The 115343-nt window shown below is 68.6% G+C and carries 106 protein-coding genes and 1 pseudogene (2 of these 107 cut by a window edge); 56 read left to right on the top strand and 51 right to left on the bottom strand.

Annotated elements, in window-relative coordinates; genetic code table 11:
- The 6 genes in view from O7615_RS04420 to O7615_RS04395 are tightly spaced (at most 26 nt apart) and all read right to left on the bottom strand, a layout consistent with a single transcriptional unit that may run on beyond the window.
- Positions 1-59: the start of a type IV secretory system conjugative DNA transfer family protein gene (locus O7615_RS04420; RefSeq protein WP_278175969.1), read on the bottom strand. Its footprint begins 1810 nt before the window's first position; the window shows 59 of its 1869 coding nt (coding positions 1-59); its start codon is at positions 57-59; the stop codon falls past the left edge of the window.
- Positions 56-1510 carry a hypothetical protein gene (locus O7615_RS04415; RefSeq protein WP_278175967.1) on the bottom strand — a complete coding sequence of 485 codons (1455 nt, stop codon included), beginning with the start codon at positions 1508-1510 and terminating at the stop codon, positions 56-58. The genes O7615_RS04420 and O7615_RS04415 overlap by 4 nt, the downstream gene beginning before the upstream one ends.
- Before the next feature lie 26 nt (positions 1511-1536).
- On the bottom strand, positions 1537-3033 hold the full coding sequence (locus O7615_RS04410; RefSeq protein ID WP_278175966.1) for an SCO6880 family protein: 1497 nt from the start codon (positions 3031-3033) through the stop codon (positions 1537-1539).
- A gap of 5 nt (positions 3034-3038) precedes the next feature.
- Positions 3039-4385 carry a hypothetical protein gene (locus tag O7615_RS04405; RefSeq protein WP_278175965.1) on the bottom strand — a complete coding sequence of 449 codons (1347 nt, stop codon included), beginning with the start codon at positions 4383-4385 and terminating at the stop codon, positions 3039-3041.
- Positions 4386-4387: 2 nt separating this feature from the next.
- Positions 4388-5161 (bottom strand): hypothetical protein, encoded by a 774-nt coding sequence (locus O7615_RS04400; RefSeq protein ID WP_278175964.1) that lies wholly within the window; start codon positions 5159-5161, stop codon positions 4388-4390.
- Positions 5158-5454 carry a hypothetical protein gene (locus tag O7615_RS04395; RefSeq protein WP_018790585.1) on the bottom strand — a complete coding sequence of 99 codons (297 nt, stop codon included), beginning with the start codon at positions 5452-5454 and terminating at the stop codon, positions 5158-5160. The genes O7615_RS04400 and O7615_RS04395 overlap by 4 nt, the downstream gene beginning before the upstream one ends.
- Before the next feature lie 358 nt (positions 5455-5812).
- Between O7615_RS04395 and O7615_RS04390 the strand changes: the two genes are divergently transcribed.
- From O7615_RS04390 to O7615_RS04370, 5 genes are all read left to right on the top strand, one after another.
- A complete protein-coding gene (locus O7615_RS04390; RefSeq protein WP_278175963.1) occupies positions 5813-6352 on the top strand; it encodes a hypothetical protein in 540 nt (179 codons plus the stop codon).
- A gap of 5 nt (positions 6353-6357) precedes the next feature.
- Positions 6358-7476, top strand: coding sequence for a M23 family metallopeptidase (locus O7615_RS04385; protein WP_278175962.1), 1119 nt, complete (start codon positions 6358-6360; stop codon positions 7474-7476).
- An 849-nt stretch (positions 7477-8325) separates the two neighbouring features.
- A complete protein-coding gene (locus O7615_RS04380) occupies positions 8326-9147 on the top strand; it encodes a hypothetical protein (protein ID WP_278175961.1) in 822 nt (273 codons plus the stop codon).
- A 134-nt stretch (positions 9148-9281) separates the two neighbouring features.
- On the top strand, positions 9282-9536 hold the full coding sequence (locus O7615_RS04375; RefSeq protein ID WP_204037491.1) for a hypothetical protein: 255 nt from the start codon (positions 9282-9284) through the stop codon (positions 9534-9536).
- A 41-nt stretch (positions 9537-9577) separates the two neighbouring features.
- The gene (locus O7615_RS04370) at positions 9578-17857 is read left to right on the top strand and encodes an SNF2-related protein (RefSeq protein WP_278175960.1); all 8280 of its coding nucleotides are present in this window, start codon (positions 9578-9580) and stop codon (positions 17855-17857) included.
- A 315-nt stretch (positions 17858-18172) separates the two neighbouring features.
- Here the strand turns inward: O7615_RS04370 and O7615_RS04365 are convergent, their stop codons facing one another.
- A complete protein-coding gene (locus O7615_RS04365; RefSeq protein WP_278175959.1) occupies positions 18173-18937 on the bottom strand; it encodes a prepilin peptidase in 765 nt (254 codons plus the stop codon).
- A gap of 125 nt (positions 18938-19062) precedes the next feature.
- On the opposite strand from O7615_RS04365, the gene O7615_RS04360 reads away from it, so the two are divergent.
- From O7615_RS04360 to O7615_RS04300, 13 genes are all read left to right on the top strand, one after another.
- The gene (locus tag O7615_RS04360) at positions 19063-19746 is read left to right on the top strand and encodes a hypothetical protein (protein ID WP_278175958.1); all 684 of its coding nucleotides are present in this window, start codon (positions 19063-19065) and stop codon (positions 19744-19746) included.
- Between the two features lie 569 nt (positions 19747-20315).
- Positions 20316-20864, top strand: coding sequence for a hypothetical protein (locus O7615_RS04355; RefSeq protein WP_155247130.1), 549 nt, complete (start codon positions 20316-20318; stop codon positions 20862-20864).
- Positions 20858-21778 carry a hypothetical protein gene (locus O7615_RS04350; protein ID WP_278175957.1) on the top strand — a complete coding sequence of 307 codons (921 nt, stop codon included), beginning with the start codon at positions 20858-20860 and terminating at the stop codon, positions 21776-21778. Before O7615_RS04355 ends, O7615_RS04350 begins: the two co-directional genes overlap by 7 nt.
- A 131-nt stretch (positions 21779-21909) precedes the next feature.
- Positions 21910-22431, top strand: coding sequence for an SAF domain-containing protein (locus O7615_RS04345; RefSeq protein ID WP_278175955.1), 522 nt, complete (start codon positions 21910-21912; stop codon positions 22429-22431).
- A gap of 89 nt (positions 22432-22520) precedes the next feature.
- Positions 22521-23234, top strand: a complete 714-nt coding sequence (locus tag O7615_RS04340; RefSeq protein ID WP_278175954.1) for a ParA family protein — start codon at positions 22521-22523, stop codon at positions 23232-23234.
- Entirely contained in the window at positions 23221-24756 is a 1536-nt protein-coding gene (locus O7615_RS04335) for a CpaF/VirB11 family protein (protein WP_278175953.1), read from the top strand. Before O7615_RS04340 ends, O7615_RS04335 begins: the two co-directional genes overlap by 14 nt.
- Complete coding sequence (locus O7615_RS04330; protein WP_278175951.1) at positions 24753-25652, top strand: type II secretion system F family protein; 900 nt, start codon at positions 24753-24755, stop codon at positions 25650-25652. Before O7615_RS04335 ends, O7615_RS04330 begins: the two co-directional genes overlap by 4 nt.
- Entirely contained in the window at positions 25649-26536 is an 888-nt protein-coding gene (locus tag O7615_RS04325) for a type II secretion system F family protein (RefSeq protein ID WP_028192597.1), read from the top strand. The genes O7615_RS04330 and O7615_RS04325 overlap by 4 nt, the downstream gene beginning before the upstream one ends.
- Before the next feature lie 22 nt (positions 26537-26558).
- The gene (locus O7615_RS04320; RefSeq protein WP_018790569.1) at positions 26559-26768 is read left to right on the top strand and encodes a hypothetical protein; all 210 of its coding nucleotides are present in this window, start codon (positions 26559-26561) and stop codon (positions 26766-26768) included.
- On the top strand, positions 26723-27211 hold the full coding sequence (locus O7615_RS04315) for a TadE family protein (protein ID WP_080644108.1): 489 nt from the start codon (positions 26723-26725) through the stop codon (positions 27209-27211). The genes O7615_RS04320 and O7615_RS04315 overlap by 46 nt, the downstream gene beginning before the upstream one ends.
- Positions 27208-27642, top strand: coding sequence for a TadE/TadG family type IV pilus assembly protein (locus O7615_RS04310; RefSeq protein WP_018790567.1), 435 nt, complete (start codon positions 27208-27210; stop codon positions 27640-27642). The genes O7615_RS04315 and O7615_RS04310 overlap by 4 nt, the downstream gene beginning before the upstream one ends.
- Entirely contained in the window at positions 27639-28073 is a 435-nt protein-coding gene (locus O7615_RS04305) for a pilus assembly protein TadG-related protein (protein WP_028192598.1), read from the top strand. The genes O7615_RS04310 and O7615_RS04305 overlap by 4 nt, the downstream gene beginning before the upstream one ends.
- A gap of 3 nt (positions 28074-28076) precedes the next feature.
- A complete protein-coding gene (locus tag O7615_RS04300) occupies positions 28077-31331 on the top strand; it encodes a LysM peptidoglycan-binding domain-containing protein (RefSeq protein WP_278175947.1) in 3255 nt (1084 codons plus the stop codon).
- Positions 31332-31492: 161 nt separating this feature from the next.
- On the opposite strand, the gene O7615_RS04295 is transcribed toward O7615_RS04300, so the two are convergent.
- From O7615_RS04295 to O7615_RS04270, 6 genes are all read right to left on the bottom strand, one after another.
- Positions 31493-32695 carry a DUF2399 domain-containing protein gene (locus O7615_RS04295; RefSeq protein ID WP_278175946.1) on the bottom strand — a complete coding sequence of 401 codons (1203 nt, stop codon included), beginning with the start codon at positions 32693-32695 and terminating at the stop codon, positions 31493-31495.
- Positions 32692-37941: an SbcC/MukB-like Walker B domain-containing protein gene (locus O7615_RS04290; RefSeq protein ID WP_278175945.1), complete on the bottom strand. Its 5250-nt coding sequence runs from the start codon at positions 37939-37941 to the stop codon at positions 32692-32694. The genes O7615_RS04295 and O7615_RS04290 overlap by 4 nt, the downstream gene beginning before the upstream one ends.
- Positions 37925-39235 carry a DUF2398 family protein gene (locus O7615_RS04285; RefSeq protein ID WP_278175943.1) on the bottom strand — a complete coding sequence of 437 codons (1311 nt, stop codon included), beginning with the start codon at positions 39233-39235 and terminating at the stop codon, positions 37925-37927. The genes O7615_RS04290 and O7615_RS04285 overlap by 17 nt, the downstream gene beginning before the upstream one ends.
- A complete protein-coding gene (locus O7615_RS04280) occupies positions 39232-40695 on the bottom strand; it encodes a DUF2397 family protein (RefSeq protein WP_278175941.1) in 1464 nt (487 codons plus the stop codon). The genes O7615_RS04285 and O7615_RS04280 overlap by 4 nt, the downstream gene beginning before the upstream one ends.
- A gap of 189 nt (positions 40696-40884) precedes the next feature.
- A complete protein-coding gene (locus O7615_RS04275; RefSeq protein WP_278175939.1) occupies positions 40885-43881 on the bottom strand; it encodes an SMC family ATPase in 2997 nt (998 codons plus the stop codon).
- Positions 43878-45128 carry an exonuclease SbcCD subunit D gene (locus tag O7615_RS04270; protein WP_278175937.1) on the bottom strand — a complete coding sequence of 417 codons (1251 nt, stop codon included), beginning with the start codon at positions 45126-45128 and terminating at the stop codon, positions 43878-43880. The genes O7615_RS04275 and O7615_RS04270 overlap by 4 nt, the downstream gene beginning before the upstream one ends.
- Positions 45129-45271: 143 nt before the next feature.
- On the opposite strand from O7615_RS04270, the gene O7615_RS04265 reads away from it, so the two are divergent.
- The 4 genes from O7615_RS04265 (at position 45272) to O7615_RS04250 (ending at position 49990) form a co-directional block, all read left to right on the top strand.
- On the top strand, positions 45272-46099 hold the full coding sequence (locus O7615_RS04265) for a hypothetical protein (RefSeq protein WP_278175936.1): 828 nt from the start codon (positions 45272-45274) through the stop codon (positions 46097-46099).
- Positions 46096-47265, top strand: a complete 1170-nt coding sequence (locus tag O7615_RS04260) for a hypothetical protein (RefSeq protein ID WP_018790557.1) — start codon at positions 46096-46098, stop codon at positions 47263-47265. The genes O7615_RS04265 and O7615_RS04260 overlap by 4 nt, the downstream gene beginning before the upstream one ends.
- Before the next feature lie 77 nt (positions 47266-47342).
- Positions 47343-48659, top strand: coding sequence for a hypothetical protein (locus O7615_RS04255; protein WP_278175935.1), 1317 nt, complete (start codon positions 47343-47345; stop codon positions 48657-48659).
- Positions 48656-49990 carry an AAA family ATPase gene (locus O7615_RS04250; protein WP_278175933.1) on the top strand — a complete coding sequence of 445 codons (1335 nt, stop codon included), beginning with the start codon at positions 48656-48658 and terminating at the stop codon, positions 49988-49990. Before O7615_RS04255 ends, O7615_RS04250 begins: the two co-directional genes overlap by 4 nt.
- A gap of 111 nt (positions 49991-50101) precedes the next feature.
- Here the strand turns inward: O7615_RS04250 and O7615_RS04245 are convergent, their stop codons facing one another.
- The 10 genes from O7615_RS04245 to O7615_RS04200 form a co-directional block, all read right to left on the bottom strand.
- On the bottom strand, positions 50102-50539 hold the full coding sequence (locus O7615_RS04245; protein WP_278175931.1) for an Imm1 family immunity protein: 438 nt from the start codon (positions 50537-50539) through the stop codon (positions 50102-50104).
- Complete coding sequence (locus O7615_RS04240; RefSeq protein ID WP_278175930.1) at positions 50536-51336, bottom strand: DddA-like double-stranded DNA deaminase toxin; 801 nt, start codon at positions 51334-51336, stop codon at positions 50536-50538. Before O7615_RS04240 ends, O7615_RS04245 begins: the two co-directional genes overlap by 4 nt.
- Before the next feature lie 164 nt (positions 51337-51500).
- Complete coding sequence (locus tag O7615_RS04235; RefSeq protein WP_278175929.1) at positions 51501-52019, bottom strand: DUF6624 domain-containing protein; 519 nt, start codon at positions 52017-52019, stop codon at positions 51501-51503.
- Between the two features lie 119 nt (positions 52020-52138).
- Positions 52139-53566, bottom strand: coding sequence for an amidophosphoribosyltransferase (gene purF, locus O7615_RS04230; protein ID WP_278175928.1), 1428 nt, complete (start codon positions 53564-53566; stop codon positions 52139-52141).
- 74 nt (positions 53567-53640) lie between these two features.
- Positions 53641-54486: a class I SAM-dependent methyltransferase gene (locus O7615_RS04225; RefSeq protein WP_278175926.1), complete on the bottom strand. Its 846-nt coding sequence runs from the start codon at positions 54484-54486 to the stop codon at positions 53641-53643.
- Positions 54486-55490, bottom strand: a complete 1005-nt coding sequence (locus tag O7615_RS04220) for a hypothetical protein (RefSeq protein ID WP_278175924.1) — start codon at positions 55488-55490, stop codon at positions 54486-54488. The genes O7615_RS04225 and O7615_RS04220 overlap by 1 nt, the downstream gene beginning before the upstream one ends.
- A complete protein-coding gene (locus tag O7615_RS04215) occupies positions 55487-56488 on the bottom strand; it encodes an aminotransferase class I/II-fold pyridoxal phosphate-dependent enzyme (RefSeq protein WP_278175922.1) in 1002 nt (333 codons plus the stop codon). Before O7615_RS04215 ends, O7615_RS04220 begins: the two co-directional genes overlap by 4 nt.
- Entirely contained in the window at positions 56481-57581 is a 1101-nt protein-coding gene (locus tag O7615_RS04210; RefSeq protein WP_278175921.1) for a radical SAM protein, read from the bottom strand. Before O7615_RS04210 ends, O7615_RS04215 begins: the two co-directional genes overlap by 8 nt.
- Entirely contained in the window at positions 57581-58984 is a 1404-nt protein-coding gene (locus tag O7615_RS04205) for a radical SAM protein (RefSeq protein ID WP_278175919.1), read from the bottom strand. Before O7615_RS04205 ends, O7615_RS04210 begins: the two co-directional genes overlap by 1 nt.
- Entirely contained in the window at positions 58981-59946 is a 966-nt protein-coding gene (locus O7615_RS04200; protein ID WP_278175918.1) for an NAD(P)-dependent oxidoreductase, read from the bottom strand. Before O7615_RS04200 ends, O7615_RS04205 begins: the two co-directional genes overlap by 4 nt.
- A 442-nt stretch (positions 59947-60388) precedes the next feature.
- Here O7615_RS04200 and O7615_RS04195 point away from each other — a divergent pair, with 442 nt between their 5' ends.
- From O7615_RS04195 to O7615_RS04185, 3 genes are all read left to right on the top strand, one after another.
- Positions 60389-60994, top strand: a complete 606-nt coding sequence (locus O7615_RS04195) for a CYTH domain-containing protein (protein ID WP_278175917.1) — start codon at positions 60389-60391, stop codon at positions 60992-60994.
- A gap of 137 nt (positions 60995-61131) precedes the next feature.
- On the top strand, positions 61132-62013 hold the full coding sequence (locus O7615_RS04190; RefSeq protein ID WP_278175916.1) for a radical SAM protein: 882 nt from the start codon (positions 61132-61134) through the stop codon (positions 62011-62013).
- 79 nt (positions 62014-62092) lie between these two features.
- Entirely contained in the window at positions 62093-63001 is a 909-nt protein-coding gene (locus O7615_RS04185; RefSeq protein ID WP_278175914.1) for a hypothetical protein, read from the top strand.
- 42 nt (positions 63002-63043) lie between these two features.
- Here O7615_RS04185 and O7615_RS04180 read toward each other — a convergent pair whose 3' ends face one another.
- The 8 genes from O7615_RS04180 to O7615_RS04145 all read right to left on the bottom strand — a co-directional run bounded on the left by O7615_RS04180 (position 63044) and on the right by O7615_RS04145 (position 70304).
- Positions 63044-63799 carry an AAA family ATPase gene (locus O7615_RS04180; RefSeq protein WP_278175912.1) on the bottom strand — a complete coding sequence of 252 codons (756 nt, stop codon included), beginning with the start codon at positions 63797-63799 and terminating at the stop codon, positions 63044-63046.
- A 525-nt stretch (positions 63800-64324) separates the two neighbouring features.
- Entirely contained in the window at positions 64325-64453 is a 129-nt protein-coding gene (locus O7615_RS04175; RefSeq protein ID WP_278175911.1) for a hypothetical protein, read from the bottom strand.
- 88 nt (positions 64454-64541) lie between these two features.
- A complete protein-coding gene (locus O7615_RS04170; protein ID WP_278175910.1) occupies positions 64542-65651 on the bottom strand; it encodes a hypothetical protein in 1110 nt (369 codons plus the stop codon).
- 311 nt (positions 65652-65962) lie between these two features.
- Entirely contained in the window at positions 65963-66766 is an 804-nt protein-coding gene (locus O7615_RS04165) for an endonuclease/exonuclease/phosphatase family protein (protein ID WP_278175909.1), read from the bottom strand.
- A gap of 12 nt (positions 66767-66778) precedes the next feature.
- Entirely contained in the window at positions 66779-67387 is a 609-nt protein-coding gene (gene tmk, locus O7615_RS04160; RefSeq protein ID WP_278175908.1) for a dTMP kinase, read from the bottom strand.
- A 6-nt stretch (positions 67388-67393) separates the two neighbouring features.
- Positions 67394-68497 (bottom strand): radical SAM protein, encoded by a 1104-nt coding sequence (locus tag O7615_RS04155; protein ID WP_278175907.1) that lies wholly within the window; start codon positions 68495-68497, stop codon positions 67394-67396.
- Between the two features lie 110 nt (positions 68498-68607).
- Positions 68608-69195 carry a kinase gene (locus O7615_RS04150; RefSeq protein ID WP_278175906.1) on the bottom strand — a complete coding sequence of 196 codons (588 nt, stop codon included), beginning with the start codon at positions 69193-69195 and terminating at the stop codon, positions 68608-68610.
- The gene (locus O7615_RS04145) at positions 69192-70304 is read right to left on the bottom strand and encodes an AAA family ATPase (RefSeq protein ID WP_278175905.1); all 1113 of its coding nucleotides are present in this window, start codon (positions 70302-70304) and stop codon (positions 69192-69194) included. The genes O7615_RS04150 and O7615_RS04145 overlap by 4 nt, the downstream gene beginning before the upstream one ends.
- Positions 70305-70510: 206 nt before the next feature.
- Between O7615_RS04145 and O7615_RS04140 the strand changes: the two genes are divergently transcribed.
- From O7615_RS04140 to O7615_RS04100, 9 genes are all read left to right on the top strand, one after another.
- Positions 70511-71875 carry an ATP-binding protein gene (locus tag O7615_RS04140; protein ID WP_278175904.1) on the top strand — a complete coding sequence of 455 codons (1365 nt, stop codon included), beginning with the start codon at positions 70511-70513 and terminating at the stop codon, positions 71873-71875.
- Between the two features lie 39 nt (positions 71876-71914).
- Positions 71915-72337, top strand: coding sequence for a roadblock/LC7 domain-containing protein (locus tag O7615_RS04135; protein ID WP_278175903.1), 423 nt, complete (start codon positions 71915-71917; stop codon positions 72335-72337).
- On the top strand, positions 72334-72711 hold the full coding sequence (locus O7615_RS04130) for a DUF742 domain-containing protein (RefSeq protein WP_278175902.1): 378 nt from the start codon (positions 72334-72336) through the stop codon (positions 72709-72711). Before O7615_RS04135 ends, O7615_RS04130 begins: the two co-directional genes overlap by 4 nt.
- Positions 72686-73291, top strand: a complete 606-nt coding sequence (locus O7615_RS04125; protein ID WP_278175901.1) for an ATP/GTP-binding protein — start codon at positions 72686-72688, stop codon at positions 73289-73291. Before O7615_RS04130 ends, O7615_RS04125 begins: the two co-directional genes overlap by 26 nt.
- Positions 73288-73842: a GAF domain-containing protein gene (locus O7615_RS04120; RefSeq protein ID WP_278175900.1), complete on the top strand. Its 555-nt coding sequence runs from the start codon at positions 73288-73290 to the stop codon at positions 73840-73842. Before O7615_RS04125 ends, O7615_RS04120 begins: the two co-directional genes overlap by 4 nt.
- Positions 73843-74025: 183 nt before the next feature.
- The gene (locus O7615_RS04115) at positions 74026-75240 is read left to right on the top strand and encodes an acyl-CoA dehydrogenase family protein (RefSeq protein ID WP_278175899.1); all 1215 of its coding nucleotides are present in this window, start codon (positions 74026-74028) and stop codon (positions 75238-75240) included.
- Positions 75237-76169: an HAD family hydrolase gene (locus O7615_RS04110; protein ID WP_278175898.1), complete on the top strand. Its 933-nt coding sequence runs from the start codon at positions 75237-75239 to the stop codon at positions 76167-76169. Before O7615_RS04115 ends, O7615_RS04110 begins: the two co-directional genes overlap by 4 nt.
- Before the next feature lie 103 nt (positions 76170-76272).
- On the top strand, positions 76273-77271 hold the full coding sequence (locus tag O7615_RS04105) for a hypothetical protein (protein WP_278175897.1): 999 nt from the start codon (positions 76273-76275) through the stop codon (positions 77269-77271).
- Entirely contained in the window at positions 77264-77452 is a 189-nt protein-coding gene (locus O7615_RS04100) for a hypothetical protein (RefSeq protein WP_278175896.1), read from the top strand. The genes O7615_RS04105 and O7615_RS04100 overlap by 8 nt, the downstream gene beginning before the upstream one ends.
- Before the next feature lie 187 nt (positions 77453-77639).
- Here the strand turns inward: O7615_RS04100 and O7615_RS04095 are convergent, their stop codons facing one another.
- On the bottom strand, positions 77640-78398 hold the full coding sequence (locus tag O7615_RS04095; RefSeq protein WP_278181968.1) for an HAD family hydrolase: 759 nt from the start codon (positions 78396-78398) through the stop codon (positions 77640-77642).
- Positions 78399-78540: 142 nt separating this feature from the next.
- Complete coding sequence (locus O7615_RS04090; RefSeq protein ID WP_278175895.1) at positions 78541-78681, bottom strand: hypothetical protein; 141 nt, start codon at positions 78679-78681, stop codon at positions 78541-78543.
- Between the two features lie 225 nt (positions 78682-78906).
- Here O7615_RS04090 and O7615_RS04085 point away from each other — a divergent pair, with 225 nt between their 5' ends.
- Entirely contained in the window at positions 78907-80103 is a 1197-nt protein-coding gene (locus O7615_RS04085) for an IS110 family transposase (RefSeq protein WP_210941659.1), read from the top strand.
- Positions 80104-80621: 518 nt separating this feature from the next.
- Here O7615_RS04085 and O7615_RS04080 read toward each other — a convergent pair.
- Positions 80622-82379 (bottom strand): phosphotransferase, encoded by a 1758-nt coding sequence (locus O7615_RS04080; RefSeq protein ID WP_278175894.1) that lies wholly within the window; start codon positions 82377-82379, stop codon positions 80622-80624.
- Positions 82380-82956: 577 nt separating this feature from the next.
- Between O7615_RS04080 and O7615_RS04075 the strand changes: the two genes are divergently transcribed.
- The gene (locus O7615_RS04075) at positions 82957-83913 is read left to right on the top strand and encodes a hypothetical protein (RefSeq protein ID WP_278175892.1); all 957 of its coding nucleotides are present in this window, start codon (positions 82957-82959) and stop codon (positions 83911-83913) included.
- A gap of 124 nt (positions 83914-84037) precedes the next feature.
- Positions 84038-84307, top strand: coding sequence for a hypothetical protein (locus O7615_RS04070; protein WP_278175890.1), 270 nt, complete (start codon positions 84038-84040; stop codon positions 84305-84307).
- Positions 84308-84367: 60 nt separating this feature from the next.
- On the opposite strand, the gene lexA is transcribed toward O7615_RS04070, so the two are convergent.
- Entirely contained in the window at positions 84368-85021 is a 654-nt protein-coding gene (gene lexA, locus O7615_RS04065) for a transcriptional repressor LexA (RefSeq protein ID WP_278175888.1), read from the bottom strand.
- Between the two features lie 400 nt (positions 85022-85421).
- Between lexA and O7615_RS04060 the strand changes: the two genes are divergently transcribed.
- Both O7615_RS04060 and O7615_RS04055 read left to right on the top strand, forming a co-directional pair.
- On the top strand, positions 85422-86915 hold the full coding sequence (locus tag O7615_RS04060; RefSeq protein WP_278175886.1) for a helix-turn-helix transcriptional regulator: 1494 nt from the start codon (positions 85422-85424) through the stop codon (positions 86913-86915).
- A 32-nt stretch (positions 86916-86947) separates the two neighbouring features.
- Positions 86948-87802 (top strand): ribokinase, encoded by an 855-nt coding sequence (locus O7615_RS04055; protein ID WP_278175884.1) that lies wholly within the window; start codon positions 86948-86950, stop codon positions 87800-87802.
- Between the two features lie 132 nt (positions 87803-87934).
- Here the strand turns inward: O7615_RS04055 and O7615_RS04050 are convergent, their stop codons facing one another.
- From O7615_RS04050 to O7615_RS04025, 6 genes are all read right to left on the bottom strand, one after another.
- The gene (locus O7615_RS04050; protein WP_278175882.1) at positions 87935-88417 is read right to left on the bottom strand and encodes an NUDIX hydrolase; all 483 of its coding nucleotides are present in this window, start codon (positions 88415-88417) and stop codon (positions 87935-87937) included.
- 309 nt (positions 88418-88726) lie between these two features.
- The gene (locus tag O7615_RS04045; protein ID WP_278175881.1) at positions 88727-89176 is read right to left on the bottom strand and encodes an NUDIX domain-containing protein; all 450 of its coding nucleotides are present in this window, start codon (positions 89174-89176) and stop codon (positions 88727-88729) included.
- The gene (locus O7615_RS04040) at positions 89148-89795 is read right to left on the bottom strand and encodes an AAA family ATPase (protein WP_117230932.1); all 648 of its coding nucleotides are present in this window, start codon (positions 89793-89795) and stop codon (positions 89148-89150) included. The genes O7615_RS04045 and O7615_RS04040 overlap by 29 nt, the downstream gene beginning before the upstream one ends.
- The gene (locus O7615_RS04035) at positions 89792-90580 is read right to left on the bottom strand and encodes a hypothetical protein (protein WP_278175880.1); all 789 of its coding nucleotides are present in this window, start codon (positions 90578-90580) and stop codon (positions 89792-89794) included. Before O7615_RS04035 ends, O7615_RS04040 begins: the two co-directional genes overlap by 4 nt.
- Before the next feature lie 97 nt (positions 90581-90677).
- On the bottom strand, positions 90678-91421 hold the full coding sequence (locus tag O7615_RS04030; RefSeq protein ID WP_278175879.1) for a hypothetical protein: 744 nt from the start codon (positions 91419-91421) through the stop codon (positions 90678-90680).
- Positions 91414-92397 carry a radical SAM protein gene (locus O7615_RS04025; RefSeq protein ID WP_278175878.1) on the bottom strand — a complete coding sequence of 328 codons (984 nt, stop codon included), beginning with the start codon at positions 92395-92397 and terminating at the stop codon, positions 91414-91416. The genes O7615_RS04030 and O7615_RS04025 overlap by 8 nt, the downstream gene beginning before the upstream one ends.
- Before the next feature lie 429 nt (positions 92398-92826).
- Here O7615_RS04025 and O7615_RS04020 point away from each other — a divergent pair, with 429 nt between their 5' ends.
- Positions 92827-93276, top strand: a complete 450-nt coding sequence (locus tag O7615_RS04020) for a hypothetical protein (protein WP_278175877.1) — start codon at positions 92827-92829, stop codon at positions 93274-93276.
- 279 nt (positions 93277-93555) lie between these two features.
- Here the strand turns inward: O7615_RS04020 and O7615_RS04015 are convergent, their stop codons facing one another.
- Positions 93556-94410 (bottom strand): helix-turn-helix transcriptional regulator, encoded by an 855-nt coding sequence (locus O7615_RS04015; RefSeq protein ID WP_278175876.1) that lies wholly within the window; start codon positions 94408-94410, stop codon positions 93556-93558.
- A gap of 8 nt (positions 94411-94418) precedes the next feature.
- Positions 94419-94979: a DUF6879 family protein gene (locus O7615_RS04010; RefSeq protein WP_278175875.1), complete on the bottom strand. Its 561-nt coding sequence runs from the start codon at positions 94977-94979 to the stop codon at positions 94419-94421.
- Between the two features lie 86 nt (positions 94980-95065).
- On the opposite strand from O7615_RS04010, the gene O7615_RS04005 reads away from it, so the two are divergent.
- Positions 95066-95266 carry a DUF397 domain-containing protein gene (locus O7615_RS04005; RefSeq protein WP_099845045.1) on the top strand — a complete coding sequence of 67 codons (201 nt, stop codon included), beginning with the start codon at positions 95066-95068 and terminating at the stop codon, positions 95264-95266.
- A 133-nt stretch (positions 95267-95399) separates the two neighbouring features.
- On the opposite strand, the gene O7615_RS04000 is transcribed toward O7615_RS04005, so the two are convergent.
- Both O7615_RS04000 and O7615_RS03995 read right to left on the bottom strand, forming a co-directional pair.
- Complete coding sequence (locus tag O7615_RS04000; RefSeq protein ID WP_091330000.1) at positions 95400-95603, bottom strand: DUF397 domain-containing protein; 204 nt, start codon at positions 95601-95603, stop codon at positions 95400-95402.
- A complete protein-coding gene (locus tag O7615_RS03995; protein ID WP_278175874.1) occupies positions 95600-96451 on the bottom strand; it encodes a helix-turn-helix transcriptional regulator in 852 nt (283 codons plus the stop codon). The genes O7615_RS04000 and O7615_RS03995 overlap by 4 nt, the downstream gene beginning before the upstream one ends.
- Positions 96452-97129: 678 nt before the next feature.
- Here O7615_RS03995 and O7615_RS03990 point away from each other — a divergent pair.
- Both O7615_RS03990 and O7615_RS03985 read left to right on the top strand, forming a co-directional pair.
- Entirely contained in the window at positions 97130-97852 is a 723-nt protein-coding gene (locus tag O7615_RS03990) for a helix-turn-helix transcriptional regulator (protein ID WP_278175873.1), read from the top strand.
- A 35-nt stretch (positions 97853-97887) separates the two neighbouring features.
- Positions 97888-98253, top strand: a complete 366-nt coding sequence (locus tag O7615_RS03985; RefSeq protein WP_278175872.1) for a hypothetical protein — start codon at positions 97888-97890, stop codon at positions 98251-98253.
- Positions 98254-99281: 1028 nt separating this feature from the next.
- Here O7615_RS03985 and O7615_RS03980 read toward each other — a convergent pair.
- Positions 99282-99821, bottom strand: coding sequence for an AAA family ATPase (locus tag O7615_RS03980; RefSeq protein ID WP_278175871.1), 540 nt, complete (start codon positions 99819-99821; stop codon positions 99282-99284).
- Between the two features lie 56 nt (positions 99822-99877).
- Between O7615_RS03980 and O7615_RS03975 the strand changes: the two genes are divergently transcribed.
- The gene (locus O7615_RS03975; RefSeq protein WP_278175870.1) at positions 99878-100807 is read left to right on the top strand and encodes a sugar phosphate nucleotidyltransferase; all 930 of its coding nucleotides are present in this window, start codon (positions 99878-99880) and stop codon (positions 100805-100807) included.
- Between the two features lie 11 nt (positions 100808-100818).
- Here the strand turns inward: O7615_RS03975 and O7615_RS03970 are convergent, their stop codons facing one another.
- Positions 100819-101487, bottom strand: coding sequence for a 2'-5' RNA ligase family protein (locus O7615_RS03970; RefSeq protein ID WP_278175868.1), 669 nt, complete (start codon positions 101485-101487; stop codon positions 100819-100821).
- A 629-nt stretch (positions 101488-102116) separates the two neighbouring features.
- Positions 102117-102776, bottom strand: a pseudogene (locus O7615_RS34290) (helix-turn-helix transcriptional regulator); the annotation flags it as partial.
- A 256-nt stretch (positions 102777-103032) separates the two neighbouring features.
- Here O7615_RS34290 and O7615_RS03960 point away from each other — a divergent pair.
- The 12 genes from O7615_RS03960 (at position 103033) to O7615_RS03905 (ending at position 112275) form a co-directional block, all read left to right on the top strand.
- Positions 103033-103515, top strand: coding sequence for an NUDIX hydrolase (locus O7615_RS03960; RefSeq protein WP_278175864.1), 483 nt, complete (start codon positions 103033-103035; stop codon positions 103513-103515).
- A 151-nt stretch (positions 103516-103666) separates the two neighbouring features.
- Entirely contained in the window at positions 103667-105649 is a 1983-nt protein-coding gene (locus O7615_RS03955) for an ATP-binding cassette domain-containing protein (RefSeq protein ID WP_278175863.1), read from the top strand.
- A 223-nt stretch (positions 105650-105872) separates the two neighbouring features.
- The gene (locus O7615_RS03950; protein ID WP_278175862.1) at positions 105873-106721 is read left to right on the top strand and encodes a carbon-nitrogen hydrolase family protein; all 849 of its coding nucleotides are present in this window, start codon (positions 105873-105875) and stop codon (positions 106719-106721) included.
- A 21-nt stretch (positions 106722-106742) separates the two neighbouring features.
- Positions 106743-106922, top strand: coding sequence for a hypothetical protein (locus tag O7615_RS03945; protein WP_278175861.1), 180 nt, complete (start codon positions 106743-106745; stop codon positions 106920-106922).
- Between the two features lie 49 nt (positions 106923-106971).
- Positions 106972-108084 carry an NUDIX domain-containing protein gene (locus tag O7615_RS03940; protein ID WP_278175860.1) on the top strand — a complete coding sequence of 371 codons (1113 nt, stop codon included), beginning with the start codon at positions 106972-106974 and terminating at the stop codon, positions 108082-108084.
- A gap of 131 nt (positions 108085-108215) precedes the next feature.
- A complete protein-coding gene (locus O7615_RS03935; protein WP_278175859.1) occupies positions 108216-108539 on the top strand; it encodes a hypothetical protein in 324 nt (107 codons plus the stop codon).
- Complete coding sequence (locus O7615_RS03930; protein WP_278175858.1) at positions 108536-109174, top strand: nucleotidyltransferase family protein; 639 nt, start codon at positions 108536-108538, stop codon at positions 109172-109174. The genes O7615_RS03935 and O7615_RS03930 overlap by 4 nt, the downstream gene beginning before the upstream one ends.
- The gene (locus O7615_RS03925) at positions 109171-109992 is read left to right on the top strand and encodes a 5'-3' exonuclease H3TH domain-containing protein (protein ID WP_278175857.1); all 822 of its coding nucleotides are present in this window, start codon (positions 109171-109173) and stop codon (positions 109990-109992) included. Before O7615_RS03930 ends, O7615_RS03925 begins: the two co-directional genes overlap by 4 nt.
- 295 nt (positions 109993-110287) lie before the next feature.
- Complete coding sequence (locus tag O7615_RS03920; RefSeq protein WP_278175856.1) at positions 110288-110713, top strand: GFA family protein; 426 nt, start codon at positions 110288-110290, stop codon at positions 110711-110713.
- A 226-nt stretch (positions 110714-110939) separates the two neighbouring features.
- Positions 110940-111296, top strand: coding sequence for a hypothetical protein (locus O7615_RS03915; RefSeq protein ID WP_278175855.1), 357 nt, complete (start codon positions 110940-110942; stop codon positions 111294-111296).
- Between the two features lie 100 nt (positions 111297-111396).
- Positions 111397-111816: an Imm1 family immunity protein gene (locus O7615_RS03910; protein ID WP_278175854.1), complete on the top strand. Its 420-nt coding sequence runs from the start codon at positions 111397-111399 to the stop codon at positions 111814-111816.
- 33 nt (positions 111817-111849) lie between these two features.
- Entirely contained in the window at positions 111850-112275 is a 426-nt protein-coding gene (locus O7615_RS03905; protein WP_278175853.1) for an NUDIX domain-containing protein, read from the top strand.
- 57 nt (positions 112276-112332) lie between these two features.
- Here O7615_RS03905 and O7615_RS03900 read toward each other — a convergent pair whose 3' ends face one another.
- The 3 genes in view from O7615_RS03900 to O7615_RS03890 are tightly spaced (at most 49 nt apart) and all read right to left on the bottom strand, a layout consistent with a single transcriptional unit that may run on beyond the window.
- The gene (locus O7615_RS03900; RefSeq protein ID WP_278175852.1) at positions 112333-112812 is read right to left on the bottom strand and encodes a DUF296 domain-containing protein; all 480 of its coding nucleotides are present in this window, start codon (positions 112810-112812) and stop codon (positions 112333-112335) included.
- Positions 112805-113893, bottom strand: coding sequence for an asparaginase (locus tag O7615_RS03895; protein WP_278175851.1), 1089 nt, complete (start codon positions 113891-113893; stop codon positions 112805-112807). Before O7615_RS03895 ends, O7615_RS03900 begins: the two co-directional genes overlap by 8 nt.
- A gap of 49 nt (positions 113894-113942) precedes the next feature.
- A protein-coding gene (locus O7615_RS03890) for a helix-turn-helix transcriptional regulator (RefSeq protein WP_278181967.1) crosses the window boundary here: on the bottom strand, positions 113943-115343 show its 3' portion. It continues 153 nt past the right edge of the window; 1401 of the gene's 1554 nt are visible here — the last part of the coding sequence; the start codon falls outside the window, past its right edge; it ends in the stop codon at positions 113943-113945.

Here is a 115343-nt window from a genome sequence, read left to right as displayed (position 1 = left end):
GGGTATCCGCCGGCGCTACCGCGTGGGTAGATCGGCTGCTGGTTGCGGATGCCGCTCATCGGGCACCTGCCCGTACGGCGGCGTCCGTGTCGTAGAGGGCGAGTTCTTCGCCGACCAGGTGCAGCGCGACGGGCATTCCCGCCCGCTCGCCGGTCTTGACGAGGTACTTTCCGCGACCGGGATGCATGGCGCCGGGCACCAGTGCTTCGGGGGCGGCCCAGGACGCGACCATGTCCCGCTCGGGCACGGACAGCCGGACCATCTGGCTGATCCGGTCCAGTTCCCGGCCAGGCAACGCGGCCAAGACCTTGATGGCGCACCGTTCGGCCATGCCGCGTCCCTTGGCGCGGTCCTCGTCGCTGGCCAGCGCGTCCAGGTCGTCCAGCGAGTGGGTGAGCATGATCTGTGCGACGCCGAGGTTGCGCGACAGCCGGGTGAGCGCGTCGGCCGGCTCGACCAACCCGGGCGCTCCCCGGAGCGCCCGCCACAGCTCGTCCATGATCGCCAGATGTCGCCGCCGGGGAGCGAGGCTCTGGTCGGCGAGCACGGCGGCAGCGTCGATAACGGCGTACCCGTAACTCCAGGTGGACAGCATCGCTGCGGCGACCAGCTTGTCGCCGGCGGCGGCCACCCGGGAGATGTCGATGCTGACCGCCTTGGCAGACAGGTCGATTGGGGTGGAGGTGGCGGAGTCGAAGACACCGGCGAGCGTGCCCTCGCACAACAGGCGCAGGGTGGCGACCAGGTCGTCGATCCGGCGGCGGTAGTCGGCCGCCGAGGTAGCCCGCGCTGCGGCGCGGATGGTGTCCGGTCCTTGGTCAAGCACTGCGAGCACGTCGGGGATCACCGGATCTCCGGTGCGCCGTTCGGCAAGCAGGTCGACGACCCTGCCGAGGACGACCTCCTCGGTGTTGCTAACCTGCCCGCCGTCGCGCACGAGCGTGCACAGGGCGATGAGCAGGGTCAGCCGCCGCCCGCGTACCTCCAGGCGAAGCTGGTCGGCGTCGGGTCCGCTCATCCGCGACAGCACGGTGCCGAGCGGGCCGGCGTCGAGCGGGTTGATCCGGTCCAGACCCCTGCCGACCCGAATGACCTGACCATCGAGGTGCTGCACGACCCGGCTGTAGTCCGGCTTCGTGTCTCCGAGAATCAAGATCTGGGTGCCGGTGGCGGCCATTCCCATGACCAGCCGCTTGGCCAGTGCGGACTTGCCGGCACCCGGCTGGCCGAGCACGAAAACACCGGTGTTGGTGATCAGTCCGGCGTTGAGCCACTCGAACGGGTCGAGCAGCACGGACTCACCCCAGAGCTGGTGCCGGCCGATCGGCACGCCCAGCAGGGGGGCGCCGCTGCCGGCGGTGAACGGGTACAAGCCGGCGGCCTGCACGGTCGTGGCCTGGTACTCGGTACCGGCCGTTACGTGGACGGCGCGGCCGGCGCCCGGTCGACGCCATCCCCAGGCCGGGGGGATCGGGCCGAGCGCGGTCACGTCAATATCTGCGAATGCCATGGGAGTGCTCCTGGAGAGAGGGAAGATCAGTTCGGCCACTGCTGGGCCAGCACCGGCGGGCAGATCCCGGCCGGGAGGGTGACGGCGAACCCGGCCGCCTGGGAACGCCACAGGCGGCGAAGCCGCACCTTGCACGTCTCCGCGCGGCTTTCCACATCCGCGACGGCCCGGCCGAGGTCGGCCGGATCGAGCACGGTGGTGGTCACCCAGAGGCTGATCAGGCCGACACCTGCGCCGAGCGCTTCTTCTCGTGCGGCTTGCGCGGCCTGCTCGTGGTCGGCGATGTCCCGGGCGGTCGGATCGAGCTTGCGCGCTCGCCGGTAGGCGGACCGGAACTGGGCGGCGTTGACCTGCCGCTCGACCTCGCCGGCAGCTTGCCCGGCGGTCATCGGGCGGTACAGCAGCGTGACCCGTTTCGGCTGCTCGCCGGGGGCGAGCAGCCGGGCGAGCACGTGGTGCGTGACCGGCTGACGCGGTGCCTCGTGCCACGCCCAGGTCACACTGGTGGCGCCGTCGTGCTCGTAGCGATCGGTGTGTTCCTCGGCGGCGACCGGGCCGGCGTTGCTCCAGTCCAGCAGCTCGGCTGCCGCGTCCGGCGCGGCGCTGAGCAGCCGGGTCACCTCGCCTCGACTGGTCGGATCGAAGGCGTGCCGCACGATTCCGGCGATCTGCGCCGCTGTCGCCCGACCCAGCACCGTCAGCCCGCACCCGGCCAGCGCGTCCTGCAAGCCGGGCAAGGCGCGATCGACCTCCGCGAGACAGTCCGGCACCGTCTTGGGCCGGGCCGGCGACGCAGCCGGCTCGAAGGTGATCGACACGGTCGTTTGCACGTCAGCGGCGGCCTGTGGTGCGGCGGCGATGAGCTGCTGGATCACTCGCACCGCTGCCGCTGGCCCGTCCGGTGCCAGCCGGCCGGTGATGTAGTCAGCCAGCCGGGTGCCGGAATCCGGCGCGGTGTCCACCGTGACCGCGACCCATCGCACGATCGGCACGTGACCGAGGCCGGCCAGCCAGCCGCCCCAGTTCGACACCCAGGCGGTCGCCGCCTCCGGGTCGGCCAGCCAGGTCGACTGGGCGGCGCACCGCAGGGTGACGGTCATGGTCCTGAGCCGGCGATGCCACACCACGCCGTACGTGCCGCCGTGGCCATCATCGACGGACAGCAGGACGGTCGGGGCGAGCACGCCCGGCAGTTGCCAGGCGTGCTCTTGCGCCGACATCACGCCGCTGCGGAAGCTCGTGCGGCCACGGCCGGAACCGGCGACCCAGCGGAAACGCTGCACGAGCGCCTGCGCCAGCGACACACCGTCCCACTGAGCGACGTTGCCGACGATGACGATCAGGCAGACGGGGCCGACCACCGCGAGAGCGGTCAGACTCACCGACACCGTGATCAGCGCGACGGTCATTGCCGCGAGCACCACCATCGTCTGACCGAAGCCGAGCCCGAACATGCCCAGCGGTCGAGCGCGACGCCAACCACCGTAGGTTCGTGTCTCCTCGGCCTGAGCGTTCGTAGGCATCCTGATCACCCGGTTTCCGTCGAACGGGACGCGGTGCTCGCCGCGGACTTGACTGCTGCCCCCGCCACCTGCGCGCCGACAACGACACCGGCGACGACAGGCGCGGCAGGGCCCGCTGCGGCGGACGCCCCGACCGCACCGGCGCCTGCGGCACCAGCGCCCGCACCGGCCGCGGCGCTGCCGCCGGCCGTCGTCGCCGTCGTCGTAGCGCTGCCGGCTGAGGCGCTCGCGGTGGTGGTCGTCGCGGTACTCGCCGAGGGGGCGGCACCAGCGGTGGGGGAGGGGCCGGTGAATACCGGCGGGGTCGGTCGAGGCGTGCCCGATCCGCTGTCGCCGCCGCTGGGCTGCGGCGGATAGCGGCGGTCCATATCCCGGGCATAGTCCGTCGCGGACATGCCGGATGAGCCGCGTCTCGACGCGACCGCGTGCAGCCCTGCGGCGCCCGCCGCAGCCAGCATGCCGGCGGAGTTCCCGGTGGTTTGTACCGCGCCGACGGTCCAGTTGAAGAACCGCATCATGGCCGGCAACGCCACGAGCGTCATGCCGAGCATCCCGGCACCGGTGAACCACGTCGAGATGTCCCGGTTCTGCGGATCGCCGACGAGCATGAACGCGACCGCGTAGCTGGTGGCGGCGAACGGCTCGTAGAAGACCATCGCGAGCAGCCAGCCGAGCACCCGCTTCAACCAGTTACTGGTGGCTGCGGTGAAGCTGCCGCTGGCGGCGAGTTGCAGCATTCCGGCGAGGATGATGATGGCGCCGTTACGGAACAGCAGCAGCATCGCCTGCACGATGCTCGCCACGAGCACGACCATGCCCACGACGACCACCAGGACGCTGCCGATACCCGGTCCCGCCGGAAGCAGCAGCATCTGCATCCGCGCGGCCAGCGCGTTGGTCTTGCAGCCCGGGTCGACGCCGAGCCCTGGCGCGCAGTCCATACCCCAGGTGAGGACCCACTCGGTGTAGGACTCGCACGCCCGGAGCAGCATCTGCGTGCCAGTGAGACTTACCGCGCCGAACAACGCGGTCGTGAACAGCCCTTTCACCACCGCGACGAGCGGTTCCCCCTTGCGGTTGATAATCAGCAGGAGGGACTGCCACATGATGCCGCCGACCGAGACGATCAAGGCGAACGGCAGCATCCACCGCTGGAGAGTCTGTGCCGCTGGCGCATGCTCGACGTCGACCGGCGGCAGGTACAGCCACCACGTCACGGTCGACGTGATCAGCGTGGACTGGGCCTGGCTGATCAGGTCGGCAAGCTGGCCGATCATCGTGTCGGCCACGGCGCCAGCGACCTCGGTCGCGCCCTCTTTGAACTGGCATTTGAGATCCCATGCGTCGCACATGGCTACCTGCCCGGCAGCGGCGTGTAGCTGCGGACAACGGCAGGGCCGACCAGGGCGCGGACCGTGGACCAGTCGCCCCGGGGCGGAGCGATCAGACTCCAGTCCGTGCCCGTCCAGGAGACCTGCACCACCGTGGCCGCGCGGGCGACGCCACCGTTGCCGTCCGGCGCTTCGATGAGCAGCCGCAGGCTGGCCGCCTGTGGGCCGTACGAGTCGATGCGGACCCCGGCGATCGACGCGTAGATGGGAGACAGCGGATCGCCGTAGGGAATCTGCAACTGCTCCTGAGCAACGGCGTAGTCCTCGGTCACCGCATCGATGTACGCCGCAACATCCGGCCCGACGACCTGCTCACGCAGCGTCGGGCCCCAAATCCGGGGCCCCACCTGCGGACTGGTCCGCACCAGCAGGTGCAGTGCGGCGAGAACGGCACCGGACGGTGTCTGTGCGAAGCCTCGCGCTCGCCCAGCGGGGGAGTCGCGTGGACCCGCGGTGGCGGAGACCGGCAGACCGAGCCCCGCCACGGTGGTCCAGGTCAGGTCGGTAGGCCATGAGACCTCGACGGCCACCTGCTGAGGTACGTCGGATGCCGGAGCGTCCGCCGGCGCATTCGCCTCGGTGAGTGGCTGCCCAGGCGAGGCGTGATCGTTCCGGGTGTCGTCGCCACTGCGGGCGACCGCAACCGAAGCCAGCACAAGCAGTGCCATCCCGACGGCGGCGACGACCATGGGACGGATGCGGCTGCGGGGCGCCGCGTGCGAGATGCGGCGGTTCACGTGAGTGCCACCCCCGCGATGCCGGCGGCCAGACTGGTCAGCGCCAGTCCGGCGAGCACCCAGGGCACGCCTGCGGCACCATCCACGGCGGTCTGCGACCGGTTACGCCGTCCGATGATCATCATTCCGGCGCAGATGAAAAACCCGAGGACGCCCGCGACCAGCAAGATCCACTTTCCCCAGCTGAGGAAGCTGGTGGCTACCGCCTCCATTCCGGGCGGTGCCGACGGCGCCGGATTCGGGGCGTTCGCGGCGAGCGCCGCTTGGCCGGCAACGACGAGCTTGAGGACCATGTCGATCTCCTCCGACAATCGAAATGCGGCCCGGTCGGGGCCGCTGCCGGAGACGTTCGTCGGGGTGCGGAGCCGTTACGGTTACCGCCGACGTTGACGGGAGCGCTGCGGGCGCTACGGGTAGCGGCGGTCCGCAACTGCTCCCCGCTGCTGCGCGCGGGTGTCCGGCGCGACAGGGCTCATCCGCGATCTGTTGAGCAGGCCGGTCCCGTAGCTGGCTATCCGCGCGTCGCCGAGCCGATTGATGTCGGCGAGGCGAATCCACGCCTCGGGCTTCCCTCGTTTCGGGGTGCGGAGCCGGTGGCGTTACGGCGCTACGGCAGCGTCGCCGCCTACGGGCGGACCCGAGCGTGACAGCATGATCCGCTCCCTTCGCATTCCCGCCCTACTGGCGGTCGTATTCACGGCCGGGCTGCTCGGCGCCTGCGCGGCAACGACCCCTGAGCCTCGTCCGCAGCCGTCCGCGGCGGTGTCGCCCCAGCTCGTAGACCCGTCGGTGAACTACCACGACCCGCACGCGGTGTGCGCGGCGTTCGCCGTCGCCGCGCATCGCGTGGACACCGCCGTCGACCGTGATCGCGCCGGCGCTTATCGGTGGGCCGCGATGTACCTGGACGCCAGGTTGGCTGCGGCGGTGGTCGACCAGGACTCGGCACGCCAGACCCCGCAATGGCAGGAACTGGTCCACCACCGCGCCTACACCGACGTTCAGCTCGGCCCGTACGCCGGAGACGCGCTTCCGCCCGATACCGCCGAGCAGCGGCACGTCGGCGCACTCGTGACAGTGCAACCGATCGGGCGTGACGGCTGGCGGGGCACGCTCGAACGCCACACCGTCGTGTGCGGCCTGCGGCCGAGCACGGTCGGGTGGCGGATCAGCGAATACGAGATCGGCTGATCGCGATGACCAGCACGAACGGACAAGCCAGCCCGACATCGGTGCGCGCCCTCGTACTGCTGCTCACAGGCGTGGTGGCCATTGCGGCCGGTCTGGTCGCCTTCGTGGCCTCGGGCGCCGCCACCCTGCTCGCCGCGAGCCCGGCGCTGGTCGCCGCCCCCGCCAGCGGCCCACTCAACGTCGACGCCATACAGCCCCATGCTCGTTACCTCGCTCCCTGGGTGGTCCGCGCCGGATCGATCTGCCCCCAGATCACGCCGCCGATGATCGCTGCGCAGATCGACCTGGAGAGCAGTTGGCGTGCCGACGCCGTCGCCGACAATCCGCCCGAGCGCGGTGGGCCTGCCATCGGCATCGCGCAGTTCCAGCGCGGCACGTGGGCGAACTGGGGCGACGACTACGACAACGACGGGCGCAACGGGCCGGACGACCCCGAAGACGCCATCTACGCGATGGGTCGCCTGATGTGCGACCTCGTCGCGTGGGCCTCCCGCAACATCGACGCGAACGTGCTGCACGGCGACCCTCTCGACATCGCCTGGGCCGGCTACTTCTGTGGCCGCGGCTGCATCGCCAGCGCCGGCGGGGTACCGGCTGCGGGCAAGGCACACGACTATCCCCAGCAGGTCCGCTCCCGCATCGGCAAGTACACCCTCGAAGCGGGAGGCACTGGCGCCTGGCGCCTTCCGCTACCCGCCGACAGCTACCAACTCGTCAGCAGGTTCCGGCCGCCATCGCGGCCCAGCCACGACGGTATCGACCTCGCCGCGGCGACCGGAACTCCGATCTACGCCGCTGCGGCTGGCGTCGTCCTAGCCGCCCGGTGCGACAGCGCGTACTGCGACCGGCCCGGAAACCCGAACCTGTCGGGCTGCGGGCTGCTGGTCAACATCAACCACGGCAACGGCATCGCCACCCGCTACTGCCATGCGGTGCGTCTCGCCGTCTCCGCCGGCGAGCAGGTCCAGGCCGGGCAGCTCATCGGCTGGGTCGGCAGCACAGGTCGCTCCTCCGGTCCACACCTGCACTTCGAGGTCCACCGAAACGCGCCGCCGCTGACGGCTGCCAACGCGGTCGACCCGCTGTCCTGGTTGGACTCGGTGGGGGTGCACATCCGTCGATAAGCAGGAACTCGGCATTTCCGACTTTCTTGTCGCTGGTTCCTGCTGGCGCTCCTCGCGAGCCCGGCCATTTCTGGAGGCATCACCAATGTTGGTAAGTGCTTACGACTCTCAGTCCTCGCGACAGATCGCCGGCTCGATCACCGTACGGGCGGTGGGCCGAGCTGCTAATCGCAGTCATCTGGCCGAAACGCGCGTCATCGACGTCGGCGGCGGGTGGCACGCGGGCACCTGGCGTGTCGACCTACGACGGCTTGCCGACCGGGCCCGCGTGATGGCACTCGCCCTGCGTACCCAACCCGGTGAGCGCCGACTCTCCGACCACGACTGGTCGGAGATCGTGCGCGGCATCGCAGACCGTATTGGTCTCGCGGACCGGCCATGGGTGGCTGTGCGAACCAACCCGACCACGCTCACCCTGCTCACCGACGCCACCAACGGGCCACTGCACACCGAAACCGCACGGGCCTATGCCCGTACGCCAGCAGTCACCTCCCGAACTACGCCCACCCATCCACGACCGGCGTCGGCAACACCCACCGCCGCTGCCGACCCGAGCACCGCCGGGACGGCCAACCCGGAAGCTCCGCCTAATGGCGTTGCCCAGCTGAGCTTTGCGGCCCCGCCCACTGCCGCGCCGGGCGCTGCCGCCGGCTCCCCGGCCCACCAGCCCGGTGGAGCGCCGATCCACGGGGCAGTCGCCCGTCCGCACACCAGATAGACGAGGAGCCGCAGCATGACCGCCCCGCGCCGACGACGCCATCCTCCGCAAGCCACCGTCACGAAACAGGCCACCCCGGCCTCGGTCGGTGTCCATGCCGCTGCGGCTGCGGCTGCGGCGCGGAGGTGCCCATGACCCGCCGACCCGTTACCCGGGACGCTGTCGCAGCGCATCTGGGCTACTACTGGGCAGATGCGTCCTGGCCGGCCCCATCGAACCTGGCCGCCTTAACGGCCATAGCGTGGAACGAGGGGTGGAACGAGGCGCCGGTCTCACCCGCCGACGATCGACAGCTGGTTGGCGTTGACTTTGTGGTCAAGGCCGTCTTCCCGCTCGGTTTCGCCTCCGGCAAGCGAGCCGGAGTCCTGGCTGTGGACGGTCACATCACCGCATCCGCCCGCGAGGCGACCAGCCGCCTCAGCGACAAGAACGACCCCGGGCACGTCGTGCGCGGACTCCTGGACCAGTTGACGGCCGCGGCCCATGACGAAGTCCGGCGTCACGACGGAGCGAGTACGGAAGAGGGAAGTAATCGTCCGTTAGGGCGGACATTCGAGGCTGCGGCCAGCGACAACCGCGCCCGCACCAACGCGCAGCGCGCCGCAGCCGCCGCCAGCGTCGCCTGGACCCACGCCGTCAAGGACGGATGGAGACAGGCGTACTGGACCGCCAACCGCATCATCATCCCGATCCGGGACAGCAAGCTCGCTGCCACAAACGCCATCGACGGGATACCGGCCGTCGACTGGCTCGACGACCTCGCCGAGGCGGCTCGGGCGATCGCCGACGAACGGCCCGGCCAGCACCCTGCCCCGCTCGCCCGACTGGCCGGACCGGCCGAGACACCATCGACCGCCAGCGGCGACCGTACGGCCCGTGAGGCCCCATCGGCGGCCAAGAACCACCACAACAACGGCCTGGATAAGGGCGACCGCAGGCACCGGGGGATGTGATTCCATGGCAAGGAAGCGCAAGGAGATAGCCGGGCAGCTGTCGTTCGACGACTACCTCTGGGCGCGTGCGTCGGAGCCGGACGACTTCGACGAGTTGGAGGTGGAGACGAGTGAACCAGTACGCAGCGCAAGCAATGAGTCACTGGAGGAGCCACCTGCCGAATCGGTATCGGCAGATCGAGGACCCGGACGAGTTCTTCACGGAACTGGGGGAGCAAATCGCCCAGCAGATCGAGGACCTGAGCAGGACGCTGGCAGGCCCGGACCCGGAGCAGGAGACGTACCTGAGCAAGGTCGGCCGGCTCAACAACGCCAGGCTGAGCGCCGAGGGCCAGGTCCTGCGGGAGATGCTGCCCGACCCGGCAACCGACCTGAGCCCGACCCGCTAGAACCTGCCGCACCGCTACCGGGGGCTGCGCTACCGCCCCCGGTGGCGACGGCTTCACCCGACTCCGCCGCACCAGACATCGCCCAACCCGCCCAGCGGCCGACGAACACCCCGACCGCGGCCACCGACCTGCTTGGCGAACTGGCGGACCTGCCACACCCCGCGCCGCCCGTACCCCCAATCGAGCCGGAGAACGATCCCGTTCCTTCCGCCCGCTCCTCCGGCTTCGAGTCGCACGACACCGAGGCGGCACCGAGCGGACCGAGGTTCCGGCCCACGGAGCAGGCGGACCTTGCCCCCTCCGGCCAGGCCGCCCGAATCAAGGCGAACATCGCCGCGCTGCGGGTGCTGCGCACGCTGCAAGCCGACCAGCGGCCCGCCACCGTCGACGAGCAACAGGTACTCGCCCGCTGGTCCGGATGGGGTGCCGTCCCCGCCGTCTTCGACCCGGACCGCGACGACAGCACCTACGTGTGGGCGCGGGAGCAGCTTGCCGAATTGCTCGACGAGACCGAGTGGCGTGCCGCGCGACGGACGACGCTCAACGCGCACTACACCGACGCCTCCGTCGTCAAAGTCGTGTGGGACGCCGTGCAGCAGCTCGGCTTCACCGGCGTCGACGTACTCGAACCGGGATCCGGCAGCGGCAACTTCATCGCCTTTGCGCCGGAGCATGCGCAGATGGTCGGTGTCGAACTGGACCCGGTCACCGCAGCCATCTCTGCGGCCCTCTACCCGGACGCCCGGATCCTCAACGAGAGCTTCGCTGACACCCGCCTTCCCACGGGTGCCTTCGATCTCGTCATCGGAAACGTTCCCTTTGGCAAGGTCGCGTTGACGGACCGCCAGCACAACCCTGGCGGCCATAGTATTCACGACCACTTCATGGTCAAAAGCCTTCACCTGCTGCGGCCGGGCGGGCTCATGGCGGTGCTCACCTCGCATTTCAGCATGGACCGGGCGAACCCTGCGGCCCGCCGGGAGATCTCCCAACTTGCGGACCTGGTCGGTGCCGTTCGGTTGCCCTCAAAGGCCATGGCGAGAGCTGCTGGCACCGATGCCGTCATGGACGTACTGATCCTGCGCCGTCGTGAGGAGGGCCGTTCCGCCACCGCCACCCGGGAGTGGGAAACCACCCGGCGGGTCACCTTGGGCGAGGATGAGGTGCGCGTCAACGCCTACTTCCTCGACCGCCCGGGGCGGGTGCTCGGCCGGCTCGGCACCGGCGGCCTTTACAGCGGGGACGAACTGGCCGTCGTCGGTGACCGCGACTGCGCCCCGGCCCTGCGCGCTGCATTGCAGGAGATCGTGGCGGAGGCGCAAGCCCAGGCGCTGACCTACAGCCCCGCCCGGCAGGCCACGCAGTCGCAGCCGATCGCGTTCGTCGCCGCGGCGGAGCAGCAGCCCGATGGCTACCTGGCGCTGCGCAAGGACGGCACGTTCACCCGGGTGATCAACGGCCAGGCCGAGCCGTTTGCGCCGCCGAAGACGCAAGGCGACGAACTGCGAGAGCTGCTGCGACTGCGCGACCTCGCCATGCGGCTGCTGGAGGCGGAGGCAGCGACGCTAGACGACACCGAGGAAATCGGCCATCTTCGTGCCCAGCTCGGCCGCCGCTACGACAGCTACGTTTCCCGGTTCGGGCCGATCAACCGCTACAACACCTACGAGACGGGCAAGGTCGACGAGGAAACCGGCGAACCGATCCTGCGGCGGGTCGCCCCCGCGCAGGGCGGATTCCGTGCCGATCCTTTCTCCAACCTCGTCTACGCCCTGGAGCGCTTCGACGAGGCATCGCAGGTCGCCTACAAGTCCGACATCTTCACCACCCGGGCGATCGCTCCTCGCGCACCGAAGCTCGGCGCGGAGACGCCCGAAGACGCCCTCGCCATCTGCCAGGACGTGTACGGCCAGATCACGCTGGAGCAGGTGGCGTGGCTGCTCGGCCTAGACCAGGAGGACGCGCGTCAGCAACTGGGCACCCTGGTCTTCGACGAGCCCGGCACCGACCGGCTCATCCCGGCAGCGGAGTACCTGTCCGGCAACGTGCGGATCAAACTGGACCAGGCCCGCGCCGCAGCCGAGCAGGACGAGCGGTACGCGCCCAACGTCGAGGCCCTGACCGCTGTGAAGCCCGCCGACCTCACGCCGGAGGAGATTCGCGTCCGGATGGGCGCGAGTTGGGTCAGCGGCGAGACGGTGCAGCAGTTCCTGCAGGAACTCCTGGACGACCCCACCCTCGCCGTCGAACACGGCGTCGGCGGAGCCGACTGGACGGTCACCTCGAAGCGGCGCGCCACGACCCTCGCCACAAGCACGTGGGGCACCGAGCGGAGATCCGCAGTCGACATCGCCGAGGACCTGCTGAAGCAGCGGCCCGTGCGCGTCTATGACGTCGATCCCGTCACGGAAAAGCGCCGGTTGAACGCCGACGCCACACTCGCGGCCCAAACCAAAGCGACCGAAATCAACGAACGGTTCAGCGACTGGCTGTGGGGAGAGCCGCAGCGCGCCAACGCCCACCTCGCCATCTACAACGAGCGATTCAACTCGCTCGTCCTGCGCTCCTACGACGGGGCAAAGCTGACCCTGCCGGGCCTGGCTCTCACCTTCAAACCACACCCGCACCAGTACAGCGCCGTGGCTCGGATCGTCAACGAGCCGTCGGTCGGACTCTGGCACGAAGTCGGTGCCGGAAAGACAGCGGAGATGGTCATGGGGGCGATGGAGTTGCGTCGCCTCGGTCTGGTGCGCAAGCCGATGATCATCGTTCCGAATCACATGCTGGAGCAGTTCAGCAGGGAATTCCTCCAGCTCTACCCCCAGGCGCGGCTGCTTTCCGCCAGCAGCGCGGACCTGACCGCGGACCGTCGCAGGCTGTTCCAGGCCAGGGTGACGACCGGGGCGTGGGACGCCGTCATCATGACTCACAGGGCGTTCGAGCAGGTGGCCATGTCGCCGGAGTACCAGCGCACGTACCTGAAGTCGAAGATCGAGAAGCTGGAGCGGCGACTTGAGCTGGCTAAGGGCGCTCGCCAGAAGCGGCTTGTCAAGCAACTCGAAGGGGCCATCGGCCGGGCCGAGGAACGGATCAAGAAGAAGCTCAACACGAAGAAGGACCCCGGCCTGACGTTCGAGATGATGGGCGTCGACTACTTGTTCGTCGATGAAGGCCATCTGTTCAAGAACCTGGAGCGGCCGAGCCGGATCCCGGGCATGGGCATCCCCGGATCCAACCGGTCCACCGACTTGGACATGAAGCTGCGGTGGCTGCGCGAGACCAACGACCGGGTGGGCACCATCGCGACCGCGACCCCCGTGGCGAATTCGCTCGGCGAGGTCCACACCATGCTCATGTACCTCGCCCCGCACCTCATGCGTTCCCTGAACATCGACGAGTTCGACGCCTGGGCGGCGACATTCGGCGAGACGGTCGAGGGGATCGAAGTCGTCCCCGAAGGCGGCGGCCTACGCATGAACAGCCGCTTCGCCAAGTTCTACAACGTGCCCGAGCTGCTGCGGTTGCTGCATCAGGTCGCAGACGTCAAGACGGCCGAAGACCTAGCCCTGCCCGTACCAGCGCTCAAGCAGCGAGAGGACGGCCAGCGGCTGCCCCGCACGGTCGTCATACCCGCCAGCGACGGGCTGAGCGACTACCTCACCGCCCTGGTCGACCGGGCCGACAAGGTCCGGCGCGGCGACGTCGACCCCACCGACGACAACCTGCTGAAGATCACCCACAACGGCCGCTCCGCCGCGATGGACCTGAGGTTGGTGCCACCTACGGCAGATGAGATCGCCGACGTCCTGCGCCGCTTCGAGGTTCTCGATGACGAGCCAGCCGCCGCCGTGGCTGCGAACCTCGCCGCCGTGTGGTCCCGGCAACGGCCCAACCCTTTGGACCCCACTACTGCCGCATGGCCCGGCGAGGTGTGGCACGACGAGGGCGAGACGCTGTGGTCGGGGCAGTTTGACCACGCCACGGAACAGGCCCTGCTGCACCTCTCCGACAGCCACGATTGGAGCGCCGGCCCGCTGTCGAGCAGCCAGATCTTTGACACGCTGGCCAACTACGACGGGCTCGGTGACCCCGATGTCCGGCAGCGGGTGGCCGAGCACCTGATCGACCACTGGGCGACCGAGCCACCGTTCGCACAGGTCGGCAGGAGCGTCCGCTGGCCCGACAGCGTCGAGGACGGTACCGGCCGCGTGGTCTGGAGCGGCCACCTGCCACACACCCTCCAGCAGGCCCTCGCGTTCGCGTATCGAGAGGCAGACGCCGGTGATCCCGTAACTGCGGACCGGCTCGCCGAGCTGATGGACACCTACGACCGCCTCGCGGACCCGGCGATCCGCCAGCGGCTCGCGGGCGAACTCGCCAGCCTCTGGAGCGAGCAGCCTCCACCAGGAGTAGTCGCCGGCGACGACAGGCAACGGGCGGCGGCGACGGCATGGCCAGGACCGATCATCGCTTTGCCTGGACTGCTGTGGTCCGGGCCATTCAGCGAGGAAGTCCAGTCCGCGCTGCTCGCCATCCGCGGCATAGACCCGGAAGCGCCGAGCAAACTGGCCGCCGCGGCGGAGACCATCGCCCGCGTCTACGCCGAACACCGCGACGACATCTTCAGCGACAGCGACGGCCAACCCCACCCGCGTCCCGGTGCGCTTCAGATCGTCTTCAGCGACCTCGGCGTACCGGCGGCCGGCTGGAACGCCTATGACGAGCTGCGAGAGCAGCTCGTTGCTCGTGGCGTGCCCCGGGGGCAGATCCGGTTCATGCATGAGGCCGGCAACGACGCGGAGAAAGCGGCCCTGTTCGCCGCCGCCCGCGACGGACGCATCAGCGTCCTGATCGGCAGCACCGAGAAAATGGGTGTCGGCACGAACGTGCAGCAGCGCGCGGTCGCCCTGCACCACCTGGACTGCCCGTGGCGGCCAGCGGACCTCCAACAAAGAGAAGGCAGGATCCTCCGACAGGGCAACCAGAACGCTGAAGTCGAGATCATCCGATACGTCACCGAAGGCTCCTTCGATGGGTTCATGTGGCAGACGGTGGCGAGAAAGGCCGAGTTCATCGCGCAACTCATGCGCGGCCGGCTCGACGTCCGCGAAATCGAGGACATCGGCGACGCAGCGCTGTCATACAACGAAGTGAAAGCGCTGGCGACCGGCAACCCCCTGCTGCTCGACCAGGCCGCACTGCAAGCAGAAGTGACCAAATTGGAGCGCATGGAGCGCTCGCACCACCGGGAACGCGATCGGATGGCCTGGGTCCGGCGCGAACGTGAACAGGACATCTCCATCCTGCGGACCGAGATCGAGGAAGCCACCGCAGCTCGCGCCCGTCGCATCGACACGAGCGGAGACAAGTTCCGCATCACCGTGCTCGGCCAGAGCACCGGAGAGCGCAAGCAGGGCAACCTCCTCCTACGCGACGCGCTCAAGGCGCTCACCGCCCCGCCCCCGCGCGGCGAGCAGGAGGTCGCCACCATCGGTGGATTCCAGGTCGTCGCCGAGCATCGGTGGATCGAGGCCCAGAACCGGCGCCTGCTGTACGTCAGCCTGCCCGACCTGCCCCGAGCCGAGTTCGCACTCTCGCCCGCCGAGCTGGACAACGCGGACCTGGTCAACCGGTTAGAAAACCGGCTACGTGGACTCGACGCCATCGTCGGGCAACTGCAACGCGACCTCGCGGCCAAGGAACAGGACCTCGACCGGATCACAAGCGGTCTGGACGCGCCCTTCAAACACGCCGACGCGCTGCGCACCGCCCTCCTTCGGTTGGAGGAGGTGAACGCGCAGATCGCCGACGCGAGCAAGTCCCAGCCGTCAACGACGCCGACTGCCCCCGCCGAGACCACAACGGCGCCGAAGCACGTCGACCCGACCATCATCCGCACCGGCCGTCCCGGACACCCCGACGGCAACGACACGATGCAGGTCCTCACCCTCACCACCGCCGCCATCCAGACCTACGGCTGGGTATCCCGCCGGGACGCCGACGCCAGCGACGGCAAACTCGTCCCAACCGCCGCCATCGTCGACACCGCCATCAACGGCGACGGGTACGACGCCACCGGGCTGCGGCAGGAACTAGAGGCCGCGATCACCGACGACACCCGCGCCTACGCCGCGGCGGCACGCGAGTACGCCATCGCGCTGCCCAACGCTGACGTCAGCGACTACGCCTACCAACTCCGACTCGCCGCCACGGAAGACACCGTCGGCCCACGCCACTTCGCCACCCTGGTCTCCGCCGTCTCCAGCTACCAGCGGCACCTGCAAGACCAAACCATCCGCCACACCACGGCAACGTCCACCTGGCAGGGCCAGAAGGGCGACAAGGTCAGCTTCGACGCCCGTGTCCTCGCCGCTCGCAGCTACAACCGACACCGACGTGGTGGCGGCCAGTCCGCCGCCACCACGCTCTACCTCGCCGACGCGTCCGGAAACCTGTGGACGTGGCGGGCACCCAACCTCAACGCCTTCCGTGACGGCACATACGTCCACGTCAACGGCAAGATCAAGGGCCACGACACCACGGACGGCCACCGGCAGACCGAACTCGGCCGGTGCCTACTCACCCCGATCGACCAGCCCGCAGACTGGCCCGGGGCACACAAGGACACCACCAACCCGCCGAAAGAAGCCGCCCCACCCCCCGCTGAACCTGAACCTCGCCGTGCCGAGCCGCCGCCGGACCGGGCGCAGCAACTCACCGAGACACCTGAACCGTCGGCAGAGTCCGCGGGTACACCGCCAGCTGCCACCGTCGCCGTGACGGCACCGGTCAACCTCGATGCCTGGGCTGCCGGCCCCGGGACACGCGCGAGCGCAGACGACATCACCTGGCTCTCCGACGTGCTGACCGGTCTGGCCAATGATCCCCGGACGCAGATGTGGGCGCTGGCCAACTCCCTGGACAACTTCACGCACCCGTTCGCCGACATGCTCGCCAACACCTTCATGGACGCCTTCGAGGAGCGCATCGACCTCCTCCGGTGGGCCTACTTCGGCGACAAGCAGGACCAGGCCGCGTTGCAGGAAGCCGCCACCGAAGCAGTCCACGCCGCAGTTCGATCCGCGGCCGGTGTTCAGGCCATCGCCGCTCGGGCTGAGGCGGAACCGGAGGCAACCCAGCCCGCCGGCATACCGGACGACGACGAGCCGCACGTCGATCCCGACCACACCGCAGAGCCTGAGCGCAGTGTGGGTACGCCGGGTCCCGACCAGGCAGAACCTGCAAGCAGCGATGACCTCGATCAGCGGGAGCAGCAGATCCGTTATCGCCAGATCGCGCTGAAGATCGAGGAGCACGCCGCCGGATACCACCGGAGCACCGGATCAGCGCACCGCTACATCGCCGAGATGGTCGACGCTACCCCAACGGAACTGGAGTGGATCAAGACCCACATCGCGAACCACCCCGAGGTACTCGGGCTTCCGTACCGCACGCCGGCGCAGTGGGACCAGGTCCGGCAGCGGCGCGGCGAAGAGGCATTTCAGCAGGCCGAGGCCGCACACGCCGCAGGCGACCTGACCAGCGCACTGGACTGCCTCGACGAGGCACGCGCATGCGGTGTGCTCTCCCTCGCGGAGTGGCACGCGGGCCGCGAATTCGTGCTCACCCACGCCACCAACGAGATCCCGTCCCCGCCGACCCCGAGCCACGAGACTCCGGATCGTCGCGAAGAACCTCAGCAGCAGACGCCCCACGACGTCGCTCTCACGGACCGGCAAACCCGGGTACGGCAGCGCCAACTGGTACTCGCGCTCGAACAGTACGTCTCCGTAGACGAGCAGAACCCAGGCGACGGGCTGCGGTGTGCCGCCGAAACAGTGCGCGCGACGGAGCAGGAGCGCAAGTGGATGGCCGACTACGCACAGGCCAACCCCCAGGTGCTGGAGGGCGAACGCCTCGGCGACGCACGCATCCACGACATCAATCGCAAGGCCGGACGGAAAGCATTCGCGGCTGCCACCGAAGCGATGAGGCGCGGCGACTTCGACCTCGCCCTAGCACGGCTCGACGACGCCGAGGTGCACTGCCCGGAAGGCCACCCGGACCGAGGCGGCACCTGGGATCACTACCGTCGTATTGTGCGATCCAAGGCAGGGGCCTCCGCCGAGGGAGAGCCGGGCACAGCCGCTCACTCGGTATCTGGGCGGAAGGATTCGGCGATACAGGAACGTTCAGGGCCGGCAGCTCTGGCGAGGGCCGGCCATGCCGCACGGCGGCCCGCGCTGACGGCCGATTCCAGCCGGGCACCGGCAGATCCTGCTCCGCCGGCGACTACCACGCGCAACGCCCATGGACGTTGACCAGACCGCGACTCGCTGCCATCAGGGAACGGCCGGGCAGGGGTGACCACGGGGGAAGTCACCCCGCCCGGCGATCCCGCAGCCGTAGGAGTCGCTCCGGCCGGCGACAACTGGCCAATCGGTTGTTGTCGCACCAACCTCATCTCTGCCCGGGACGCCGCGAGCGGGACCGGCCCACCCAATCGGCATACCCGTCGTTGTGGCTCGTGAGGAGTAGGAGGATCGATCGGTGTTCGGGTAGACCGCGGACGCGGCGACGTCCATATGCGGCTCTGGACAGTTTTGCTGCGCGGCACCGGAATTGACGGCCGCCTGTCACCCGGGGCCGAGCGTGCCCCAGTGCAGCGCGACGACCACCACCATCGCGGCGAGCACCATGAACGGCCCGTGCGGGATCGCGTCCTTGCGTCCGGCTCGCCCGGACGCGAGCAGCGCTACGGCGGTGAGCCCCGTGAGCACCAAGGCAAGGAAGGTGGCGAGCGCGACCGCAGGCCACCCTATCCAGCCGACGCCGATTCCCAGCCCGAGTGCGAGCTTGGCGTCGCCGAGACCGAGACCGCCCCGGGTCAGCAGTGACATCAGCGCATAGAACGTCGCGGCGCCGGCACCGGCTGCGAGCGCTCCGACCAACCGACGTGGCTCGCCAGAGGTGATTGCCTGTGCCCCGAAGGCGACCAGCGCACCAGCCGCGAGCAGCGCGGTCAACCGGTCCGGTAGCCGGTGCACCGCGATGTCGACGACCACGAGCGTGCCACCTACCAGCACGATCCAGCCGTACCCCAGCAGGACCAGCGGTTCGTCAACCACCGCCGCAAGGGCCGCCAGCAACAGGCCGGTCGCGACCTCGACCGACGCCCGCGGAGGCCCTACCCGCGCCCCGCACCCGCGGCATTGCCCCGACCACAGCCGTGCGAAGTCTCGCCCCGAAGGCCCGGCGCCGGCAACCGGACTTTCACAACGTTCACACGCCGCGCTTCGGGCCCGACAGTCGCGCATCGAGTAGCGGATGGCTGTCACCCGCATCACCGGGCCAGCAGCTACCGCGAGCCCCACGGCGAACGGCACCACCAACGGATTCATCCCGGTACCGGACGTGGTCGACCGTCCTCGTCTCGGACATGTGAGTCACTTTGGTGCAAGGCGCGGCCCAGGTTCCGGATTGTCTCCAGCCGCCGCCGTCCTGCCCGCGTGAGTGTCAGCAGCCGATGGCCCTCCGCGAAGGTCTCTCGCGCGAGTCCACTGTCCACGAGACGGCGGACCGTGCGGGTGATCTCGCCGTCGCCTATACGGTTGCCCGTCCACTCGGTGATCGCGCTACCCAACTCGCCGTACCGCATCGGACGCTCGCCAAGGCAGACCACGGCTCCGATTACATGTTGATACTGCAGAATATCCCGAATTTCCAGCAGATCTCCGAATTCCACCCCGCCCCCCGTACCGCGTACCCCACGTCATCGGGTGTCGGCTACCCGACAGTAAGGCACCAGTGTGCAGGCGGTAGTGACCTTGCTGTCAAGGGAAAAAGGCAAAAGGATTCGCGCCAGCTCAGGAAATTCCTACCAAAAAAAGCCTTATCGGTCTTATCCGATAGGTGCCCATTCAACCGGATGGCCCGCCTTGTGCTCGGTCCCATCAAGATCGATCACGCGCTCTACCAAGGAGCAGACCTCACGACCTTTGCTGGTCAGTGTGAGCAAGGGACTTCCGCCGAGGTCTGGATCTGTCGACCCACGCACGGCGCCGGTAGTCGCCAGGGCAGAAATTGCCGTATCGATCGCATCACCGTACGTGCACAGCTCTGGACAGTCTCGGGGGTGGCGGCCGTCTCGAACAGCGAGAAGAACGTCAACGACCAACGGAACGCCGAAGAAATCAATCACGGTCTGTAGTTCGCTGCGGTCGTCGGGCATTCCCCTCTGGCTTCCTGTGAGTGGCGGTCGTATTCGCCGTCATCGTTGATCGGAACATGTGGCCACAGTGTGACGGTGGCGAGCGGACGGTACAAGAGGGAGCTGCCTTGCCGGTTGCTGAACCGGACATAGTCACCGTGGCGTTTACTCAGAGTGATGGATGTTCGCGTGCGACCGGGCGACGGGGGGTCTCTCGTGGGCGCCTCACCGATCGGCATGCGGCCGACAAGCGGGAGATGCGAACACTGGTGAGCGCTCTCGTGGGAGCGCACCTGGCGGTGCGTACGTCGGGGAACGCACGGCAGCGGCGTACCTAACGGTGCGTAGCGGAGCCCGGTTCGTATGCGCTACGACCAATGGGTGCGTCCTAACGCGCGGGGGAGGTGGCAGGGGATGCCCGATCGTTCAGTGCTCAGTTTCGAGCCGCCTGGTGGCACGCACGCTGCCTGCCTGCTGCCGCTCGTTGCCGCCGACGAAGCTGGAGTGGGGACATCATCCCCACCAGTTGGGCCGTGTCGACGCGCCCTCGGAGGCAGGGAGGCATCCAGATGACTCGAACCAAGATGAGCGTGTTCGTGGCCTCGTTTGGCGTGGCGCTGTGCGTGCTTGCGGGATGTACGTCGGAGCCCGCCGCCGAGCCGGAGCCCACGTCGACAGGCGGCTCGACCGCGACCGCGGCACCGACGCTCGACGCTGTTGAGGAAGAGGCGCGGCAGGCGGTCCTTGCCGCCTACAACGGCTATCTGGAGGCGTACGTCAAGGCATCGGCCACGGCCGACTACCGCACCAAGGAACTGGCCACGTACGTTGGCGAGCCGCTGCTCGGGCAGTTGCTGAACAACCTGTTCAACATGTCGCGCAGCGGGGTGCACAACGAAGGTCGCCCGTCCTGGAGTCCGACGGTGACCGAGCTGCGCCTCGACGCGGGCGAGGCCGTGATCCAGGACTGCTTCGACTCGACGAACTGGAACGCCGTCGGTGGGAAGGCGCAGCCCACGGCTCAGGCGAAGAGGTACCCGGTGGTCGTGAAGGCCAAGCGGGTCAACGGCAAGTGGTACGTGTACGAGTCGACAGCCCAGCGGAGTTCTACATGCTGAGGGCTCGAATCCTGCACGCCATCGCAGCGTCCGTCTCCGTCGCCGTCGTGGTCCTGGGGTTTCAGGTTGCGCCGGCCCGAGCGGACTACTGGGTGTGTCCCCCGGTCGGGGATTGCTACCTCGTGATCGAGAAGCCCGGCGAGGGCGGCGGCGGAACGCCGCCTGGTGAAGGTGGAGGCGGCGGGACGCAGGAGTGCACCTCCGGTGGCATCGTGGTGCCGTGTTGGCAGGCCGGTTGGGGATATCTGAACCCTGCTGACGGTTGCTACTACATCCTCGAATCACCCCAGCCGGCCGCCGGCGATGAGGCGTGGGCCGGGCACGAGCCTGGCGATGGTGCGGTGTACCGGCAGCGCTGTTTCGGCGACGTCGTCGGCGCATTGGTGTGGCGAGCAGATCCGCCGCCCGGCACGCCGGGCAGCCTGAGCCCGGCGGAACTGGCGGCTCGGGCCATCAAGGAACTTCCGATGCGAGGCGCTCAGATCGGCATCAGCCCGAGCGAGTCCGGCGCCGGGCTGGTGGGCCTGCCGGTCTGGCTGTGGAATGAGGTTACGCCGCAGACGTGGGGTCCGATCACCGCCACCGCCTCGGTTCCCGGGATGTCCGTCACCGCTCGCGGCCAGGCCACGAAGATCACCTGGGATCTGGGCAATGGGCAGGCGGTCACCTGTGACAACCCGGGCATTCGGTACGACAAGGCCAAGCACGGAGCGTCTCGATCGCCGACGTGCGGTTACGACGGCTACTCGCTACCCAGCCGCACCCAGCCTGACGGTCGGTACACGGTCGTCGCGACGACGACGTGGCACGTCGACTGGTGGGTCGTCGGCGGCGGTGTGACGGGCACCGAGACGCTGACGCGCGAGTCCAGCACATCCATTCGGATCGACGAGCTACAGGTGGTGACCGGGTGACGACGACGGACGATGTGGCAAGCCTCACCGCCGTGACCATTCCGCAGCGGCGGGTAGTCCGCGAGCGCAGCGTGCGCCGAGGGCGGCTGGGCGTGGCGGTCGCCCTCATGGCGGTGTGTGCCCTCGGCGCGGTGGCGCTGTTCGGCTACGTCAGCAGAACCCAGCCGTATCTGGCGGTCGGCAGGGACGTTCCTGTGGGAGCCCAGATCACCGCTGCCGACCTGGTGACCGTGCACCTCAACCCGGATCCGGGAATCGGCGGGGTGCCGGGCGACCGGACCGATCAGGTGATCGGCAAGTACGCCTCGGTGGCGTTGCTGTCCGGCACGTTGCTGAACGCCAATGCCCTGGTCGACAAACCGTTCCCCGCGCCCGGCGAGCAGGTGGTCGGCGTCTCGCTGAAGGCGGGGCAGATGCCGTCCGCGCCGCTGCGGCCAGGAGCGAGTGTGTTGTTGGTGTCCACCGAGGAATCGACCCAGGACAAGCCGGCTGCTGCGGCGCCGACGATCCGGGCCACGGTGGTGCACGTGATCGCGGGGGCACGCGACGGCACCGCCACGGTATCGGTCGCGGTCCGGGAAAGTGACGGACCGGTTGTCGCCCGGCTGGCCGCACAGGGCCGCTTGGTGCTGACCCTGACCTCGGGGAGTTGACGATGGCAGTCATCTGCCTCGCCAGCGCCAAGGGATCGCCTGGGGTGACCACCGCAGGGTTGGCCTTCGCGTTGACCTGGTCGCGGCCGGTGGTGCTCGCCGAGTGCGACCCGGCCGGCGGCGATATCGCGGCCGGTTACCTGCGGCACCTGGAATTGGATGGCGGGCACGGTCTGATGCAGCTCGTCGTGGCCGAGCTGCGAGGGCAGGCCGGCGAGCAGTTCTGGTCTCAACTGGTTGATCTCGACCCGCCGGGGGCGCAGCGGCTGCTCCTGCCGGGTATCGCGACCCCCGCGCAGGCGGCCAGCCTCGATCCCAACTGGTACGGCCTCGCGGGCTTCTTTGCCTCCCTCGAACACCGTGACCCACGGTTCGACGTGATCGCCGACTGCGGCCGGCTCGTTGCCCCACACACGCCGTGGCCGCTGCTCAGCCGCGCCGACCTCGTCCTGCTGGCGGTGAAACCGACGCTGGCCTCACTCTTGCCTGGCCGCGCCGCCGTGCAGACGCTACTCGCGGGTGCCGGTCCGGGCAGCGACGGCCGGATCGGGCTGCTGGTGGTCGGTGACGGCGACTACGACGACCGTGCTGTGTCCCGGCACCTCGGCGTCCCGGTGATCGCCCATCTGCCCCACGATGACCGATCCGCCCGCGTGCTCGCAGAGGGCGGCACGGTCCGCACACGGCGGCCGTTGCTTCGCGCGGCGGCAGCAGCCGAGGGAAAGGTCATGCGTGCCATCACCGGCCGGCGTGACCGCCTTCGCGGCCCAGGAAAGCGGGAGGCCATCCATGCCGACGTTTGAGCACCCACGGTGGCGCGACCCGTCCGATGTGGCTGCCACGATGGAAAGCGCCGCTCGACAGCGACAGAATGGCCACGCCAACGGCAGCCTCGCCGCACTCGTCGCACCACCCCGGCCTCCGGCGCCCGGCCCGTCGCCGAATGAGCCCGACTACGCCATTATCCGGTCGCTCCAGAACGCCGTCAGCGACGAACTGTCGCGCCTGCTGGCCGGGCGTGAGTACGTCAGCGCTTCGGAGCGAGAAGCCGAGGGGCGGCAGATCGCCTCACAGCGCGTCAGCCAGTACGTCGACCAGCAACGAATGAGCGGCACCCCGCTCAGCGGCGACTACGAGCAGCGGCTGCTCGATGGCGTGCTCGCCGCGCTGCTGGGCCTGGGCCGGCTCGACCGGCTGCTGCGTGAGCCCTTCGACACCATCACCATCCTCGGATGCGACGGCGTGCGAGTCGAGCGTCCGGACGGGCGCGTCGACTTCGAGCCCCCCGTAGCTGACAGCGACGAAGAACTCGTGCTGCTCCTCCAGGCCCTGGCGAGGCGGGCGGGTGGCACCGAGCGTGCGCTGACCAAGGACAAGCCGACGCTGAGCATGGAGATGCCCGGCGGTCAGCGGCTCGCGGCGACGTATCTGGTGACGCAGCGGCCGGTCGCGGTCATCCGTAATCACCAGATTCTCAAGGTCACTCTCGACGAGCTGGTCACCCTGGACCAGACGGACGCGAACAAGAGCGCCATGATCGACCCGCTGCTGCGCGATTTCCTTCGTGCGGCGATGCGGGCCGGTCTCAACATCATGGTCGCCGGTGTACCGGGCAGCGGTAAGACCTCTCTTCTGCGGGCGCTGGCGAGCGAGATCCCCGCCGATGAGTGGATGATCGTCATGGAGGAGGCGCGCGAGCTGGGCCTGCACAAGACCGGCCGCCACCCGTGGGCCGTCTCTATGGAGACCCGGGAAGGTCATGGCGAGCGAGGGGCGGACGGCCGACCGGTTGGTGAGATCACCCTTGATGACCTGATTCCGATCGGGTTGCAGCTCAACGCGCGACGGATCATCGTCGGCGAGGTTCGGTCACGCGAGATCGTCGCCATGCTCCAGGCGATGGGTACTACCAACGGTTCCCTGTGCACGATCCACGCCCGCGAGCCAGGTCTGGTTTTCGACCGTGTCGTGGAGTTGGCGCTCAGCCACCGCGACGAGCGGTCCGACCGGAGGGCCTACCTCCAGGTCGCCAACGCTCTTGATCTTGTCGTCTACGTCGGCATGATCGATGAAAGCGCGATCGGGGGCCGCAAGCACCGCTTCGTGTCCCACGTCGTCGAAGTAGGCGGCTTGGTCGAGGACGGCCGGCCCCGGACCACACAGATCTTCGGGCCTGGCCCGGACGGCCGGGCGGTGCCAATGCACCAGCCGGACCGGCTCAAGCAGCACTTCCTTCTTGCCGGCTACGACCCGACGATCCTGACCGCGCACCGCGGGCGGGGTGCCTGGCCGCGCCCTCTGCCTCGGCTGGGGGTGCGGGCGTGAATCCGATCCTCGTCGCCGCGCTAATCGGTGCCGGTCTCGTCGGCAGTCTCGCGCTCGGGATCAGCGCCATCACCGGAACCGGCGAGCGGGACCGTCCGCCGTCGCGGTGGGCGGCGCGTGCCCGCTGGATCTGGTACGGATCCGGGACGACCCTCCAAGCCCAACGCCGGCACCAAGCCTGGGCGCTCGGTGCGCTCGCCGCCGGCGTCCTCGCCTGGATCATCAGTGGGATACCGGTGGCGGCGCCTCTCGTCGCCGTCGCCGTTCCGGGCGTGCCGTGGCTTCTCTCGGCCGGCCGGGAGGAGCAGCGCACGATCGCCCGGGTGGAGGCGGTGGAGGCATGGACTCGCCGCCTGCGGGACGTGGAGGACTCCGGCGTTGGTCTTCAAGAGGCCATCGTGGACACCGCGCAGACAGCCCCCGCCGCCATCGCCGCCGACGTGCAGTTGCTCGCCGCGCGCATCCAAGCCGGCTGGGACGTCGAAGCGGCGCTCTACGCGTTCGCCGAGGCCCTTCGGGATCCGGTCAGCGACCAGGTCGTGGTGGCCCTCGCGTTGCACCTCAGCGACCGGGGTGCCCGGCTGGCCGACGCGCTGACCGGTATCGCGGAGGCCGCGGCCGACGAGGTGGCGATGCGGCGCGAAACAGCTTCCAAACGCTCCCGCGCACGGTTCCAGATCCGTTTCCTCACCGTCGGATCGGTGTTGCTGGTCGGGTTCGGCCTGGCAAGCGGCCAGTACACCGCTCCGTACGCCGAGCCCCGCGGGCAGGTCGTGCTCGCGATCCTCGCGTGCGGCTTCATCGGATGCCTGTGGTGGGCGCGAACGCTGAGCCTGCCGCCGGCCGAGGAGCGCTTCCTCTCCACGAACACAAGCGCCGGAGGGACTTCGTCATGACGCCCACCTGGATCGGCGTCACCGCCGTACTCGGTGCGGGGTTCGGTCTCGCGGCGTTCCTCGCCGTCCACGAACTTCGCCCCGCCAGCCCTGCTCTCGGCCCAGCACTCGCCCGGCTGCAACCACCGACCGACGTGGTGGCTTCCCGGTCGGGCGGGTCGAAGGCCATCGGTCGTCTGGCCGACCGCATGCAGCGGATCATACCCGCCACTGACCTGCGGCTGCTGGGACGAAGCCCCGAGGAATTCGTCACCAGCCTCATCGTCGCAGGGCTTCTCGGGCTCGCCGTGCCGTCGGTCGTGCTCGGCCTGCTGGCGCTCATGGGGCGCGACTTCGGCACCGGCGTCCCGGTCGTCGCAGCGCTCGGTTTCGCCGCGCTGCTCATCGTGATCGTCTACCGGGACGTCGGCCGCAAGGCTGTCGTCGCCAGACGCGAGTGCCGCCGCGCCGTCTGCGCTTTCATCGATCTCGTGGCCTTGCAGCGCGCCGCTGGTCGAGGCACCGAGGAATCCCTCAGCAGAGCGGCGAGCAAGGGCAGCGGCTGGGTGTTCGCACGGATTCGGCAAACGCTGCTGCGGGCCGAACTGTCTGTCTCCGCGCCCTGGGACGGCCTGAAGAAACTCGGAACCGACCTCGGCGTGCCGGAACTGGGCGACCTCGGCGACATCATGCAGGCCGCAGGCGTCACCGGTGCCCAGGTCTACCGGACGCTGCGGGCCCGAGCCACATCCCTACGCGCCCAGATCCGGACCGACGAACTGGCCCGCGCCGAGCTGCGCACCTCGCAACTGGAGATCCCCGGCGCTCTGCTGCTGGTCGTCCTCATGCTGCTGGCCCTCTATCCCTTCGCGGCCCGGCTGCTCGCCGCGCCCACCGTCAACTGACCACGATCAGGAGGTTTCCGCGATGGATGCCACAAGGCCGTCCGCCCAGGCTGGGTACGTTCTGCGTCTACTCGCCGCGCTACGCCACGATGACCGGGGCGAAGTCGTGCCGACCGCGATCATCTACGCGATCGCCGCGGTGATCGCGCTCGCACTGCTGACCGCCGCGTCGGACTACGTGCTCGGATGGATCGGAATCTGGCCGGACGCCGCAGCCCCGGCCGCACCGTGACGCACACCCGTGTCGGGCGCCTGGGCCGGCGGTCACGTTGGCCCAGGCGTCTGGCCGATGACAGGGGCTCGACCAACATCGAGATGGCGATCCTGTTCCCAGTCTTCGTGATGCTGATCCTCCTCGGTGTGCAGGTGGCGCTGGTCTTCTATGGAAGGACGGTGGCCCTAGCCGCCGCCCAGCAGGGCGCCGCCGCCGAGGCGGCCTACGGCGCCGCCGACGGAGCTGGCCAGACACAGGCCAGCGCCTACCTGACCCGTATGGGTGATGCGGTTAATGACTGGGAGATCACCGTTACCCCCGTCGTTGAGGGCGCGCCCGAACCCACCGCAGTACGCGTCACCGTCACCGGCACCACCCTCGGCTGGCTGGGCATGCGGATCCCCATCAGCCAGACCGCCTACAGCCCGATCCAGCGATTCACCACAGAAGACGACTCGTGAAACGGAAACCAGAGAGACAACGCGGCTCAGTCACCATCGAGCTGGCCATCCTGGCACCCAGCCTGCTGCTGGTCGCCGCCTTCGCCATGCTCGTCGGCCGGATCTCCCTGGCAAACGCCGCGCTCGACGCGGCAACGTACTCAGCGGCGCGAACCGCATCGCTCGCCCGCGACGCGACCACCGCACAAAGCCGCGCGGAATCCTCGATCCACACCACACTCGACGCCCAGGGCATCAACTGCCTCAACCTGCTCGTCACGGTCGACACCGGCCAGTTCGCCCGTGACGTCGGCGAACCTGCCAGCGTGACCGTCACTGTCGAATGCCGCGTCGACCTGTCCGCCGGCGCGATGCCAGGCATGCCGACCTCGCGGTGGATCACCGCCGTCTACAGCTCTCCCCTAGATCTTTTTCGAAGTAGGTCCGGATGAATGGACGCCGCTGTGCACACCCCCCGACCGGCCGCGACGCCGGTCGGATCGGGCTGTTCTACGCGATCGTCCTGCCGGGCCTGATCGCCATGATCGGTCTGGCGGGCGACGGCGCCGGGTACGTCCGCACCACCCAGCGCGCCCACAACATCGCCGCCGAAGCCGCGAGGGCGGGCGGCCAGGCGATCCGGCTCCCCGAAGCTATCAACGGCGAGACGAAGGCAGTCGACACCACGAAAGCCATCGACGCCGTCGGGGACTACCTCACCACCGCGGGCATCAGCGAGTGGCAGGCCACCGTCGACGACGACGGCCAACAACTCACCGTCACCGTCACCGTTCACTACGACCCACTCCTGGTCGACGTCCTGCCCGGCGTCACCACGATCCCCGCACACGCAACCGTCACCGCAACCCTGCTGGTGGGATGATCCATGGCCAAACCGGCTCGCAGCACTCCACGCCCACGCCGCCCGCGCGCCGTCGGCCTCACCACCCGCATCACCGCCCAGCTAGGCATCCTGGCCACGCTCGGAGGAATCCCCTACGCCCTCTACGCCCTAGCCGGAAATCCTCTGCCCGACGAGTTGCCGTCCTGGTCCCACCTCGGCGAGTTGCTCACCACCCCCGACGACGGCAGCCTGCTACTCACCGCGATCACCTGGGTCGGATGGATTGGCTGGGCATCCTTCGCCCTCCCGCTGCTCGTGGAGATCATCTGCCACATCTTCCGCTGGCGGCCCCCGCGAATCCTCGGCCTCGCATGGCAGCAACGTCGCGCAGCCGCGCTCGTCGCCGCAGCCCTGTCCATCGGGGCAGCGCCAGCCGTTGCCAGCGCAAACGCGATCACGATGCCGTCCACGCCCCCAGGGATCGCCGCCACACATACCCCCACGACTGCCACCCATGTATCCCTGAATACGACGCTGGCGACCACCACCGTCAGCGAAAAGACCGCCACGGCGAGGCCGACGTACGAAGTGGCGCGCGGGGACTGGCTTTACCACATCGCCGAACGATTCCTCGGCGACGGGGACCGCTACGTCGACATCGCCGCGCTCAACCCGGCCTTCAAGAAGGCCGATCCTCGCTTCCCCGACCACATCGTCGCCGGGCAGGTGCTGAACCTTCCCACCGACGCCACCGACAGCGGCCCTCGGCGCCACGCCACCGGCAAACTGCGCACGCCCCCCACACCGCCAACGGCCGAAGAAGTCCCGCGCGGCGCTCCGTCGCAGCAACCCGCCCCGGCCACACCCACGGTCCCGACGCCACCAACCACGACTCCGGAGCCGTCGTCGACGGCCAGCGCCCTGCCGACATCGGAGGCATCCGTGTCGGCACCACCGGTGCCCACCGAGCCGTCAACGCCCGATCCTGCCCCCACATCAATCGTCGACGACGAGCCGGCCGACGACGCCGACGGAAGAGATTTCGACGTCGCGCTACCCATCACCGCAGCGCTGGCGACCGCCGGCCTCCTTGCCGCACTCCTCCTGGCTCGTCTGACGCAACGCCGACGTCGTCAACGCCAGCACCGCCGGCCCGGCCGCCGAATCCCCACTCCCAACCCCACCATCGAACGGCGTGTCCGAAACGCTGCCCAACCGGTCGACGTCAACCGGCTCGACCACGCTCTACGGACACTGGCCACCGGCCTCCGCGATCACGACCCCGACGACCTGCCCGACCTCGCCGCTGCCTGGCTCTCCGAAGGCGAGGTCCACCTCATGCTCGCCCACGCCAACACCTCCGCGCCCCCACCCTTCCAAGCAGACAGCTCCGCGATGGACTGGATGCTGCCGGCCACGGCCACCCTTCCCGACGTCGAAGACACCCTGGCGCCACTGCCGGTCCTCGTCACCGTCGCATCCCGACCCGGCGGCGACCACCTCCTCATCGACCTCGAACGCACCGGCCTACTCACCATCAGCGGCGAGCCCGAACGCAGCAGGGACCTGATCCGATACGTCGCAGCCGAACTGGCCACCAACCAGTGGAGCGACGACGCCGAAGTGGTGCTCGCGGGCTTCGACCCCGTTGACGTCGACCACCTCCTCGCCATCGGCGGCAACCGGATCACCGCAGCCACCTCCACCGCCAATGCCATCGAGCGCGCCCGACGCCGCGCCGCAGCCAACGCCAAGGCAATGACCGACATCGGCATCACCACCACCTTCGCGGGACGGGTCGCAGACATCGTCGCCGACGCCTGGATGCCGCACGTCCTCCTCATCGCAGACACCACGAACGTCGAAGATCAACTCACCGCCCTCGCGGACGAACTCCGCCTGGCCGGCAGATGCGCCGTCGCGGTCGCCGCCGTCGCCGAAACCCCGACCACCTGGCACGTCGACGTCAGCGCAGACGGCAGCCTGGCCATCGACTGGCTCAGCATCACCAACACCGCCGCCACCCGACTGCCCCGCGACCAACTCGCCCGTCTCGCACCTGTCATGCGCGCCGCCCGCGCTGCCGCACCTATCGACGACCAGCCGGGTGACGAACCCGTTCCAGCCGCGACCGATCCGGATCCATGGGCCGAGGGCACCGACGCACACGGGCACCTCCTCGACGCCGGCAGCGCACCGGATCACGTCGAGGACAACGAACCGGCCGATCCCGACCACCGTGCCGTACACGAAAACCCGACCGGCGCGGACTCGACAGCGGACCAACACGCACAAGAAAGGCGACCGGCCGTGCCCGAATCCGACCGCAGCACCCCGGCGCCCACCCAAGCCGGCACCAACGCGACGCAACCAGTCGACATCGCTGCTCTCACACCGATCACCAACGGAGCGACCGCCCGAACCGCACCCGCAGTCTCGAACCGGTCCCGGGAACCCCATGATCCAACCCTCGATGAGGACCTCGACGCCTGGTATCGACCGGACCCGCACCGCCCGCGAATCGCCATCCTCGGCCCCGTCGACGTCCAAGCGCCCGGCGAGATGCCCGACGAGCGCATCCGCTTCTACTCCGAACTGGTCGTCTACCTAACGCAACGCGGCAGAGCCGGAGCAACCGGCGAACAGATCGACGACGCCCTATGGCCAGAACGTGGCGTCAACGCACGAAGTCGCCGCGTCGCCATCAGCAAGGTACGCCGCTGGCTCGGGGAGACCGCCGAGGGCACCCACTGGCTGCCCCCTAACGCCGGGGCGGACCGGCTCTACCGTCTCACCCCAGGCGTACTCCTCGACTGGCAACTGTTCCGTCGCCTCCGCGCCCGCGGCGAAGCCAGGGGAGCAGCGGGCATCGCAGACCTGCGCCAGGCACTCGAACTCGTCCGAGGCGAACCGCTCGCCGGTGCCGAACTGCCCTACTCGTCCGGCTACCGCAATCCGTACACCTGGCTACCGGGCAGCGACGTCCAACCGCACAACCTCGCCTCCGCTGTGGTAGATACCGCCCACCAACTCGTGGATCTCTATCTCGCTGCGGGAGACACCACCGGCGCCAGATGGGCCGTAGAACGAGCCTGGTTCGCAGATCCCGCCCGCCTCGATGACCATCCCTGGATCGACGCCATGCGAGTAGCACGCGCCGACGGCCGTTCAGCCGAACTTCGCGCGCTCCTCGACGACCTCGTACGCACCCGGGAGGCAGAGGTTCCGGAAGACCTGTCGCCAGACACCTACGGAGCGGTTCATGAGCTGGTTGGCGACCTCTTGAGGGTGGGCTAGCCGGTGCGGCACTCAAGGATCTAGCCATCCAAGCACGGTATAACTACAGGGCCGGCGCCCTCATGCGTTGCCCGGCTGGCCCGCCCAAATCGCGCTCGGCGGACCCAGCCCGGCGCACGCGGCCCGGGGCTTCTCGGACGAAGCTCGACCGATCGAGATGATCAGGCGCGGGCTTCCGCTGATAGGCACCCAGCCTCCGACGCCGAATGGAGTGGATCGGATGGGTCGGGTCCGAGCAGCAGTTCCAGGTAGGGCGCGCTCTCCTGGTAGACAGGGGCGTCGGACTTCTCACCGTCGGGCTGCCCGCGTGCTGGCGTGATGATGTGTGCCCCGAATCGGGTTCGTACGAGCTCAGCGATGTACACGCCGGCGGGGTCTTGGTCTCCGCTGTAGTGGATGGGTACGCCGTCGTCGGCCAATTGTTGAAGGAACTCGTGGTCCACGGCGGACAGGGCTCCTGACGTGCAGGCGAGGGGGCCGCGGTATCCGCGGATGAGGGCTTCCTCGATGACCGACGGGTTCTCGACGACGAGAATCGGTTGGGCTAGCGATATGCGGGGTCGGTGAACGGTGAGGTCGTAGAGGCTTATGTGCAGAGGGCGTCTGGATGCCGCGGCGGCCCCGATGGCCTCGTCCACGGGTCCATCGCCGGTGGCGGCGAGGTTGAGGACGATGACGGTGGCGCTGACCCGATCCGGGTAGATCCCGGCGCGTGCGAGGAGTGCGAATCGGTTGTTCGGCGTAGTGGCTGCGGTCGGCTGGCCGGTGAGTTCGGCGACGAGCATGACTAGTTTGCTGCCCTGGCCGGGCGGGTTGAGGTCGAAGTAGTGGGGATCGCCGGCGCAGTAGAGGGACAGCCTTGGCAGGGGCACCGGCCGCTGCAATGGAATGAGCGAGTGGGCGCGGGCGAGTGCGTTGATGAGGCGCCGGCGGTCCTCGACCGAGGTCTCGGACAGGCCGCCCGATCGCAGGTGCTGCAGGAGTTGGGGTGCGTCGGGCAGTACCGATTGGGCGTAGGCCCACACGTCGGTCTTCATCGCGGCGAGCCGGCGGTTGGGCTGCAGGACATCCGGCATGCCGACCGTGTCGCGCAGAATGTCGGCAAGGTCGATGGCTGGGCCCAGGGCTTCCCGGATTCGGTCGACGGGTACCGAGACCCACCCATCTCGGGAAACCAGCCGGGGGCGGCGGGTCCGGCGCGTCGTGCCGGGGGCATGGGCGAGCCAGCCGTTGATGCGCGCGAGACCGGCAGTGCTCAGTGCGACGCGCACACTCTTGATGGCTGTCAGGTCGCCCGTGATCACCAGCCGGTCTTTGACGGCCTGCCAGAGCGGTCGTACCTCGGGGTCGTGGAGGTCACTCACGGCGCATCACCCGAAGGGTCTGCGGCGCGCGGAGCCGCCTGTCCCGGGATGGAGATGCGGACAGCCTCGGGAAGCCCGGCGCCCCGCCAGACGTAGGGGACGCTGAACCTGGCACCGCTGCCGCTCCTTATGATCTTGTGAATGGCTGTCGTCTCCAGCTGGGGTACAAGCAGTTTTCCCATGGTGGGCAGGGTGGCGAGCACGTCAAGGTCCCAGTTGCGGAGTAGCGCGAGCAGGGTGCGCATGTTGGTCTGGTCCAAGGCTGCGTCGAGTTCGTCGATGAAGGCCATCCGGGGGCCGATGAAGCCAGGTGTGGAGTAGAAGGACTTCACCGCGGCGAGCAGTGGAAGCATGCTGGCCAGGCGCTTCTCGCCGGTGGACAGGGTGTCCAAAGGGTTCTTGCGCTTGGTGATTTCGCGGAACACCTCGTCGGGATGTGCTTCATCCGAGAACGCCTTGTGGGTGACCTCGACGCGCCAGGCAAACCAGGTGCGATAGTCGAAGACCCGCGCGATGCGTTCTGATGCCGATTCGGTCTTGTCCTCGTCCGCCAAGCGCGCGATGAAGAACTCGTACATGTCGTCGAAGTTGCCGTCGACGTTGGCTGCTTGGATGTAGCGCAATGCTTCCAGTGCGATCGGGTCGTCGTGGCGCTCCTCCCAGGCCAGGCGGACACCGACCCGCTCGACGCCGGTGCGTACACCCTTGAGCGTGGCATCGATGGCCTCGACGATCTGCTTGGCCAGGTCGATACGGGCGACGATCTGCGCGCGAAGCTGGGTGAACATGGAGCCCTTGATCTCCGTGCGGAGTTGATCGTCGTAGTCACGTTGAAGGCCGTCCAGTCGACGGCTGATGTCCGCGACTGCCTGCCGGAGTGGCCGAGCCGGGGCCGCGGCGTCGAGCGAGGTGTCACTGTCGGTGAGCACGATGCGGCGTAACCGGCCCGTGCCGAATTCCTCTTCGCTGACATGGCGGCCCATGCGGATGAAGACCTCCGCGACGGGGCGAAGCTCGTTCACCAGCCTGGCCGACTCCCGCTGCAGATGTTCGCGGACGCTCTGCGCCGGGACGCTCGGGGCGAGCCGTTTGGCCACGGCCGTGGCCGCGGCGAGGTCAGTGGGGCGTTCGTAGCTCGGCCCGTCGGTGACGTCTGCGATTAAGCCGTGGTCGAACAGTTCGAGGAGGCGGTCGTACGTCTCGGCGCAACTTTCGCGGGCCTTTTCGAGCTCCGCAGCCAACGTGGTCGCTCGCTCTTCCAGCTTGGCGAGCTGTTTTTCGCTGGCGCGGGCGTCCGCGTCGTGCTTGGCGGCCTGGGTCTTGGCCTCCTGCTGCTTCGCGCCGTTGCGTTCGTAGTCGTCGAGCAGCTGCTGGAAGGTGTGCTCGTGCAGCCGGCGTTCCTCGTTGAGCCTGTGCTGCTCCGCTTTGGCGTGTGCGGTCGTTTCCCTTTCCTTTTCGACGGCTATGGCCGCTCGCTGGGATGCGGCGGTGGCTGCTGCCCGAGCGGCCTGAGCTTGGTCGCGGACGAGGATCAGACGTGCCGCCGCTCCGACCCATGACTCGACGCATTTGGCGAAGCGGCTGACCGCGGCGTTGAACTCCTTCAGGTCGGGTTCTTCCAGCGGGAGCCGGCGTCCGTCCTTGGTCGTTGCGGCTGCTGTGCGTCGCCGGCGTGCCTCGCCGGTGTCGGCTCGGCATCGCTCCAGGTCGCTGCGGGCCGCAGCTTCGGCTGCCGATGCCTGCTCGAAGAGCGTTTCTGCTTCCTGAACTTGCGCGATGGCCTCACGCAGATCGTGCAAGGGCGGCACGGCTTGACGGCTCCGGCGGGCCTGCTCGTCTTGGCGGCGCGCCTGCTCTGCGGCCTCCCGCGCCGTCGCGGCGGCCTTGTCCGCCAGCGTCTTCCTCTCCACCCGGCTTGCCCGGTCCGCCAGTGTCTGGGCGAGGATTTCCGCCTGGCTGCGGCTGGCCTGTAGTTGCTGGACCAGCTTGGCGCAGGCTGTGACTGCCGCAGCGACGATCCCGGAGTCGGTGGGAGCACCCGCCCGCTGGCAGGCTTCCGCGGCGCGGCTGTCCGCGGCCTGCGCCTCATCGTGGCTCTCGCGTGCGCGCACGGCCGCCGACTCGTGGGCGGCCGTCGCGACGGTGAGCGCGGTCTGGGTTTCGGCGAGGGCTGCCCGTTGGGTAAGCAGGTCGGTGAAGTCGGGCAGGACCGCCTCGCGGACTAGAGTTGCGATGCGCTCGTTGACTGCGGTCTCGGCCGCTTGGGCAGTTTGGACGTCCAGGGCAAGCTGTGTGCGCTGGCGGCGGAGCCGCTCCAGAAACCGTTGCCGCTGTTCGGCGCGCGTGGTCGCGCCGATGTACTGCGGCTGCCACGTGGCGGGCGCCGTGGCGGTCGCCCATTCCGTGCGTAGTTGCTCGCCGACGAAAGTTACACCACCAGGGCTGTGGTCCGCGTCGTAGCCGATCTGGCGCAGGATGCTGGTGATTTGCTCGGCGCTGATCGTGTCGGTGGGTTGGGCGATCAGGACGTCCGCGAGGCTGCGACCGCGTGCCGGCCGGCCGGGTTTGAGCAGCACGTCACCGGCGATCGCGTCGACTTCGGGGTCCACCCAGGCGTCGAGGATACCGGCGGTGAGCAGAGCGCCTTCGACGGTGGCCCGTGCACGATCGGACAGGTGCGGCGCGAAGTCGACCAGGGCCCACAGGGGCGCGCCAGTGCGCCCGGTTCGATCGGCGCGCCAGGACGGGGCCTCGGGTGGCAGTTCCTCGGTTTCCGCGTGTGTGATCCTCTCGTCGAGCGCCCGCAATTGCCCTTCAAGGTTTCGTGCTTCGCGCCGGGCGGTTTCGAGCTCTTCCCGCAGTGGTGTCTCGGTGCGGGGACGCGCGACGGTGGCGATGCTGGCCCGGAAGGAGTGCAGGTCGCCGTTTCGGGCGTCCGCCTCTCGGGGGAGCTCGTGCGGTTCCAGGATGAGGACCTGCAACGACGCCGCCCATTCGGTAACCTGCTGTACGAACGCGGCCACTGCGTCGTCGCAACGGGCGAGCTGTTGGGTGTGGCGTTCGCCTGTACGCGCCATCTGCTCGGCTGCTTCCTGGGCAACGCTAGCGTCGGTGCCGGCGCGAGCGTTGAGCTGGCGCGCCGTGGCCAGCGCGTCAGCCGCGTGGCGCAGTGACTCACCACGATCGGTTGCCTCCTGCATGGCCGCATCGCAGTGGGGTAGGGCGTTGAAGGACGAATCGCTACCGATGTCGATCGCGTCGAGAGCGTTGGTCCACCGCGTCGCGTCCTGCGGTGGCGAGGGCAGTCGGGAAATCGTTTCCTTGAGGGCGGTGGTTGCGGACTGAACACCGGTGACCGCTGCCGCCGTGGCTTGCTGCGCCTCGGCCAGGCGCTCGGCGGCCGAGGTGGCGGCCTCTTGCGCTTTGTCGTGCCGCGCGGTGGCCCCTTCGAGGTCGATCCGACGCAGCGCGCCTTCCAACGCCTGGTCCGCCCAGGTGGTGACGGTGTCTGGTTGGATCGGGATCGATGCGATCAGCTGTACCGGTACCGGGCCGAGGACCGGACCGTGCTGTTCGCTGAAGGCCCGCAGCGCCAGCAGCGCTTCTTCGTGGTGGCCGGTGACCTGCTCCTGGCGTGCGCCGAGCTCGCGTTCCGCGGCGCTCAGCTCGTCGACGGCGGAGGCGTGTCTGGTGCTGGCCTGCGCCTCGATGCCCTCACAAACTGCGAGGTGGGCGATGGCGGTGCGTACCTGGCCAATGACTGTGTCACGGTGATGGAGCCAGGTCTTCACCGGTTCGGCCAGACCGGGTAGGTCTGCCTCGCCGACGGCATGGGGTTGCGCCAGGTCAGCTGTTACGGCGTCGGTCGTCGTCTGGAACGGCTCGCAGAAGGCTTCTGCGCTCACCTGGGTCGCATGGTCGCGCAGCAAAGCCATGACACCGGTGAGGTGACGAGCCGCCTTGTCGAAGGCTTCGGAGGCTTTGCGCTCCTCGCCCCGGGCGTCATCGGCTTCGCCGCGTCGCTCGGCGGCGGTGGCGGCGGCGAGTTCGGCGGTTTTGTGGGCGGCTTCGACTGCGGCGGCAAGTTCGGGCAGATGGCTGCCGGGGTGCCCCTCAGTACGGCGTCGCAGCAGCTCGCCGGTGATCCTCAGCTCCTCCAGGTGCTGCTCGGCGTCGCGTTTGGCTTGGGTGGCTTGGCTGAGCCGGCGTTGATGGTCCGCTGTATCACGAGCCAGTTTGCCCGTGGCGTGCTCGACCCGTTGCACGTCGTCGTGCGCGGCGAGCAGCGCGTGAGCGGTGGCGCCGGCGGCGGTGTCGGCGTAGCGGCCGTAGGCTTTTGACAGCTTGTTCAGCAGGTCGTGTTCACGTTTGGCGTTGTTGACCTTTTCGAGCAGGTCGTTGGACTGGGCGAGGTTCTTCGCCAGCAGCTCAACGTATTCGGTCGAGAGTGCGGGCAGGGCCGACGTGAGGGTGGCGTGCATCTCGTCGGGGGTCATGCGGTCGTTGACCCGCACACTGCGGAGGGCCCGCAGCACGGTGGTCAACGCCGTCATCTGGTCCCGGTCGGTGCCGGGGAACAGTTCTACCCGGACGGCATCGGCGTACGCGGCCTCGTCGTTGACCGCGGCGCCGTGCCGGCTCGCGGCTCGCTGCAACCGGTCCTGGCTCGTGAAGATTTGCCCTTCACAGGTGGCCAGCTGTTGGCATAATCCGTCGATGTCAATCGGCGCGCCGTCTGCGTGCAGGTGAAGGTCGGCGCCGACCCGGGCCGGCGTGACGAACCACGCCCGCTCCAGCCCGTCGGACTTCTGGCCTCGCCAGCGGATCCACAGGCCCAGGGTCATCCACCGCAGGTCTCCCTCGGGGGTGCGGAATCCGAACTCCAGCCACCAGGCGCCGGTCTTCTCCCTGCCCGGTGTTCGATTGTGGTGACGGTCGGCGAGGTTCCCTGCACCGCGTTGCGCCATGGACAGGGCAGAGGTGCGGGTGTCCCCGTCGATCATGGTGGGGAACCATTGGCCGCTGGTCAGCGATTTGCCGGAGCCGTTGGGGCCGACCAGCGCGCTCCAACCGTTGCAGAACAGGAACTGCTCGTCGACCCATGCCCAGGAGTTCACGACGCCGGCCCGTACGGGCTGCCAGCGTCCCACCGCAGCGGGTACGGCGTCGACGGTGAGGGCGTGGGTGGCGCCGGCACCGGTGTCGAAGAGCGTGATGTCGGCACGGTGGTCACCGGGGTTGGTCACGGTTGCCGTCCTGATGGTCGAAGAGGCTGTCGGCGAGGGGTGGTTCGTCGTGCTGTTCGGCGGCGGTGACCCGCACCCGCCAGTACGCGTGCGCGCTGGTTGCGGTCCACATGGGGGGATGGTGGCTGGTCTGGGTCAACACGCCGGCGGCGACCAGGGTGGCGAGCGCCTCTCTGGTGAGGGTCTTAAGCGTCGCGGTAGACCGGTAGGACTTAGCCCACTCCGGGTTGTTGGCCTTGGCCTCGCCGATGACGGCCTGGCATGCCTCCTCGCTCACGGCTGCGGTTGCCTCGTTGCTGTTGAGCCACCGCACGAGAAGGAGTGCTGCCTGGCCGGTGATGGACCGTGGTTGGGGGAATTCGAGATCAGTGCTGCGGCCACCTGGGTCGACGGTAAGCCACAGGTCTCGACGGACAACGCAGGTCATCCCGGCGGTCAGCGCGGCGTGCAGCGCTTGTCTGCGTCCGCCGGGCGAGGCCAGGTATCGGGCCTCGCTGCCCTCGCCGTCGAGTACGACGACCGCGTCGTCGATCACAGCGCGAAGGGCGCGGTGACGACGCTGGAGGTCTCGTTGGCTTTCCGAGGCGTGCTCGGGAAGGTCGGACTGGTCCTCGCACAGCTTCGGGATGTGGGTGTGTGGCTGGCTGATGTCGATCTGCAGCTGCGAGATCGCGGGTGCCGCGAGCAAGTCGTTGAGCCGTTCAGGGTTGCAGGTGATCACCACGTCGTTGGCGACTGTTGTCCCGGCGGAGGCCAGCGGGCCGTCGCTGGTGATGATCCGCCACTCCTGCAGGAGCATGAGTGCGTCCACGAAAGCGCGGCGATGCTGTTCGGCACGCGCACGTGGCTCGCCCGCCTGGGTGACGACGTTGAACGCCGGCAACTCGCCGCGGCTGGACTCGGCGGCGCACGTGCGGATCACTTCGCGTTGCAGGTCGCCGAACGTGATCTCCGGGCGGCGCCACAGCTGCTCGGCGGCCAGGCAGAGCAGGGTTAGGACCAGCACCGATGGTTTGCCTCCCTGCTCGCTGGGCACAGGATTTCGGTCCATTGGCGGACGGTCACGACGTTTGAACAGCCGGACGTACCGGCCGAAGGCCGAGATCTTGAGCCGCCATCCGAGCGTCGTCTGGAACCATCGCCGGAGTTCGTTCTCCTGCAGGCGGGCCCGCCGGTAGAGGTCTGGTTCGGCTTCCTCGGTGAGGAATGGTTTGCGTAGCACCGCCGAGATGACCGGAGTCAGCTCGGCGAGCGTGTCGTCGTCGTCGATGAGGACGTGTTCCAGGTCCGTCATCGGCCCGCCTGTGCCAGCGGCGCACCAACCGCCGAGATCTCGATCCGCATGTCGGGCGTTGTCAGGGTTCCCTCGGCGGTCGGGATGGTGACCACCCGGCCGGGGTCCCCGGGTGTGAGCCGCATGCGGCAGCGCAGCGTGAGCGCCTCCCCGTAGCCCAGATCGGCGTCGTAGCTGTCCATCGCCTCTTCGAGCAGTTCGACCAGAACCAGCAGATGCGCGCCGTCGATGCCGGCGAAGTGCGTCAGGCTTACCACGCCGGGCGTGACCAGGCCAGCCGACAACTCCGCTAGCCGCGTCAGTTCCGCCATCGCGGCGTGCTCCTCCGCCTGGCGTGACAGCGTCAGATTTTCCATCCGGCGGGGTGAGCGAGGCGCCGGCGCGCTGTTGGCGCGGCTTCGCACGCTCACAACTACCTCGGTACCGGGTGCGCCGGCGGTCATGGCGGCGGGGAGGACGTCGTCATCGTCGACTTGGGCCTGCGGGTGCTGGGCCGCCCAGATACCGGTCGCCGCGGTGAACACGCCGTACGCATGTGCCGTGGACTCCTGTGCGTGGATCATCCGGGCCAGTTCGTGGAAATCAGCTGCCAGGTCGCTGGTTCGGTTGGACGCGTAGTAGCGACGCGTGATGGCTGACAGCAGCGCGTCGATCGCATAGAGGGCGGAGTCGATGATTCTGTCGATGTTGCCGCCGGGGGTGAACCAGGCGTCGAGGCTCTCCAGGTCCGCGACGGCGTCGTCGATCCAGGCCGCCGTGTCACCAACCGCTACCGCCCCGGCACCCGGGGCGGCGGCTTCGGCGATGACGGCGTAACCGGTGGTACGGACGTCTTGGAGGCTGCGCCGCAACGGTGCGAGCGCTGCCTGGGTGTGCTGAACGAACTGCCGCAGCACGAGCATGATCCGGGTGCGGCTCTCGCCGAACACCTCGTCGTCGGTGACGTCGTGCTGGTTCAGCATGCGCATCGCCTCGTAGTAGTCGCCGGCGGCGTTGAGTAGCTGGCCGATGTGCGAGCGCACGGTGGCGATGTCCAGCGCGACCCGCATCGGCTCTTGGTCGAGGTGAACGAGGAGCTGGCGCAGGGTGTCCTGGATGGAATCGATCAGCCGTGGCGGCAGGGCGAGGACCCGATCGAGGTCATTGATCGCGTCCCGGACCGAGCGGACGATGATCCGACCCTTCTTGCTCAGCGACCACGCCTCCTGACGGCGGTGGCCGTCGCGCAGGTCTTCTCTGGCGGCGGTCGGGCTCAAAAACGGAAGGACGAGCCTCATCTGGACCAACTCGTCCAGTCGGGACCGCAGCAGTTCGGTCGGCAACGGGTCGCCGTATCCGTCCCGCGTCATCTGCTCGGCGATGTCCCGCATGGTCGACATCGGCGCCGTGCCGCTGAGCCGCAGCAGGGCAGACAGGACAGCGGCGTAGTCCTCGCGCGCGTTGCCGAGCGGCTCGCCCACGAAACGCCACATATCTGGCTCAATGCCTCGCCACCAGTCGGTTCTCATGATCCTCCCTACGGGCGCCGCCTCAGCGATAAAGGATTACAGATGGCTATGACAACCTTCCGGACTGTAGAGCGTCCCAGGTGTGCGATCGTGGCGCTGGCCCCGGGTTCCCAGGTGGTGATCGCCGAGGGTTGCCTCAGGTCATGGCAGAAGGCCCTCGTCGAGGTCTTCGTCGACCAACCGGCTTCGCTGCGACTCCGACGCCCAGTGTGCGTGGCTGCCGGTACTGTCCCGGGTGACGATCAGCACGTTGCCGATGCTCTCGGCGACGGCACGCATGTGGCTGATAACGGCGACCAGACGTCCGCCAAGGGTTTGCCGGGACAGTGCGGCTAGCGCCTCGGCCAGGGTGTCGGCGTCGAGGGAGCCGAACCCTTCGTCGAGCAGCAGCGCGTCGGCACGCCCGCCGGCGCGTCCGGCGAGGTCGACGACCGCGAGCGCAAGTGCCAGGCTGGCCAGGAAGGTCTCCCCGCCGGAGAGGGTCCGCACGTCGCGGGGCTGGGACGTGTACCGGTCGATGATGCGGAAGTCGTCGGAGAAGGCGAACCGCCCCGCCGTCATGGCCAGCAGTTGGTCGGTGGCAAGACCAAGGAATGCTCGCTGCCGGCGGGCTACGACGGCGGCTTGGAACTGACCGTTGGCCAGGAGCGCGCCGAGCTCCCGGAGTGCGTCAACGATCGGGGCCGCGGCCTTGATTCGCCGGTCGAGGTCTGCGGCGACCGGTGTCTCACGCTTCGCGCGATCGAGGTCGGCCCTGGCTACCTGCGCCGTCGCAGCCACTTGGACGATGAGATCGTCAAGCTGCTCCCCGTCGTCGACACCGGCGGCTAGCAGCCATTCGGTGATCTCCTCGGTGGCCCGCTCGGCGTCCGACCTGGCAGCAGTCACCCGGTCGTGTGCCGCTTGCAGAAGGGCGCCGACGGTGTGGTCGAGGGTCGCCGCCCAGGTCGCCGAACGGTGGAGGTCTTCCCCCGGCGGGCGCGATGCTGGAGGCTCGTGGCCAATGAGGACGGCGGCGTCCGCCGCGTATTGAGTGAGTCCGTCGACCGCGTGGAGCAGTTGGGTGGCAGGTCTTTCGACCTCGGTGAGGTGGCGGCCGGCCAACGCCTCTCGTCGTTCGCGAAGTTGCTTGAGCTGACCGTGCGCGGTGGTCAGCTGATCGGTGATCGTTGCCAACTCCTCTTCCCAGCGATGGGCGGTGTCCAGCAGTTGGTTGAGGCCGTCGAGGGTGACCGGGTCGAGGCGCCATGCGGCAGGCAGCTTTCCGAGCGCCCCAACCGTCCTGCGGACGCGTTGATCAAGTCTGCGGCGGTTTGCGGTCAGCGCGGCCTGGCGGTCGGCGAGCGCCTTACGGGTGTGCTCCAGCGCCGTGGCTGCGGCGGTTGCGCGTTGCCGCACGTCGCGCGCCGTCGCCTGGCTTGTCCCCAACTCCTCTTCAGCTGCGCCGAGGCGTGCCGCCAGCGGTGCCAGGAGCACGTCATCGGGGTTGTCGAGGTCGACTGGTCCGAGCTGCGACGCGATGTGGGCCATCGCCTGGTCCAGTTCGCCGCGTCGTTGATCGACCCGCGTCTGGACGCGTTTGGCTTCCTCGATGGCGTGCTGGCGGGTGGTGAGGGCGGCCTGATGGCGACGCTCAGCGTCGCCGGCGAGACGATTGGCGACGGTCAGCGCTTTGCGGGCATCCTTCTGCTCCTGGGCGGGCGGGGGTTGGAATGTCGCGGGAAGTGTCCGGCTGCAGATTGGACACGGATCGCCCGGGTCGCATGGCGCGGCGGCGTGAGCGGCGGCGTTGAACCGGGTGACCGCATCCAGCGTCTGTTCGGCGGCGGTCTGCTTCTTCCGCGCTTCACCGGCTCGTTCGGCGGTCTCCTGGATCGCGGTCTCGGCGTCGGTGATGCGTTGACGGGCGTCGGCGAGATCGGCCTCGGCGCGGTGGACGGCGCCGCGCAGAGTCCGCGCCGTGCCGATGGCGGAACGTTGACCCGCGACCAGTTCCCTGACCTCCTCTACGGTGCGGGCAGCGGAGCTGGCTGCCTGCTCGGCTTCGGTGGCCTTGTTGGCTAACTTGGTGACGTTGGCTGCGTGCTGATCGGCTTTGGTCAGGTCGTCTGCCAGATTCTGCGCGTCGGTCTGGATCCGTTCGCGTTCTGCGTCGATGTCTGGCAGTTGGTTGCGGGTCGCTTCGACAGCGGCGATGGCCTTGGGAAGGCTGGATGGCCCGCGGCCCTCGCCTTCGGCCGCAGTGACAGCTTCATGCAGCGTCTTTTCACGCTCCTGCCAGTCCGTGATGGCGGACTGGCAGTCGTTCTGTTCGGTGCGTATCGCCTCGTCGAGGCTAGCCAACACGTGCAGGTTGGCCGCCGCGGCGGGCTGCCTGGCCTGAGCGAGCTGGCGTGCCTGCTGCTCGATGTTGTGGACACGAGAGAGCATTTGGTCACGCCGCGCGGAAGCCTCGCGTACCGCGGTGCGCGCCTTGGTCAACTGGTCCTGGCGTCGCAGTGCGTCATCAAGCCGCTGGGTCGCTTCCCCGGCGGTGGCGGGTGGATCGTCGAGCAGGCCACGCCGATCGAGGATGAGCTGGTCCAGCAGCGGGCGCAGGCGATCGTGGTGCGCCCGCGCTTTGACTTGCATGGCGTCGAGCTGGTCGATGCCGAGGATGCCCTTGAGGATCGCGGTCCGGTCCTCCTTGGTCGTCTGCAGTAGGGCCTGGAACCGGCCCTGGGGCAGGATCACGGCCTTGAGAAACGCCGCGTGGCTGAGCCCGATCATCGTCTCGATGATGGCGTTGACCTGCTGCTTGGTGTCATAGCGGGTGTCGTCGTCCAGGCAGATCAGCTCATGTCGCGACGGCGGCGACGACGTGCGTGAGATGGCCCGCGTGACCTGCCAGGTCCTGTTGGCGCACCGAAAGGTCAGCCGGACCTGCATGGTGTGCGCGCCGTCGGAGATCAGCTCGGTGGCGTTACGCTTGTCCCACGTGCAGCCGCCGTAGAGCGCGAAGCACAGTGCTTCCAGCAGGGATGATTTGCCAGCGCCGGTGTCGCCGTGGATGGCCACCAGGCCGACGTTGGAGAAGTCGATGTGTGCCTCGGTGAGGTAGGAGCGCAGCCCGCGCAGGCTCAATGTCAGCGGTCTCATGCGGGTGCCTCCGAGCTGTCGGCCGAGGCGGCGGTGGTGAGCAGCGCCTCTTCCGCGAACACCGGTTCGCGGTCCTCCTCCACGGCTGCGAGCACCCTGGTGAAGGCGTCGAGCACCTGTTGCGGTCCAGCGGTGCGGGTGCCGCGTTCGGCGATGAACTCGGTGAACAGTTCCGTGAGGTTGGGTTCGGCGTCGACCTGGTTGGCGGTGAGGATGTCGGTCGGTGCGTCGGAGCGGGCCGGATGGACGTCCAGCAGGGTGGCGTGGGGCAGCAGTCGCCGGACCTGTTCGATCAGCGTCGGTATGTGGGTGGGCGTGGCGACAGTGACCAGGCACAGGTCGTCGGTGATCTCGCTCGCGAGGGCTTCGAGTTGCTGCAGCGTGCCGTGGAACTTGCGCAGGCGTCGGCCGGCCGTCAGTCGGACGGTTTCGACGCTGGCGGGTCGCCCCGGTTCGGCTTCGACCAGGACGACGCTCTTCTTGTCGTAGATCTCGCCGAAGTCCAGGGCGATGGGTGAGCCGGCGTAGCGGCCGGTTACCCGCTTGCCGGGCAGTGGCTGGGGCTTGTGGAGGTGTCCGAACGCGGCGTAGCTGACGGTCGGCACCGCGTCGAGGTCGGTGGCGTAGGTGCCGTCGACGTGCATGCCGCGTTCGCTGCCGCAGTAGTCGGCACCGCCCACGTACAGATGAGCGGCGAAGACGGCGACGTCGGTTATCGGGTTGAAGTTCGCCAACAACGCCTCACCGAGAGCTGCCTCGATGCCGCGCACCTGAGCGTTGTAGTCGGTGCCCCATTGGGTCGGATCGCCGAACGCGTCGGTCATCAGGTGGGCGTGCTGGAATGGCAGGGCGGCCAGCCGGATGGTGTGTCCTCGGCGGGTAGGGAACTGCAGGACCCCATCGCGTGGGGAGCGAACGCGGGCCACGAAGTGAACCCGCTGCGAGCCGCCCGATATCCGCATATAGACGTTCAGTGCGTCCAGCAGGCTCGCGGAGTCGTGGTTGCCGCACACCACGACGACGGGAGCGATCGACGCGAGTTCGCGCAGCGCGTGGCCGGCCCGGGCGATGTCCTCGGTGGCCGGGCGGGCGCGATCGAACAGGTCGCCGGTATGGCAGATCAGGTCCGGACCGAACCGACGGGCCACCTCGATGATCTCGGCGATGACCGCGTCGTGGTCCGGCGCGCGGGTCTGGCGGTACAGGGTCGCGCCCAGATGCCAGTCGGAGGTGTGCAGTAGCTTCATGGCCCTTCTTTCGCGAGGCAAGGGCGGTGCAGGGTCGCAGTCGCGGCACGAGTCACCACGCAGACAAGGCGGCAGGGAGCACCACCCAGAGGCAAGTTTGGCAGAACGTGGAAGTAAGTCAAGCTGCATGGTAACGTCGGGACATGCCAAGCATGGCGGAAGTGCAAGCGGCGATGGCCGAGGTGACCCACCTGCAGCAGCGACTGGCCGCAGCGCTGGACGCTGACGACCTCGGCGAGGTCGAGCGGCTGCTGGCCGAGCTCAGTGTCGCCGAGAAGCGTCGCAACCGCCTTCTGCAGCGCGCGTCAACGGGCGGTGGCGGCGCATTCGATGCCGCGCCACCTATCAGGGAGCAGGTCGCCGCCGTCCTTGGCATCCTGGGTCGGCCAGCCTCGGTCTCCCTCATCCGGGACGTCGCGATGGCCCGGTTCGGCGAGACGATCCAGCCAAGCCGGCTGGCGTCCTTGCGTCGGGACGAGCAACGCTCCTGGCAGGCGGCTCATCGGAGTGCAGCGCCGGGCGCCCGTTCCCTCGCCCGTCCGGTGTACGTCGTTCCGGCACTCACGTTTGACCGTTTCGCCCCTGTGCGCGGAATGCTTGCCCTGTCAAGCTGGCCGTTGGAGATTAGGTTGATCGCACCCGCCAGCGCCAGGGTCGACGTGCTGCACATCATCATTCGGCTGATCGGGGAGTTGAGCCATTCTCCAGAATCCCCATCGGCCCCCAACCTTCGCCGCCTGGTCTGGCGCTTCGCACGTACGATCGCGGGTGCCATCGAGACCCGCGACGGCTTCGACTACATCACGGTCCGTGACGCCGCAGAATGCGAGCTGCAGCAGATCGCGGACGCCGACACGGCAGAACGCACCGAAGCCGCGGACCGCGCCCGCGGCCAACTCGACGCCGAGACCCAATTGTTCGGCGCGACCATGCGCCTGGCCAACAGAACCTCCACGGAGGCCACTGGATGATCTTCCGCGACGCCCGCGAACGTCTCGTCCACTTCCGCGGCGACTTCCCCGCCAAGCCGCTGGACGCCCGCCGCATCGCCGGACTGCTTGACGCCCCTGGATGCATGCGCCGCCAAGTGATCGATGCCGCATCGGTGCCGATCAGGGATCTCGCACCACTGGTTGGTTGCCGCACGCCGAGTCAGAGTCCGTACGCGCTGGAGCGCGGCGTGCGGTTCGAGCAGACGGTTACGTCCAACGCCATGTCTTTCCTGCTGCCCTTGGCCCGCGAGCAGTTGAGGCTCGACGTCCGGGAGGTGCGCCAGCAGGACCTCTCCAAGCCGCAGGTCCGCACGCAGTTCCCAGTCCTGGACAGGGAAGCCGTCACAGACCTGCGGGTGCGCATGACGCGCGACTACGTCGCGCAGATGCTCGACGGTGATCAGCATGCGATCAATCTGCTGCGACACCCATATCTGGTCCTGCCGCTCGGTGACATGCCGGCCTACCTGGAGCCCGACCTGCTCGCGTACGCCGCCACCGGGACCCTGGCGCCGATCGAGATCAAGTCGTTTCCCTGCATCGATGGGATCGCTGATCCGGCCAAGACGGCAGAAGCCGCCCGCCAGACCGCCGTGTACCTCATCGCCCTACGGCGGCTCATCGCAGGTCTCGGGCAGCCCAGCACCCGCATCGCCACCCGAGGGCTGTTGGTGATGACCCGCAACTTCACCCTAGATGCGTTCGGCAGCATGCTCGACCTACGCCCACAGGTACGACGGCTGGAGCGGGTCCTGACCAACTTTCCACACGTCACCCAGTTAGCGGCGACGATTCCCACGGCGGTATCGCTGCCGGCCATGCCCGACAAACACGCCGGCCAGGAACAACGGAAAGCGGCCAGCGTCCAAGCACGGGAGGCCGTCGGTGCCCTCCCCATGCGCTTCGGCGACGGGTGCGTCAGCTGCCCGCTGCTCGACTTCTGCCGCGGCCAGGCACAACGCGAGGACAGCGTGGCGCAGTTGGGCACCGAGGCCGCCAACGCGTGCGGCGATGTCGCCACCGTCTCGCACGCCCTTGCCCTCGCCGCCGGCACCCGCACACCCAGCAACGCGGCGGAAAGGGCGGTAGCCGAGGAACTGCACCGAGCCGCCATCGCGGTTCAGCTGGCAGGCGCTGCCGCATGAGCGTGGACGTGTACCTCGGCTTGAGCGCGATCGACAGCAGGCGGGCCGTTCCCCGCGCGACCAAGTGTCACGTGCACTTGGCTGCCAAGCCTTTCGTCGTCGTCGGCTACCACCTGCCCGGCGATCCCGGAGCCCCGATCGGTCTGCTGTGCGGAACCCGACGGGAACGGCCGAGCACCATCGTGGTGGGCGAACCGCGCGAGGCGAAGCTGCGGCTCGCGCGGCTGGCCAATTTCGCGATGGACCTCAACGGCTACGCCGCGCAGTTCATGCAGACCCCCACCACCAGCAGACGCGCACTACACACCCACCGCCCGGCGAACGGACCACAGTTGGTCGTGGCGAACCAGGCAACCGCGCAGTGGCTGTGCGACGTCATGGGTCGGCGACTGCGGTATCTGCGGCCCGACGGCGACCGGCCGGTGCATCCCGGCCTTCCCGTCGCCGGCGCGCACCTGTCGTTCTTTGCCGGCCAACGGGTGCCGGGCTCGTCGCTCGTCCTCCCGCTGACCGAGATACTGGCTCAGCACTGGGTCACCGGACAGTTGCCATCGTTGGATGCCAACCTCGCCAGCCAACTCGCCTGGATCACCGATCCGGGCGCGGTGGCCGAAGCCGAAGAAGCGCTCCCGGCGGGGCCAGTTCCCGACCCGGAGTGGGAGACACGCGAACTCAGCGACGCCATAAAGGCATACCACCAGCTGGTTGACGCGCACCCGACCCGCGCTGACCAGCCAATGACAGGCACGATCCACGACGCGCTACGCCCGTCGTGGGACGCTTGCTGGCAAGCTCTCGACCTGCTGCACAGCCTCCCACCGGCCGACCGGGCCCGCGACCGGTGGACCCAGGATGTCTACCAATGGAGCCGGCACGCCGAGCGGGTACGGTCCGGTCAGGCGTACTTCCGTAAGCGCCCCAAGCAGTTGCAGGTGTTTCGGTACCTGACCCGGCTGGAGCGGCTCACCGCCGATCTCAGCCGGGAGATGGCCCTCGACGACCCCCTCATCATGGCCGGACACGTCGCGGCCGGCGAGGCGCTATCCGGCGAGGTCGTCACCCTAGACCTTTCCGGACGTCGACCCTCCCTGCAGGTACGCCCACATCTGCCGTTCCCGCGCCCAGTCGGCACCGACCTCTTCTGGCACCTGCCCCGATCCACCAGCCCCAGCGGCCCCGCGTGGCCGATAGTACGGCTGACAACGATCGGAGTGACGCCCGAAGGACTCATCACCCTCGACGTCACCGCCGGCGCCGTCCGGCGAGACCGCCACGATCGGCTACCCCAGCCCGGGCAGCAGGTGGTGTTTTCACCCTTCGGTCCGCGTGACTACCACCCCGACACACTTCCAGCCGAACTGCCCTGGACCCACGCCGAGGACGACGACGAATGACCCGACGAGACGGCGGCAACCCAGTCGCCGAACACGACGCGGCGACCAATCGGATCTGGCAGCTTATCGACGAACAGGCACGAGCTATAGTCGTCAACTCACCGCCCGGGGCCGGTAAGTCCACCCTCGTACAGCGAACCGCCCAGCGTCTCGCGCCAAGCCGTCAGGTCCCGATCATCACACAGACCAACGACCAGGCCGACGACCTCGTCCGCGCCCTCGCCCGCCGTCTCGCTCGCACGTCCCTGTCCGTCGGGAGGCTGCACCGCAGCGAGCGGTATACGCCGCCGCCCGGGATTCCCGCCTCGAACAAAATCGAGGACCTGGAGGAGTGCCAGATCGTCGTGGCGCCCGCAGACAAGTGGGCCTTCGTCGAGGAGGATTACGACTGGGACATCGGCATCATCGACGAGGCATATCAGGTGTCATCGGCGCATCTGGTCCGCATAGCGGCGCGGTTCGCCCGACTGGTTCTCGTCGGAGACCCCGGCCAACTGAGCCCCTTTAGCCCGGTCGAAGAGGCAGCGCTGCGTGCCACCGGTAGCTGGCCGCTGGCTACTGCCGCGGGCACTGTCCTTCGCACGCATCCCGACACCCCCATCGTCGAACTGCCGGTCTCCTGGCGGCTGCCAGATAGCGGCGCCCGCGTCGTCGCCGACAGCTTCTACGCGAAACCATTCACCGCTGGCACCACACCCGGCGAGCGGGGATTGTGGGCACCTATCAGGCCGGCCCGTGAAGGCCACCTGGACCGTGTCCTCGACACCGTGATCGATCACGGCTGGTGTCTCCTAGAACTCCCCGAGGCCCGGTTGCCGCGCACCGACCCCGAATGCGTGGATGCGATCGTCGATGTCGTGCGACACCTACTGGTCAGCCGGACCCATGTCATCGATGGCGATGCACGGCGCCTCCTCCGCCCAAACGACATCGCGATCGGCGTCGCACATCGCGATCAGCGGGAACGGATCCGAAGCGAAATCGACGAGATGTGCGCCACCCTCGGCATCGCTCGGAACGAGATCACGGTAGACACAGCCAACAGGTTGCAGGGCCGGCAGTTCGAAGTCGTCGTTGCCTGGCACCCACTGTCCGGGCGACGAGACGCCTCAGCCTTCCACCTTGAAGCTGGCCGCCTCTGCGTCCTCGCGTCTCGACACCGCCAAGCCTGCATCGTCGTGGCGCGTGCCGGAATTCGCGAGCAACTCGATGCCTATCCGCACACTGAGCCGGTCTGGCTAGGTGCTGCACCGCCCGACGTCGACGGGTGGGAAGCCAACCATGCGTTCCTCGAACACCTGGAGAAGACGACGGTCCGGATCCACCCGTGAGCATCGAGCGGGGGTCAGGCATTGGCTCTCCAGAGGCGGCACACCGGCACGATGTCCGGCACCGTGCAGGAGGCAGTTCGCCCTGGGTAATCCTGCCGGTCGCGAGAAGCGTCAGTCCTTGGCCGGATCGTCCTGCTCGTCGTAGCTGGGTGTCTGCCAGTCGAGGCAGGTGGGCCGCTGGCCGCTGGTGGTGAAGAACTCCCGCACGGCCTGCCGTGCGGTGGCCACGGGAATGGCCGAATTGTCGTAGGCGTCGGTGCGGGAGCCGCCGAAATTGTAGGCAAGATCGGCGGGCTGGTCGAGCGCGCCTTTGCTAGCGGCGATCTCGACGAACGCGTGATGCCAGACCAGGACGCTCAGGTCGTGCCGGCCGAGACAGACTTCCAGGACGTGTTCCTTGTCGCTCGTCTCCAGCGACACCATGACGGGGAACCGCTGGTACTCGGGGGTGGCCGCTATCCGGTCGAGCAGCGCGTCGAGGTCGTCGAGCCGGTCGATGGTCACCGGCTCGGTACGATCGTAGGAGACCGTGACCGGCTCGCTGCTCATGCCAACCCCTTCCCGTGGCCCCGGTACACGGTGACATACCGGTTCGGGCCGTAGACGGTGAGTGTCGCGTCTTTCGGCAGAACATACGGCAGTACCCGGTCACAGCCCATCGGTTCCAAGCATGGCGTGTTGTTCAGGTACAGGGTGGCCTCCGTGATGCCACGGGTTCGCATCAGCGCCGCCGCGTGGCCTTCGGCATGGTCGAGGGCGGACACGTAGTGTTTGAACGGCGGACGAAGGCCGGGGCCGCCCTTACCCGGCCCGCCCTTGCCGCTGTGCACATCGCTGATCCTCTCGCCGTCCGTCGTGGTGATTACCCCGTCGGTCGGGGCGTCCGCCGACTGACGTACGGGCAAGGATTCCAGGAAACCCGGCACGTATGGAGCCGGCACGGCGTCACCCGTCGGTGTTGATTGGCCGGACGCAGTCTCGCCCGCCGCCCGCGCCTGCGGGCTGACCTCACGCCTGCTACCAGTTGCTTCAGGGCGTGTTGATGCTGCCGCCGACGGTGCACTGCCCTGCGGCAGGGTGAGGACGACGCCGATAGCCTTCCCGTACTCGATGATCGCCATCGCTGCTCCGGCAAGTTGACGGTCTGCCTCACGCAGTCGCGCGGTGGAGGCTGCCGTCGCCGCGAGGGCCTGTCGCACGAGGACGTGACCGCTGCCAGCGGTGACGGCTCGTAGCCGATCCGATGCGGCGTTGACCGAGGAAACAGCGGCGGCCAGGCCGGCGCGTTGCCGAGCAATCTGTTCGAGCACAGCCTGCAACCCGGCGGCGACCCCACCAAGACTCACCCGTATCGTCCTTCGCCACGTCGCACGAGCGCTCGGCTCCTACCGCAGCAGGTAGGCAGGACGAGCGGTACGTCTACCGGATGCGTTGGCGGTGCTGGCATTCCGCCTTCAGCCCGGCTCGGCCGTCGCGCCTTCGGGGTCTGCGTGCCCATATGTCGCCCTGCCTACCTCTGCTGGACAGCCGCGATGTAGTCGACCAATGAGCAGAGGCCGAGTGCGGCTCGCCGCTGGTCAACCGTGTCGGGGCTGGCGATCGGGTACGCCCTCAGCCGGCCCCCTGGATCGCGGCGCAGTTGAGTGCCGTAGATCTGCGGCTGGCCGGCATGTATCGCCACTCGGTCAGTCAGGTAGGCCAGGTCCACGGCGCTGGCCTCGTTCGCATCGACGGCGGCGCGCATGAGGTCGAGGAAGCGCTGCTGCTCGTCTGGGCTGCGGTCGGCGTGCTGGGCCAGCAGCCAGGCGGCGTTGGCACCGTCGTCGCCGACGAGGCTGCGGGTGGGCCAACCGTGCTCGCTGACGATCTCAGCCAGCCGGGCCGTGTTACGTTCATCGACCCGCGCCCACTCCCGGGCCGGGTCGTCGGAGATCTCCCCGCCGGGCCCTGCCCGCACACTGGCGGAATTCCGGACGCGCTGGTCCTCATCCGCAAGGGCCAGCAACTCACACCGCAGTTCGTCGTCCACCCTGGTTCATCCCAACAATCGTTGCGGTCGTCCCAACACCTGTCGCCAGACACGTGCGGAGCCGTCCCTGAGTTGGTTGGCGACCTTCTGCGGGCCGGATGACAGGAACTCGGTGCCCATTACCTGTCTTCCAGGACGTGTTTGCCGTTGTTGATATCTACCGGTATGGGGTAGTCGCCGGTCAGGCATGCGGTGCAGAAGCTGTTGGGGTCGTTGCCGATGGCGGTGAGCATGCGGTCTAGTTCGAGGTAGGCCAGGGAGTCGACGTCGAGGTATTGGCGGATCTCTTCGACGGTGCGGTTGGCGGCGATCAGCTTGCTGCGGTCGCTGGTGTCCATGCCGAAGAAGCAGGGCCAGCGGTACGGCGGGGACAGGATTCGTAGATGCAGCTCGGCGGCTTCGGCCCGGCGGAGCATTTTTAGCGTCTCGCGCAGGGTGGTGGCTCGGACGATGGAGTCCTCGACGACGACGAGCCGTTGGCCCGCGACGTTCTCTTCGACCGGGTTGAGTTTCATGCGGACGGCGTTCTCGCGTAGTTCCTGCGTGGGGGCCATGAAGGTTCGTCCGATGTACCGGTTCTTGACGAACGCGTCGCCGTAGGGGATGCCGGATTGCTGCGCGTAGCCCTGGGCGCCGGGGATACCGGACTCGGGTACGGGAACGACGAGGTCGGCGTCAACGGGCGCCTGGGTGGCCAGGTGCATGCCCATCCGCCGCCGGGCGCCGTGGACGCCCTGCCCGCCGAGCCGTCCATCGGGCCGGGCGAAGTAGACGAACTCGAAGGAGCAGAAGCTGGGTTTGACGTTGTCAGAGAAAGGTTGGGTGCTTCGGACTCCAGCTTTGTCGATGATGACCATTTCGCCGGGGCTGATCTCGCGGACGGTGTCCGCGCCGACGGTGTCGAGCGCGGGCGTCTCTGAGGCGAGGATCCAGCCGTGCGGGTGTCGGCCGAGGATCAGCGGCCGGAAGCCGTGGGGGTCGCGGACGCCGATGAGCCGGGTTTCGTCCATGATCACGAACGAGAATGCGCCGCGGAGGTGGGGCAGTACCTGGGTGAGCGCGTGTTCGAGCGGGTCGACGCCGGCCGGGGTTCCGTTGTTCAGTTCGGCGGCGAGGAGTTCGGCGACGAGATCGCTGTCGCTGGTGGCCTGGCCTGGGGGGAGGCCGTGGTCCTGGGCGAGTCGGGCGGTGTTGACGAGGTTGCCGTTGTGGGCGAGCGCGAAGTGGAGGTCGCCGGCGGATCGGTAGACGGGTTGGGCGTTGTGCCATTCGCTGGCACCAGTGGTGGAGTAGCGGGTGTGCCCGATCGCGAGGTGTCCCGGCAGGGCATGGAGACGGTGGGGGTCGAAGACCGAGGAGACTAGGCCCATCTCTTTGTGTACGAGGATCTTCGTGCCGTCGGAGACGGCCATGCCGGCGGATTCCTGGCCTCGGTGTTGTAGGGCGAACATGCCGAGGTAGGTGAGGTGGGAGACGGGCTGGCCTGGGGCGTGGACGCCGAAGACGCCGCAGGCTTCCTTGATCACATCGGTGGTGTCGGGTGCCACTGGGCCGACTATACGGGTCTGTCGAACGGGACGACGTCGCCCGCGTGCATGGTGGTGGATGGCGTTTTCGCTGCTCATGGCTGTTCCCTAGTGGCGGTGAAGGCGTAGACGGTGCGGGTTCGTGGTGGCAGTGGTGAGGTCAGGTCGAGTGCGTCGAGCGCGTCTTGGACCGTCTCGTGGGGGATGTTGGGGAAGACCTCGGCCGCGACGGCGGGTATCCGGAGGAACGAGACACGTTCGGTGGTGTCGCGGACGAGCTGTAGCGTGCCGGCGCAGCGGACGGCCATTCCGCAGCCGGTGAACAGGGCGGAGAGGCTGTCGTCGGTGAGGATCTGCCGATCTTCGGACCGGGTTGTGATGTCGTGGCCTCGGCGGCGTAGTTCGGCGACGAGGAGATCCATGAGCGGGTCGGGACGCGGGCCAGGGCTGGGCTGTTCCAGTGGCCATCGCGGCGTGGTGCCGGGCTGGAACACGGTGTCGTAGAGGCTGAAGACGATGGTGCCGTCGGGTGTGAGGAGGCGGCCGAGTTCGGCGAGCAGGGTCTGTTTGTCGTCGATGTGGAAGAAGGAGTTGCTGCACACGATCAGGTCGCGTGGCTCATCGGTGCGGTCGGTGGTGATGTCCTGGCACCGGTATTCGATCTTCGCCTCGGCGGGCGTTGCTTGCTCGGCGATATTGATCATTGCCTGGGCGGTGTCGAGGCCCACGAGGTGCGCGTCAGGCAACTGGCGACGCAGTACTCGGGTGGAGTTGCCCGGTCCGCAGCCGAAGTCGAGGACACGTGTCGGTTCCGTCGTGAGGGTGGAGATCAGCAGTGTGGTGATCTGCCGGTGGCTGGGGTGCTCGCGGGTGTGACGGTGGTAGGGCTGCGCGCTGACCTCCCAGAGGTGGGCGAGCCGGTCTGCCCGGGAGATGCTCATCAGCGCCTGCTTGCCGTCGCCGGATCGGTTGTCTCCTCGAAGGTCGGCCGGGGTTGGGCAACGACCTGGCTGGCGTAGATCCGCTCGATCAACTGCACCCGTTCCTCCAGCGGCTCGGGCAGCGGGGTGTTGTCGGTGGGTGGGCGGCCGATGCGGTCGATCGTGGCGAACGAGCGGATGAGCCGGTCGCAGACGGCGGTTTTGCGGCGCATGTGCGGTCGTTCCTCGCGGTAGTCGAGGATCTCCGCGGCGCTGGTCGGGGTGTCCCCGGCGGAGGCCGCTGTCACCGAGCGGGCGTAGGTGGCCATGGAGTACCCGCCGATGTGATGCAGGTGCGGCGACTCGTGGTAGGCGATCGGCAGGCCCAGGTAGGTGTAGCCGAGGTTCAACACCTTCGGCGGCACGTAGCTGGCGCGGGCCAGGCCGAGGTTGTCCAGGAACGCCTGGAACCGCGGGTCGCAGCTGGTCAGGTCGGTGTACTTGTCGAGGGTCACCCGGCATTCCCGCATGACCCGGTCGAGGGCGGTGCGGTGGTACAGGCCGAAGTACGAGCTGCCCAGGGCGATGCCGGCGGCGGTGCGGTGGTGGGGTCCCGCGACCTCGGTCTGGTCGTCAGTGAGGATCTGGTCGCTGTCGGTGGCCCAGATCGGTGCGCCGGAGAAGACGGCCTCGTGTCGGTTCAGGAGGGGCTCGAACTCGCGGGCGATGTCGCCGGTGACGACGATGTCGGAGTCGGCGAAGGCGAACACCTCGTCGGAGGCGTAGGTGGCGGCCAGGGTGCACAGGGCCTTGCCCAGCGGCATCACCTCGTTGGTGGTGGGAAGCTGGTGCACGGTCAGCCGACTGCTGCCCTGGGCGTGCCAGCGCAGCAGCCGTCGCTCCGCGGGGCGGCAGTGGTTGGCGATCAGCCGGTACCGCCACGGGGTGTGGCCGACCAGCAGCGGAATGAACCGCGACAGGGCGTGCACCGTGCCGGGTGTGTAGATGACGTTGACGATGATCATGACTGGTGGGGCTCCCTCACGTCGGACAGCGCCCGCGCGACGCGGGCGGGGGTGTCGGCGCTGTCGATGAACAGCTGGATGTGGCCCGCCGGTACTCCGCTGGTGGACGGGCTGCGCAGGCTGCAGCCCACGCCGGTCAGCCAGTACGCGAGCTGGTTGGCGGCCGGGCCAACGTTGATCAGGATCGAGGCGGACTCGCTGGGCACGAAGGCGATTCCGGCGTTGGTGAGAACGGCAGCGAGCCGGCGGCGGGCGTCAGCGACGAGGTATCGGTTCGCCTCGACGGTGGCGTGGTCGGCGAGGCTGGCCGCGGCGGCGGCCTGGGTGAGTGTGCCGACGTCGTAGCGCAGCACGATCGGCCCGAGCGTCTCCAGCAGTGCCGGGGCGCCGATCATGTAGCCGACCCGCAGCCCGAACAGCCGGTGGGCCTTGGAGAAACTGCGGCAGACCACGATCGGAGCTCCACACTCGACGAGCTCGCCGAACCACCGGTCGATCACGTCGTTCTGGAACTCGCCGTAGACGTTGTCGAGCACGACGACGGCGCTGTCGGGCACCGTCTCCGCGAGGGCGATCACCTCGGGCAACGACGCGGTGGTGCCGGTGATGTTGTGTGGGCTGTCCAGCAGCACGATCCGGGTCCGGTCGCAGACCGCGCCGGTCAGCGCCGGAAGGTCATGGCGGTAGGCGCGCAGCGGCACCGCCCGGCCCGTCAGCCCGTAGTCGCGGGTGAGACTGGCGTACAGGTGAAACGACGGATCGGAATACACGGTCTCGCCGCCGCCGGAGGCGGCGGTCCGGGCGACCAGGTGGTGCAGCAGGCTCGCGGTGCCCGGGCCGACGACGAACGCTTCGGGCGGTAGCGCGTACCGCTGCGCGAGGGCCTCGCGCAGCCTCGCGGAGTGCGGATCCGGCGCCGCGCTGAGGTCAGGCACCCGGGTGATGGCCGCGAGCGCGGCGGGCGACGGACCGAAGGGCCCAGTCCGGGGTTCAGCCATGGTCGCGCTCCGAGGCCGCTACCGGCGTCAACGGGATGGTCACCCGGTGGTGCGCGTCGGCCAGGCCACGGCGGCGCAGGAACTCGCTGAACGAGTTCTCGACCCGCCGGGTGGAGGTCAACTCCTGCAGCAACGGCCGCAGCCGAGCCTGGGCATCGTGCTCCGCGAGCCCGGCCGGCAGATGCACGCCGAGGTCCTCGGCACTGCTCGGGCACGGGGTGACCCATCCCTCGACGGAGTGCTTCAGCCCGTAGAAGCCTTCCTGGCAGTACACCGGGCAGCGGGCGCACCGCTGGGCACGGTAGGTGCTCTCGTAGCTGCTCTTGAGCCGGATCTGGACGCCGTCGTCGTGCCACCAGTTGATCTCGCAGCCGCCACGGTCCTGGCTCTCGCCGCCGCCCAACCGTTCCCGCAGCTGGCCGGCGATGCGGTCGATCGGCACGAACTCATCGAGCCACAGGGCGCGGGTCTCGTCGGTGTAGTACAGGTCAAGAACACTGACGTACAACGTTCCCGCGCCGGCCTGGCGGCGCAGTGTCCGGGCGAGCCGCACGATCCGCGGGATCTGGTCCAGGTTGCGGCGCATCGCGACGACGTTGATCCCGACGGCGAGGCCGGCCGCCAACGCCATGCGGACCGCGGCGACGGCGACATCGTGATCCGCGGGTCGGCCGCGCATGATCTGGTGCGACAGCGTCGGGTCGACAGCGTCCAGCGACACCTTGATCACGTCCAGGTGCGGGGCGAGTCGGTCGATCTGCCCGGCGAGATGCCTGCCGTTGGTGGTCAACTCGACCCGATAGAACCGCGACCGGGCGTGGGCGACCAGAACGGGCAGATCCGGGTTCAGGGTGGGCTCGCCGCCGGTGAACGAGATCCCACGGAGGACCCCAGAGTCGGCGATGTGGTCGAGGTTGCGGCAGTACTGCGCGGTCGTGAGGCGGTGCCCGGGTCCCCGCAACCGGGCCGGAGTGTGGTTCTCCATCCCGCTGCTTTTCGGGCAGTAGACGCAGCTCAGGTTGCACTGGTGGGCGACCGAGGCGCGCAGGAAGCGGATCTCCTCGGCCGGTCTCGGATCAGTCGAAGGCGTCATCACGCGTCCACGTAGGGAGAGAGTTCGGCGTTGGCCTGTCGGATCACATCGGTGTACGCGGCGTCGTGCAGCTCGGCGTACTGCGCCTGGTAGTAGTCGATCCGCGCCCACTCCCGCAGCGTCTGCGGATAGGTGATGCCACCCTGGCGCCGTAGGAGGGTGAAGATCGGTGTCCCGGGCCACGGCTCCAAAAAATGGATCTTGCACTGGTGCTCGGGCCACACCTCACGGATGGCGAAGGCGGCGTCGATCGTCTGCCGGTAGTGCGACGGGTCCGCGCCGGGCCAGCCGACGATGAACGTGAACATCCCCCGCACCTCGGCGTCGGCGAGTCGCCGTGCCATCAGCGGGATGCCGGCCGGGTCGTACCGCTTGCCGGCCAGCTTGACGAGGTCCGGAACGGGAGTCTCCAGACCGATCAGGACCCGGCAGAGACCGGCGTCGGCCAGCCGGCGCAGCCGGGCGTCAGGCATGACCTGTAGGTCCGCCGGGTGCAGGCTTGCCGCCCACGGCAACCCGACCAGGTCAGCGAAGCGGTCGGCGAAGGCGTCGGAGCGTGTCTGGTCGTGGAAGAAGTTCGGGTCGTGCAGCTTCAACCCGGTGGCGTCGGCCCGGCCGAGCATGTCGCCGATCGTGGCCACCGACCGGTCTATTTCCCGCTGGTACCAGGAGTGGCCGGAGGTCTGCGGCTCGCTGCAGAAGGTGCACCGCCGCAGGCAGCCCTCCGAGGTCACGTAGTTGACCGTCCGGCCGGCGATCGCCACGTCCGGGTTCACATACCGGGTCCAGTCGGTGACCACGTCCAGGTCCGGCGTCGTGTCGGGGGCGACGATCAAGCCCGCTCGGGTACGGCCCGGATGAGCGCGCCGCAGCACGTCAGGACCGGCAAGGACGGGTGCGTCAGCTTCGGTCAGGATGATCGGATCGGACCCGGCCGAGGGCGGTGCCGTGCCGGTCAGACGGCGCAGGTACAGCAGCAAGCCGGCGTACCCGAACCCGGGAATGACCGCGTGAGCGGGAGACTGGGCGAGCGTCTCGGCCGGGAACAGCGTGACGTGCGGACCACCCCACACCACGTGGGCGCCGCGAGCGCGTGCCATCTCAGACGCCTCCAGCGCATCGGTGATCGCCGCCCCGGTCATCACGCTCGCCGCCAGCACGTCACCCTCACCCAGCGCGGCCACCGACATTCGCCACTGCTCGTCGACGCGGGCATCGATGAGACGGGGCTCCAGCCCGACGGCGCGCACCGCGGGGGCGAGGAAGCACGCGAACCACGGCGTCCAGGTCTGCTCCCGGCCCGCTGCGTTGCTGTAGTGCGCCTGCGCCTGGGTACGCGGCTGGAAGAACCACACCCGCCGCAGCGCCCCACGCTCCCGCGCGGACCACATGCCGCCGCTCATCGCAGAACCATTTCGGGTGGGATCTGGTCGAGCGGGGTGAACTCGGTCCGCAGGTAGTGGCTGAGCGCGTCCTGCCACGGGCGCATGTCGTTGAGCCCCAGTTTCGCCAGGGCGGCGTTGCGCAGCACCTCTGACCGCGGCCGGGTCACCGGGTACCGATCGGCGAAGTGATCAGAGTCGACCTTCACCAGCCGCACCCGGTCGCTGAGACCGACTTCGTGCAGGATTTGCGCCGCGACGTCGGCTCGGCTCGGCCCGCCGCCACCGACCATGTGGTACCGCCCGTGCCGGTCGGTGTCCACCAGCCGCAGCAGGCAACGCGCGAAATCCGCCGCGTACGTGGGCGAGCCGAACCGGTCGCCGACGGCGTAGACGGTGTCGGCGCCGTCGCGCAGTTGTCCCAGGACGGCGCCGACGAACTTGTGGTCGAGCCGGCCACCGCCCATCATCCAGCCCGCACGCACCACGAAAGCCCGCTCACAGAGCTCGGTGACCAGCTTCTCGCCGCGCAGCTTCGACCGCCCGTACTCATTGACCGGACTCGGCGCATCGGACTCGACATATGGCCGGTCAGCGCCGCCATCGAAGACTCCCGCCGTGCTGACGTACACCAACGTCGCGCCCACGGCCGCGGCGGCACGCGCCACATGCTCGGTGCCGGCGGCGTTGGTCAACCAACTGTGCATCGGGTCGGCCTCGCACGCCTCCAGGTCCGTCTCGGCGGCGAGGTGAATGACCAGGTCGGGCCTGACAACCGACACCACGTGATGAACGGCGTCGCGGTCGCGGACGTCGAGGTGGAGCCATCCCGTCTTGATGTCGGTGCGGAACACCTGGGCGCTGGTCCTGTCCAGAGCGGCCAGGACCGCCGACCCCAGCATGCCCGCGGCACCGGTCACCAGCACCCGCCGATGGCCGCCACGACCGTCGCCGGCCGCGTTGCGTCCCGGCTGGAGAGTCATCGATACCTCCGTGGGGTTGTACGTGAGCAGTCCGGTTGCGTGCTGCGATGCTCACGTAACGCGGTGCGCACCCCTGTCGACCACGTCCGACAAGGACTTTCGACACGTGGACATCGGGCCCCCGGCGACGACCAGAAGCTCCCTCGTCGCCAACCGGCACCTGCCGGCCACGGTCATCGTCAGGACCGGCGTGCGAAAGCCGGATACGACAGGACGCCGCCCAGGGCCGGCGCGAATGAGCCGTCACGGCGGGGATTCGCAGTGGGGGGCCGTGTCGAGAGTGCGCGCCGACGGTGTTCGACACGAGTACCTTCCGGTTGGCTATCGCCTGCCCACAGCGGCCAACGCCCGTCAAGTACCCTCGCTTGATGCGGGCCTGTCTGGTTTGGTGCCGGCGCGGCGCGGCGCAGGCGGATGGGATCGGGCCGTAAGCTGCGACGCCGTGACGGGCATCGAGGTACCCCAGACGCAGATGACGGCCATGGCCGCCTGCGAGGTGGAGGTCAAGTACCAGGTCGCGGACCTCGGCGCGCTGGAGGCCGCGCTCGCAGCGCGGGACATCGTCCTGTCGGCCCCGATCACACAGGATGACCAGGCGTACGCGCGGATCGGCTGGGAGTACGGACAGCCCAAGATCGGAGTGCCGTTCGCCCGTCTGCGAACCGAGCGGGGCCGGCACCTGCTGACCGTCAAGACACCGGTGGCCAACGAACTCTCGTGTGTCGAACACGAGACCGAGGTAGCCGACCGGACACAGATGCACGCCGCAGTCCAACAGATGGGCTTCTACCCCACGGTCCGGATCCGCAAGACCCGCCGCACAGCGGCATACGGACAGATGTCGCTGTGCGTGGACGAGGTCGACGGAATCGGCACGTTCCTGGAGATCGAGCGCTTGGTAAATGTCGGCGAGCACGGTGAGCGGGTCCAAGCGGAGATGCACCGGTTTGCCACCACGCTGGGCGTGACGTTGGCGCGGACCAGCGACACCTACGACTCGCTGCTCCGGGCGGCGCAGACCGCTGCTAGAGCGAACACTGTCTCGTAAGGTCACCACGGTGTCGGCGTGGTTGCTCAGATGCAGATCTTGAGTGGAAGGGCCCCTCGCTTAGATCGAAGGGTTTCTGTCGGTGGTTGTTGTGATACTCCGGGTTCATGTTCCCTTGGGAGAGGGCGGAGCCTGGGATGGCGGATCTGTCGTTCGTGTGGTTGGAGATCACCGGCCGGTGTCAGTTGGAGTGTCGGCATTGCTACGCCGACAGCGGTCCGGGCGGTGGGCACGGTTCGATGGCGGCTGCGGACTGGCGGCGGGTGATCGACCAGTCGGTGGAGCTGGGTGTGGAGATGGTGCAGTTCATCGGTGGGGAGCCGACGTTGCACCCGGACCTTCCGGATCTGCTCGGGTATGCCCTTGCTGCCGGCGTGGAGGTGGAGGTGTTCTCCAACCTGGTGCATGTCACGCCGGCGTTGTGGGAGCTGTTCGCCCAGCCCGGGGTGCGTTTGGCCTGCTCGTACTACTCGGATCGGGCCGGGCAGCATGCCGCGATCACGGGTCGGGCCGGTTCGTATGCTCGTACTCGGGCGAATATCGGTGAGGCGGTGCGCCGGTCGATTCCGCTGCGGGTGGGTGTCATCGACATGGGCGAAGGTCAGCGTGTGGCCGGCGCGGTGGCCGAGTTGCGGGACCTGGGTGTCGCCGAGGTGGGTGTGGACCGGCTTCGGCAGGTCGGCCGTGGGGTGCGCGGCGGCGCCGAGGGTGTGGAGCAGTTGTGCGGCAACTGCGCCTCGGGGGTGCTGGCGGTCGGCGCGGACGGCGCGGTGTGGCCGTGTGTGTTCTCCCGCTGGTTGCCGGTTGGCAACGTCCGCGAAGCGGATCTCGCCTTGATTCTGGCTGGTCGGCGTACCGGGCAGGTACGGGCCGAGATGGAGGCGGCCTTCAACAAGCAGCCGAAGCCGTGCGGGCCGCAGTGTGCGCCAGCGCGGTGTCAGCCGACCTGTTCACCGTCGTGCAGTCCGTCGTGTAGTCCGTGTGCGCCGTCGAAGCGGTGCTGGCCGTACTACCGCTGAGCCGGCGTCTGGGCGAGATGGTCCCCGAGTGGGCGTGGTGGGCTCGCGGTGGCCGGGGTGGCGGGGTGATGCTGGACGGGTGAAGCACACAAGGTGGTTGCCGAGCGAGGACCATTGGCGCGACGACGACGCGGACGACCACCGGCGGCGGCTGGCGGGGGTGCTGCGCAGGGCTGCCATCGAGTTGCGGGTCGAGCTGGTGGGTGAGCCCCGGTACGGGTGGCGTGACCGGTCGGTCGGCGTGCGGGTCGACGACGACGGCCGCGACGGGTGGCTGCGGCTGGTCGGTGAACCCGCAGACGGGGATGTCGGGGTGTTCTGGGACGGCAACGTCACCGCCTCGCAGCAGTTGAACGGGTTGCGGCTGCCCCGGGTGTGGCGGAGTTGGGAGTACGCGGAGCGCGACCTGCGGTTCCGCGCCGACCTGATGAGCTACGTCGATGAGCCGGCGTGCAGCCCGACGGCGGCGCTGACCGTTGTGCCGGCGCTGACCGAGACGTGGTGGGCGCGACTTGCCGGCACCCTGGCCTTCCTGCCCCGGGTCGATACCGATCGGGTCGCGGTGGATGCCGAGCGGTTTGCGTCCCGGATCGGGATCTGGGACGCGGCGCTGCCCGTCGACGTGCAGCGGTGGGTGCCCGCGCACGCGGACCTGCACTGGGCGCAGCTGACCACTCCGGGCTGCTGGGTGCTGGACTGGGAGGGCTGGGGGCTGGCCCCGGCCGGGTTTGACGCGGCCAGCTTGTACCTGCACAGCCTGGCGGCACCACCGGTCGCGCAGTTGGTGCGAGCCCGGTACGCCACCGAACTGGACAGCCACGACGGCATGCTCAGCCAGCTCTACATCGCCGGCCGGATGCTCGACCGCGGTGACCTCGACGATCACCCGGCGGAGACCGCGGTGTTCGCGCACGCCGGCACGGTGTTGCGAGCGCTGGGCGCGGACCCCGGCTCCTACCAGCATCTGCTCCGCCTGGCCACGCGGTGATCATCACCTGGTGGCAGGGGATGGCGCCGGGTGCGCGTCTGGTCAGCGCTCGGCGAGCAGGTGGTGCAGGAAGCGGCCCGGGTCGGCCAGGAACGCCCGGGTCAGGGCGACCGGCTCGGCCTGGTCGTAGTCGACCGGGGCGATGGTGCCGGCGGCGTCGATGTGCAGGATCGTCGCGCCGGGGCTGGCCAGCAGGATCGGCGAGTGGGTGGCGATGAGGAACTGGCTGCCTTGGTCGACCAGTTCGGCGATGCGCAGCAGCAGGGCCAGGCAGCCGTGCACGGACAGGGCCGCTTCCGGCTCGTCGAGCAGGTACAGCCCTTGGGGGCCGAAGCGGTGGTTGACCAGGTCGAGGAACGACTCGCCGTGCGAGCGGTGGTGTGGGGAGATCCCGCCGTAGGCGCCGAGCAGGGGTGGGGAGTGCGGGTCGGCGTCGAGGCGTTCGATCTCGGTGGCCACGTTGTAGTACGACTCGGCGCGCAGGAAGAACCCGGTGCGGGGCTTGCGGCCGGGGGTGCGTTGCAGCACCAGGTGCTCGCCGAGCGGGGATTTGGTGGCGCGGGTGGTGAACCGGAAGGAGGTGCTGCCGCCTTCGGGGTTGAACCCGGCCGCGACCGCGATCGCCTCGACCAGGGTGGACTTGCCGGTGCCGTTGTCACCGGCGAGCAGGGTCACCGGTGTGGTGAACTCGACGCCGTGCTCGGCCAGCCCGGCCACGGCGGGAATGGTGTAGGGCCACCGGGCGCGGTCGGTGGGGGTCAGCGTGTCAGGCGGCAGATAGGCACGGCGAACGAACACCTGCGATCACCTCCGGTCGGGGGTGATGTCGAGTAGTTCGGTGACCTCGGCGACGACGGCCCCGCCGGGCCTGACGTAGCGCATGGCGGTGCGGGAGTTGCGCCACCGACCCTTGGCCATGATCAGTTGCAGGCCGGCGTTGGCCTCGCCGAGGTGGTGGCGCCGGAGTGCCGTAGCTGGTGCAGGTCCCAGCCGGGCAGGCCCGGACCGGATGAGGTGTAGGTAATCCAGGAGGACCCGGGCGCGGTCGTAGCCCAACCTGGCCCGGCCGGTGACCGGGTACAGGTCCCGCGCCGCGGCGGGTGTTCGGGTTGCGGCACCGGGCCGAGTCGAGGAACCGGTCGATGACGAACGGGATCGTCACGCCGTCCTTCACGACCCGGACCCCAGCCGGACCGGCCCGGCGATGTACCGGATAACGTGCGCGAGTCGCGCACCGGGGCCGAGGTGCCGACAGCAGGCCAAGAGGATCACGTCACCACCCATGTAGTAGATAATATTTTGTTATCCGGGTACAGGGACGGATCAGTGGCCGTTCTCCTTCCTCCACCGTTCGGCGGCCTCGTCGCACATGTAGGCGGCCTGGACCACCGGCGTCCAGGTGGCGAGCAGGTTCATCCGATCGATCAGGCCGGCGACCCCGACGGTCTCCACCGACCCGAACGGATGCAGCGCGACGTCGACGAAGTACTTGGGCGACCCGGGCGCGGCCCGCTGGCCGGGTCGGGAAGCTTGCTATTAATTAGTCACTCGACGCAGCATCGGCGTCGCCCTCAATGCTCTCGTCGCCCGGCTTGCGATTAGCAATTTCTTCGCGAAACCATTTCATTCGCTGCTTTTTCATGTAAAGAGCAAATAGCTCCTCTCTGTCGCCTTTCAGTCTAGCTGCGATCTCCTCGGGTGAATCCGGATAGTTCCGCAAGAATTCCAAGTGAACGTCAAAATAGCTGTTCGGCTTGAAAATCGCATAAACACCCTCCGGCGTGACGTGGCTCAACGGTATTCCCGTAGTGCGGATCTTCACTCCACACTCGGGTTCATCGAAATCGGCTGGGAAGAAAGAAAGGTGGGCTTCGCAGAATTCTCTTTCTTCTTCTCCTTTTCTGATTATCTGAACCCAGTCGTCCACCTGCTTTCTCGCGATGACCTGGAAGAGTGCAGATTGGCCTGAGTAGAGGATCTTCTCGCCGTGGATGGTTGTAGCCGGTTCTTTGACTTCCTCTCCCGTGAAGGGGTGGGTGCCGGCGTAGAACTGCACGCTTGGCGAAATCACGCGAGCCGGCTCGTTCCCAAAATTGAACAGCAGCCCATGTGAAACGAAGAAGGCGTCCCAAGCCCAGTGCGGGGTTGAGCCTGTCGAGCCCTCGGTCGACCAGTGATCGAGCTTCACTGGTTCAGTTATCGGCATGGAGGATAGGGGGGTTGGCAATGCGTAGCTGTTCTCCGCCAATCCAGCATAATCATTCTTCTTAAAAATCACTGCCGAGATGCGAGGCAATGAGGCGTCGATCCTCGCTTTTGCGCCCTCCAGCGCTGAGATTTCCGATGTTTGAATGGCCGTGGACACCTCTGAACTCGCCGAATACGCCTGCTCTGAGGCTGCGACGGCTTGGCGTTCCGCAGCTTCAGCCTGACTCGCGGCATGGCGTGCTTGAACTTCAGCAGCTCTGGCGCTTCTTTCGCTAGCCTTCATGCTTCGGCGAGATATTAAGGCTGCCCATACGGAGATAAGCACGGCAAGGCTAGCGAGGGTAATCGGCAGAGTTTCCTCATCAAAGAGGTTCCGTAGCATTCGCAGGGCATTTTGCATTTCGCCGGGAATGGTAATGGCCAGTATGGCTCCCAACTGCATCTTCCAACTCTAGGGGAAATGTCAGGTTGACGTCCAGAGCCGAGTAGAGAGTAAGGGCGAGCCGTATCCTGATCTTGTGCCCCGACGTACTCTCATCGTCAAGCAGATCCGCACGACGAGGAACGGCTGACTCAGCAACACCCGTCACGCAACGTTACCGACTTGGATCGCTGCCAGGTCAGGGGGCCAGTCGCCGGACGCAGACTGAACTCGGCGCGGGCCGGTCCGGTAAAGGGTGACCTTCCCGAGGTCCCGGATGCGCGGGGAGAGCTGTTTGCCCACCAGGTCGAACAGGGCGAGCGCTGACGTAGTTAGAACAGGGTCGCGGGTTCGGCGACCGGCGGGGTGTCGCGGATGGTGAGGGTGTCGACGGGCAGGTTCAAGGTGAGGGTGACGGCGGCGTGGTCGGTGAGGCGTTGATCGCGGGGTTCCTGGAGGTAGCTGCCGCTGTGGAGCCGGTCGCGTAGGGCGGTGCCGACGTGGAGGTAGTCGAAGCGGTAGCCGTTGCCGGCGCGGCCGTACCAACTGTGGTGGGGGATGCCGGGTGTGAGGTGGTGGTGGGCGTCGGTGAGGCCGACGGCGGTGAGGGCATCGAAGAGGGCGTACTCGAAGGGTAGCCACACTCCGGGGTAGGGCGGTTGGTGGTCGCGGGTGATGACGTTGTAGTCCCCGCCGAGTACGAGGTGTGCCCGTTCGTCGGCTGGTAGGTGGTTGAGGGTGTCGGTGAGGGAGGCGAGGAAGGCCCGTTTGCGTTCGACCTTGGCCGGGGCGCGGTCGCTGGAGGGTACGTAGATGCCGAGGACGGTGACGGCCGGGTTGGTGTGGATGGTGGCGGCGACGGCGCGGCCGGGGATGCTCAGCCGCGCGGCGATGTCCGGACGGATAGTGACGGGCATGCGGCTGATCAGGGCGGCGCCGCGGTCTTTGTCGAGGGTGGGGTGGTGGACGTGGCAGCCGGCGCGGCGGAAGTGGTCGAGCAGGTAGGCAGTGCCGTCCCCGTTACTGGTTTCGGTGAGCAGGAGGACGTGTTCGGGGCGGTCGGCGAGCCACCGGAGGAGCGGTTCGGCGCGGCGGCGGGAGGTGGCCTGAATGTTCACAGTCAGGATCGACAACACGCCGGGAGCCTTTCAGGCCGCGGGGTGCGGGGCGAGCATCGGGTCGAGCGTGTCGAGGATGGCAGAGACGACCTGGTCGGGGTCGCGTCCCCGGCAGTCGATCTTCGCTTGGCGCCATGCTTGGCGGTCGAGGAAGTCGAATGCCTGGTCGTAGAGGTGGAGTTCGCCTGCGGGTGTGCCGGTGGCTTCCAGCCGGCTCAGTCGGCGGCGGTTACCGAGGCGGGTGGCGATGACGTGCGGGTCGTCGGTCAGGTAGAGCGACAGGGTGGGTTGCAGGACGTAGCGGTTGTAGCTCCAGATTTCGCGGAGGTCGACGGCGTCGACCCGCTGGAGCACGAGTGAGGACTGCACGTAGCGGTCGCTGATCACAATGGTGCCGGCGTCGAGTGCGGGGATGATCTCGTCCTCGACGTGCATGGTGCGGTCCGCGGCGATCGCGAGGGCGAGGGCCCGCCCGTGGATGACGGCTTCGGCCTCGCGGAGTAGCTCGCCCAGCCGGGTCCGGGTGGGCTCGCTGGTCAGATGCACGGGTCGCCCGGCGCGGTGGCGCATTCGCTCGGCCAGCAGGCCCGCCACGGTGGTCTTTCCGACGCCGTTGGGTCCCTCGATGACGATGAACACGACAGGTCAGGCCGTGACGGGGTGGATCGGCAGTAGTGGGCGCCGCACGTTCTCGGGTGGGCACTGTTCGGCGTCCGGTGCGCCGACGCGCTGGCCGGCGGCGACCACCGCGGCCGGGCAGCCCTTCCCGCAGGCGCTGCTCACCGCGCACGTCCGGCAGGTCGGGTTCGCCCCGACCTCGTAGCGGTCGTGGAAGCGGTAGGCGTCGAGGGCGTCGGCGATCTCGCCGTCGAGGATGTTGCCGACCAGGAACTCGTGGTCGGCGTGCCGGGACTGTGGTGTCCGCGCGGCGAAGACCAGGTAGGGGCAGACGGCGGTGTCGCCGGTGGCGAACACGTAGATCAGGGTGCCGGCGTCGCAGCCGGACAACGGCCGGGTGTCATTAGGGAACCGGATCGGCACCAGCTCGACCCGGTCCGCCAGGGGCGCGGTGGCGGCGGTGATCGCCCGCATCGTCTGCTCCGGTGCGGCGAGCCGCCCGTGGGACTTCACGCCCCGACCGAAGCTCGACAGCGGGTTCATCAACACGTACGCCGCACCCAGGTCGGCGGCGAACGAGCACAGCTCGGCGAACTCCTGCGGGCGGGTGAGCGCGTTGGGTGTCGACAGGATCCCGTGCAGCAGCCCGGCGTCGGCGAACTGGCGTGTCGTGTCCACGGTTACCGCGAAGGAGTCGCGGTTGCCCCGGAACCGGCCGTGCGAGGAGGGACGGAACCCGTCGAAGCTCACGTTGACCCGGACGGTGCCCAGCTCGGCGAGGGCGGCGATCTGCGCCTTGCTGGTCTGGGTGGCGTTCGTGCAGATCTTCACTGGCAGGTCCATCCGCGCCGCCGCAGCGCAGATCTCCACCAGGTGCGGATGCACGAACGGCTCTCCACCGGTGAGCGTCAACCGGGTCACCCGGGCGCGTCGCAGCCGGGGCAGGACCAGCTCGACCATGTCGTCGAGGGTGATGTCCACCCCCTGGTGGGTGGAGGAAACGAAGCAGTGGACACAGTGCAGATTGCATCGCTCCGTGATCTGCACCAACGCCTTACGCTCACCGTCCTGCACGGAGGTGCGGAAATAGCAGGAGCTGGCGTGAGTCTCGACGACCAGGCGCTTGCTCATGGTTCCTCCCACGGCCCGCCCGCAAGACCGCGGGATCTCTTGCTCAGCCAACGCCTGTCCCGCTGTGTCGAACACCGTCGACAACAGGATTCGACACAAATCGGGGGTGGTCAGCGACCGGCGCCCGGCGCGCTGGTTCGGGCGAGGGCAGCGGTCAGGGCCGCGTCGATGAGGCTGGCGGACTCCGCCGGCTCGTGCTGGTCGGTCTGGATACGCAGATCGAAGTCGTCGGGTTCGCTCGCCTGTAGGTCGCTAAGGGTTTCGTCCCAGGCGGTCAGCCGGGCGTCGACGTCGGGGCTGCCGCGGTGGCGGGCGCGTCGCGCGGTGACGTCCCGTGGGCACCACAGCAGCACACGCAGCCAGGTCGCGGGGTACGCCCGCAGCGCGCGTACCCCGGCGACCTGACCCATGTGCACGACGGGAACGTCGCCGGTGGCGAAGGCGGCGGCGAGGCCGGGCCGGTCAACGACGTACCGGTTGTTGTACCGGGCATTCTCGTAGATGACCAGGCCGCGGGCGCGCATCTCGGCCAGCTCGGTCTCGGTCGCGAGCCGGTACCCAGGACGATCGCCGTACTCAGTCGCGATCTTGAGCTTTTCGAACAGCACGTACCGGTGATCGAGGCCGGCCAGGGCCTCGCTGATGGTGTCCTTACCGGAGGCGGGCGGACCGTAGAGGATTATCGCCGGAGGGTTCACGCCGGTGAGATTATCCGGCCGACCACTGCCGCCTGTTCCTCGATCGGCCGCACGGCACCTGCCCCGTTATCGATGACGAGGTGGTTCCACGCCGGCCGCAGGGCCAGGTCGATCGCGCCGCTGTAGGCGTTCCAGTGGTTCAGCTTCCAGCTGTCGCGCGCCGCGTCGCGGCTGGCCAGACGCCGGTACATCGACTCGATGTCCGCGTCAACCCAGATGGTGGCGACCCTGATCTGCGATGCGGTGAACCGGCTTCTCATCCTGTCCAGCCATCGTGGGTCCGGTGCCTCCCGCAGCAACGGGGCGGTGACGATCGTGGAGGTGCCGTGCCTCAGCTGGTCGAAAGCGGCGTTGAGGAGGCACCGGTACTCGATCGGCCGGACAGCTGCCAGATAGGCGTCGCTGTGCCGGTCGTTCGGATCCCCGCCGAGCGCACGCAAAAGTTCCTCCGTCATCGGCCGGGTCAGCGTGTCCTTATCGAGCAAAGGCCACCCGGTCAGGGCCGCGAGCAACTCGCCCAGCTGCGTCTTCCCGCTGCCCGCGTAGCCGCCGACGACGACCAGCAGCGGAGCCTCCCGACGTCCCCGCCGCCACCGGGCGTCGTGGGCGTCCAACACCCGTTGTTCCAGCAGGCTGAGGTCGACACCTGCCGGGTTGCTGCCGCCGGCGCCGGTGACGGCGCTCTCCAGCACCTCCTGCATGACGCTGACCGGCGACGGGCCGGCCGCCTGCTCGTCGGCTTCTACGCCCGGCGCGGCCACAGCGGTTTCGTGGTGCCGCATGCCGCCGGTGCGAACGACAGCCGTTACCGGGCCCCACCGTTTTCGGCGGGCCGCCTCCGCTCTTTCCTGCTGGTACCGCCGCTCCAGCTCGCGGTACTGCCGGTAGGTGACGAGCAACTCCCCGTCCGCCCGCAAGAGGGAGTCGCAGCGGCTCCAGAACGTCTCGTCCACCACCTGAGCACCGGCTTCGACACCGGCGATGGTGCTACGGGACATCGGAATCTCGTCGGCGAGGTCGTGCTGTCGAAGTCCCCGCCGAGTGCGCCACGTGGCCAGCTGGCGACCCATGGCCTTCTTCGCATCCCGCATCCGCTGCGCGTCGCTCATGATCCACCTTCGCGTGGACGGTCCGATGTCGAATCTTTGCGTCGACAGTGTTCGACACAACGCGATCCGACGATAACTGAGACCCGACATTGATCGCTGCGACGGCAGAACCCACCGGTACGGCGGATGGCCCCGCATCCGGAGGATCTCGGTCGCGGCCGGTGGTGCGAGCAACTGCTTTCACTACCTACCCGGGGGAGGCAGGGTTGCGAGTCCGTCTCGGCAGTTCGGTCGACGGGCAGTCCGATGCAGGCCCGCAGGGTGGGTTGCTGTGGTCATCCGTGGCGCCGGCCGTGGTGGTGGCGGTGATCGGTCTGGGCGTCGCGTTCTGGGCGGTGGTGCTGCCGGCAGGGCCTGTTCCAGTCGTGGCTTGGCTGGTGCTCATGGTCGCGGTCGGTGCCTGCGTCGTGGTCGTCGCGAGCGCTGCGGTGCGCGCTGGTGGGCTGGCCCGGTCCCTTGCCCGCAACGTGGTGGCTGTCCCGCCTGTTGCGGGTCTGCCGCTGGTGGTGGGGCAGCAGGAGGTGTATGTCGGCCTTGCCCGCCGGTTGCAGGGTCTGGTGCATCGGGAGATCCAGCTGCTGGACGTGCTGGAAGGGCAGGTCGAGGATCCTGATCTGCTCAAGGGCCTGTTCCAGGTGGACCATCTGGCGACCCGTATCCGCCGCTATGCCGAGAACCTCGCGGTGGTGGGCGGGGCCGTACCACGGCGGCAGTGGAGCAGGCCGCTGCCGCTGATGGAGGTACTGCGTTCGGCGATCGCCGAGGTGGAGCACTACGCGCGAGTGCGGGTGGTGCCTCCGGTGGAGGGCACCGTACGCGGGCACGCCGGCGCTGACGTGGTGCATCTGCTGGCCGAGTTGATCGAGAACGCGACCGCGTTCGCGCCTCCGCACACGGAGGTGACGGTGCGCGCACGACGGGTGGCGGCCGGGGTGGCCGTCGAGGTCGACGACCGGGGCCTGGGGATGCCTCATGCGGAGCAGGATCGGGTGAACGCGTTGCTGGCGGACCCGGACCGGGTGGAGGTCGCGGATCTGCTGCGTGACGGCCGTATCGGGATCTGGGTGGTCTCGGCGCTGGCCCGCCGGCATGGCATCGCCGTCAGGGTGCAAAACAACGTCTACGGCGGGGTGCAGGCAGTGGTCATCCTGCCGGTGGACCTGCTCGGGGACCGGACGGCCGACCAGCCGGCCGCCGCGGACGCAGGCCGCCCCTCGTCGCGCGGGGGACCGGCAGGTATCTCATCACCCACGGTCGGTGTCGCGGTCATCCCGGCCAGCGCACTGCACCCTTCACCGCCGACTGCCGGGCAGGTGCAGGGGGCGCCCCGAGGCGGGTTGCCGGCGAGGCACGACGCCACCACTGCCGGGCACATGCAGGAGGCGAGCGGGACACGCCCTGCGCTGCCGCGCCGCGAGCGGCAGGCGCATCTGGCGGCACCGCTGCGAGAGCACCGTCCGGCAGCGGTGAACCAGCCGTCCGGTGAGCACAGCCCGACGCTGATAGCGGACTTCCTGCGCGGCGCCGCTTCCGCCGACGCCGAGCAGCACAGCGGGCGGCCGGGTTCATGACCACTGACCGTGTGATGTCGAGAAGAGGAGTTGTGTGCGATGACTGGTAGTGCGCCCGGATCGGAACTGGCCTGGCTGCTGTCCGGCTTGGTGGAACGAGTGCCGCATACCCGCAGCGCGTTGCTGCTGTCCTCCGACGGGCTGCCTCGCGCGGCCCACGGAATGGCCGACGACAGCGCGGATCATCTGGCGGCGATCGCCTCCGGCCTGTTCTCGCTGACCCGCAGCGCCGCGGACCGGTTCGACGCGGGCTCCGGCGTACGGCAGGTGGTGGCCGAACTCGACGAGACGCTGCTGTTCGTCGCCGCCGCGGGCGACGGCGCGGTGCTGGCGGTGCTGGCAGGCAGACAGGCCGATGTCAGCGTACTCGGCTACGAGATGTCCCAGATGGTCAAGAGCGTGCGGCCGTACCTGGCGACACCCGCCCGGGGCACCGTACTGCCGTCCCCCGCCCTGCGATGACGGCCGGCGGCGCGCATCAGGAGACGTGGCTCGACGAGGCGGCCGGACGTCTGGTGCGCCCGTACACGGTCAGCGCGGGGCGGACCCGACCCACCACGGCGATGGAGTTGCTGTCGTGGGTCGTCGCTACCGGCGTACGGCCCAGGGGCCGGTTGGAGCCAGACCACGACGTGGCGCTGAGGCTGTGCGGCGCGGCGACCACAGTCGCCGAGGTCGCCGCCCGGATGAGGCTGCCGGCGGCGGTCACGAAGGTGGTGTTGTCGGACCTGGTGGCGGTCGGCGCGGTCCGCACCCGCCCACCCAGCCCTGCCGCCGACCCCACCGACCGAACGATCCTGGAGAGACTCCTTGCCGGCCTACAACAGCGACTCTGACCACCTCCCGCATGCCCTCAAGATCCTCATCGCGGGCGGGTTCGGGGTCGGTAAGACCACCTTCATCACCGCCACGAGCGAGATCACGCCGCTGCGTACCGAGGAACTGCTCACCGCCGCTGGCACCGGCGTCGACGACCTCGCCGGGGTGGAGGCGAAGGCGACCACCACGGTGGCGTTGGACTTCGGTCGCATCACCATCGACCCCGCCACCGTGCTGTACCTGTTCGGCACACCCGGGCAGGACCGGTTCTGGTTTCTGTGGGACGAACTGTGCCACGGCGCGCTCGGCGCGGTGGTCCTGGTCGACACCCGCCGCCTGCCGGACTGCTTCGCCGCAGTGGACTTCTTCGAGTCCCGCCGTATGCGATTCCTGGTCGCTGTGAACGAGTTCGACGGCGCCCACCGCTATGAACCGCACGAGGTACGCCAGGCCCTGGGGCTACGCCCCGAGGTGCCGATCGTGACGTGCGACGCCCGCCACCAACGGTCCGCGACCGTCGTGCTGTTGACGCTCGTGCAGACCCTGCTCGCCCACCCCGCCCGGACCCACCCGATACAGGCAGGCAACCCGACATGACCGACAGCTTCGAACCCCCACCCCTCACCCCGCCCGACCCGCAGGCCCCACAACGACTCCAGCGCCTTCGCGCGCTCGGCCTCGGCCGACCGGAACGCGACTTCGACGACTTTGCCCGCAACCTTGCCGACATCACCGACATGCCCTGGGCGATGGTGAACTTCCTCGACGAGCACGGCCAGTTCTTCGCCGGCCTCTACACCGGCCGCAGCACCCCGCCGGGACTATCGGCGCCCACCCCAGTCGAACCGGGCCGCCGCATGTCACGAGACCAGGGCTTCTGCCCCCACGTGGTACACCGCCGCCGCGCCTTGGTCCTCGACGACGTCTGCGCCTACCCCCGATTCGCCGGCAACCCGGTCGTCGACCAGCTCGGCATCCGCACCTACATGGGCGCTCCACTGATCGACCACACCGGCACCACCCTCGGCACGATCTGCGTCGTCGGCACCGAACCCCGCACCTGGGGCCAAGAAGGGCTCACCACCATCAAAGCCTGGGCCGCTGACCTGTCCACCCGCATCAACCAGCGCGACCACCACCCGCGATAGCCGGGACACCAGCCCGAACCCGCCACCGACCCCACGGGACATCCCCACCTCGTCGTGCCGCCCCGACCGGCGGCACAACCGTTCGGAACTGCTTGTGACAGCACCCCACCACGGGCCTCCTGTCTGCGGCGTATCCCGCCGCCACCGACGGACGCCGTGGGCGACTCACGAGGAGATCGGCAGATGGTCAACGGCTACCGCCTTACCCCCCGTCACACCCGCCTGCGCGACACCGTCCGCGCGTTCGCCGAGACCGAGATCGCACCCCACATCCCGCAACTGGAGACGTCCCGGACCGTGGCACACGAACTGTCCCGACACATCGCCTGCCAGGGCTGGCTCGGCGTCACGATCGACCCCACCTACGGCGGACTCGGGCTCGGCCACCTCGCCAAAACGATCATCATTGAGGAACTGTCCCGCGTCTCGGCCGCCATGGGCGCCATGATCCAGGCATCCCACCTCGGCACCGCGAAGATCATCCACTTCGGCAGCGACCGCCAGAAACAGACCTGGCTACCTGCTATCGCCGCCGGCACCTGCCTGCCCACCATCGCCGTCACCGAACCCGGATCCGGCAGCCACGTGCTCGGCATGACCACCACCGCCGTCCGCGACGGCGACGACTACCTCATCACCGGCACCAAAACCTTCGTCGGCAACAGCCATATCGGCGACCTGCACGGCGTCGTGGCCCGCACCGGACCCGGCTCCCGTGGCCTGTCCGCGTTCCTGATCGAAGCCGACCGCCCCGGCGTACACCTCACGCCACATCAACCCGCGATGGGACTGCACGGCTTCAGCTTCGGCGAGATCGTCTTTGACAACTGCCGCGTCCCTGCGGCCAACCGGCTCGGCGCCGACGGCGACGGTCTCGACGTCGCTTACTCCTCCAGCATCCTGTACGGCAGACCCAACCTCGCCGCCGTCGCCCTCGGCCTGCACCAGGCGATCCTCGACACGACCATCGCCTACACCACCAGCCAGCACCGATACGGCGATCCGCTGGCCCACCTACCAGTCGTCACACAGCGCCTCGGCACCATCCAATCCCGGCTGATGACCGCCCGACTGGCCGTCTACCACGCCGCCCACCTGCTCGACACCGGACAACCCTGCGACGCCGAACTCATCAACGCCAAACTCATCAACGCCGAGTACGCCATCGACTCCGCCCGCACCGCCATGGAGATCCACGCCGCGCACGGCCTACACCCCCAGCAATCATCCTTGGAGCGCTACCTCCGAGACGCCCTGCACATCTTCGCCCCGGCGGGCACCTCCGACATCCAACTCCTCCGGCTCGCCGAACACGCCCTCGGCACGACCACCCCACCCTGGTCCGCCCGCTTCAAAACCCCCGCACCCCGCCGAGCCGCAATGAGCGTGGGGCGATGACACCCACGCTAGCGACGAGAGCGTGCAGCCTGTTTACACCCACCCACGACCTCGGGCGTTCCACCGACACGCTGCCGGTGCTGGCCGACTACCTCCGCACGCGACTCGGTTCGCCGCCGCTGCGCCCGCCCGTGGCCGTCAGCTTCGATGTCGACGACACCCTCGTCGACACCAGCACGAGCCTCGCCCGCGGCGTCAGAGCAGGCAGCCAACTCGCAGCTCAACTGTCCTCGCAGGTCGATCCGGACGAGCTGACCGCTGCCTACCACCAAGCGTTCGGAACCTTCTGGACGCATCCCGCCGACACCGGCACCCACAGCCTGCACGACCTTCGTCGACGGTTCTGGGGCACAGCGCTGCGGAGCATCGGTGTCACGCTCGACAGCATCGACCTCGACCGGCTGGCGCACACGTGCGCCGCCACCCAGCTCGCCAAAATTGAGCCGGACCCGGAACTCCACCGCCTTTTACGGACGTTGGCAGACCGCGTACCGCTCGCGGTCTGCAGTAACGGGCCGCGCGCTTCGATCCAGCAGAAGCTGAGCAGGGCCGGCCTCACCCAGTTCGTCACCGCCGTCATCTGCGCTCCGGACAGCGGGATTGCGAAACCCCACGCCGCTCCCTTCCACGCCTGCAGCCGGGCACTGAACATCGACCCCACACGATGCCTGCACATCGGCGACAACTGGCGGACCGACGTCCAGGGCGCTCAAACAGCCGGCCTGATTCCGATCTGGATCTCCCACCAGCCGACGGACATCCCACCGCACCCGGCGACCGTGCCCCGGTACCCGACCGTCACCCACGCCATCGGCGACCTACTTCACCTCCTACCGCCCACCCCTCTCGAACGACGTGGCCGACTGACAACGCCTGCCATAACAGCAGCGAGCCACCACTCCCATAACCACGACCGAGAACAACGATGAGGAACACCCCGTGACTCCGCTTCGTACGCCAGCCTCGCCAGGACGACCGCGGACCTCCCGAACGGTACGACTGACGGCGGCGTTGGTCTCCCTCACCATCGCCATGACACCAGTCCTCACCTATCCGATCCACACCGGCCCGCACCATCGCACCGCTGACGCGACGCAGATCCCCGCAGGCTGGGACGCGGCCTCCGACCGTGGGGACATTGCCGCACCGTCGCCGATGCCCCCGACCCCGACCCCGACCAGCGCGCCATGGGTTCCGGCAGGCCCGGTGCTGACCCGTCTGGCCAGCAGCCTTAGCACCGCACCCGCCGACACCACCAGCGGCAGGTACCAGTACGTCGAAGGCCGCACCTGGTACCGCGACATCACCGGCCCACCTGGACCGGCCGGATGGCCGCAGCGCATCCGCGTCGACCAACTCTGGCGCACCGACGACGCCGCGAACGGTCGGCAGGTCAGCACCCAGATCAGCACCACCGGCTGCACCCCGGACGGTTCAGACCAAAGTTGGACAGGCCATAGCGGGGGCGACCGGTTCGACCAGCTACCACCGACCAGGGCCGCCGACCTGCGGTCCCACCTGCTCATCACCGCCGGCCCTGACCGGGACCGCCCGGGGCACCTCATCGGCGGCGTCGCGATGCTCTACGAACGTCACGCCCCCACCCGCCCGGTCCGCGCCGCGCTCCTCCGGCTCCTCGCCGAGCAACCCGGCCTGCTCGTCCAAACCGGCGTCACCGACCGCGTCGGGCGGACCGGCATCGACATCGCCCTGCCGTACACCGACCGTTCCGGCGTGCCACGACGCGACGTCCTCACCATCGATCCGAACACCGGCCAGATTCTCGCCGCCTTCACCACCATCACCGGTCCCGTCCCACCGTCGGATCCGCGCATGGGGCCCCACGCCCGAGACGCGATCGTCGCTGAGGCCGACGGCTACCGGCTCTACACCGACAGCCGCCGCACCCCGGACACCGACACCCCGCCGGCCGGCTGCCAACATCCTGCCGCCACACGCTGTCTCACCAGCCTTGGTGGTGTGCACGTCCTCGCCGCACCGGTGGGAGCGGGCAGGTGCGGTCGTGGGTAAGCTGATCGCCGGATCCGTCGGGGTGCTGCTGCTGTACGCGGCACTGATCAAGGGCGGCGCATCACCGCTCACGTGGGCGCTGTATCGACGCCGCCTCACCCGAGCCCTCACGGGCTTCGTGGTCCTGCTACTCGCCTGCGCTCTCCTGCTCCACCTGACGGACACCATCGGCCACCCCTAGCCAACCGTCTTTCCGCAGCCGACAACGCCCATTCGTTGCCACCTGTCCCCAAGGCGACAGCCGACGTGACGTGCACATCCGTGGGCTTACTCAGTCGGGCCCGCCGCGAGCCGCACGGCCTCACGCCGTAGCCGACGTGTCCGCCGGACAACTTCATGGGCCCGGCAGTTCCACTCGGCTTCGGCAGTCAGTGCAGCCCAGCCTGGCGTAGCAGGTCCCGCAGCCCGTACCCGTCGTCAACGACGACATCCGGCTCGACCCCCGACGTGGGCACCGCCCGGGCGGTGCGCGACGAGCGCATGAGGATCGCCGCCCCGGCTCCGGCGTGGCGGGCGCAGGCGATGTCACGGTCGAGCATGTCGCCGACGAACCAGCACTTCCCGATCGGTACGCCGATCGTGTCCGCCGCGCGCCAGGCCAGCTCGGGGTTCGGCTTGCGTACCCCGATCTCGTCGCTGTACAACTCGGCGGCGAACAGCGCCCCGAGACCTACCGAGGCGAGAAAGTCCCGGTGAGCGGCCCCGCTGATCGCGTTGCTCACCACCACCATCGGAATCCCACCCGCCGCCGCTGCCTGTAGTGCTTCCGTGATGCCGTCGCGTACGGTCCAGTTGTCGCCCCACGCCCATGCGTAGCTCAACGACACCGCCTCCGCCCGCACGGCAGCCCGCGCCGCCTCCGGCCACCCCACGGTGATGAACTCGTCCCAGACCTGGTCGTGGCTCGCCTCCCGCGGACCCCGTTCGCGGCTGGTGTCATCGCGCCAGCGCGAATACCGACGGGCTCCGTCGGTGATGTCCCGGACAATCGTGTCGACCGGGACGGCGTGTCCCGTGAGGGTATGGAGCCGCTGTACCAGGTCAGCGGGAAGGGTCCGCTGGTGGCGGGGCGACTCGACGAGAACGCCACCGAAGTCCAGCAGCAGCGCCGCAGGCGGAAACAGCATCATGCGTCCATCGTCGCCGCAACAGGCGCCGCGTGCGGGCAGAAGACGCGGAGCTCACGGACGGCCGCGGTGCTCCGGCGTACGTAAGCGCTGAGTCCATCGGGTGTGGGCCCGGCCTGTGGCCGGGCCCACACGCGTTGGGTTACTCCTCCTCTGGGTCCTGTTGGTTCTCGTTGCGGTCGACGGCCCGATCGGCGCGGTCGGGGAATCCGTCCTGCGCAGTCGGCGAGTGTGGGTCTCGCTCGGCCGCCTCGCGGATCCGGTCGGCCGCCTCGCGGGTCATCGGGGTCCTACCTTCTTGATCGTGATGACCGCCCAGTTCGTAGGGTTGGCTCATCCGGGGGTGCTGGGTGTGGCTTTCATCGGGTTGCCGTTGATGGCTCAGGAGACCTGGCCGCCCAGCACCCCGCGACGACTCGGCCGCCGATTGGGAGTTGCGAGTAGATCGCTGTGTAGGACCATGCCGGCGAGGTCGTCTGCGGACCGACTCACCAACGAACTTGTGGAGGTGACCGTGCCCAAGGTGTGGGCCGGCGTAGATATCGGCAAGGCGCATCACCACTGTGTGGTGGTCGACCAGAACGGCGACCGGCTGCTGTCGCGGCGAGTGGCCAACGAGGAAGCGGAGTTGCTGACGCTGCTGGCCGATGTGCTGGCACTGAGCGACGAGGTCACGTGGGCGGTCGACGTGGCCGACGGCGGCGCGGCTCTGCTGATCGCCTTGCTGATCAACCATGAGCAGCGGCTGGTCTATATCTCTGGTCTCGCGGTGAACCGGGCCGCCGCCGGTTACCGCGGAACCGGCAAGACCGATGCCCGCGACGCCGCAGTGATCGCCGACCAGGCACGTATGCGCCGTGACCTCAACCCGGTGCGCCCGGGAGACGAGGCGGCCGTCGAGTTGAAGATCCTCACCGCCCGCCGCAGCGACCTGGTCGCCGACCGGACCCGCACCATCAACCGACTGCGCGAGCAGTTGCTGAACATCTTCCCCGCGCTGGAACGTGCCCTCGACCTGACCAACCACGGCCCGCTGGTGCTGCTGACCGGCTATCAGACCCCCGCAGCTCTTCGCCGTGTCGGCGTCGCGCGGTTGCAGACCTGGCTGCGTAACCGCAAAGTCCGCTCGGCCGGCACCATCGCCGCCGCCGCTGTCGAGGCCGCCGACCGGCAACGCACCACGCTGCCCGGCGAGAAGCTCACCGCCCAGATGGTTCACACCCTCGCCAAGGAGGTGATCGCCCTCAACGAGAAGGTCAGCGAGATCGACAAGCTCATCGAGGGCCGGTTTCATGAGCACGAACTCGCCGAAGTGATCTCCAGCATGCCCGGCATCGGCGCGCTGCTCGGCGCTGAGTTCCTGGCCGCCACCGGCGGCGACCTCGACGCCTTCGGCACCCCGGACCGGCTGGCCGGCTTCGCCGGCCTGGCTCCCTCGCCCCGCGATTCCGGACGCGTCAGCGGCAACCTGCACCGCCCACGCCGCTACCACCGGGGCCTCCAGCGCGTCTTCTACACCTCCGCGCTGATCAGCATCCAACGATGCACCGAGTCGCGGCGCTTCTACGACCGCAAACGCGGCGAGGGCAAACGGCACACTCAGGCCGTACTCGCACTCGCCCGCCGCCGAATCAACGTCCTGTGGGCACTCCTGCGTGACAGACGGTGCTACCAACCCGTACCGCCTGCCGCTATCGCGGCTTGACAACGTCATTGGGAGGTCTCCTTCGGCATGGTGTGCACCTCCCTCCGGGAAGCACCGGCATGCGCGCACGCCAATCGCTACCGACAGAGGTTCACGGGCGTGCGCGCACGTCACGGACACGAGTGAGCGGCGCTTCTCGGCGCGGTGACCACGTCGCACGCGGCTACACCGCAGGCCCTCGAACTTCCCGTCCGGGGAAGTGGCCGCGCCCCGCCCCAGCACGGGGTTCGGGACGACACGTCTCATTGATAGGTCCGCGGTCGAGGCGTGCCCGGCCGCTGTCGGGCGTTCCACCTTGCCGCCGGGGAATGCCGGCCAGCGCGCGGACCATCACCTCGCTGGCTCCCGACACGGCCCGATGCGTGGACCGCACCCCTGATGCTCACCCCGCCGCTGGTCGCCGTCAAGGATCTGACCTGCGAGTTTTCTGAGCCGCTTCGGCTACCGACCAGGTTGGGCCCTTGGCATGCCGGAACCGGGTGCTTTTCCCCCGCGCCAGGTCTGGCTGCAGCGTCAGGTCATCTCCGGTGGAGGATCGCGTCGGCGGACAGGACAAGGGCGGCCAAACCGAACGCGGGCGGGTCTGCGTCGTTCTCGGGGGTGAACCGGAAATACAGCAGCGGCAGCAGATGGGCGGCCAGGCGCTCCCGATCCACCGGAAGCCCGGCAAGCCGGTCCAGCAGCCACGCCATGCTCAGCACCCGGCGGGCGAGCGGATGCGCGAGTCGGGTGGTGAGATGCAGATGATCGTGAGTGGCCGAGGCGTGGGCGGTGAGCAGCCCCGTGTGCTTGACACACGAGGTGATCAGTTTCGCCAGGAGGTATTCGAGATCGTGCAGCCCGGCGTACTCGCAATCGATCAGCCACCACCGACGCCCGTCGCGGGCGACGAGCACGTTGTTGAGATGCAGGTCGCCGCTGGCGTCGACGACCCACAACGGCGGCTGCCTGAGCTTGTGGTGGGTGAGGTCGAAGAGATCGACGAGGGTGACGTCGAGCGGGTCACCGTCGACAGTGACCCGGTGCCGGGCCCACGGACGGAGTCGGGCAACGAGCTCGGCCGCCCAGGCCGCGAGGACGGCCGGGGTCTCCTCGGTGTGATCCGGCCGCCCGTCGAGATCACAGGCCGGCATGAGGGTGGCCTGCGCGGCGGTGGCCAGGTGGTCGGCAATGTCGCCCAGGACCGTCTCGAACCGGTCGGGATCGGCGGCGGCCAGCCCGGCAAGGGGTACCCCGTCGAGGTGCTCCATGACCAGCACGGCCCGACCCTGCCGATAGTGCAGTGTCGCCGCAGGGACCGGGTAGAAGCGGGCAAGGGTCTGCAGGCCGGAGAACTCCCGCTCGGCGCTCGCCCGGTCCCGGCCGAGTTTCACCACACCTGCGGGGTGGCCGTGCCCGTCTCGAACGGCGAACACCGGACTGGTGCTGGGTCGCAGCTGCTCGACCCGGCCGTCCGGCGACCGGTAGACCAGAGCGGGCCGGTGATAGTCGGGCTCGGCCAGGTAATCGGCGGTGACAGCAGAGCGGATGTGGGTGATCGCGGCATCGACCGCTGCGGCCAGGGGGAGAGGGCTGGGCCGGGTGGCCAGCGCCGCGAGGTCGACCCGGCCGGTGGTGAGGAAACTCCAGCGGCCACGATCGTCCTGCCCTGCGTAGAGCAGGTCAGCCGTGTCCGGCCCGTTGGGCAGCCACACCGGGTACCAGATACAGCGGGAGTCCGGACCGGTGAGCCTGCGGTGCAGAATCGGACCGAGCTTGCGCCAGGTGACACCGTCGCGGGAGACCGCCGCCGCGACGCTGCGTGAGCTGCCCGCACCGTAGGCCATGACCAAGCTGCCGCCACTGGTGCCGACAACCGCTGGGCAGTCGACTCCGTCGGCGTCAGCGCTGCCAGGTTCGCCATGGTCGAGGGCCACCCCAAGACGCTGCCACACCAGCCCGTCGTCGGAGCGGGCGACGAACACACGTCGCCCTCGACTGTCGTGGCTGACGTACCACATCCACCAGCCGTCCCGCCGTCGCAGCACCGAAGGCGAGAGCCCTTGACCGGCTAGAGGCTCCAGACCGACGACGGTATTGGGCGGGGACCACGTGGCGCCGCTGTCGGCGCTGACCGCGTGATGAAGTCGCCGATGCCCCTCGGCGCTGACGCCGCTGAACCAGACATGCAAGTCCTCGCCGTCGCTGGCCAGGCTCGCGCCGGGCACCGCATCCACGCCAGGTGGAATCGGCATCCGCACGCCGGCGTCGACGGCGCTGGCCGCGGTGCTCGTCATAGTCATGATTCGTAACCCGGTTGAGTCGCCACCACGACCGCTACGACTCTCCAGCGCGTCAACAGCGGCACCGGTGACCACCAGCAGGATGCGACCGAGATGCTGAGCCGCGCCCACCGCCATCGGGCTTCGGTCAGCGGCAACTGTTCGCCGGTGGCGGCCTACGACGGCCAGTTGAGGGCAGACAGGTACTTGGCTCGACGGCTGTCGATCAACTCCTCGGACTGCCGGGTCCGGCAGTGTCCGCGTCCACCGTTGATCGCCGGGCGGTTCGGCCACCATCCCAGCCACCTTCCTTCCGGCCGACCTTGTCGTTGAGAGCCGGAGACTTTCTCCAGCGCAGTCGATGAGTCCTGTGTCGAGCAGGTCCGACAGCGAATTCCGACACCAGGGCGGATGGTGAGTTCGATGTGATCTTGGGAGCGGCGACAGGATGCGGGCCGGGCGCGAGGCGGATGGACGTAGCTCTGCGGGCTGACGGAGCCGCAGGGGCGAGGACGAAGAATGGGGTTCACATTCGCATACGCTTGCCGATCACCTTCGGCGTTCTGTCGGTGGCTTTCTGTAGCTTCCGGTCATGTCCGCGTTGACGTATGAGGTGAAGGACGCCCGGAGTCCGGTGGCCGTGTGGCTGCGGACGAGGTTCCCGGCGTACAAGGAAATCCAGGCAGAGTTCCGAGTCGCGGCCGGCCCGCAGCGACTGGCCATGCCGCCCGGAGTCGCACCAGGCACTCAGGGCGCGGCGATCGACTTCTGGCTGCGGATGCTCGTCGACCCGAACCCGTCGATCGCACTGCCGCTGATGGGGCTGTTGTCGGGGCGGGCACCGTGCGTGCGGGCCGGTCGGGAACTGCTTGGCGAACTCGCGGCCGGAGACGCACCCCGCCGCGTTGAAGGGGGCGGGGTGGAACTGCGGATGCGGCCGGCAGGGTTCGCTGACCGTGGTGATGAATGGTGGGCGCGGGTGTGCTACGCGCTGGCGCTTCTCGTGGAGCTGTATCGAGCGGCGTCGGTGGAATACTCCCGCCTGATGCGCCTCAGCGAGTCGAGCAGGGCGGCGGACCTGCTGGGGCTGGCCACCGACGCGGAGGTGACCGACCTGGTCGCGATGCGGGATTTGGCGGCCGAGCGGCTGCTGTCGGGGTTGCCGCCAGGGCCGGTGACGACCGGCATGACCTTCGACGGCAGTGCCGACCTGAATGCCGACGCGGACCTGATCGCCGGTGGGATGCTGGTCGATATCAAGTCCGGCCAGGGAGGCAAACCCCGGGCGGACGGCACTCGTGCTGCCTCGCTGGCGCGAACCGACCTCGATCAGCTACTTGGGTACACGCTGATGGACTACTCGGACCGGTACGGGCTGCACACCGTCGCGGTATACGCGGCGAGGTTCGGCCACCTCGCGACATGGCCGATCGCTGAGCTGGGCGAGCGCATGGCCGGACGCCCGATCGACCTGACGAGACTGCGGGCAGAGTTCGCGCAGGTGCTCCGCGGCCAGCTACCGTCCTACCAGGCCCAGCGAGGCTGGTAACCCTCATGCCAGGCAGTTGGGGCGGGCAGACCTGGCAACGGCCCGCTTCGGCCGCGGCGGTGAGGGCTCGCCCATCGCTAACGGCGGGCTCCCGCGCAGCGATCGCCTCACGCATACTTCTCGCATGTCCTATTCGGAGCGCGATGTAGCCGGCTGGTCCGAGGCCGTAGCGAACCTCCACGGCAATACCGCTCAAGGCGCGGGCGACGTGCGGCGGGCCTACGAGGCGATGGCCAACGTCTGGTCGGCCTACGGCTACCAGGACGCGCCCACCGAGGTTCTGAGGATGCTTATCGACGCCACCGAGGTCGGATACATGGCTGCCCTGAACGACATTCGCAGCGGCGACCTCGACGACGAGATCACGATGTGGCGTCCGGACCTAGCTGAGTAATAGCCGCAGGCTCGCGCCTCCGCGATCCGGTCGGCAGGAGAACAGCGGCGTTCGTCGGGATCACGGGCGGTGCAGGATGCAGACGACCTTGCCGAGGATCGTCGCGTGAGCGCCGGGCAGTACTGGGTAGCGCGGGTTGCGGGGCACAAGTTCGATGCGGCCGTCGCGGGTTCGGTACTGCTTGACGGTGGCTTCCCCGTCGATCATGGCGGCGACGAGGTCGCCGTTGTCGGCGACCGGCTGTTGACGGACCACGATGATGTCGCCGTCGGTGATGGCTGCGTCGATCATGGAGTCGCCTCGTACCCGCAGCGCGAACAGCGTGCCCCGGCCGACCAGCTCGGCGGGTAGGGCAAGCATCTCCTCGACGTGCTCCTCGGCAAGGATCGGCGTGCCGGCGGCGATGGCTCCCAACAGCGGCACAAGCGCCCCGCGCTGGGCTTCTGACTTCACCGGCGGGTCATCGTCGTCGACCAGAGGGCGGGCGTCGACCGCGCGCGGCCCGCCAGGAGCCCGCCGGATCAGGCCGTGATGCGCGAGGGTCTTCAGGTGATGCGCCACCGACGAGGGGGACCCAAGTCCGACGGCCGCGCCGATCTCCCGCACCGTCGGCGGGTAGCCATGCCGCTGCACCCAGGCACGGATCACGGCGAGGATCTGCCGCTGCCGGTCAGTCAACGACACCGGACCGGGCGGCACATCAGGAGCGGTCATCCCAGGACGATACCGCAAACTTAGAACGAATGTACTAACTTGGTGCGTGCGGACGGTTCTGCATGTGTCTTCGAGGCATGGCCGGTGCTTGGCACATCCTTGATGGAGACGTTGTCCCCGTGAGGGTTTCTGCCACGTCCTGGCTGCAGCGGCCCCAGGAGGGGCGCGAACGACGTAGGGCTCAGTCCCGCCCTGTCTGCGGTCGTGCATCCGCAGTGGCATCCCGGCGCGGTTGGGTCTTGATCATGATGTGGCCTGTCACTATCGAGTTCACGTGCTGGAGATGCGGCAGTGGGCCGTCGGCGGTTACTGGCCGGGTTTATTGTGATGGGCTAGGGTGACGTCGCTTCCCGTCAATGTGGCTATCGTGCCTGTGCGGCGTTGTGGAGGGGCGGGATTGGTGATCGATCCGCAGCGGGTGGACGATGCGAGACGGGCGCTGGGCGCGAGGCTCGCGGGGTGGCGGAACGCGCGTGGGGTGACCCAGTTGGCCTTGGCGCGGCGGGTGCCGGTTTCTCGGACCACGATCGCTGGGGTGGAGACTGGGCGGCAGTGCCCGGACCGGGTCTTCTGGCAGCGTTGTGAGTCGGCCCTGGAAGCTGGCGGAGAGTTGCTGGCCGGCTATGACGATTACCGTCGCCTCAAGCAGCAGCTTGATCAAGAGAGAGTGGACGCGGCGCAGCGTGCGCGGTGGGGCGAGGTCGAGGACCGCATGCCTTCGCCTGGTGCTTTTGGTGTTCCGGCTGGTGAGGCGGAAAGGCCGCTGGGCGATGTCGGTGCCGTGGATGGGGCTGACGGCTGGGGTGGTCTGACTGCGGCGGTGCAGCTTGCTGGCGTCGTGGCGGCTGACGGTAACGGCGTCGGCGATGAGGACGTCGTTACCCTTGCGGCAATGTCCGATGGGCGGGTGGTGTCGTTGCGGGTGAGTCGAAGGGCTCTGCTGGAACTCGCCGCCGGGGTGGTGACGCTGCCGGCTGTCACCGCCGTGGACGTGCCTCGTTCGTCGGTTGTCGATCCCGCCATCGTGGACTACTTCGCGCAGCTGCGCGCATGCCTCGTGCGAGCCGACGACCAGCTCGGCGGCCTCACTGTCCTGTCGACAGTCGAGCAGCAGATCGCGCTGATCGCCGCTCTGCGCAGGCAGGCGCGTGGGGAGCTTCGGGACCGGTTGGTCGGCACGCAGGCGCGGTGGAGCGAGTTCGCGGGGTGGCTCGCCGACGACCTGGGAGATCGGGCGGCCGGCGAGCGGTGGCTGGACCGTGCGGGAAGCCTCGCACAGGAGGCCGATGACCAGGACTTCTGGGCCTATGTGCTGGCCCGCAAGGCGCAGCGGATGGTCCGCACCAGTGATGAGGACCGGGTCGCCGCTCTGGCCCGTGCGGCGTTGCGCCTACCTGGTACGCCTGCACTCGTGCGTGCCTTCGCCGCGGTCCAGCAGGCGCATGGCAGCGTCGCTCAGGGAGACGTCACCGGCTTCCAGACGGCGATCGAGCGCGCGCGTTCACTCGTCTCGGACGCCTCACCGACCAGCGGCGATGACTCCCTCGGATCGTTCTGCACCCGCCCCTACCTGGCGGCGCAGGAAGGCGAGGGGTGGCTGCGTCTCCAGCAGGCCGACAAGGCCATCGGAAGTTTCACGGCGGCCGTCAACGAGTGGCCCGAGCGTTACCGGCGCGAGCGGGGTGTATACCTCTCCCGCACCGCGCACGCGTACCTAGCGGCCTCGGAGCCCGGCCACGCCGCCACGGTAGCCGCTGAAGCGTTGACGGTGGCGACCACCACGGGCTCGGCGCGGGTCCGCCGCGACGTCGCCGCCCTGGCCCGGCAGCTCGAACCCTTCCGCGGCCAACGGGATGTACGACATCTGCTCGACCAGCTGGCCACGGCCGGATGAGCCACTCGCCCGAGCCGGCGCAGGTGTCGGCTGTGCCGCGTGTCGCCGTCGTGGGCCGCGCCAACATCGACATCACTGTGCGGATCCCCGGGCCGCCGGTTCCTGGCCGCACGACGTTCGCCTCGTCGCCGGCGACGACCACCGCCGGCGGCAAGAGCCTCAACCAGGCCCTGGCCGCCAGCCGGACGGGCGTGCACGCCAGCCTGATCGCCAACGCCGGCGACGACCACTGGGGCGCCTTCCTGTACCGAACCCTTACCGACGCGACCGTTGACGTGTCCGGCTTCCACCTCGTGCCGTCGGCGCCGACCGGAATCGCGCTCATCGAAGTCGACCCGGACGGCGAGAACCGCATCATCCTTGCGCGGACCCCGAACACCGAACTCACCGGCGAGCAGGTAAGCAGCAGACTCGCAGGGCCGCGCGCGTCGGTCGTGGTGACCCAACTCGATCTCCCGCCCGACGCCGTCGACGCCGTCTTCCGACACCACCGTGCACCGATGCTCATCGGCAACCTGGTACCGCATCCCACGCTCGGACCAGCTGCGTTGGCCCCACTGGACCTGTTCGTGGCGAACGAAGCCGAGGCAGCGGCGATACTCGGCCGCCACCACGACGACCCGACGGTCGCCGCACGGGAACTCCGCGAACTGGGCCCCAGCGCAGCTGTGGTGACCGCAGGCCCACGGGGTGCCGCCTACAGCGACGCCCACGACACCGCGCTCGTGCCCGCACACCACGTCACCGCGATCAACACCAGCGGAGCAGGCGACACCTTCCTCGGCACTCTCGCCGCGCGGCTCGCTCACCAGATCCCGCTCTCCCACGCGGTCGCCGACGGAGTGGCCGCCGCGACGACCTTCGTGAGCAGCGGCGTGCAGCGGTAGCAACGCGCGAAGCGTCCCGAACTCTCAAGGTTAAGACCGACAGAAAGATGCACGTCGTGAGCAGGGTCATAGCCCGTCCGTGTCGATGCGATCGCCGCACTTCTTAAGCGTTGGCGGGCGCCAGTGAGCCCGTCAGGTTGGGGTGCCCGCAGTTGCGGTCAGATGCCCGCGCATCAGGATTCCGTGTCGGCGCAGTCCTGCCTTGATGTCCCGTGCGGGGTAGTGGGCAACACCCGCGTCGTTGAGGATCTGCATCACCGTCGGATGCGGTTGCACGTCGTCGACCGCTGCCTGGAGCACGCCGTCCACGTGATGCCCGCCGGCCGTCACTTGGGTCGCGGTGCCGGCGTGGAAGGCGAACATCAGGAAGTGGTATGAGCCGTTCTCGGCGCGAATCTCGTACATCCCGGTCAGTGTCAGCTCGCCGGCCTCGAAGCCGGCTTCTTCCACCGCTTCCCGGCGGGCTGCGTCCTGCGCCGACTCTCCGAACTCGATCTTGCCGCCGGGCAGCAGTAGCCATCCCGCGTACGGGCCGCGCTGCTGCCGGACGAACACCACCTCACCAGCAGCGGTGGAAATGATCGCCAGCGCGGCGACGGTCGGCTTCGTAATCACAATCACCTGTCCTCGGCGCTTGGGCCAACGGTGCCCGTATCAGCGGGTCGCCGACTGGGCGGCGGGCGTTTGTGGCGCCCTGCCGGCGACGGTAAACCTTCAGCCACGCCTGTCCGCCAGCCGAACGCGGCGTGTGCGAATACTCGTTTGATCGACAACGGTGGTGACGACTGCCGGGACTCCTTCTGCATCAGGCGATCCCGCTCCGGCCGCGTCTGCGGACGCTGCAGCCCGGCGAGAGCCCCGGCGCATCCGCGACCGGGGCCCCGAATTCCCTTGCCAGGTGTCGTCGTGCCTTCGACGTCCGGATTATGGCCAGCCGTCCAGAGCGAGGGGTCGGCCGTCGCGGAAGGCTTGGACGCAGGCTGTGGTGTACGGGTAGGTGTTCATGGGCAGCAGCGATGTCGGGAACCATTCGATCTTGGCGCATTTGTGTGGTTCCGCATTGATAGGTTCGCCCTGCTGGCGAGGGTTGTGGGTGGCGGTGAAGACGAGGCCGACGCGGGCGTGTCCGGAGGGGTTGCGGTGGTGCACCGTGGTGACGAGCCGTAGTTCGTCCGGGGAGAGCCGCAAGTCGACTTCTTCGCGGGCCTCGCGGATAACGGCGCTGATCGCGTCCTCGTCGGGTTCGAGTTTGCCGCTGGGCAGGTTCCATTGTCCGTCGGCGTAGCCGGTGCCGTCGCGGAGTGCGAGGAGGACGTGGTCGGCGTCGGTGAGCAGGAGTAGTACGTCAACGGGGTGGGTCGGTGGTGCGGTCACGCTGGCGGAGGATAGCTGGCTGACCAGCGAGAAGCGGGTCGACCCGCCGGGCGATCCAGTCGATGCGTTCGGGGGTGCCAAGCCCACCTGGCACCTCCACCAGTGTCAGCCCGACCTCGGCGTGGGTTCGCCGTACCGCCTCGGCGGTTTGGTCTTGCAGGTGGGTGACCTTGGCGCGGAAGGGATCGGCAGGGTCGGGGTAGCGGTCCGGGAGGTAGAACACTGCGTCGTACGTGGGGGCCCAGGCCCGGCAGAAGTGAGCCATCGCGTCGAGTACGTCGGCGTCGTGGCTGGCTTCGGTGGCGGGTAGGACCATGCGGGCGTAGGCGAGCACGTTGACAACCGTTTTGTCGCAGATCAGGAGTTTGTTGTGGCGGGCGGTGCGCAGTGTCATCGAGAGCTGTTGCGCGAACAGGTCGACCTCGGTTGCCAGGTCGAAGGTGCCCTTGCCGTGGATGACGATTTCTTCGATGAACGGGCTGGTGCGGGCCGGCTCGCCGGTGCAGTCGACCTGTACTCCGCGTTGCCGGTAGTGGGCGGTCAGGGCGTGTACCAGGGTGGTCTTCCCCGCGGCGTGTGTGCCCTCGATTCCGATGAGTACGCAGTCCCGGACGCTCATTCGCGTCCCCCGTTGGTGAGCGCTCGGAAGGTGGGGTGTTGGAGCCAGCCGACCCGTCCAGCGAGCCTGTCGGCCAGCATGGTGTTGACGTTCAACGGAGTTTGCCAGGTCAGTGTGCCGGTCGCGCGGAGCGCGACGTACGCGGTGGACAGGCTGTGTCGCAGGTTCAGCACGGTGATTCGTTCTCGCGCTTCGGTGTCGGCGTTGTGGAGCCAGTCGCGGTTTAGCGCGGTCATGGATTTGCGCGCCAGCTCAGGTTGCGTCACGTCGAGGTTCAACTCGCCGCATACGTCGACCAGCCGTCGTGAGGTGTGGGACAGGACGCTTCCTGCGTCGAAGCGGGTGTCGAGCACCCGCTGGTCGCGTACGGCCGCGTTTCGGCGGTCGCGCCATGCCTGCCGGGCGGCGGCGAGGGCAGCCGGCACCGCCGTACCTGCGTTCGCGGCCAGCACCGCCAGGTCGCTGCACAGCTGGTGACCGACGACCAGATCCGCGGCGTCGGCCGCTGTGCCGATGTCACTGGCCGCTGCCTGCACCAGGTCCGGCCGTTCGTCCTCGCGGTCGAGGTACACGCTCGTCGCCCAGAACGGCAGCCCGGATGTCACGACCAGCGGTTCACCGTCGAGCGGTACGGCGAGCCAGACGACCGAGTAGCAGAACGCCTGGTTGCCGTTCTTGATCCGGTAGTTCTTGCTCCACTCGACGTCGATCGAGGCGATCAGGCGCGTGCCCGGCGGCCGGTCGGGAATCCTGCCCGGCCCGCCGATGTCGCTGATCACTCGCACCAGACCTGCATCCCTTCATCTGAGACGTACCGGTCACGGGCAGGCTGACCGCCGTCTGCGGTACGTCGCGGGTGACGGCCATCGAGGCTAGCGGTCGTCACCCCGCCGCGCGGGCAACCGGCGGACGGGCCGTGTCGTGCGCGTGGTGCTCGGTCCCGCCGACCTGCAGTACGTCCCACGCCGCCCTGTCGACGGCATCGGTGACGCGAAAGGTCCCCTCCCAGCGGTAGCGGCCGGCGTGCACTGCCGCTGTCAGCCCGATCGCCAGGCCCCGGTCCAGCACGTACCGGCCCGTCTCGGCGGCGCACGCCGGGCATTGCGGCAGCGGGCGGGGCAGTGGCTCAAGCGGCATGTCCAGATCGGCGCCGGCGTCGCTGGCCTCGACCGAGGTGTCCACCATGAGCGCCATGCCCCGCCGCTTCGCGGCGCGGTTCACCCACGCAGCCAGCACCCCGGCCGCACCGCGCAGCGGCACCGCGGAGAGCGCGGCCATGCGGGACAGATCGTCGCCGAGACGGTGACCGGCCAGGATCGCCGCGTGCCGGCGGGCCCGGGTCAACGCCCGATCGGTCAACCTGAGGAGTTCGGGTATCTCGGTCCTGTCCTCGACGACATCGGCCCGGAATCCGATCGACAGACTCTCCTCACCCACCTCGTAGGCGCTGCCGTGCCGACGGACCCCGAGGTAGACGGTCGCTGCCGCGACCGGGAGCGGCCCCTCGTCTGGCTCGTTCGCCCAGGCCAGAGCGAACGCGGCCAGCATGTCGCGCTGCCGGCCGAATGGACGCTGGTCGGCGCCGAACGGCGCCTCCGGCCACTGCAGGTTCGTGTACTCACGCACGGGCATGCCCACCCGACCCGGCCGCGCCGGCGTTGGACACGGTACGGATGCTGGCACCGAGATACTTGGCGAAGTGGTTGCGCTTGAACCGGTACCGCGCCCAGATCTCCGACACCGGCTCGTCTAGGAGGTTGCCGAGAGGCTCCAGCAGGTCCGGAGCGTCGTACACCGGCCATGCGCTCGCCTTGCCGGTCACCTCCACCAGGATCATGTGTCCCTCGGTGTCCGGGGTCCACGTCGTCATCCGCAGCGCCGGCCGCCAGTCGTGCACTGCCCGCGCCTCGGTCAGCCGATCGAAGGTCTGCCCAGCCTCCTCCAGGCTGATGAACTCGTTCTCCTCCAGATCCAGGGCGTTGCCCTTGCGCAGTGGCAGGATCAGTTTCAGCTTGCCCGCGCCGATGACGTCCGCGATCTGATAGGTGAACGGCAACGCGTGCAGCGTCGACCGGTACACCACGGCCGACAGCGACAGCGGCAAGCCCGCCTCCAGGAACCCCCGAACGCCTGCCATCACCTCGTCGTAGTCGCCGCGAACCCGGTTGGTGGTCGACCGCGGCCCCTCCAAGCCCACGTTGACGAACGCGACCTTCCCCACCATCGACCTCGCGTGCTGCAACCCCCGGGTGGCGTTGGTCGGCACACCGACGATGAAGTCCCCGGTGTACATGTCCACGATTTCTCCGAAATCCCGTCGGAGCAGCGGTTCACCGCCGGACAGGAACACCCGCGACACACCCGCCAGATTCCGGCGGATGGTGTCCAACTGGGGCAGCGTCGGATCCGGGAGTTGGAGAGTCTCGGAGCAGAACGAGCAGTCGAAGTTGCACCGTTTCGTCACCTGCAGGATCACCGACAGGGGAACCTTCGCCGCCCTCACCAACTCCTCGATCGACGCGTCACGCGCGGTGAAGTGATGTCCAGCGGTGAAGGTGACCGGACCCGTCTGCTCAGGCGCGACGGACGGCATAGCGGGCATGCCAAGCATGGTCATCATGAGCCTCCTGATGAGTGGTCAATCGCGTCGAGACGCCAACCGAGACAAGGCCTCGCTCCGGCCCAGCCGCTGCCGAGGAGCACAAGCATCACCTCGACACGGAACCTGGCGACCGACGCCATTTCCGGACGCCTGCCGCCATCCGACAGCCGTCTGGAAATCGAGGCGAGGAGCCTGGTCACGGGGGACACACATCGACTACTCCAAGTGGATGGTGACGCTGCGGCATGACCAATGAACCCACCGTGCGTTGATGTCGAACACCTTCGACACGAGATCTCGACACCATCGGCGTGAGTGGCCCTCGGTCGAGGAGGTGCGGGCGTTGGTGAGGGCTTGGCGGATGAGTGGGTGACGTGACGTGGCGAGAGTGCTCACTGTCTGTGCCCTTTCGCGGTCTAGCCTGGGCGGGTGGATGGTCCGCTGCCCGCGTGGTGCGAGCGCACCTGCGTGGTGTGCCCAGCGCAGGAGTTGGGTCCGGGCGGCTTCGACGTGGTCGACCGGCCAGGCCCGGAGTTCGCGTACGACCGGGCAGCGGGCTGGCGGGTCGACCCGGACGGGCATCCGGTGTGCGTGCACCCGTACCGCGTCGGTATGCCGCCGGGCCGGTACGCCTCGGCCGGTGTGCCGTTGCCGGAACTGGGCGCGGCGGTTCCGACGCCGACCCCGGCGGCGTTGGAGTTGCCGACTGAGGTGGACGACCTGGAGGGGTGGTTGGTCGCCACGCTGCGGGTCGCGGCGCCGGAGCAGCTGTTCGCAGCGGTCGCGAGGGCGGAACGGCAGGCCGGTGAACGGTTCGCGCCCGGCGTGGTCGTGCAGGCCCTACGCCGGGTGCTCTCCATCGAACTCGCCAACCAGTAGGCCAGACCGCTGCGGGGGAGGGCTCGGTGTCGAAGGTGATGGTGTGGCTTCGCCCGCCTCGGCCGAATCCGGCGGGAACGCTGTCGCCCGCCTCGGCGATAACCGTCACGCGTCAGCCGTTCGTGGGCGCAGCAGATCCTGTCGACTATCGAGAGGTGCGGTGTTTCCGGCGCAGCGATGGTGGCGCGGCTCCGTTCGACGGGAGGTCCGGTATCGGACGAGCAGGCCGATGCCTTCGACCGGTACGAGACGAGAGCCAGTCTGTCTCCCGGCTTGCGGTCACCGGGCCTGCGACTCCGCTGAGTCCAGGGCTTCGGCCCGCATCGTTTCCAGCAGTTGGCGGGCCTGTTTGCCGGTCGCGGAGTCTGCGAGGAGCGAGTCGTATACCTGTGAGTAGACGCGGATCTCTTCGGGGTCGGTGAGGGTCAGTTCGCGGGTGTAGGTCTCGATCGTGGTGAGTTGGGAGCCGTCGGGCAGGGTGTAGATCACGAAGGGATGGGCGTGTACCGCTGAGGGGCGGGCGCCGGTCGGCAGGATTGACAGGCTCACGGTCGGTAGCGTGCCGACTGACAGGATCTTGTCGTATTGGGCGGCGAGCGCGTCGTGGGGTACGGGGCGGAACCGCAGCGCGGCTTCGGTGATGAGGAAGTCGAACTGTCGGCCCTTTTCGTAGAGGGCTGTCTGCCGTTCGACCCGGGCGGCTGCTGCCCGCGTGGTGTCGCTGACGCCGAACACGTCGGCGAGGGCGAGGACGCTGCGGGCGTACTCCGCGGTCTGAAGGAGTCCGGGTACTGCGGCGTGCTGGAAGACCTGCACCCGGGTTGCCTCGGCGAGGGTCCGGCCGATCCGGCGTTGGTGCGCGGCCCGGCCGCCGGTCAGCGTCCGGTCCCAGATGATCGATGCGACCTGGATGGACTCCGCGGCGTTCGTCAGTTCGGCGGTGACTTCGGCGGTGGCGCCCGTCGCTGCGGACCATGACCGGACGTCGTCGACGGACGGTTTCGTGCGACGGTTTTCGATCTTCGATACCTTTGACTGTGACCAGCCCAGGGCGGCGGCGAGTCGCGTGGTCGACAGACCTGCGTCCTCTCGGAGTTCACGCAGCCTGGTCGCGAGCGCCGTTCGGTCGTCCACAGGCTTATTCACCAGGATCTACGCAACTCGTCCTGAACTGTCGGCAGGTAGTCCCGAAGTGGGATCGAGTGCGTCATCGCGAGGTCCCGTTGTTCGATGAGGCTCCCGACATCTCTGGTGGGCGTCATGGCGAGACGCCGGCCCTCCCCGTCGTACTCGATGATCACGCCGAACTCGTCATCGAGGAGCCAGAAGTCCTGCCTCAGCGGGCCCAGTGCTGCGGGGGCCGTCGCCCGGTCCGCGATCCGAACGTCCTCGCCGGCAGCGACGTTGCCGTGATAGCCCAGCAGTTCGAAGCGCAGGTAGTCCGATAGCGGGCGGTGTAGGACGTGGACACGACTCCAACGTGTGCCGGCCTGCACGCTGTCGGCCACCATCCGTAGCCAGGGATCGGTTTCGGGTGTGCGGGGTGGCAGCGGGTGTCCCGCGTGGAAGTCGCGCAGCAGGTCGACCTCGCCCGCCGCGCTGTACGCGGGCAGCGTTTCGAGCCGAAACACGGACCGCTCGGCCGTGCTCAGCCTGCGTTGTAGTTCGCCCATCTGCATCAGGTTGTCCCGTTCTGCCGCCACCTTCCGATCAAGTCTAGTCGAGGCTTGAGACTAGTCGCGGTGGGCGCTCTGTGGCAGTCTCGACCCAGACAACGAAGGGAGTCAACGTGTCCGACGCTTCCGGACGCCTGGTATGGCGTAAGAGTTCGGAGAGCCTCAACGGAGACTGCGTGGAGGTCGCGTCGCTGAGTGAGGGGGTTGCCGTACGGGACTCGAAGAACCCCGAGGGCGGGATGCTCCGTTTCTCGCGTTCCGGATGGCAAGCCTTCCTCCGGGGTGCCGACCAAGGAGAGTTCAGCAACCTGTGATCGATTCACCCGGCGCATGCCGGCGACCTTCCCGCCCAGCTTGCGTCGTGGTGGGAGTGAGAACGCCCGGCCCGAAGGCCCGAGCCGGGCGTCTCAGCCTGCGGGCGACCTCGGTCAGCCGCAGCTGGTCCTTCTAGACCAGGTCGTCGAACTCTCCCTTGGCTGCTCCGTCGAGAAACGCGGCGAACTCTCCGGTCGTGAACGCCAGCACGGGACCGTCCGGGTCCTTGGAGTCCCGCACACCGATCACCTCACCAACCCTCGCCACCTCGACGCATTGGCCACTCTGCTGGGTTCTGGTGCTCTTGCGCCAGACGGCACGGCTGAAGTCGATCATGAAAGCTCCCTTGCCACGTCCCGGATCATCGATGCGGAGTCATCCGGGCTGAGCGCCATCGCCCTCAGCCGGTCGAACGCCTGGGTCACGCTCTGTACCTCGGCGTCGCCTTCAGGGTAGAGATCACCGGCCATCGTCTCGATGTAGACGACCTCGCGGTCGGCGGGGTCGGTGAACCCGAGGATCACGAAGCCTCCGGGGGCGCCGGGATGGGCGCCCGCTCCGAACGGCACGATCTGAACGTCTACGTGCGGCAGGGCCGCGATGGTGGCGAGATGGTTCATCTGCTCGGCCATCGTTGCCGCACCGCCGACCTGCCGACGGATCGCGGCCTCGTCGAGAACGACCCACAGCGCTGGTGGATTATCGCGGTGCAGCAGCGCCTGTCGACGCAGGCGAATCTCGATTCGCCGCTCGATCTCCTCTTCGGTGAGGCGAGCGACGCCGCCGTGCAGGCTCGATCGGGTGTATCCCTCGGTCTGTAACAGGCCGGGGATCGAGATCAGCTCGAAGTTCCAGATCCTGGTGGCATCGGACTCGAATCCGATGTAGGTCGCGTACTCGTCGGGGATGCTTCCCGCGTACCGATGCCACCATCCACGCTGTGTGGACGCCTGGGCCACGTCGAGTAGGTCTGCCATGGTCGAGGCGTTCGCGCCGTAGGTCTGCAGCAACGCCCGCACCGCCGGCACCCGAACGCCCACGAGCGCACGCTCCACCCGCGAGAGGTGCGACGGGGAGATCCCCGCGCTCGCCGCAGCTTCCTCGATCGTCATGTCGATGGACTCACGCAATTTGCTCAGCTCTCGCGCGAGCCGTCTGCGTCTCAAGGTAGGCCAGTTTGGCACCAGGACAGCATGTCACATCTCCACGAACAACCTCGGCCACGCAACTTGTCTGGATCTAGTCTGCACTGTAAGACTAGAGACGCCTAAGACTAGTCTGCTGTCGGTCGGCGAACGTCTGCCATCAGCGCTCGATCAGGTCGGGGAGGTACACAGTGGGCTTCCTAGTGGGGATCGCGGTGTGTGCGGCGCTGCTGGTGGGCTTCGCGGCGGGGTTCGCGTTGTTCAGGCGTGCGCAGCGATGGTGTCCGGGATGCGGCATGCCGATCAGCCAGGCGCACTGCCCGCTCGGCTCAAGGTCGTGGGAGGCGGGACAGGTCCCCGCATCCCAAGCGCAAGCGGCGGATCTGGCCACCGGAGGCGGATCGCGATGACGACCGCGCTGGTACCTACCCACGTCTGCGCGATGTCTCGCCCTCAGTGCGGCCTGACACGGACGGTGCCGGGCACCAGTGAGGTGGCCACCGGGGCCCGCGACGATGTCGGGTTACCCGGTCTTCTCGCGGTGGTGACCGGACCGGTCCGGAAGCCGATTGACCTCGGCCTCGTCAAGCCACGCGGTCTGACTCCGATCAGTGTGCCGGGGCCTGTCGGCGACGCATCAGTTCGTCGGATCGGGCAGCAGCGGCAGCGGCCATGATCCCTGCTCAGAGTCCACGGCCCTCACATCTGGCCCGGCACATGCCGCCGGTGCCGCGCCGCTTCGGCACGGCAGGTGGAATCACCCCCACCGACATAGCCGAAGCGCGCAAAGAACTTGGCCGGCACCTGGCCCAGTGGCGTGCCGTCGCCGGGCTGCGACAGGTCGATCTTGCCAAGCTCATTCGCTACTCCCGAAGCCAGATCGCTAACGTCGAAGTCGGCCGGGACAACACCACCCGCGTCTTCTGGCGCAACGCCGACGCTGCCCTGGGCGCACGGGGAGCACTGCTGGCCATGTCGGACCGGGTCCGGGCACTCGTACAGGACTTCCAAGCACAACGAGATCACGCACGTGACCAGGGACGCCAGCAGGCCGGGACATCAGCCCCGCCCATCCCTCCAGTGGTGCCCTGTCCGGTGGCGTGCGGGTGCGGGCTGGCCGTCGTCGGCCGGTGGACCACACGGGAGGTCCGCGCGTTACGCGAAGCGCTACGAATGAGCCTGCGCGCGTTTTCCGAACACCTCGACATGACCATCGCAGCCGTTTCCAGCTGGGAGCACCGGAGCACCCCTGCGCTCGATGAGCAGTCGGTGCTGGACCAGGCCCTCACCACCGCCGACAGCCACGCCAAAGCCCGCTTCTGGCTACTTCTCGACAACCCCGAAGACCCCATTCCCGGCGCACATGACCACCCGGCTACCACCCGCAGGCCTACCGCCACCCCGATCCACCACGCGAACCGCATACGCCCAGCGTCCTGACAGCCGCCAACCGCCGAGACGAGAGGGAGGCCGCGATGCATCGCCCGATCCCCACGCTGCGCGGCACCCTGACTCACACCACCGCCGTCGAGCTGTACCAGCGCCACCACCCGACCGCGACCGAGGCATGCGCAAGATGCGGCAGAACCCCATGCCCCGTACGAACATTCGCCGCATCCGTCATCGCGGCAGCCGGGGAAATCCCCTCCTGGTACGACACCCCGACCACACCGCCCGCACTCGCCGGCACGGCACCCGCCGAACCTCGACAGCCCGAGCGCGTACCCGGAGCGAAGCCGAAGCCGAGCGAGACGCCACCGGAGCACTTCGGCCACCCGGTCGGCAGGCGCGATGTGCCATTGGACGCCGCCGAGGGCCTGCTTTACGAGCGCGAGTACTGATCCGCCGCTGCCCATGTGCGGGCCTCGGTAGCCCGTGACGGCAACGCTGAGGCAGGTCGGCCAGAACTACCCAACTGGGCAGTAGCCTCAGCTCATGAACTCGGCCGGCGGCCCTCCTCCTGCGACTCCCCCCGGGGACATCCCAGCATGGCTACCCGACAGCACCGCGTGGCCCATGGCGTCAGTGCTGCGCTGCCCCGATACTCTGTCTGGTGGTTCTGTAGGTGAGTTCCAGCGCCGGGTGTCGGTGACGTTCAGCGCCACGGGGTTCGGGCTCAAAGTCGTGTCGCTGAGTTTCAGCGCCACCTGCTGAAGGCGATTCCGGTTGCTGGCCTGGATGCGTCGGCCGCATGATCCGGTCATGTTCCACTTCGATTGTCCCGACTGCACGATGCGATGCTCGGTCGCTGACGCTGAGCACATCGGCGGGCTCTGCAGCATGTGCGCGGCCAGGCGAACCTGGCAGTCGTTGCCGCTTGGGGACCAGCAGGCCGTGGACGAGGCCGTGCGTCGGGGCCCATTCGCGGGCCTCCTTGCGATGCGGAAGCTGACACCACCGATCCGGCTGCCGCATGCGGCTGACCTGCTCGCCTTCCGTCAGCCGGGGGTGATCAAGTCGAGGCTCCGCAGGAGTAGATCCCGCACTCCGGTTCGGCCCGGGTGCCGGGCTCTGACCTCAGCTTTGTTGCTGAGTTCGAGCGCCACCGCCTGGAAACCCCGACCGAACCCGGCGGGTCAAGTCTCCGGCAGACGCCTGACTCACACGAAGGTGGCGCTCGAACTCACCGACATTGATCACGCCGACCGGCCCGAGCTGGCTCTGAAACTCGCTGAGAAACGGCTCCGGTTCTCGCCGACATAATCAGTCTGGCTGGCAGCGACGTCGGCACGAAGCGCTTCTACCGCAGGGACACCACCAGGAGCTGAACCAGATCGAACTCGTCCCCGCCTGAACCGCCGAACGGTGAGCCCTTGCTGCCACAGCACCGGCTCCCCGGGCTCAAACTGTGGGCGATGAACCCTGCGCGTTAGCCACGGGCTGCGCCTGTCACCCTTGCCGTCAGTTGCTCCACGGGCAGCGTTCCGTCGAGGACGATGGTGCCGGCCGGCAGGTTCTGAGCCGCTTGGGCACACCGATTCACCTGGGCCAGCCGCCATGTGCGGACCTGCGCGTCCCGGGCTGGGTCCTGTGGCCAGAACGACTGCGCCTCGATTCGCCCGCGAATGACGTCGGTCGGAACAGTGATGAAGTAATGCGCGACGTCCATGCCGCGGCGACGCAGCCCGGCGAGGATCTCATCAAGGTAGGGCCATACGACGACGGTCATCGGGACGACCAGTGTCCGCTGGTACTCCTGCGCGAGTGCGACCGCCGTGTCCACGACACTGCGTCGCCATATCCGCAGGTCCTGGAAGTCCCCGCTGGGCGGTAGCGGCACGATCTCCCGGAGCATGAACCCAGGTAGTTCGGCGTCGAAGAGCAGCAGTTGGGGATCGTCCGCGATCAGCTGCTGCGCCAGTGTCGTTTTTCCCGCGCCGAACGCGCCGTTCACCCAGATCACTCGCACGGACTGTTTCTTCCGTCGGTTCGAATGTTGGCCTCCCTAACGTAATCGGCGCCGGCATGCTGTGCCAGCAGCCGGTCGTGGGTTTTGTAAACTGGCGGTCGGTCAGTCACGGCGGACGCAGGGGAGGAAGCCGAATCGTGGTCACGAAAGCGGTTATCGCTGTCGCCGGTTTCGGTTCCCGGTTCTTTCCCGTCGCGAAGACCGTGAACAAGTGCATGCTGCCGGTTCTGACCAAGCCTGTCGTGCAGTATGCCGTCGAGGACTGCGTCCGCGCCGGAGTCACCGAGATCGCCATCGTTGCCGCTGCCGGACAGGCAGGCGAGCAGGTGCGCCACTACTTCAGCCCTGACCCGGCCACAGAGGCGTACTTCCGTGACCGGGGTTGGGCCGACAAGTGGGCGCCCGCCGCCGGCCTGCCGAGCATCGCGGACATCACGTTTCTGGAGCAGGGGCGTGACGGCCGCTACGGCACGGCCGTGCCCGCGATGGTCGCCGTCGACTTCATCGGTGACGACGACTTCCTCCTGGTGACCGGTGACGACCTTCTCCTGCGCGGTGACGGTGGCAGCGACCTCGCCGACCTCGTGTCCCGCCGCGCTGCGGCGGGCAGTTCGGCGGCCATGGCCGCCGCCATGGTCGACGGCAGCCAGGCAAGGCTCTACGGGGTGGTGTCCACCCGCGAGAGCGGCACCGGCACGCGCCTCTACGCCGGGATGGTCGAGAAGCCGCAGACCTGGCACGAGCCGACAGCGTTCGTCAACATCAGCCGGTACCTGCTTCCCGGTGACATCGCCCCCTACTTCCGGGCCCTGCGGCCGGACCAGGAGACGGGCGAGTTCCAGACGACAGACGTGATCAACGCCTACGCCGCCGACCACGACATCCTCGTCTCGCCCGTCACCGGGGACTACTACGACTGCGGCAACGTGTCGGGCTGGCTCGCGGCGAACAACGCCGTCGCCCGTGTCACCGGTCTGACGTCCTGACCGGGCGTGCTTCATCCGTTTAGGGGCGCGGTGGCGACGGTCGACCATCGGTAGGTGCGATCTTCCCGGCGTAGCGCAATCAGCGAGACCTCGCTGATTGTCGCCGTCACTGGGGGTAGGTGCCGAAGTTCGGCCAGCCGGGCGCGGATCGGCGCGGTGGGTGCGGGCGCGCCGCTGTAGGCGATCGTGAGGTGGGGCCGGAACCCGTCGGCTGGTTCGGGAACGACGGGCCACACTGCGGCGATCGAGGCCCGGACAGCGGCGCGTACTCGTTCGACGGCGGCCCAGGGTCGGATGAGCAGGCCGATGCCTTCGGCGTCGGGATCCACGGGGCCGAGCGACAGCTCCAACGGCCGAAGCCCACCGCACTGGCGTCGGGCTTCGGCGATCATCGCCTCGATGTCGCTGTCGGGTACCTCGTCGGTGAAGCCTATGCCCTGCATGGTCAGGTGCAGGCCGTCGAGCGGCACCGGGTCCAGCCCAGGCAGCAGGGCGAGTCGCTGCTGAAGGTCGGTGATGAGGTGGTGGAGCGCCGGCTGGTCTTGGAAGGTGAGGTGCCAGGTGTAGAAGCGGCGGCCAGCATGCCAGCCGGGACGCCAGTACCAGTGCTCGGTGAGGGTGGGCAGGTCCTGGTAGGCCGTCCACCGTTGCCGCAGGCTGGCCATCTCCCGGCTGCTCATGTCGGCGATCGTAGGCCCGCCGGTGGCACCGTCCGGGGCTGCGTGCGGTCGGCGAGCAGGTCCGCGACGTCCTGTATCCGCGGGTGGTGGCCCAGGGGGTGGGCGGCGGTGAGGAACTGGTGGGTGCGTTGGCGGACGGATTCGAAGCGGTGCTCGGCGGTGAGAGCGAGCGCCTGCAGCGCCAACTCGGCCGCCTGGTCGGGGTCGCCCGCGTGCAGGTGGGCGGTGGCCAGGTCGAGACGACTCAGCGCTTGCGGGCCGCGTAGCTGGGCGGTGTCGAAAGCGGCGATGGCGGTGGTCAGATGGCCGGCGACGTCGGCAGTGTGGCCGAGGGCCAGGTAGGCGGTCGCCGCGTTTGCCGCAGCACGGGTCGGACAGTATGGGCCGAGGGTCAGGCTGGTGCTGACCTGCCCGTCCGACGGGTGCTCGGCTAGCAGGTCGAACGCCCGGCCGACAGCCCGGTCGACGCCGACCCGGTCGCCCAGATGGGCAAGCGCCCGCGCCTGCCCGTTGACCGTGAGGCGGATCCGATGCGGGCCGGTGCCGGCGTGGCGGAGGCCGTCTTCGGCGTAGGCGAGGGCGTCGCGATGGTTGCCGGTGTAGAAGGCGATCAGGCTTTGGGTGGCGCGGGCCCAGGCCCGGGTGTCGGGTTGTTGGGCGGTGTGGGCGAGGTCGAAGGCTTCGGCGGCGTAGGCGTGCGCGACGCTGAAGGCGCGCAGGTCGAGGGCGAGGGCGGCGAGGAGCCCGGACAGGTGCGCGGCGGCGGTGTAGAGCCGGGCGCGCTGTGGTGGGTGCTGCCGGGCGGCCATCAGCTGGTCGACGCCGACCCGCAGTGGACGTAGCCGGGCGACGAGGATGGCTGGTGGGCAGCGCTCGTTGTCGGCGATTGCCTGCCGGACTTCGTCTTCCAGATGCGTCAGCCGGGCGTCGTCGTCCGTGCCGGTGGTCAGCGCCGACCGGCGGGCGGTGATGGCACCCTCAGGCTCCCACCACGCTGCGGCGCTGGTGGTACTCAAGGGATCCGCCGGGCGGTGGCGGCGGTGGTTCAGGTCGGCGATGCGGTCGTACTCGTCGGTCAGCACACCCCCGGTGCGCAGCACGTGGTCGCAGCGGGTCCAGAACGGTCGCTCGGGGTGCTGCCGGCCGGTCTCGGTGTTCGCTACCGAGCTGCGCCCGTACTGCACCAGCCGGGCGAGGCTGTGCTGGGTGTGGCCGGCGTCCTTGCGCAGGTGGGCGAGGCGGCGGCCGAGCGCGCGGCGGGCGGTGGTGATCTCGTCATGGTCGACCATCGCTGCCACCCCCCGGTCGTCGCGGTCACGGTGAGCGAACACCATAGCCGCCCCCGGTGACACTTTTCGGCTGCCATCGACGGCCTCCGCCTGGCCGCTGTCGGTGATCGGGCGGTTCTCGACGGCGGTGCCGGCAGGTCGGGATGGCGACGCTGACATGGTCAAGGTGGTGTCGGCGTTGGTGTCGGAATCTGCCGACAATGTCGGCGCACGGCGCTGCGGGCGTGTCGCCCCTGCCCCGTCCTACCGTCTCCGCATGCCTTCCGGACGTCGCGATTTCACCGCCGATCTGCCCCGTAAGCGGATGGCCGCCGGGCTGCTGATCACCGACCCGGACGAGCGGGTTCTGCTGGTTGAACCCGCTTACAAGGCGCAGTGGGAGATCCCCGGCGGGTGCGTCGAGGCTGACGAGTCGCCGTACCAGGCCGCGATCCGAGAGTGCCGGGAAGAGCTCGGTCTGGGCATGTCGCCAGGTCGGTTACTCGTCATGGACTGGGTGCCGGCCCGAGACGGGCGCACCGAGGGTGTCATGGTCATCTACGACTGCGGCGCCCTCGATGCCCCCGCGACGGAACGGATCGTGGTGCCGCCGGAAGAGTTGAAGGGCTGGGCGTGGTCCGACCCGCCCCAGACCGCCCAGCGGTTACGGCCGCTGCTGGCCCGCCGGATCGCCGAGGCGCTGCGCGCCCGCGCTGACGGGTGTAGCTACTACCTCGAAGACGGCATCCGGGTCACCTGACCGCAGGCCAACGGGGCCTCTTCCTGCGAAGGCACCGCGTCGGCGGCGCCAACCGAGATCACCGACAGCGGCACCTGCGCGGTCCCGCCGTCGGCCACGAGACACCACCACCCACCGCAGTTCACCCTGCTCACCATCGGGAGGTACCGCCATGCCCAGAATCGACCACCCCGACCGGACGCCCGCCCGTCTCCAACCGCAGCGGGATTCGGTGCTGCCGGAGTTGCGGGAGGTGTGGTGGGAGACCGGTGTGCGGGCGCGGGCGCAGGCCGGTCTGTTCGCCGTGTTCTCCGAGTTGCCCCGGCTGGTCTGGGCCGCGCTCGTGGTGAGCTGGCGCGCCGACCGGCTGCGGACGTCAGTGGTGGCAGCGACGACGGTCGGCGCGGGTGTGATGTCGGCGTTCGGGCTCCTCGCGGCGCAGCGGGTGCTGGTGGAGCTGTTCGCCGGCGGACCGACCGCCAACAAGGTGCTGGCCGCGCTGCCCGCCCTGGCCGCGCTCGCGGCGGTGACGGCCTTGCGCGCCGGCATGGCCACCGCGATGGGGTACGCGCAGAACGGCCTGACGCCGAAGGTCGATCGGGAGGTGGAACGCGGCCTGTTCGAGGTGACGACGGCGGTGCGGCTGGAGGCGTTCGACGCCGACGCGTTCGCCGACGACATGGAGCGTGCCTCTCGGGGCGCGAACTCCACCACCGGCTTGGTGCAGGCGTCGATGAATCTGCTCGCCGGCCTCGCTGGCGTCCTCGCGGTCGCGGTCGCTGTGGTGGTCGTCCACCCGCTGTTGCTGCTGGCCCTGCTGGTGGCGACGGTGCCGAACGGGTGGGCGTCGCTGCGGGCTGGGCACCTGCGCTACCAGACGTACGCCGCCGGGTCGGTACGGCGTCGGCGGTTGTGGTTGCTGCACCGGTTGATGGCCGAACGCGACTCCGCCCCCGAACTGCGCTCCTACGGTCTGCGGGGGTTTCTGCTCGACCAGTACGACCGGGTCATGGCCGTCGAGACCGGCATCCAACTGGCCCTGGCGCGACGGGTCACCACGACGACCACCGTCGGCGCGATGATCGGTGGGGTGGCGACCGCCGTGGTGTACGTCCTGCTCGGGCTGCTGCTCATCGATGGCCAGATCCCTCTCGCCGCCGCCGCGACCTGCGTCATCGCCGTGCAGTCCGCGCAACGGTCCCTGGCGGTGGTCACGTTCCAGGTCGACCGGGTTTACACCGAGGGGCAGCACTTCCGCGACTACACCGGCTTCATGACCCGCGCTGCCGACTACCTGCCAGCGCACACCGAACCCGCCGCAGAGCTGCCGGCACCGGGCCGGCTGGAGGAGATCACCGTCGACGCGGTGAGCCTGCGCTATCCCGACCGTGACACGCCGGCCGTCGACGAGGTGAGCCTGTGCATCGAGGCGGGGCAGACGGTGGCGTTCGTGGGGGAGAACGGCTCCGGCAAGTCCACCCTCGCCACCATGATCGCCACTCTCCGCACTCCCACCGGCGGCACCATCCGTTACAACGGCCGACCGGCCGAGGACTGGGGCACCGATGCGCTGCGGGCGCGGGTCGGGGTGGTGACGCAGGAGTACCACAAGTGGCCGTTCACCGCTGCCACGAACATCGCCGTCGGCGACATCACCACCACCCCCGGGCAGACCCGCATCGAGGCCGCCGCCGGCCGCGCCGTCGCCCACGACATGATCATCGATCTGCCTCACGGGTACGAGACGTTGCTCGACCGCACGTTCGCCGGTGGGCAGGACCTCTCGGGTGGGCAGTGGCAGCGCATCACCGCCGCTCGCGGGTTCCTGCGCGACGCGGACGTGCTCATCATGGACGAGCCGTCGTCCGCCCTCGACCCCCGTGCCGAGGACGCCCTCTTCCAGGCCATTCGAGACCGGCAGGGGCGCGGTATCACGATCCTGATCACTCACCGGCTGGCCAACGTTCGCCACGCCGACCGTATCTTCGTCCTGCACCACGGCCGTCTCGTCGAGTCCGGCAGCCACGACCACCTGATGAACGCCGACGGGCGGTACGCGGAGCTGTTCACCCTGCAAGCCGCCGGCTACGAAAACACCGGCCCCGCTGCGGCGGCGCCCCGGCAGACCGCGACCGCCGGACGGAGCACGCTATGACTACGTCGAATCCCACGAAGCTTGCATGTGCAAGTCACCCAGTCTTAGGGAGGACGCCTCGCAGGCGTGAAAGCCGGGCAGATAGGGGCATAGTGGGGTCTGCCTTACCGGTCAGATCTGTGAAGGCTTTTGCCAAGCGGTGGCTTCGAGGGTGCGCCAGAGCGCTCGCGGCGCAACTCTGCATCCGGCTGGGACAGACCGGCGACCCGACACCCGCGGGGCGGTGAACGTGGCCGACCGGATCCGTATCGCCATCGCGCAGACTCACGTCGCCGCCGACCCGGCCGCCAACGGCACCGCGATCCGGGCCGCCATGCGGCAGGCCGCCTACGGTGGCGCCCGGCTCGTCCACTTCGCCGAAGGCGCGCTGAGCGGCTACGCGGGTGCGGCCAAGCCGCACTACGCCGGATGGCGCATCGACTGGGCGCCGGTCGCCGAACAGCTGGACACCACGATGGCACTGGCCGGTGAGCTCGGGGTGTGGGTCGTGGTCGGCGGCAACCATCGGCTCACCGGAGACCACTGGCCCCACAACTCGCTGTGGATGATCAACGACAGCGGCGATTTGGCCGACCGGTACGACAAGCGGCTGCTGTCGCACAACGAGGTCAGCGGTTTCTACACCCCGGGCGAGCACGTCTGCACCTTCGCGGTGGACGGGTTCACCTTCGGCTGTCTGCTCTGCATCGAGGTCAACTTCCCTGAGCTGTGGATGCAGCAGGCCGACCTCGGTGTGGACTGCGTGCTGTTCTCCAGCTTCTCCGAGGACCCGATCTTCGAGATCATCGCCCGCGGGCACGCTGCCACCACCGGATGCTGGGTCAGCATGGCCGTGCCCGCCCAATGCGCGCCGGCCGCGTCCTCCGCGCTGATCGGCCCGCACGGCTATCTGCTGCGCCGCGCGAAGTCGGACGGTCCGGACGTCGTCTGCGTCGATCTGGACCGCACCGATGCGGACCTGGATATCGCGCTGAACAAGGCCCGGCCGTGGCGAGCCGCCGCCCGGGCCGGTGACATCTACGCCACCCGCCGGGTCACCGATGCCCGCAGCCTCGACCGCACCCACCCCTGAGCCTCTGTAAAGGGAGCAGCCGTGACCGACCTCGACCGGGCCTTCGACGCCGTACCGGCCCCGATCTACACCCACCATGAGCGGCACGGCGAAACGGTGCACCGCTCGGCACCGGAGTCGATCCGCCGCGAGCTGGCCGCCCTGCAGGTCGGCCATGGCACCGTGACCACCCGACCGGCAGCCGCCGCGGCGCGTCGATGAGCCTCGCCGCCCTTGAGCAGGTCAGCAACCGAGGCGGAAGGGCAACCTATTGACCAGCCGGTATCGCACCATCGTCGTCGTGCACGTGCTGCTGCGCCGCGCCGACGGCCAGGTCCTGTTCCTGCAACGCGCCGGCACCGGTGAAGCCGCTGGCCAGCTCTGTCTGCCCGGTGGACACCTCGAAGACGGGGAATCGGTCGTCGCCGGCGCGATACGGGAGACGGCCGAGGAAACCGGTGTCGAGCTGTCCGAGACGAATCTGGAGTTCGTTCATATCGTGCACCGCCGCCACGGCCACGACGACCCGCGGCTCGGCTTCTTCTTTCTCGCCACCGGCTGGCGAGGCCAGCCGGTCAACCGGGAACCCCACAAATGCGCAGGACTGGTCTGGGCGGACCCGGCGCAGCCACCCGCCACCACGATCGCGTACACCGTGGCTGCCCTGGAACAGATCCACAGCGGGCGACACTTCTCCCTGGACGGCTGGGTAGAGCACTCGCCCCCCGCGGGCCTGGCACAACTTCCCGCCGCGGTGACCACCGGATTGTGCATCGAACGCCATTCCCCGCACTTTCCAACGTTGGTGATCATCCGGGGAAATTCCGGCAGCGGGAAGACCACGACCGCCCGTGAGGTACGCCGCCGCTTCGGACGCGGTGCGGCCCTGCTGGAACAGGACTACCTGCGCAGAACCGTGCTCCGGGAGCACGACAGCGCCCGCATCCAGCCGGTCGCCCCGGCGTTTATCACCGCGACGGCGCGCACCGCCCTCGACCTGGGCTACCACGTCATCCTCGAAGGCATCCTGCACACCGAACGCTACGCCACCGTCCTGCACCAGCTCATCGACAGTCATCCCGGACCGGTCGCCGTGTTCTACCTGGACGTCTCCTTCGACGAAACCGTCCGCCGCCACCTCAACCGGGCCGAGCCCATCCCCGTAACCCCCGACGAGATGCGCCGCTGGTACGCCCACCGCGACCTGCTCGACATCCCCGGGGAGACCGTCATCGGCGAGACCAGCACCTTCGAGCAGACGGTCACCACGATCCTGCACGCCAGCGGCCTCACCACCGTCGTCCCGCAGACGCCCTGCCCACGACGATGCCCGCACTGCGCCCGCAAAGCCGACCAGACGACCACCGCGACGGAGGCTCCGTGACGCCGCCTCCGGACCGGAACTCCGCAGCCCAGACCCGCTCGTCTCCACCGCAAGACACTAAAGGCGTACGCCGGGAAAGAAGGACCGTATCGATGAGAGACATGCCCCCGGAATCGCGACAGACAACCGAAGTGACCAGCACGTTCGTGATCGATGGTGTTCCGCGACGCCTGGCCACCACCGCCACATCGAAAGGCGAGGCCGGTCACGTCGACCTGCGCGTCGGCACGCACAACTCCACCCTGGCCGGGCTCACCGACGCCCTGTCCACCGCGATCACCACCGCACTCCAAGCCGGAGCACCCCCAACCGCGTTCGTCGATGCGTTCCGGCGTACCCGCTACGTTCCAGCCGGCGCAACCGGTGATCCGCACGTGCCGCATGCGACGTCGCTGGGCGACTACCTCGCCCAGCGCCTGCACCACAACCACCCCGACGGGCCGGAACGGCCATGACGACGCCGCCCGCCGGCTGGGCGGACCCGGCAGACGTTAGGCGCGGTGACGAGTTACGGGAGTTGGTCAGGGCCACCGTGCCGCTGATGCGGGCGCTGACCGTGGTGCGGGACTCGGGACTGCCCGACGCGTGGATCGGCGCGGGTGTCCTGCGCGACCTGGTCTGGGGACGCCGCTACGGCACCGGGTTCGACCTGCGTACGGTGCGGGATGTCGACGTGGCGTTCTTCGACCCTGCCGACCTGAGCCGGGACAACGACGATCGGGCCACCGCCCGGCTGGCCACGACCGAACCGGGCGTGCCGTGGGAGGCGAAGAACCAGGCCGCCGTGCACACCTGGTACCCGCACCGGTTCGGCGGGCCGCCGGTCCCACCGTTTCGCGGCATCGCCGAGGCGGTCGCGACCTGGCCTGAGTACGCCACCGCCGTCGCGATCCACCTCGACCCCGACAACCGCATCGAGGTCTGCGCGCCGTACGGCCTCGATGACCTCCTCGACGGCGTGTGGCGACGCAATCCCACCCGAGTCAGCGAACAGACCTCCTACGAGCGGCTTTCCCGCCACCAGCCGGCGCAGCGGTGGCCGGGAGTCCACGTCATCACCAGCCCTCCCGCACACAGGGAGGACCGGTGACCGGACTGTTCCTCGTCGACGGACACCAACTGCTCTACCGCGCTTGGTTCGGATTCCCTGCCCGGATCACCAGCCGCGACAAGACCCGCGACCTGACGGGCGTGTTCGGGTTTCTCGCCCTCATGCGCAAAGCCCACCGCCTCCACGCACCCGACCACGAACTCGTCGTCGTCTTCGACGGCGAACACGCCTCCGCCCGGCGCGCCACCACCGTGCCTGGTTACAAGGCGAACCGCGCTGGCGCCGACCACACCCCCATCGCCGCGCTGCCCGACGTCAAGCGGGCGCTCGACGCCGCAGCCGTCCGCTGGACAGAGATCGACCAGATGGAAGCCGACGACGTCATCGCCACCGCCACCACCAGCGCCGTCCAGGCGGGCCGATCCGTCATCTGCTACTCCAGCGACCGGGACTTCTACCAACTCCTACGGCCCACCGTCACTGTCCTCACCCCACGCCGCACCTTCGCCGCCGCCGATATCCACCACCGCTATCGCATCCACCCCTGCCAATGGCCGGACTACCGGGCACTCACCGGCGACCTCGCCGACCACATTCCCGGCATCCGCGGCATCGGCCCCACCACCGCCGCCAACCTCCTCACCGACGGCTGGCACCTCGACCAACTCCCCAACAGCCCCCGACTCCGCAACCCACGCTGCCACCCCATCACCCACCAGTGGACCGAGCTGCTCGCCTGGCGCGACGCCATCCGCCTACGTACCGACATCCCACTCCCCGACACGCTTATCACCGGCCAGCCCACCGCACCCCTGCCCAGCGCGGCCCACCTCCTCGACCAACTCCACCTCTGGTGACGCCCGATCCGGCCGGCCCGAATCGTTTGACCCGATACCGGCAAAGCGTCGGCGCATACCCCTACCCGCAGACAGTGATCCACACCAGCAGCACCAATGAACGCCGGGATCGGCCGCGCGCAAGGGCTGATAGGCGACCCGGCTCAGCCCTCGACGACCTTGAAGCACCGCAACCAGCAGTGGCCATGACCCGCTACGCAGCTCGGGACCTGCCTCGCGCCGTCGAGGCATCCGGCAGAACGTCAAGACAGCAGAGCGGGGTGTCCAATTGACCCACGACGCGAGGAACCAAGCAATGTTTGAACCTGGCATCGACACCAAGGTCCGCACCGGCGGCTGCCTGTGCGGCAAGGTCCGGTTCACCGTGAGCGGCGAACCCGACTACCCCCACGTCTGCAGTTGCCCGCACTGCCAGAAACGGGCCGGCGGGCCGATCCAGTCGTGGGTCAGCTTCCCACTGGAAGGGCTGAACTGGACCGGAGAAGCCGACGAGCCGACGTGGTTCGACACGTTCCCGGGCGAGACAAGACGAGGCTTCTGCGCCGTCTGCGGCAGCTCGGTGGCGGCGTTCGACTACGGCGACACACTCATCGGCATCAACCTCACCGCCTTGGACGACCAGGACGACCCCCTTCTCGTCCCGGTCAACCAGTCCTTCCGCGACGCCGCGGTCACCTGGCTGCCTCAGGTCCCCGACACCCAGCACAGCATCATCAGCTGAGTGCCTGGTGCCGAGAGGTCAGACAGCACCAGCCCGAAGCCCGGGGGTTCCGCCGGGGCGACTGCGGAAACCGTCCACGACTACCGTGCATTTGCCCGAAATCGTCGTGCCGAAGAGGGTCGGCGCTCCGACACGCCAAGCCCGCAATTGGAACACTCGTTCGAGGCGGCTAGGCTGGCCGCTGCCCTAGCCACCAGAACGCAGGCGGTGACTCCTCTTGCCTATCGTGGGTGCCCTTGTCGTCGAGAGCCTGGCCCTGAACGCCACGATCGACGTGCCGTTGACGTTGCGGCGTATCCACCGCCTCCCTGCCTGGAGCGCCACCGGCGACCAGCCCTCCCAGTGGACACTGATCGACTTCACCTGTTCCGACGACGCGGGCGACGAACTCGCCCGCCAGCTCGCCGCCGCGCTGTCCCCGGGACGCTGGTACGCCGACTACGCTACGGACAGCACCAGCTGGGTCGTGTTCGCCGGCCGCGTCTTCACCTATCCCCGAGGCGACGACGCCGGGCGACAGGAAGCGATCACCTACGCCCGCGACGTCGGCGTGCCCGAGGCACAACTCGACTGGCCCCACTGACCAGAAACGACCGGATACCGGCTGGCATTTGCGGCGTACGCGACGATGACGGGTAGGTACGCCACTGGCGTACCTACACCGGAAACGGAAAGGCGATCGCATGAAGGTGGCCTGGACCTACGACCGGGGTGACCACCGCGATAGCCACGAGGTCGACCTGACCGACCCCGACGCTCTGGAAGCTCTCCTGCGCGAGATCCACCAGGCTGGCGAGCCTGTCGTCGTCACGATCTTCAGCGACATCACCGACGACCCCGACGACCTGCCGCCCGGCGTCCAGATCGGGCTCGGCCACCGAAGCCACGCCTTCGCGGTACACATCGCCGACGACGGCGGCTACCTCAACGACCGCACAGTGCCACCACCTGACCAGGAACTCCACTTCGACCTTGGCGGGGTACCCACCGAATACCCCGCCGAGCATCTCCGGCTGCGACCAGACACGGCCATTCAGGTAGCGGGCGCATTCCTCAAGACCGGCGGCACACCACCGCACCTACTGCCCACTGCCAGTGTGTAGCCGCGCGAGATCCCATGGAAGGGTGAAATAGCAGTGGCGCAGCGCCAACGTGCGGCGGCTGTGATCGTGCGCGACGGCCGAGTGCCGATGGTGCGGGAGCGTGGGCGTGGTCCTTCCGGTCGTCACGATGGCCAGGAATACTGGACGCTGCCGGGCGGCGGGATCGGCATCGGCGAGACAGCCGAGGACGCCGTACGCCGCGAGGTCGTCGAGGAGGTCGGCCTTCAACCTGTGGCTGTCCGGTACCTGCTCGACGTGCCCTATCCCTCGGGCCTGACCGCATGCTTCGCGGTACAGGTGGCAGGCGGTGAACCGAGGCTGGGTGATGACGGCCTGTCCTGTGACTGCTCGGTTATGGTCGGCGTGGACTGGGTGCCGCTGCCGCAGCTTCCGACCGAGACGCCGGGGCTGCCCATCGCAACGATGATCATCGTATGGGAGCCGCCGATAACGTCGTAGTGGCGAGCTGGGAATGCCACGCCGACATCCGGCAATGTCGTGGGCTGTACTGCTGGGCTAGATACCGGTGGTGGGTTGTTGGCCGAAGTGCAGTTGCGGCACGTTGTGCAGGTTGGGGTTCGGCAGTCGGTGCATCGTCGGCGCAGTGACCTCGATGATGAGCATTTCGGTGAGGAACTGGACGGTGGCGTCCAGCAGGTGGCTGGTGTGGGCGGTGGCGCTGTGTTCCTTGAGTCCGACGGTGATGTGGATGTGGGGTGTGATGGTCTGGGTGGTGTCATCCCAGGCGATGGTGCCGCCGCCGAGGGCTTCGATGTTGGTGAGGTCGACGTGTGACCAGACGGGGGCGTCGGGGTTGTCGAGGCGTTGGCAGGTGCCGACGATCTTCGCCGTGCTGAGGCCTGCAATGAACATCGGGATGTAGCCCTGTCTGAGGTTGTGGGCGCGGCAGGCGCCGGTGAGGGCGGTGAAGAAGTCGTCGCCGTGGTCGAAGACGACGCCGATCATCCGGCCGGGGGTCAGGTCGTGGCTACGCATTGGTCGGGCTCGTTTCCGGCCGGTCGTCGTTGATGGCGGTGGTGGTCCAGGGCCAGGCGGTGGGTTCGGTGAGTCCGCCGGCTGTGGTGACAGCGGTCGCGATGTCGTGTGGTTTCGTGTCGGCGGCGAGGAGGGCGCGGAGCAGGATGCGGGCCTTGTAGGGGTGGAGCCAGCCGGCGGGGGTGAGACCGCGGGCGATGAGGTCCTGCTCGGAGCCGGGGAAGCCGTAGGTGTGGGTGAGGGTCGGTCCGGCGGGGGTGCGGGAGGCGAGGACGACGGGGATTCGTCCGGCGAGGTCGGTGAGGGTGTCGACGAGGGGTTCGGGGACGTGGCCGACGCCGAATCCGGCGACGACGAGGCCGTCGCAGTGCCGGCCGATGGCGTCGAGGAGCGTGGGGTCGTCGTCGAGGGTGACGGTGTGCAGGGCAACGGTCGCGATGTCTGCCCGCTGCGGCGCGGGGACGGTCAGCCGATAAGGCACCCGGTTCAGCATCCGTACGGTGCCTTCGAGGACGTAGCCGAGGGGGCCGGTGTCCAGGGAGCGGAAGGTGGCGCCGCTGGTGGAGTGGGTCTTGGTGACCCCTCGTGCGGCGTGGATCTCGTCGGCGAAAGCGACGAGGCAGCCCTGCTCCCGCGCGTGTGGGGAGGCGGCGGTGTGGATGGCGGCGAGGATGTTCGCGGGGCCGTCGGCACCGGCGAGGGTCGGGTTACGCATCGCGCCGGTGATGACGATCGGTTCGGGTCGGTGGTGGAGCAGGTCGAGCAGGTAGGCGGTTTCCTCGATGGTGTCGGTGCCCTGGGTGACGACGACACCGGCCGCGCCGTCGGCCAGCGCCCGCGCTGCGGCGGTGTGCAGGTCGGTGAGGTCGGCGACGGTGAGGCTCGCGCCGGGTCGGCGGCGGAAGTCCACCACCTCGACCGCGATTCCCGTGTTCGCGAGGCCAGGTACGGCGTCAACGAGTTGCTGGGCGGTCAGGGTAGGGCTGACCGCGCCGCCGCCGGTGCCGCTGGTCATGGCGATGGTGCCGCCGAGGCCGAACACCACCACCTGTGGCGTGGGCGTTGCCGGAGTTGAGGACACCGGGTTCCTTCCAGAGCGCACGGCCGATTGTGGTGGTGCCGGGAGCCTATTACGGCAGGGCGCCGACGAAGCGGCACGCCCGGTCGACACCATCGAGGGACAGCAGACGGCTGCGTGGTTCGGCTATCCCGGCCAACCCGCATGCACCGAGTTCAGCGCATCGGCCCCGTAGCCGAGGCCAGTCGAGACCCAGGTAGTCGGCGAGGGCCCGCAGCCGCGAGCCAGCGGTGTCGGCGGCGACGACGGAGTGCGCCCGCACATAACCTGCTGCGTCGCGGTACTCGGCCAAGGCGGAACGCTGACAGGTGACGTCGACGTGCCATACGCCGTCCGCGCGGATCCAGGTCGCGACGATCGCCCGCTGGGAGGTGAGGACGAGGCCAGGTAGCGCGCCGTACTCGGATTCGTTGGTGATCGCGACGTCGATGCCGAAGGACTCCATCAACGCGACCGCCAACAGCAGCAGAACTCGTTGCGACTCCGTCGACGCTTCGACGGCGGACCGCGGGACGCAGAACATCCTCGTCGCCCGTTGGGAACCGGTCGCGAACCGTGTCGCGGTCGCTTCCAGGTAGCGCAGCTTGTGCCCGAAGAGCAGCCAGGTGCTGGCCTCCTCGCCGGTCTGTTCCCGCGTCCAGAAGGTGGGAACCTCGGTGAGACCGTCCCACTGTCGGCTGATGTGGTCGGCACAGAACGCCGAGCCGAGCCACATCCGCGACACGATCTCCAGGTCTTGGCCGATGTCGCTGCTGACTGCGGACCGGACAAGGCCGCTGTACTCGGCGGCAGCCGTCCGAGAGGCGTCCAGGCGGGCATCATCCAGCAGGAGCGACTGGTCCAGATTCGCCACGGCCCACAGCACCGCTGCGGTGATGGCGTCGAGCTCGTAGGCGCGGGGGATGAGTAGGCGAACTTCATCATCGATATCGACCAGCCGCTGTGACGCTTGGCGGGAGTCCAGGCCAAACAGCCCGTCGCCGGTGGACGTGGTAACCCGCCCGGCGACGATCCGGCGCTGGAGCGGACGTCGCCAACGCCTATCAGTGTCAGTCCGGGGGATCATCGCGACGATCCGGCCATCGTCGGTCGCCGGGTACACCTCCACCTCGACGGACGCGCCGGGAAAATGATGTCCGCCGGGTGCAGGAATGGTGTGGTCCGCTCTGGACTCCCGGTCAGTCTCGCCGAGCGCGGACGCGATCATCGACGCGAGATCACCGCCGACCGGCTCGGCAGGGTTGAATTGCGGATGAACCGATTGGAGGTCGGAACTCGCCCTCTGGTCAAGGGCACCGTCGGCGGCTGCGCCCCACCGGGCCCGCAGCGCCGTTTCAGACCGCTCCTTCTGATACTGCCCCTGCAACCGACGGTAGGCGTCATATGCGTCAAGCAGCCCGTTGTTAGCTTTCAGGACCGTGTCACACTGCTGCCAGAAGACCCGATCGACCAC

The organism is Micromonospora sp. WMMD1082, assembly GCF_029626175.1.
Lineage (GTDB): Bacteria > Actinomycetota > Actinomycetes > Mycobacteriales > Micromonosporaceae > Micromonospora.
The sequence above is the reverse complement of the archived record's forward strand: the minus strand, read 5'-3'. Positions and strand labels throughout refer to the sequence as shown.

Bases quoted from the DNA above. Each gene is read 5' to 3' on its own strand.
- O7615_RS04415 (WP_278175967.1), bottom strand. From the start codon at position 1,510: ATGGCATTCGCAGATATTGACGTGACCGCGCTCGGCCCGATCCCCCCG.
- O7615_RS04410 (WP_278175966.1), bottom strand. From the start codon at position 3,033: ATGCCTACGAACGCTCAGGCCGAGGAGACACGAACCTACGGTGGTTGG.
- O7615_RS04405 (WP_278175965.1), bottom strand. From the start codon at position 4,385: ATGTGCGACGCATGGGATCTCAAATGCCAGTTCAAAGAGGGCGCGACC.
- O7615_RS04395 (WP_018790585.1), bottom strand. From the start codon at position 5,454: ATGGTCCTCAAGCTCGTCGTTGCCGGCCAAGCGGCGCTCGCCGCGAAC.
- O7615_RS04390 (WP_278175963.1), top strand. From the start codon at position 5,813: ATGATCCGCTCCCTTCGCATTCCCGCCCTACTGGCGGTCGTATTCACG.
- O7615_RS04385 (WP_278175962.1), top strand. From the start codon at position 6,358: ATGACCAGCACGAACGGACAAGCCAGCCCGACATCGGTGCGCGCCCTC.
- O7615_RS04380 (WP_278175961.1), top strand. From the start codon at position 8,326: ATGACCCGCCGACCCGTTACCCGGGACGCTGTCGCAGCGCATCTGGGC.
- O7615_RS04375 (WP_204037491.1), top strand. From the start codon at position 9,282: ATGAGTCACTGGAGGAGCCACCTGCCGAATCGGTATCGGCAGATCGAG.
- O7615_RS04365 (WP_278175959.1), bottom strand. From the start codon at position 18,937: ATGAATCCGTTGGTGGTGCCGTTCGCCGTGGGGCTCGCGGTAGCTGCT.
- O7615_RS04360 (WP_278175958.1), top strand. From the start codon at position 19,063: ATGGCCCTCCGCGAAGGTCTCTCGCGCGAGTCCACTGTCCACGAGACG.
- O7615_RS04355 (WP_155247130.1), top strand. From the start codon at position 20,316: ATGACTCGAACCAAGATGAGCGTGTTCGTGGCCTCGTTTGGCGTGGCG.
- O7615_RS04350 (WP_278175957.1), top strand. From the start codon at position 20,858: ATGCTGAGGGCTCGAATCCTGCACGCCATCGCAGCGTCCGTCTCCGTC.
- O7615_RS04335 (WP_278175953.1), top strand. From the start codon at position 23,221: ATGCCGACGTTTGAGCACCCACGGTGGCGCGACCCGTCCGATGTGGCT.
- O7615_RS04325 (WP_028192597.1), top strand. From the start codon at position 25,649: ATGACGCCCACCTGGATCGGCGTCACCGCCGTACTCGGTGCGGGGTTC.
- O7615_RS04320 (WP_018790569.1), top strand. From the start codon at position 26,559: ATGGATGCCACAAGGCCGTCCGCCCAGGCTGGGTACGTTCTGCGTCTA.
- O7615_RS04315 (WP_080644108.1), top strand. From the start codon at position 26,723: ATGGATCGGAATCTGGCCGGACGCCGCAGCCCCGGCCGCACCGTGACG.
- O7615_RS04305 (WP_028192598.1), top strand. From the start codon at position 27,639: ATGAATGGACGCCGCTGTGCACACCCCCCGACCGGCCGCGACGCCGGT.
- O7615_RS04300 (WP_278175947.1), top strand. From the start codon at position 28,077: ATGGCCAAACCGGCTCGCAGCACTCCACGCCCACGCCGCCCGCGCGCC.
- O7615_RS04285 (WP_278175943.1), bottom strand. From the start codon at position 39,235: ATGACGGACCTGGAACACGTCCTCATCGACGACGACGACACGCTCGCC.
- O7615_RS04275 (WP_278175939.1), bottom strand. From the start codon at position 43,881: ATGAGACCGCTGACATTGAGCCTGCGCGGGCTGCGCTCCTACCTCACC.
- O7615_RS04270 (WP_278175937.1), bottom strand. From the start codon at position 45,128: ATGAAGCTACTGCACACCTCCGACTGGCATCTGGGCGCGACCCTGTAC.
- O7615_RS04265 (WP_278175936.1), top strand. From the start codon at position 45,272: ATGCCAAGCATGGCGGAAGTGCAAGCGGCGATGGCCGAGGTGACCCAC.
- O7615_RS04260 (WP_018790557.1), top strand. From the start codon at position 46,096: ATGATCTTCCGCGACGCCCGCGAACGTCTCGTCCACTTCCGCGGCGAC.
- O7615_RS04250 (WP_278175933.1), top strand. From the start codon at position 48,656: ATGACCCGACGAGACGGCGGCAACCCAGTCGCCGAACACGACGCGGCG.
- O7615_RS04245 (WP_278175931.1), bottom strand. From the start codon at position 50,539: ATGAGCAGCGAGCCGGTCACGGTCTCCTACGATCGTACCGAGCCGGTG.
- O7615_RS04225 (WP_278175926.1), bottom strand. From the start codon at position 54,486: ATGAGCATCTCCCGGGCAGACCGGCTCGCCCACCTCTGGGAGGTCAGC.
- O7615_RS04220 (WP_278175924.1), bottom strand. From the start codon at position 55,490: ATGATCATCGTCAACGTCATCTACACACCCGGCACGGTGCACGCCCTG.
- O7615_RS04215 (WP_278175922.1), bottom strand. From the start codon at position 56,488: ATGGCTGAACCCCGGACTGGGCCCTTCGGTCCGTCGCCCGCCGCGCTC.
- O7615_RS04210 (WP_278175921.1), bottom strand. From the start codon at position 57,581: ATGACGCCTTCGACTGATCCGAGACCGGCCGAGGAGATCCGCTTCCTG.
- O7615_RS04205 (WP_278175919.1), bottom strand. From the start codon at position 58,984: ATGAGCGGCGGCATGTGGTCCGCGCGGGAGCGTGGGGCGCTGCGGCGG.
- O7615_RS04200 (WP_278175918.1), bottom strand. From the start codon at position 59,946: ATGACTCTCCAGCCGGGACGCAACGCGGCCGGCGACGGTCGTGGCGGC.
- O7615_RS04190 (WP_278175916.1), top strand. From the start codon at position 61,132: ATGGCGGATCTGTCGTTCGTGTGGTTGGAGATCACCGGCCGGTGTCAG.
- O7615_RS04170 (WP_278175910.1), bottom strand. From the start codon at position 65,651: ATGCAGTTGGGAGCCATACTGGCCATTACCATTCCCGGCGAAATGCAA.
- O7615_RS04155 (WP_278175907.1), bottom strand. From the start codon at position 68,497: ATGAGCAAGCGCCTGGTCGTCGAGACTCACGCCAGCTCCTGCTATTTC.
- O7615_RS04145 (WP_278175905.1), bottom strand. From the start codon at position 70,304: ATGAGCGACGCGCAGCGGATGCGGGATGCGAAGAAGGCCATGGGTCGC.
- O7615_RS04135 (WP_278175903.1), top strand. From the start codon at position 71,915: ATGACTGGTAGTGCGCCCGGATCGGAACTGGCCTGGCTGCTGTCCGGC.
- O7615_RS04130 (WP_278175902.1), top strand. From the start codon at position 72,334: ATGACGGCCGGCGGCGCGCATCAGGAGACGTGGCTCGACGAGGCGGCC.
- O7615_RS04120 (WP_278175900.1), top strand. From the start codon at position 73,288: ATGACCGACAGCTTCGAACCCCCACCCCTCACCCCGCCCGACCCGCAG.
- O7615_RS04115 (WP_278175899.1), top strand. From the start codon at position 74,026: ATGGTCAACGGCTACCGCCTTACCCCCCGTCACACCCGCCTGCGCGAC.
- O7615_RS04110 (WP_278175898.1), top strand. From the start codon at position 75,237: ATGACACCCACGCTAGCGACGAGAGCGTGCAGCCTGTTTACACCCACC.
- O7615_RS04105 (WP_278175897.1), top strand. From the start codon at position 76,273: ATGACACCAGTCCTCACCTATCCGATCCACACCGGCCCGCACCATCGC.
- O7615_RS04095 (WP_278181968.1), bottom strand. From the start codon at position 78,398: ATGCTGTTTCCGCCTGCGGCGCTGCTGCTGGACTTCGGTGGCGTTCTC.
- O7615_RS04090 (WP_278175895.1), bottom strand. From the start codon at position 78,681: ATGACCCGCGAGGCGGCCGACCGGATCCGCGAGGCGGCCGAGCGAGAC.
- O7615_RS04080 (WP_278175894.1), bottom strand. From the start codon at position 82,379: ATGACGAGCACCGCGGCCAGCGCCGTCGACGCCGGCGTGCGGATGCCG.
- O7615_RS04075 (WP_278175892.1), top strand. From the start codon at position 82,957: ATGTCCGCGTTGACGTATGAGGTGAAGGACGCCCGGAGTCCGGTGGCC.
- O7615_RS04070 (WP_278175890.1), top strand. From the start codon at position 84,038: ATGTCCTATTCGGAGCGCGATGTAGCCGGCTGGTCCGAGGCCGTAGCG.
- lexA (WP_278175888.1), bottom strand. From the start codon at position 85,021: ATGACCGCTCCTGATGTGCCGCCCGGTCCGGTGTCGTTGACTGACCGG.
- O7615_RS04040 (WP_117230932.1), bottom strand. From the start codon at position 89,795: ATGAGCGTCCGGGACTGCGTACTCATCGGAATCGAGGGCACACACGCC.
- O7615_RS04025 (WP_278175878.1), bottom strand. From the start codon at position 92,397: ATGCCCGCTATGCCGTCCGTCGCGCCTGAGCAGACGGGTCCGGTCACC.
- O7615_RS04000 (WP_091330000.1), bottom strand. From the start codon at position 95,603: ATGATCGACTTCAGCCGTGCCGTCTGGCGCAAGAGCACCAGAACCCAG.
- O7615_RS03990 (WP_278175873.1), top strand. From the start codon at position 97,130: ATGCCGCCGGTGCCGCGCCGCTTCGGCACGGCAGGTGGAATCACCCCC.
- O7615_RS03985 (WP_278175872.1), top strand. From the start codon at position 97,888: ATGCATCGCCCGATCCCCACGCTGCGCGGCACCCTGACTCACACCACC.
- O7615_RS03975 (WP_278175870.1), top strand. From the start codon at position 99,878: ATGCTGTGCCAGCAGCCGGTCGTGGGTTTTGTAAACTGGCGGTCGGTC.
- O7615_RS03970 (WP_278175868.1), bottom strand. From the start codon at position 101,487: ATGAGCAGCCGGGAGATGGCCAGCCTGCGGCAACGGTGGACGGCCTAC.
- O7615_RS03960 (WP_278175864.1), top strand. From the start codon at position 103,033: ATGCCTTCCGGACGTCGCGATTTCACCGCCGATCTGCCCCGTAAGCGG.
- O7615_RS03955 (WP_278175863.1), top strand. From the start codon at position 103,667: ATGCCCAGAATCGACCACCCCGACCGGACGCCCGCCCGTCTCCAACCG.
- O7615_RS03930 (WP_278175858.1), top strand. From the start codon at position 108,536: ATGACGACGCCGCCCGCCGGCTGGGCGGACCCGGCAGACGTTAGGCGC.
- O7615_RS03920 (WP_278175856.1), top strand. From the start codon at position 110,288: ATGTTTGAACCTGGCATCGACACCAAGGTCCGCACCGGCGGCTGCCTG.
- O7615_RS03910 (WP_278175854.1), top strand. From the start codon at position 111,397: ATGAAGGTGGCCTGGACCTACGACCGGGGTGACCACCGCGATAGCCAC.
- O7615_RS03900 (WP_278175852.1), bottom strand. From the start codon at position 112,812: ATGCGTAGCCACGACCTGACCCCCGGCCGGATGATCGGCGTCGTCTTC.